Here is a 114517-nt window from a genome sequence, read left to right as displayed (position 1 = left end):
GTGTTTCGCCCCACTTGGGGTCGGGCTTGGCCACCACGGCGGCGGCCAGCACGTCGGGGTGGCGGTAGAGCACGTCTTCGACCTCGATGGACGAGATGTTCTCGCCGCCCGAGATGATGATGTCCTTGCTGCGGTCCTTGATTTTGATGTAGCCGTCGGGGTACTGCACGGCCAGGTCGCCGCTGTGGAACCAGCCGCCTGCAAACGCCTCTTCCGTCGCCTTGGGGTTCTTCAGGTAGCCCTTCATGGCGATGTTGCCCTTGAACATGATCTCGCCCATGGTCTCGCCATCCTGCGGCACGGGCAGCAGGGTTTCGGGGTTGAGAACGCGCACGTCGCGCTCCAGGTGGTAGCGCACGCCCTGGCGGGCGCTGAGGCGGGCTCGTTCACCGATGTCGAGCGCGTCCCAGGCTTCGTGTTTGGCGCACACGGTGGCGGGGCCGTACACCTCGGTCAGGCCGTACACGTGGGTCAGGTCAAAGCCCATCTTTTCCATGCCCTCGATCATCGACGCCGGGGGCGCTGCACCCGCCACCATGGCTTTGACCCCGGCAGGCACCCCCGCCTTCATCGCATCGGGTGCATTGACCAGCAGGCCGTGCACGATGGGCGCGCCGCAGTAGTGCGTCACGCCATGCTGGCGGATGGCGTCGAAGATGGCCTGGGCATCCACACGGCGCAGGCACACGTTGACGCCCGCGCGGGCCGCCACTGTCCACGGAAAGCACCAGCCGTTGCAGTGGAACATGGGCAAGGTCCACAGGTAGACGGCGTGCTTGGGCATGTCCCACTCCAGCACGTTGCTGATGGCGTTGGTGGCCGCGCCCCGGTGGTGGTAGACCACGCCCTTGGGGTTGCCGGTGGTGCCGGAGGTGTAGTTGAGCGCAATCGCGTCCCATTCGTCGGCGGGCAGGCTCCAGGCAAAGGCGGGGTTGCCCGTGGCCACGAAGGCTTCGTAGTCGGTGCCGCCCAGGTTGTGCGCGGCCGGGCCGTAGAGCGCGTCCTGCACTTCGATCACGCGCAGGGGCGTGGTGGCGGTGCGCAGGGCCAGCGCCTTGCCCAGGGTGCCGCTGAATTCCGGGTCCACGATCACGGCCCGGGCCTCGCCATGGTCGAGCATGAAGGCAATCGCCTCCGGGTCCAGCCGGGTGTTGAGCGTGTTGAGCACCGCACCCGCCATGGGCACGCCAAAGTGCGCCTCGACCATGGGCGGGGTGTTGGGCAGCATCACGGCCACGGTGTCGTTCTTGCCAATGCCGGCCTGCACCAGGGCGCTGGCGAGCTGGCGGCAGCGGGAGTAGGTCTGCGCCCAGGTCTGGCGCAGCGCGCCGTGCACGATGGCCAGGCGGTCGGGGTAGACCTCGGCCGTGCGTTCGATGAACGACAGCGGGGACAGGGCGGCGAAGTTGGCTTCGGTGCGGGGCAGGTGCTGGTCAAAGATGGAGGTCATGGGTGGGTGCGAGAAGGTGAACAAGACACAGCCTAGCCCCACAGGCTGACACGAAGGCAACACGGTGTTCGGAGCCAGCGCCAGGGCGCTGACTCAAACCCTGCGGCGATGGCTTTGCTTGACACGGTACATGGCCGCGTCGGCGCTGGCCAGCAGCGTGTGCGCATCCTGGGCATCGCGCGGGAACAGGCTCACGCCAATGCTGGCGCGCACCGGGAAGGGCTGGCCGTCGATGTCGAGCGGCGGCACAAAGGCCTGTTCCAGCTTGGCCGCGATCTGCAGCGCGGCCTCTTCGGAGTCCACGTTCTCGCACAGCACGGTGAACTCATCGCCCGCGAGCCGGGCCACGGTGTCCACCTGCCGCACGGCCCCGACCACGGTGCGGGCCACGGCCTGCAGCACCAGGTCGCCCACGGCATGGCCGCGCGTGTCGTTGATGGCCTTGAAATCGTCCAGGTCCACAAACAGCAGGGCGCAGTCGCGGCCGCTGCGGCGCGAGAGTTCGAGCCCCTGCGCCAGGCGCTGCTCGAACATGCGGCGGTTGGGCAGGCCGGTGAGCGCGTCATGGTGCGCCAGATGGGCCATGGCGTCGCGGCTGGTGTTCAGCTCGGTGATCTGACGGCCGATCTGCTGCTCCATATCGTGGAAGCTGCGGGCCAAGTCGCCCACCTCGTCCTTGCGCAGCACGGGCAGCTCGCCATGCGGGAGCCCCTGCGAAAACGCCTGCGAGGCGGCCGCCATGGCCTGCAGCGGCTGCGTGACCACGCGCGACACCCAGGCCGCCAGCGCCACCCCCACCAGGCTGAGCACCAGCAGGATCTTGAGGATGCTGCGCCCCAGGTCCACCACCTCGCCCTGCACGGCCGCCAGGGGCTGCGAGAGGCCCACCACCATGAAGCGCCCCTCGTCCTTGTTGCCAAAGGGCATGCGGACAAAGGAGAACACGCGCGCCTCCTCGTCGTCGGTGCCTGGCTGACTGAGCACGGCTTCTTCCGCGCGCCCTTCGACCAGCGCCGCCACGGGGGTGAACGCCTCCTGGATCAGGATGCGCTGCCCCCGGTCGAAACCAAAGGTCTGGGCCACGTCCGGGTGCACCAGAAAATCGCCCCACCGGTTGCTGAGGAAAAAGCCATAGGGCGCCGGCAGCGCGGCGTTGAAGTTCTGCAGAAACGGCTCGGCCGCCACGCGCACCACCACCACGCCCCGCACCTGCCCCCCCTGCACCACGGGCGAGGCCATGTTGAATACCGGCAGGGTGTCCTCCTCTGAGGTGCTTTCGTGGTTGATGCCGAATTCAGAGATATACACCTGGCCCGCAGCCAGCCCCAGGGCTTCAAAAACAAACGGGAAATGCGCCTTCTCCTGCAGCGCATCGTCGGCAATGCGCACGGGCACCCCGCCCTGGCGGTCGATGCGCACCAGCTCCAGCCCGTAGTCCCGGGCGCTGATGAAGCGGATCTGCAGGTAGCTGGGGTGGGCCGCCAGGCTGGCGCGGAACACCTCGGCCAGGCGGCCCCGGTCGGGCTCCTGTGCCGCCACGCTGGCCAGGAACAGGGTGTCGCGCGCCACCGTGCCAAAGCCGGCCTGCATGTGGCGCGCCAGCACCTGCGTGGTGGCCAGGAGGGCCCGCTCGGCCCGCCCCTGCAGGCGCGCCCGGCTCGAATCAAAGGTGTAGTAGCCCGCCAAAATGGCCGCAAAAACGCTGAACGAGGCCAGCAAGGCCCCCAGGCGAAGTGCGATGCCCCATTTCATGCGTGTGCGGGCCATGGGTCAGAACCTGGCAGGCCGGTCGCCCGACAGAATGCGCTGCCACAGCTGCGCGCGCAGGGCTTCGTCTTCCACCGGCTCCAGCCAGACGATGGGGCCCATGGGCACATCGCCGGACAGCGCGGGGGGCTCGTCCAGCGTGTTGGCCAGCCCCTGGCGCCGGGTGAACTCGCGGCTCACCACCGGGTCAAGCATGTAGTTGATCCACTCCGCGGCCAGGGCCACCTGGGTGGATCGGCGGGTGATGGCCCAGCAGTCGAGCCAAGCCAGCGCCCCCTCCTTGGGCACCACGTAGCCCACGTCCAGCCCCGCATCGCGCAGCTGCTTGAGCTGCTGCTGGCCATAGTTGGCATGCATCACGGCCACCTTGTGCTTGCGGAACAGCTCCACCGATTCTTCGGGCAGGCTGTAGAACGAGCGCACATTGCGGCGCAGGGCCACCAGGTCCTTGGCCAGCGGGCTGAAACGGGCCGGCTCGATGCGAAACGGCGCCAGCCCCCGGTACATGGCGGCCAGCGAGAACCCGTGGCTGCTGCCATCGAACGCCAGCACCTTGCCCTGCCAGCGCGGGTCCCACAGCACCGCGATCGACTGCGGCGGCGTGCTGAACTGATGGCGGTCGTAGACCAGCCCCATCTCGGAGTAGGTGAAGGGCATGGCATACACCTCGCCGCGCGCAGTGATGCCTGCAATGGCCTGCAGCTGGCGGAACCGGGGCAGCTGGCGTGCGGTGTTGCGAATGTTGCCCACAGGCAACGGCACCAGCATCTGCTGGACCACCAGGCGCGCGATTTCGGCGGTGTTGGCGGCCACCAGGTCGAAGCCGGGGCCGTCCGGGCTGGCCAGCTTGGCGCGCAGGATGTCGTCGGAGGCCACGGTGGTGATCTCGACCTTGACCCCATGGCGCTTCTCGAACACCGCCACGAAGTCAGGGTCCGCATAGCCGGGCCACGCCAGCACGCGCAGCACCGTGGCGGCTTGCGCGGGGCCGGCAAGCCCCCCCGCCAGCCCCAGGGCCAACAGCGCCGCCGCGACACTGCGGCGCCGCGTCTGCTGCGCCCCAATGCCTGCCGCCCGTTGCCACGCCATGCATGCCATGCCGAAAGCCCCACTTCGTAATATCTGGTAACAAACAGTTTACGCGGACAATACACCGCGTGACGATCCCACAGTCTTTCATTCAGGAACTGCTCGCCCGTGTTGACGTGGTCGACATCGTGGGCCGCTACGTTCAGCTGAAGAAGGGCGGGGCCAACTTCATGGGACTGTGCCCTTTCCATGGGGAAAAGTCGCCCTCCTTCAGTGTCAGCCCCGCCAAGCAGTTCTATCACTGCTTCGGCTGCGGCAAGAACGGCAACGCCATCAGCTTTCTCATGGAGCACGCGGGCATGGGTTTTGTCGAAGCCGTGCAGGACCTGGCGCAGGGCGTGGGCCTGCAAGTGCCCGACGACGACATCTCCCCCCAGGAAAAGGAGCGCGCCGCCGCCGCCCGCCAGAAGCAGGCCACGCTGAGCGATGTGCTTGAAAAAGCCGCCGACGCCTACCGCCGCCAGCTGCGCGAGTCGCAGCGCGCCATTGGCTATTTCAAGGGCCGGGGCGTTTCGGGTGCGGTGGCCAAGCGCTACGGCCTGGGCTACGCGCCCGAGGGCTGGCGCAGCCTGGCCAGCGTGTTCCCCCGCTACGACGACCCGCTGCTCGAAGAAAGCGGCCTGGTCATCGTGGGCGAAGAGGGCCAGGACAAGCGCTACGACCGCTTCCGCGACCGGGTGATGTTCCCCATCCGCAACGTCAAGGGCGAATGCATCGGCTTTGGCGGGCGCGTGCTGGGGGACGACAAGCCCAAGTACCTCAATTCGCCCGAAACCCCGGTGTTCCACAAGGGGCGCGAGCTGTACGGCCTGTTCGAGGCCCGCACCGCCATCCGCGAGCAGGGCTATGCCCTGGTCACCGAGGGCTACATGGACGTGGTGGCCCTGGCGCAGCTGGGGTTTCCGAACGCCGTGGCCACGCTGGGCACGGCCTGCACGCCCGAGCATGTGCACAAGCTGCTGCGCTTTACCGATGCGGTGGTGTTCAGCTTTGACGGCGACAACGCGGGCCGGCGCGCCGCGCGCAAGGCGCTCGATGGCGCCCTGCCCCATGCCACGGACACGCGCAGCATCAAGTTTCTCTTCCTGCCCGCTGAGCACGACCCGGACAGCTTCATCCGAGCCAACGGCACCGACGCCTTTGCCCAGCATGTGGGCAACGCCGTGCCGCTCAGCCGCTTCCTGGTCGAATCGGCCAGCGAGGGCTGCGACCTGGCCACGGCCGAGGGCCGCGCCCACATGGCCAGCAACGCCCGCCCGCTGTGGACGGCCCTGCCCGATGGCGTGCTCAAGCGCCAGTTGCTGGGCGAGCTGGCCGAACTCACCCAGCTCAATGCGCGCGACCTGTCGGAGCTGTGGAATTCTGGCGGCGGTGCCCGTGAACCGGCGCGCGCACCCGCCCCGGCACCGCGCCCCCAGGCCCCGGCCACCAATCCCTATGCCGATGAACCCCCATGGGGCGACATGCCGCCCCCCGACCTGGACGGCTGGCAACCCCACCACGAGCCCGAGTACGTGGGCGGCGGGGGATCGCCTGGCGGCCAGGGAGACCCGGGCGGTGGCGGCTACAGCGGCGGCGGTGGCGGCAAGCCCCCGTTCCGCAAGAACAGCGGCGGCGACTGGAAAAAGGGCAGCAACGGCAAATGGAGCAAGCAGGGCAAAGACGCGCCCTGGCCGCCCCAGCCGCGCCTGCCGCGCACGCCCGCCATGGGCCGGGCCGACCATGCCGCGCGGCTGCTGCTGTCGCACATGGCGTTTCTGGAAGAGCTGACCCACGACGACCACACGGCCCTGTGCGCCCAGCCCTCGCCCCACGGCCCGCTGTTCACCTGGCTGGAGGCGCAATTCCACGAACACGGCCCCCTGGCCTGGGCCGTGCTGCGCGAAAGCCTGCGCGAGCACGAATGCGAGGACCTGGCCGTGAAGGTGATGACCGGCGCGCATGCCCAGACCGAGGGCGAGCTGGCCGAACTTCGGCTGGAGCTGCGCGATTTGCTGAACCGGATGCTCATCGAAGACATTGCGGAACAGCAAAAGCTGCTGATGCTGCAGGCCGCGCAGGACCCCACAGCCCTGGAGCGCTACCGCGCCCTGGAGCAAAAACGCAAAATTTTGTTGGGCGTAAACACCACAACGGCTTGAAATCGCGTCAAATGGTATAATGTAGGGTTAGGCAAGAGCGACAGCAGCACCTCCGAGCCGGGCCACCGTGACAAACGCGCACCTATGCGCTGATGGGCCCACTTATCGCAAGGACTGCACACCAAATGATCGCCCAGACATCTTGCCGCTGAGGGCCTCCCCTCGAAGCGCGAAGACCGTTCAGCTTCGCGCTGCCACCCGCGCCGGGATCTGTGGCGCTTGCGATTTCTTTGTGTGTCCGTTTTTGATTCTGAGGTTGTTCCATGCCCGCTCAAAAGTCCGCGAAGCCGCCCAAGTCTGCTCCAGGCACTGCCGCAAAGGCTGTTCCCACCCCTGCTGCCAAAGCACCCGCAAAGGCGGCGGCCAAAAAGTCCGCCGCCGCGCCCGCTCCAGCAGCCAAGAAAGTCCAAACCGTGTCCGTGAAAAGTACCGCCGAGCTGATCAAAGCCGCCGATGAGCTGCTGAAGAAGAAACCTGCCCGCGCCAAGGCTGTCGCCGCTGCCGCCGACGACGAAGAAACCCCGAAGAAGCGCCCCGGCCGCCCTGCCAAGGCCGCAGGCACCGCAGAAGCCAAGGCCCCCGCCAAGCGCGGCCGTAAGCCCAAGGCGGCCGCCGCGGGCGACGAAGGCGGTGACGACACCGACCTGTCCGACATCGAATCGGACCTGGAAGGCGAAGTCGAGGAGACCCCTGAAGCGGCCGCCACGGTCGAAAAGGTCAAGCCGCTGCGCATGAAGATCAGCAAGGCGAAGGAACGCGCCTTGATGAAGGAATTCGGCCTGGACGAAACCGTCCTGTCCGAAGAAGACATGCAAAAGCGCCGCCAGCGCCTCAAAGCCCTGATCAAGCTGGGCAAGACGCGCGGCTACCTCACGCACGTCGAAATCAACGACCACCTGCCCGACAAGCTGGTCGATGCCGAAACTCTCGAAGCCGTCATCACCACCCTGAACGACCTGGGCGTGGCGGTGTACGAGCAGACGCCCGACGCCGAAGCGCTGATCATCACGGACAACGCTCCCGCAGGCGCCACCGAAGAAGAAGCCGAAGAAGCCGCCGAAGCCGCGCTGTCCACCGTGGACTCGGAATTCGGCCGCACCACCGACCCGGTGCGCATGTACATGCGCGAAATGGGCACGGTGGAGCTGCTGACCCGCGAAGGCGAAATCGAAATCGCCAAGCGCATCGAAGGCGGCCTGATGGCCATGATGGAGGCGATCAGCGCATCGCCCGCCACCATCGCCGAGATCCTCAACATGGGTGAGGAGATCCGCGAAGGCAAGGTCGTCATCTCCACCATCGTGGACGGTTTCTCCAACCCCAACGAGGCCGACGACTATGTGGCCGAAGAAGACTTCGACGAGTTCGACGAAGCCGACGACGACGACGGCAAGGGCGGCAGCAAGGCGCTGACCAAGAAGCTCGAAGAACTGAAGAAACAGGCGCTGGAGCGCTTTGACAAGCTGCGCGAGCTGTTTGAAAAAGTGCACAAGGTGTACGACAAGGAAGGCTACGGCACGCCCGCCTACACCAAGGCACAGCATGCCCTGTCGGCCGAGCTGATGACCATCCGCTTCACCGCCAAGACCATCGAGAAGCTGTGCGACATGGTGCGCGGCCAGGTGGACGACGTGCGCAAGAAGGAGCGCGAGCTGCGCCGCATCATCGTGGACAAGTGCGGCATGCCCCAGGAAACCTTCATCAAGGACTTCCCGCCCAACCTGCTGAACCTGCAGTGGGTCGAGAAGCAGGCTGCCGCCGGCAAGCCCTGGTCGGCCGTGATTGCGCGCAACATCCCGCCCATCCAGGACCTGCAGCAAAAGCTGATGGACCTGCAGTCGCGCGTGGTGGTGCCGCTGACCGAGCTCAAAGGCATCAACAAGCGCATGAACGAAGGTGAAGCCACCTCGCGCGATGCCAAGAAGGAAATGATCGAGGCCAACCTGCGCCTCGTGATCTCGATTGCCAAGAAGTACACGAACCGGGGCCTGCAGTTCCTCGATTTGATCCAGGAAGGCAACATCGGCCTGATGAAGGCGGTGGACAAGTTCGAATACCGCCGCGGCTACAAGTTCTCGACCTACGCCACCTGGTGGATCCGCCAGGCCATCACCCGCTCGATCGCCGACCAGGCGCGCACCATCCGCATCCCGGTGCACATGATCGAGACGATCAACAAGATGAACCGCATCAGCCGCCAGCACTTGCAAGAGTTCGGCTTTGAGCCCGATGCGTCCATCCTGGCGGCCAAGATGGAGATCCCGGAAGACAAGATCCGCAAGATCATGAAGATCGCCAAGGAGCCGATCTCCATGGAAACGCCGATCGGCGACGACGACGACAGCCACCTGGGTGACTTCATCGAAGACGGTGCCAACACCGCCCCCATCGAAGCCGCCATGCAGGCCGGCCTGCGCGACGTGGTCAAGGACATCCTGGATGGCCTCACCCCCCGCGAAGCCAAGGTGCTGCGCATGCGCTTCGGTATCGAAATGACCAGCGACCACACGCTGGAAGAAGTGGGCAAGCAGTTCGACGTGACCCGCGAGCGCATCCGCCAAATAGAAGCCAAGGCGCTGCGCAAGCTCAAGCACCCCTCGCGCTCCGACAAGCTGCGCAGCTTCATCGACTCGCTGTAAGCCAGCACCACGGCACCCGCCGACCGCACGGCGGTCGGCCCCGCCCTGACGCCCTGCCCCGCACCTGCGGCGCAGGGCGTTTTGTTTTTGAGGCAAACGCAGGCCCCATGCCTCCACGTTTACCCCGATGCCATTGACAGCAGACTGACAGCTTGGGTGGTGACCATTGCCGCACCAAGAACCTGCCATGCAGTTCGGCAATCTTCCTTGCAAGACCTGCCCCAGGCCCCGCCGGGGGAGAACCCCTCCCCTTTTCTGCCCCCACGCAGGCCGCCCCAACGATCTGCCCCTTCTTCCCCAAGACCGTATGACGACCTCTTTCAATCGCCGCCAGATCCTTGCCCGGGCCACCGCCACGGGCGCCATCGGTGCGCTCGGCGCCCCATGGGCCACCTCCGCCTGGGCCCAGGCCGCCGCGCGCAATGTGCCCGCCAAGGCCCCCAAGCTGGCCGCCACGCTGCGCATCGTGATCCCCGCCAACCCCGGGGGTGGCTGGGACCAGACCGGCCGGGCCCTGGGCGCGGCGCTGACCGCCGTGGGGGCCGCCGAGCAGGTGGAGTACGAAAACATCGGCGGCAAGGGCGGCACCATCGGGCTGGCCAAGTACGCTGAAAAATACGGCAACGATGCCAACACCCTGCTCATGGGCGGCATGGTGATGGTGGGCGCCGTGGCGCTGCAAAAACCTGCGGTGGACATGACGCAGATCCAGCCCATCGCCCGCCTCACCAGCGACTACCTGGTGGCGGCCGTGGCGGCCAAGTCGCCCATCAAGACCACCAAAGACCTGGCCGAGGCCCTGCGCGCAGACCTCAAGGCCGTGCCCGTGGCCGGCGGCTCGGCGGGTGGGGTGGACCACATCTTTGCGGGCGTGCTGGCACGTGCCGCCAAGGCCAACCCGGAAGGCCTGGTCTACAAGCCGTTCCCCGGCGGGGCCGATGTGGTCGAGGCCGTGATGTCCGGCAGCGCGGCCATGGGCCTGTCGGGCTACAGCGAGTTCAGCGATGCCATTGCGGCGGGCAAGCTGCGGGCCATCGGCGTCTCGTCCCGCCGCAGCGCCTTTGGCCTGCCGTCCTTCCGTGAACAGGGGCTGGATGCCGCCATGGCCAACTGGCGCGGCGTGTTCACGGGCAAGGGGGTGGCCCCGGCGCGCATGGCGGAAATGCTGGCCGCCATCGAGGCCGCCACCCAACACGAGTCCTGGTCGCGCACGCTCAAGCAGAACCGGTGGGAGCCCTCCTGGCTGACCGGCAAGGATTTGGCCGAATTCATGGAGCTGGACCTCACCACCGCCCGGGTGATGGTGTACCTGCTGAAACTGAAGGCCTGATCCCACCGCGAAGGCCCCGGGGGCCAGCTGCAGAACCTTTGGAGTCTCTGATGATGAAAATGTCCAACCACTCCATCGGCGCACGCATGGCCGCCGCGCTGGGCCTGGTGCTGGCGCTGCTGCTGGGGGCGGCCCTGTTTGGCATCGCGGCCCTGTACCGCACGCTGGACACCTACGACACCACGGTGCTCGGGCGGGTGGCCCAGGAGCGCGCTGTGAGCCGCATGGAAAGCGAGTTCAAGACCCAGGTGCTGGAGTGGAAGAACACCCTGCTGCGCGGCGAGGACTCGCGCAAGCGCGAACTGCACTGGGCCGCGTTCCAGGCCAGCGAAAAGCGCGTGGCCGAGGCCGCCAAGGCGCTGGAGCCCACCCTCGCGGACGCCCAGGAAAAGGCAGCCCTGCAGAAGTTCACCCAGGCGCACGCGCAGATGGCGCAGGGCTACCGCAAGGGCTTCGAGGTGTTCCAGTCGCTCGGGTTCGTGCCGTCGGCCGGCGATGCCGACGTGGCCGACATCGACCTGGGCCCCGCCAGGCTGCTCACCGAACTCAGCCAGCAGGTCGCCGCCAGCAGTGCCGCCATTGCCCAGCAGGCCGCGCAGGATGCGCACCGGGCGCTGGCCAGCAGCCTGGTGGCGCTGGCCCTGGTGACCGCCCTGGGGGCCTGCGCGGGCTGGCTGCTCACACGCTCGGTGGTGCGCCCGCTGGGCGTGGCGGTGTCGCTGGCCCACAAGGTGGCGGCGGGCGACCTCACCACCAGCATCCGTGTCGAGGGCCGCGATGAACCGGCCCGCCTGCTCGAAGCCCTGCGCGCCATGCAGGACAACCTGGAGACCGTGGTGGCGGGCGTGCGCAGCAACGCCGAGGGCGTGGCCAGCGCCAGCGCCGAAATTGCGCAGGGCAATGCCGACCTGAGCCTGCGCACCGAAGAGCAGGCCTCGTCGCTGGACGAAACCGCCTCGTCCATGCAGCAACTGCAGGCCACCGTGCAGCAGAACGCCTCGAACGCGCAGCGCGCTAACGAACTGGCCAAAAGCGGCGCCACCGTGGCGCAACGCGGCGGCGATGTGGTGACGCAGATGGTGGAGGTGGTGCAGGGCATCCAGGAGAGTTCGCGCCGCATCGCCGACATCATTGGCGTGATCGACGGCATTGCGTTCCAGACCAACATCCTCGCGCTCAACGCCGCCGTGGAAGCCGCGCGCGCGGGCGAACAGGGTCGGGGCTTTGCCGTGGTGGCCAGCGAGGTGCGCAATCTCGCCACGCGCAGCGCCGGGGCGGCCCGCGAGATCAAGGCACTGATCCAGACCAGCGTGGAGCGCGTGCAGGCGGGCTCGGACCTGGCGCGCGATGCCGGCACCACCATGGCCGAGGTCGTGGCGTCCATCCGCGGGGTGAGTGCCCTCATGGAAGACATCAGCCAGGCCAGCGCCGCGCAGACTTCGGACATGCAGCGCGTGACGCAGGCCATCGTGCGCATGGACGATGTGACGCAGCAAAACGCCGCGCTGGTCGAGGAGAGTGCCGCCGCCGCCGGCAGCCTGAGCAGCCAGGCCCGCCAGATGGTGGATGCCGTGGCGGTGTTCCGCCTGAGCCCCCCAGCGCACCACGCCCTGCCGGCGCCGCGCGCCTGAAGTGCGCACTACTAAAACAATAGCTGCTAGCGCTTATCCATCAAGCCCTAGCAGCCAATAAAACCCAGATACCCGCCCCCCTCGCCATAAGCCTCGCTGGCCGGTGGCGGAGCGCAGCAGACCAGCGGGCCGTCAGTCGATCTTCACGTTGGCGTTTTTCACCACCTGCGCCATGCGCGCGGCTTCGCTGCGGAAGAACGCGGCGGCGGGCTCGGGGGGCGTGAGCCGGATCTCGTAGCCCTGGGCAATCAGCGCATCGCGTGCTTCGGGCATGTCCATGGCGGCTTTGAAGCCGTTGTACAGGCGGGCCAGTTCGGCCTTGGGTACACCCGCAGGTGCCACGGGCGCAATCCAGCCATCCAGCTCGAAGCCCGGCAAACCCTGCTCGGCAATGGTGGGCACGCCGGGCAGCGCAGCCACACGGTTGGCCGAGGTCACGCCCAAAGCGCGCAGCGTGCCCGACTTGATATGCGCGGCAGCCGGAGCCACCGCCACCACACCCAGCTGCACCTGGCCGCCCAGAATGTCGTTCATGAGTGGGCCCATGCCCCGGTAGGGGATGTGCTTGATGTCGAGCTTGGCCTGGTCCACAAACATGGCCGCGCCCAGGTGCAGGATGGTGCCGTTGCCCGAGGAGCCGTAGTTGAGCACGCCCGGCTTGGCCTTGGCGAGCGCGATCAGCTCCTGCACCGTCTTGGCAGGCAACGCGGGGTGTGCCACCAGCACGAAGGGCGTGGCGCCCAGGATGGTGATGGGCGCAATGTCAGCGAGCGAGTCGAACGGGATGTTCTTGTACACGCTGGGGTTGACCACGTGGTTGTTGGACACCACGCCAATCACCGAGCCATCCTTGGGTGAGCGCACGATCTGCGTGGTGCCCGTGATGCCGCCCGCACCCGGCAGGTTCTCAATGAACACCGGCTGGCCCAGCGCCTTGGCCAGGCTGGTGCTGATGGCACGCATGGCGCCATCGGCTCCCGACCCTGCCGACAGCGGCAGGATCACGCGCAACGGTTTGCCATCCCCCTGGGCACGGGCCGCGCGCGGCAAGCCCCAGGCGGCAGCGCCCAATGCAGCGGCGCCGGTGGCGAGGGCCCGGCGGCGCGTGAAGAGGCCGCTGGCGGCGATCCCGGCAGGGGGCAAGGCAATGGCGGGGGCGGACTTGGGCATGGTTTGTCTCCGGTCGTTGGCAGGGATTCCAGGGGCCTGCGGTCTGCGCCGCGTGGTGTGCCCCCGGTCGTCAAATAGGAATCAGAAGGATCAGGCGATGGCCCCGGCAGCATGCAAGGCCGCCACCTCATCGGCCGTGTAGCCCAGGCCCTGCAGCAGCTCGGCCGTGTGCTGGCCCAGGCGGGGCGGGTCGCAGCGCACGTCCAGGCGCTGGCCCGCCATGCGCAGGGGCATGAGCGTGATCTGCGCCGCCTGGCCTGCACGCTCGCCGTCGGGCAGCGTGATGTCGGCCAGGCCACCGGTGGCTTGCAGGTGCGGGTCGTCAAACAGCTCTTCGGGCCGGCGGATGGGCGCAAACGGCAGGCCGTGGCGCTCGAAGATCGTGGCCAGGGCATCGGCCGAGTGCTGCGCCAGCCGCTCGCGCAGCACCGGCATCAGTGTGGGGCGGGCGCGCACGCGGTCGTTGTTGGTGGCCAGGCCGGTGTCGGCCTTCAGGTCGGCATAGCCCATGGCGTCGCAGAAGGTCTGCCACTGCGCATCGCTCACGGCGGCCAAAAAGATCTGCCCGCCGTCCTTCACGCTGAACACGTCGTACACGGCCCAGGACGAAATGCGGTCGGGCATGGGAGCGGCGGGTTGGCCGGTGACGGCGTACTGCATCATGTGCTGTCCGACCAGGAAGACGTTGTTCTCGAACAGGGCCGAGTCCACCTCCTGCCCGCGCCCGGTGATGCCGCGCTGCATCAGCGCCGCCATGGCACCAATCGCGCCGAACATGCCGCCCATGATGTCGTTCACGCTGCTGCCTGCGCGCAGCGGGTCGCCGGGGCGGCCGGTCATGTAGGCCAGGCCGCCCATCATCTGCACCACCTCGTCGAGCGCCGTGCGGTGCTCGTACGGGCCGGGCAGGAAGCCCGTGTGGTTCACGTAGATGAGGCGCGGGTTGAGCTGGCTCAGCGCCGCGTAGTCCAGGCCGTATTTGGTCATCACGCCGGGCTTGAAGTTCTGCGCCACCACATCGGCCGAGGCCGCGAGCTTGCGCGCCGCCGCCAGGCCCTCGGGGCTGCGCAGGTCGAGCGCAATGCTTTTTTTGTTGCGGTTGAACATGGGGAAGAAACCCGCGCCCGCGCCCAGCAGGTGGCGCGTGCGGTCGCCGTCCACCGGCTCGACCTTGATGACCTCGGCCCCCAGGTCGGCCAGCACCATGCCGCAGGTGGGGCCCATGACCATGTGGGTGAACTCCACCACGCGCAGGCCTTCGAGCGGCAGGCGGGGGGACGAGGGAGTGGCGGGTGTGTCGTGCATGTTCTAAGCGTTCAGAAAAGAGTTCAGGCCGTTGCGGCTTCGCGCAGCGCGGCGGGTGCGGCATTCTGCGGCAGCCCCGCCTGCCACAGCGTGCCGTGCAGGGTTTCACCCGCCAGCCAACCGGCCACGCGCTGGCGCAGCGCCAGCAGCGCGGTCACATCGATGCCGGTGGCAACGCCCATGCGCTCCAGCATGAACACCAGGTCTTCGGTGGTGACGTTGCCGCTGGCGCCCGGTGCATGCGGGCAGCCGCCGATGCCGGCCAGGCAGGCGTCAAAGCGGGTGATACCCGTTTGCCAGGCAGCATAGACATTGGCCAGGCCCATGCCACGCGTGTCGTGAAAGTGGGCGCAGCACAGGCGGTCCCCGACCAGGGCCCGCGCTTTTTCAAACAGGCGGGCCACGGCGGCCGGGTCGGCATAGCCCACGGTGTCGGCCAGGCTCACGCGGTCGGCCCCGGCATCCAACAGGGCCACCATCAGGCGCAGGACTTCACTTGCAGCGACCTCACCCTGCAGGGTGCAGCCAAAGGCCGTGCCCACACCGCCCTCGATCACGGTGGGGCTGCCGCTGGCGTCGCGCAGCGCACGGATGCGCGCCACCTCGGCCACCACCTCGTCGGGCGTCTTGCGCAGATTGGCCAGGCTGTGGGCGTGGCTGGCAGACAGGGGCACCACCATCAGGTCAGCGCCACACTCCAGCGCGCGCTCGGCCCCCTTGAAGTTGGGCACCAGCACCGAGGCCACCAGGCCCGGCAGGGTTTTGGCATGCGCCAGCACCTCGGCCGTGTCGGCCAGCTGGGGCAGCAGGCGGGCGGGCACAAAGGAGCCGACCTCAATCTCGCGCTGGCCAGCGGCGTAGGCGGCGTTGATCCAGTCGATCTTGTGCGCGGTGGACACCAGGGTGGCAATGCTTTGCAGGCCGTCGCGCAGGCCCACTTCGCGGACGGTGGCACGTGCCGGGGTGGTGGAAGCGGTAGAGGGGGTGCGCACTGTGTTGTCTCCGTCTGGTGGTGTTCTGCGGCCCATTCTAGAAATTCCCAACAGAATCAGAAAATCCATTTTGGAAGCCATATGATTCCAAACAGGAACACCAAACACCTGGAGGCAAGGCCATGCGCGACCTGGACCTGCAAACCCTGCGGCTGTTTGCCGCCGTGTGCGAGCAGCGCAGCATTGCGCGCGTGGCCGAGCAGGAGTCCATCGTCGGCTCGGCCATCAGCAAGCGGCTGGCACAGCTCGAAGACACGGTGGGCACACCGCTGCTGCTGCGCAAGCGCCGGGGCGTGGTGCCCACCCCGGCGGGCGAAACCCTGCTGGAACACGCGCGCACCATGCTGGCCAGCGTGGGCCAGATCGAGCGCGACATGGCGGCCTATGCCACCGGCACGCGCGGCCATGTGCGCATGCTGGTCACCGCGTCCGTCATGGCCGAGTCGCTGGCCGACGATGTGGCCGCCTTTCTGCAAGACCCGGCGCACCGCAACATCCAGATCAGCCTGGAAGAGCGTGTGAGCCCCGACGTGGTGCAGGGTGTGCGCGACGGCAGCGCCTCGATCGGCATCTGCTGGGACGCGGCCGACCTCTCCGGCCTGGAAACCAGCGCCTACCGCAGCGACCACCTGGCCGTGGTGGCCCACCAGTCCCACCCCGTGGCCCAACTGCAGAGCGTGCGGTTTGCCGATGTGCTGGAACATGAATTCGTCAGCATGCCCGCCCTGAGCGCGGTGCAGGTGCTGCTGGCACGCGCCGCCGCCGTGGAGGGGAAAATGCTGGCCCACCGGGTGCTGGTGTCCAACTTTGACGCGGCCCTGCGGGTGGTGCGTGCCAACCTCGCCATCAGCGTGGTGCCGCGCGAAGTGGCCCAGCCCTTTGCCCAGCTGGCGCCGGTGCGCATCGTCCCGCTGAGCGATACCTGGGCCCAGCGGCGCTTCGCCATCTGCTACCGAAGTGCCCAATGGCTCCCGCCCGCCGCCCAGTTGCTGGTGGGCCATCTGGCGGGCCTGGGGCGTGCCTGACGCAGCCCCCAAACCGTGGCCCTGTCGCAACAGTTTGATACGCAACATCGTATTTTTCGCCCTTAGCGCATGCGTGCTGTGCGTTCTGAGCTACTAAACTTGTAGCAAAATGGGTTCCGCGCTATAGTCTCAGCGCATCAGCGGGCCTGGCCAACGGCCACCCGCACCGAACCTGAATTCACACTTTGCGCGAGGAGAAGCGTCCATGAGCTCCAAAGAAAATGCTTCCATCAACCAGCTTTTCGAAAAACTCGAATGCCGTTATGCGCTGCGCGTGCTGTGGGCGCTGAAGGACGGCCACCCCCAGACCTTCCGCCTGCTGCAGGACAGCGTGGGCGGCATCACCCCCAACACGCTCAACACCCGCATCAAAGAGCTGCGTGAAGCCGGCTTTGTGGACCACGGCAGCGACGGCTACACCGTCACCCCCTCGGGCGCCGACCTGCTCAAGCGCCTGTCGGACGTGCAGGCCTTCGCCACCCGCTGGGTGGCAGGCCGCGCCAAGAAGGCCTGAGCCCCCAGCCCCAGCACCCTGGCCCCCGGCCACACCCGGGGCTTTCGCTAAAATAGGATTCCAGATAGCTTCTAGCGCGCGATGAGCAAGCGCTAGAAGCTATATTTTTAATAGTATTCAAGGAACCTCCACCATGGCACTGACCACCACCGCATCCGGCCTGCAGTACGAAGACACCACCGTGGGCGAAGGCGCCGAGGCCACCAAGGGCCAGAACGTGTCGGTGCACTACACCGGCTGGCTCTACAACAACGGCGAGCAAGGCGCCAAGTTCGACTCCAGCCGCGACCGCAACGACCCCTTCGAGTTCTCGCTGGGCGCCGGCATGGTCATCAAGGGCTGGGACGAAGGCGTGCAGGGCATGAAGATCGGCGGCCAGCGCACGCTGATCATCCCCGCCGCCCTGGGCTATGGCGCCCGCGGCGCCGGTGGCGTGATCCCCCCGAACGCCACGCTGAAGTTCGATGTGGAACTGCTGAAGGTCGGCCGCTGAGCAGCCCCCTGGGCCTGACGGCCTGAACCTCCCTCTCCAAACGGCCTTCGGGCCCGATGCCGGTCAGCCCCCACTGACCGGCATTTTTTTGCCCGGGCCTTGGCGCGCAGGGAGCCGAGGCGGGCCCCGCCCCCCGGCTATGCCGGTACCACCTCCACCCGGTTGCGTCCCTGGTTCTTGGCGTGATAGAGCGCGCGGTCGGCCCATTCGATCAGCGCCACCGGTTCTTGCGCCTCGCTGGGCACCAGCGAGGCGACCCCGATCGAGACGGTCACCACGGAGCCCTCGGCCAGCACGCCGTGCGGGATGGCCAGCGCCTCGATGGCCAGCCGCAATTTTTCAGCCAGCAGGCGTGCGCCGCTGAGCGCAGTCTCGGGCAGCACCATCGCAAACTCTTCGCCGCCGTAGCGGGCGGCCAGGTCCGTGGCACGCCGGCGCACACTGGCCAGTGCCTGGGCCACCGCACGCAGCGCGTCGTCGCCCATCACATGGCCATAGTGGTCGTTGTAGGCCTTGAAGTGGTCCACATCCAGCAGCAGCAGCGATAGCTCGCTGCGGTTGCGGCGGCCGCGCAGCCATTCGGTGAGCAGAAACTCATCGAAGTGGCGACGGTTGGACAGGCCGGTGAGGCCGTCCGACTTCATCAGCTGCTGCAGCGCCAGGTTGGTTTCCTGCAGCTGCTGCTGGCTCAGGCGCAGCGCGCGGTTGGCCTCGTCGCGCTGCTTCAGGGCCATGTAGGCACGCGCGTGGTAGCGGATGCGCGCCACCAGCTCAATGGCATCGGGCAGCTTGACGACGTAGTCGTTGGCCCCGGCCGCAAAGGCCTGGCTCTTCACGCGGGCGTCTTCTTTGGAGGACAGCACGATGATGGGCGTATCGCAGAGGGCCTCCACCGCGCGGTAGCCGCGCACCAGGTCCAGTCCGTCCACGCCCGGCATCACCAGGTCCTGCAGGATCACCGCAGGGCGGATGCGGTCGGCCACGCCCACCGCCTCCACCGGCGTGCTGCAATAGTGGAAGTCGATGCCCACCTCGTCGGCCAGCATGCGCCGCACCGCCTCGCCGATCAGGACCTGGTCATCGACCAGCAGGACCATCACATCGCCAACCTCGGCGCCCGCCGGGCGGTCGGGCTGCGGGTCGATACCTGTCGTCGTCATCACGTTCTCCTCATGTTTCTTTCAGGCGTTCAGGCATTCAGGCGCACAGCGCCACCAGGCGGGCGGCAATCTGCGACAGAGGCAACACCTGGGTCGCCGCGTTGATCTCTACCGCCGCCTTGGGCATGCCCCACACGGCGCTGCTGGCACGGTCCTGGGCAATGGTCGTGAAGCCGCGCTCGCGCATGGCCTTGAGCCCCTGGGCGCCGTCGCTGCCCATGCCGGTCAGCAGCACGCCCACGGCCACGCCCCGCCAATGCTGGGCCACGCTGTGCAGGAACACATCGACCGACGGCCGATACGGCAACCCCGCCGGCTCGTCGGCATAGGCCAGCGCCCCGCTGCGCTCCAGCCGCAAATGGCTGTTTCCGCCCGCCAGCAACACCGCCCCCGGCTGCGGCACATCGCCGGGGCGCGCCAGACGCACCGGCAGCGCGCATTCGCGCGCGAGCCAGTCGGCCATGCCGGCGGAAAACCGGTCGTCCAGGTGCTGCACCAGCACCACGCTCCCCCGGAAGCTGGCCGGCAGGCTGCCCAGCAGCGTGCTCAGCGTGGCCGGGCCGCCGGCCGATGCGCCCACCGCCACCAGCGCCGGCCAGGGGTCTGAGGGCGGGCGCGGCGCGGGGGCCGGCGCCGCACCGGCCTTGGCATGCTGCGCCGGCCCGCTGCTGAGCAACCCGATGTTGCGGATGCGCCGCAGCAACCGCTCTGCGTCGATATCAGGCCGCACGCCCAGGCCCGGAAGATCGACCACATCGCGCGCACCCAGTCCCAGCGCAGCAAACACCAGGTCTGCGCGGGGCTCGGCGAGCGTGGTGAACAGCAGCACGGGACAGGGCAGAACCGCCTGCAGCTGGCGCGCGCGCTCGACATCCGTCTCGCTGTCGAGCTGCTGCAGCAACAGGTCGGGGGGCTCGGCGCTCAGCTGCCGGCGGGCCTCCTCCAGGCCGAGCGCCTGCCAGGCCTGCTGGTGCAGCGGCTCGAACAGCCGGCGCAAGGCCAGGGCCCGCCCGGCGGTATCGGCCACGATGGCAAGTTTCATGCGTGCGCATCCCCCAAGAGCATGTGGACGGCCTCCAGCAGGCTTTCGTCGTGAAAGCTCGATTTCGTCAGGTAATGGTCGGCGCCGGCCTCCAGGCCCCGGCGGCGGTCTTCCTCGCGGTCTTTGTACGACACCACGATCACCGGCAGCGACTGCAGGCGCGGATCGCGGCGCAGCTGCGTGACGAGTTCGATGCCGTCCATGCGCGGCATGTCGATGTCGGTGACCAGCAGGTCGAAATGGCCGCCGCGCAGCACATTCCAGCCATCCATGCCATCCACCGCCACGCTCACCTCATAGCCGCGGCTGCTCAGCAGCTTGCGCTCCAGCTCGCGCACGGTCAGCGAATCGTCCACCACCAGCACGCGCTTGCGCGCCTGCGGCGCCAGGCCTTCGGGCCGCGCCACGCGCTCCACCTGCCCGCCGCCCAGCAACTTGCCCGCCGAGTGCAACAGTTCATCGGCATCCAGGATCAGCACCGGCGAACCGTCGTCGAGCAAGGCCCCCGCAGACACCCCCCTCACCGCACCCAGCCGGGGGTCCAGCGGCATCACCGCCAGGCTGCTCTCGCCCAGCACCTGCTCGACCGCCACGGCGTGGCATGCCTCGGGGCCGGACAGCAGCACCACCGGCAGCCCCGGCGACCCCGGCAGGTCGCGCTGCACGCCCGGCACCTGCAGCAGCTGGCTCGCCGCCAGCAGGCCGATGTGACGCCCGTCGTGCCAGAGGTGCTGCTGGCCTTCGATCCCTGCGATGGCCTCGGGCGCCACCCGCAGCACGCGCTCCACCTTGGCCAGCGGCAGGGCATAGGGCTCGCCGCCGATCTCGACAATCAGGCTGCGCAGCACCGACAGCGTCAGCGGCAACTCGATCTGGAACTGGCAGCCCAGGCCCTCGCGCTGGCGCAGGCGCACACTGCCACGCAGGCTGCGCAGCTCATGCTGGACCACGTCCAGGCCAACGCCACGGCCCGATACGTCGCTGAGCACCGGGCTCATGCTGAAACCGGGCAGGAAGAGGAAGGCCAGCAGCTCGTCCTCGCCCAGCTGCTGCGCCATGTCGGCCGGGACCAGGCGGCGCTCACGCACGGCGGCGCGCACGCGCTCCAGGTCCACGCCGCGCCCGTCGTCTTCCACATCCAGCAGCAGGCGCCCCGCAAAATGCCGGGCACGCAGGCGCACCACCCCTTCGGCAGGCTTGCCCAGCCGGGCCCGCTCGGCCGGTGGCTCGATGCCGTGGTCCACGGCGTTGCGCAGCAGGTGGATCAGTGGCGCCTCCAGCCGCTCCAGCACGTCCCGATCGGCCTGGGTGCCCTCCCCCTCCAGTTCGAGCCGCACCTGCCTGCCCAGCTGGCGGCCCAGGTCGCGCACCATGCGCACCTTGCTGGCCATCAGGTCGGCGCAGGGGCGCATGCGCGACGCCAGGGCAGCGTCGTAGAGCCGGTGGCTGCGCTGGCCAAAGTCCCAGGCAAAGCTGTCGAACTCTGCGCTGTGGTTCTGCAACTGCGCCTGGGCTTCCTGCAGCCGGTCGCTGGCGCTGGCCAGCAGGGCCTGCGCAGCGGGCGGCAACGCGTGGCCCAGCAGGGCCTCGCGCAGCCCGTCCAGCGACTGGCCCATCTGTTGCTGCAGCCGGCGCAGCCGCGCCAGCCCCTCCCCCAGCGGCTGCGCGCGCTGCGCGGCCACCAGCGAGCGGCCGGCCAGATCGAGCAGCAGGTCCAGCCGCTCGGCCGACACCCGCAGCACGCGCTCCCGCTGCTCCGGCACGGTGTCAGCGGGCTCTGCGGCCCCACCGACCAGGGCCGGCAGCAAGGCCCCGGCCCGTTGCACAGGCCCGCCGGCCGGCATGGCCGCACTGCCGCCGCTCCCTGCACCGCCGCCGCCGTCCAGTTGCGCCAGCAGGTCCGGCAGGCCGTCCGCCACCCCACCGCCCCCCAGGCGCAGCAGCATGTCAGAGCCCCGCAGCAGGGCATCGATGTGCTCGGACCGCAGCGGCAACCGCCCCTCCTGCGCCGCCACCAGCAGGTCTTCCATGCGGTGGGCCAGTTGCACTGCGGCATCCAGCCCGACGATGCGCGCAGCCCCCTTGAGCGAATGTGCGGCCCGCATGCAGGCATCGAGCGCGGCCGGGTCCGAGGGCTCGCGCTCCAGCGCCAGCAGGCCCGCAGTGAGCACCTCGGTCTGCGCCTGCGCCTCCATGTGGAACAGCTCCTGCATCGAGCGGTCCTTGTACGCGTCCAGGCTGCTCATCGCAGGCTCTCCTGCAAGGCCTGCGCGAGATGCTGTGCGTCCAGCCAGGTGACACTGCGCTGCTGCCACTGGAAGGCATGCTGCGCCAGCCGGCTCGCTGGCAGGCTGCTGCCCTGGTGGGCGGGCACCAGGGCGGCCTGGGGCACGGCCTGCACGCCATCTACCTCGTCCACCGGCAGCACGAGCGCACCGCCAGGGGCATCCAGGATCAGGTGGCGCGGGCGCCCTCCCGGCACGCCCCCCACCCCGGCCGCCTCCAGCCCCAGCAGCGGGCCCAAGGCCAGCGCCGGCACGAGCACGCCACGCACATTGCACACCCCCAGCAGCACCCGGCCATGGCGATAGGGCAGGCCATGGATGGTGCTGACCGGTGCCACTTCGAGCAGTTGCCCCGGGTCCAGCGCCAGCCAGTCCTGGCCGACACGGAAAAGCAGCGCCGGGCGGGTCTTTGCCGCCGGCGCCTCGGGGGGCGGCGGCGCGTCGGCATCCCCCAGCTGCAGCGCATGGCGGTCGAGCAGCCACATCGCCGCTTCGGCATGGCGCTCGCAGTTGCGGCAATGCACATGGGCCGCCAGCCTCTCGCAGGAGCGGTCACCCTGCACGCCAATGTGCTGCCAGCAGGCGTACAGCTCGGTGCCTTCAAGGCCCTGCATGGCGGCCTCCTTCCGGTTTCAGCCGCTGCTGCAGCCGGCGTGCGCCGCTCTGGTCGCCACGCGCTGCCAGCAGCGCCGCCAGATGGGCCAGCGCCTCGGGGTGGCGCGGCTCCAGGTAGAGGGCCTTGCGGTAGTAGCCCTCGGCATCAGCAACACGCCGCTCCCCATCGCACAGCAAGCCCCACCAGTAGAACAGTGCCGCCGAAGGGCCAAACGACTGCAGGTGCCGGGCACAGGCCGCCAGGGCCTCGGCGGTGCGCCCGCTGTCGGCCAGGCGCTCGATCTGCGCCAAACCGGTTTGCGCTGCGGGATCTGCGGCCGGCACAGAAGGCGTGGCCATGGCCGGGGCGAATGCGCGGCGCGGCGGGGCCACCGCACGCGGTGTCGGCCCTGCCGCAACCGCTGGGCGGGCGACCGGCCACGCCGGCACGGGGGCAGAAGCAGGGGCCATGGCCGCCGCACGCCGCGCAAACGCAAAACTCTGCGCGCGCTCCAGCGCGGGCAGGCCCTGCTGCCGGATCATGCCCGCCTCGGCCGGGCCGACAAAGAGCAGCCCCTCGGGGGCCAGCCAGCGCTCCAGCCGCGCCAGGGCCTGCATCTGGGTTGCGCGGTCGAAGTAGATCAGCAGATTGCGGCAAAACACAAAGTCGTAGCCCGCCGCGCCCAGCGCAAAGCTGGCGTCGAGCAGGTTGCCAGGCCGGAAATTCACCACGCCGCGCACGGCATCGCACAGCACATGGCTGCTGCCATCGGCCCGAAAGTACCGCTCGCGAAAGCCCAGGTCCGCACTGCGAAAGGCGTTGGCGCCATAGCGCGCCGTGGCGGCGGCGTCGAGCGCACGCAGGCTCACATCGACAGCATCGACGCGCAGTTCGACCGCCGAGAAACCAGCATCGAGCAGGCACATCGCGATGGAGTACGGCTCCTCGCCCGTCGAGCAAGGCAGGCTCAGAATGCGCACGGGCTGCAGAGCCCCCCGCTGCGCGCGCAATGCCCGTGCGCGTTCGGCCAGGAGCGCGAAGGCCTCCGGGTAGCGAAAGAACCAGGTCTCGGGCACGACGATGGCTTCGACCAGCGCCTGCTGTTCGGCGGCAGAGCCTTCCAGCAGCGCCCCATAGGCCGCCTGGCCCAATTGAAGCGCTTCCAGGCGCTCACGCAGCGCGCGCTCCAGCGCACTGCGCCCAATCGCCTCGATGTCGAGCCCGATCAGCGTTTTCAGCAGCTGTTCGCAGTGCTCAAGCATCGGCAGCATTCACCAGGAGTTCGGCCACATCGGGGGGCAGCAGCCCGGCCACACGGATGCGCTGCACCAGGCCATGCGGCGCGGTTTCCTGCACGGCCCCCAGGTAGCCGGGCTGGCGCGCAAGCCCCACCGGCTGTGCATCTTCCATCGGCAGCCGGTCCACCCGGCTCGCCTGTTCGAGCACCAGGCCGAGCAGGCGCCCGCCAAAGACCTCAGGGTGCCGCACCAGCACCAGGCGGGTGCTGGTGCGCACGTTGGCAGGCCGGCCCAGCACGCGCTGGCACAGGTCCAGCACCGGAACCATCCCGCCCCGGTACGCCAACAACCCCGCCACCCAGGCGGGCGCTTCGGGCAGTTGCTTGAGCCGCTGCAGCGGCAGCACCTCGCTCACCTCGGACGCTGGCAGCGCATAGCGGTCAGCCCCGAGGCTGAACAGCAGGTGCAACTCGCCCGCACGTTCGCTCATGGCTCATACCTTGAAACGGCTGACACCTAGGCGCAGGCCATGCGCGACCTCGTTCATGCCGTCGATCGCCAGGCCCGCCTGGCGCAGCGAGTCCACGGTCTGGCCGCTGGCCTCGCTGAGCTGCCCCAGCGCCTGCTCGATCTGCTCGGCGCCGCCGGACTGCGTCTGCATCCCCTCGCTGACCAGTTGCACGCGCGGCGCCAGTGCCTGGATCTGCTGGATGATCTGCGAGAGCTGCTCGCCCACCTGGCCCATCTCGGCGTTGCCCCGGCGCACCTCCTCGGAAAACTTGTCCATGCCCATCACCCCCGCCGACACGGCGGACTGGATCTCCCGCACCATCTGCTCGATGTCGTAGGTGGCCACCGCAGTCTGGTCGGCCAGGCGGCGCACCTCGGTGGCCACCACGGCAAAGCCACGGCCGTATTCACCGGCCTTTTCGGCCTCGATCGCCGCGTTCAGCGAGAGCAGGTTGGTCTGGTCCGCCACCTTGACGATGGTGGTGACCACCTGGTTGATGCCACCGGCCTTTTCGTTGAGCAAGGCCAGCTTGGCGCTGACCAGCTCGGCCGCGCTGGTCAGCTGGTGCATGACCTCGCCCATGCGCGCAACCCCCATCTGGCCCGAGCCCGCTGCGACCGCCGTCTGCTCGGTCGCCGCCGACACCTCGCGCATCGTGCGCCCCAGTTCGCGCGACGTGGCGGAGATCTCGCGCGATGTGGCGCCGATCTCGCTGGTTGTGGCGGCTGTCTCGGTGACGGTGGCCTGCTGCTGCTTGGACGTGGCGGCGATCTCCGTGATCGAGGTGGTCAGCTGCACCGCCGAGCGCTGTGTCTGCGAGACCAGCTCGCGCAGCGAATCGGCCATGGCGTTGAAGCCCTCCTCGATGCGTGCGAACTCATCACGGCTGCCCAGGCTCAGTCGGCCGGAGAGGTCGCCCGTGCCCAAGAGCTTCATGCCGGCCAGGATGCCCTGGATGGGGCGCTGGATGGAACGGCTCAGCAACACACCGCAGGCCGTGGCGACCAGCACCGCCAGCAGCAGCGCCCACAGCGTCAGCCGCTGGTTTTCAATGGCGATCCGCTCCACATCGTCCATTGCCCCGACGATTTCGCGCTGGTTCAGGTCGATCATGGTCATCAGGTGCCCGTGCAGCCGGTGCCAGACGGGCACGACCTCCTGCCTGGAGAATTGCAGCGCCTGGGCCTGCCGGCCGTCTTCCAGCAGCGCCACCAGCTGCTGGTGCAGGCCGAGGTAAATCTTCCAGTCCGCCTGCAGCGCGCGAAAAGCCTCCCGGTCTTCGCTGAGGGTGATGGTGGGCGGGTACGCATCGGCCCCTTTCCGCACCTCCTCGGCCACGGCCGCCAGCCTCTCATAGGCCGCCTTCATGCCGTTGTTTTGACGCTGGTCACGGCCCACGCTGCTGAGCAGCAGGTCCTGGGTGAGCAGGTGGTGGTCGGTGATGGCAGAGCGCAGGCGCGCGGCAACGACCACCCCCTCCAGATCGGATTGCTTGACCCGCTGCGCCCGGGCCTGATTCGACTCGGCCCGGGTATAGAAGGTGGCTGCCATGCCCAGCATCACGGCAATGATCAACGCGAAACTGGCGGTCATGCGTTGACTGACATTCATCCCTCTCATCCTTTTACCTCCTGGCCCGGCAAGGCCTTGGTCTCTGGAGCCCGGGCACCATGCAGTCCCGCCCCTGCAACGGCGCAGCCGTCATCGTCCACCGAGCGATTGCGATCAGTCGAACAGTGCCTGGTCCAGCCGCTCGAACCGGGCATCGCCCACGGCCTCGCGGATCTTGGGCGCCAGGGCGGCCAGATCATCGAAATTGCCCGCCCCCTCCACCGCCAGATTCAAGCGGAAGCCGCGCAGCCCCAGCCCTGCGGTCAGCTCCGTGGCAATCGGATAGGCGGCCTGGTAGCGCTCCTTGGGCGAGCGCCCGGAGCCTTCCACGGGCGAGGCGATGGTCCCGAGGTCGGTGCCCGGCGCCTCCACAGCACCGGGCGTCGGCGCCATGCTGGTTGCTGCTGCTACTGCGGCGACGGCGGCGGCCGCCGGAAGATGCTGCCCGGACAGGGGCGCCAACAGCCCCTGGGCAATCATGGTCTGAACATCGTCCTGCGTAATGCCCATGGCCGCCGTGGCCGCCAGAATTTCCCCCGTGGTGCGTTTGCCATCAAACAGGATGAAGGCCGAACGCTGGCGTGAACTCAAACTGCCCCGTCGATCCTTGAGTGCCTCCTGCCCCGCCTGGGTTTTGACAAGAACCATGCGTCTCCTAGTTGTATTGCAACGATTGCGATGTGCGATGTAGCGATGCAAAGCCAGCCGGCTGCCCATCGCCAATGACCCAGAATCCCATGTTTTGGCACCCATGGAAATCGGGGTTTACACATAAACACCGCCAGGCCCGCCCGGCCGCCGTGCCTACATTTCGGAGCGGATGCGCGGCAAGGCTGGGGCGGGGCGCGTGATCCAGCTCACGACCAGCGTGAGCAGCAACCCGCAGGGCACGCCAAACACCCCGGCCGAGATGGGCTGGATGCCGAACCACAGCCCGTCGGCCAGCAGCCAGCGGGGCAGCACCTGCACGGCGGGCACATGGGACAGCAGGTAGTACACCGTGACGGCCAGCCCGCCCAGCATGCCCGCCACTGCCCCCTGCCGCGTGGTGCCGCGCCAGAAGATGCCCAGCACCATGGCGGGCACAAAGGCCGATGCGGCCAGCGAGAACGAGGCCGACACCATGGGCAGGATCTCGGAGGGCTTGAGCGCGGCCACGAAGGCCGCCGACAGGGCCACGGCCAGCAGCGTGAACTTGGTCAATATCACCCTCTGCTCGGGCGATGCCTGGCGCCGCGACCCCTGGAAGTACAGGTCGCGCACCAACGCATTGCTGATGGTGAGCAGCAGGCCATCGGCCGTCGAGAGCGCCGCCGCCAGCCCGCCGGCCGCCACCAGGCCCGACACCACATAGGGCAACCCCCCCAGCTCGGGGGTGGCCAGCATGATGAGATCGGCCCCCAGCCGGATCTCGCCAAACTGGATCAGGCCGTCGCCATTCACGTCTTCCACCGACAGCAGCGAGCTGTCCACCCGCGCCCACTGCGCCATCCAGGTGGGCAGTGCCTCGAAACTGCTGCCCACCAGGTTCTGCATGACCTCGAACTTCACCAGCACGGCCAGCGCCGGCGCACTGAGGTACAGCAGCGCGATGAAGAACAGCGACCAGCCCACCGACGCGCGCGCCGCCGACACCGAGGGCGAGGTGTAGTAGCGGGTCAGCAGGTGCGGCAGCCCCGCCGTGCCCACCATCAGGCAGAACATGAGCGCGAGAAAGTTGCGGCGCGCGAGTTCGTAGTCGCGCTGCTCGTCGGGCGTGCCGTCGGGGTCGCCTGCATAGGCCTGGCTGTGCGCGGGCAATCCGCCCAGGGGGCGCGCACGCTCGTAGTTCTCGCGCATTTCGCGGGTCCAGCGTTCTCGGGCCGACGCCGCGTCGCGCGGCAGTGCCGCCAGCTCGCGGCTGGCCGAGACGATCAAACCCACATCGGCGTTCTGGGCCCGCAGGGCCCGGATGCGTTCGCGCCCCTTCTCACGCTCGCGCTCCAGCGATACCTCCACATTCTGCAGGCGCGCCTCGAAGTCCTTGGCGCGCTGCAGGTAGGCCTGCACCACCTGGTGCTCGGCCGGCGAATCCAAGAGCTGCGCCTCCAGGTCGGCAATCTTGCTGATCTGCTCGCCATACACCAGCGGCGCCAGCGGGTTGCCCAGCTGCTTGTAGGCCAGCCACGACACCGGGATCATGAACGCCAGCAGCAGCACCACGTACTGCGCCACCTGCGTCCAGGTGATGGCACGCATGCCCCCCAGGAACGAGCACAGCAGCACGCCGCCCAGGCCCAGCATGATGCCGATCTCGAACTGCACGCCCGTGAGGCGCGAGGCGATCAGCCCCACACCGTAGATCTGCGCCACCACGTAGGTGAAGGAGCACAGCACGGCCGCCAGTGCGGCAATCACGCGCGGCCAGCGGCCGCCAAAGCGCACATGGAAGAAGTCGGGCACGGTGTAGAGCTTCATGGCCCGCAGATGCGGCGCAATCAGCATCGCCACCAGGCAGAACCCGCCCGTCCACCCCAGCAGGTAGGCCAGGCCACCGGCCTGGCCCGGCGTGCCCGAAAAGCCCTGCAGGTACAGCGCCCCCGACAGGCTGATGAACGACGCGGCGCTCATCCAGTCGGCCGCCGTGGCCATGCCGTTGTACATGGGCGGAATGCGCCGCCCCGCCACGTAGTAGTCCTCGGGGTCCGTGGTGCGGCCATACACGCCAATGCCGGCATAGACCATCACGGTGAGGAAGAGAAAGATCGGGCCGATCCAGTGGCGCGAAAGGCCCTGGCGCTCGGCCCAGGTCATCAGGGCCAGAAAGCCCAGCACCCCTGCCACATACAGCGCCAGGATGCGGTGCAACCGCCACAGGTAGGCGCGGTCGCCATCCACGCTGCCCGGCTTGCGCTCAGCCATGGGGGCGGTCTGCGGCGTGGGCCGAGGGCAACGGCTCCTGCGCCTCGCGGCGCGCCAGGTCCTGCCGCTCGAAGTGGTTCATGGCCCAGCCATAGGCCACCACGATGCCGATGAACACCAGCACGGCCCCCTGGGCCGCGATCCAGTACCCCAGGGGCCAGCCACCGACCACCAGCACCTGCAGGTCGCGAGCGAAGTAGGTGGCGCCAAACGACACCACCGCCCACAGCAGCAGCAAGCCCGCCTTGAGCCACAGGTGGCGCACGTCGTGCAGGTCGGGCGGAAACGGCCCGGCCATCTCGGCATCGGCGGGGCGCGGGGCTTGCGGGGACAAGGGCTGCATCACACGCACGGCATCACGGGCGCAGTGGCAAATGGTGCAGATGGAACATGCGGCCCTCGGTCCTGCGGGGGATCAGCCGGCCAATTGCTGCCAGGTGGCGATCACGCTGTCGGGGTTGAGCGAGATCGACGAGATGCCTTCCTTGGCCAGCCACTGCGCAAAGTCAGGGTGGTCGCTGGGGCCCTGGCCGCAGATGCCGACGTACTTGCCCTGCGCCAGGCAGGCCTTGATGGCCTGGTGGATCAGTGCTTCCACAGCCGGGTCGCGCTCATCGAAGTCCTGCGCCAGCAGCTCCAGGCCCGAGTCACGGTCCAGACCCAGGGTGAGCTGGGTCAGGTCGTTGGAGCCGATCGAGAAACCGTCGAAGAACTCGAGGAAGCGATCGGCCAGGATGGCGTTGCTCGGCACCTCGCACATCATGATGACCTTGAGGTCGTCCTTGCCACGCGAGAGGCCGTGGGTGGCCAGCAGCCGGGTCACGCGCTCGGCCTGGCCCAGCGTGCGCACAAACGGCACCATCACCTGCACGTTGGTCAGGCCCATGTCGTTGCGCACGCGCTTGAGCGCCTCGCACTCCATCGCAAAGGCCTCGCCGAAGTCTTCGCTGATGTAGCGCGCCGCGCCCCGGAAGCCCAGCATCGGGTTTTCTTCCTCGGGCTCGTAGCGGCTGCCGCCGATGAGCTTGCGGTATTCGTTGGACTTGAAGTCCGACAGGCGCACGATAACGGGCTTGGGCCAGAAGGCGGCGGCGATGGTGGCCACGCCTTCAGCGACCTTGTCCACGTAGAAGGCGCGGGGCGATGCATGGCCCCGGGCCACGGACTCCACCGCCTTCTTCAGATCAGCGTCGATCTGGGGGTAGTCCAGGATGGCCTTGGGGTGCACACCAATGTTGTTGTTGATGATGAACTCCAGGCGCGCCAGACCCACCCCTTCATTCGGCAACTGGGCAAAGTCAAACGCCAGCTGGGGGTTGCCCACGTTCATCATGATCTTGGTCTTGATGGGGGGCATGGCACCGCGCTGCACTTCGGTCACTTCGGTTTCGAGCAGGCCGTCGTAGATGCGGCCGGTGTCGCCCTCGGAGCAGCTCACCGTGACCAGCGTGCCGTCTTTCAGCAGCTCGGTCGCGTCGCCACAACCCACCACGGCGGGGATGCCCAGCTCGCGCGCAATGATGGCGGCATGGCAGGTGCGGCCGCCCCGGTTGGTGACGATGGCGCTGGCGCGCTTCATCACCGGTTCCCAGTTGGGGTCGGTCATGTCGGTCACGAGCACATCGCCGGGCTGAACCTTGTCCATCTCGGCAATGTTGTGCACCAGGCGCACGGGGCCGGTGCCGATCTTCTGGCCAATCGCGCGGCCTTCGGCCAGCACGGTGCCCTGGCCCTTGAGCTTGTAGCGCAGCTCGGCCTGGCCCTTGGACTGGCTCTTCACCGTCTCAGGGCGGGCCTGCAGGATGTAGAGCTGGCCGTCGGTGCCGTCCTTGCCCCACTCGATGTCCATGGGGCGGCCATAGTGCTGCTCGATCACCAGCGCGTAGCGCGCCAGCTGCTCCACATCGGCATCGGTCAGCGAGTAGCGGTTGCGCTGCTCGGTGGGCACGTCCACGGTTTTGACGAGCTTGCCGCTGGCGGCCTTCTCGTCGGGCGTGGAAAACACCATCTGGATCAGCTTGCTGCCCAGGTTGCGGCGGATCAGCGCCTTCTTGCCCGCCTGGAGCATGGGCTTGTGCACGTAGAACTCGTCGGGGTTCACGGCGCCCTGCACCACGGTCTCGCCCAGGCCGTAGCTGCTGGTGATGAAGACGACTTCTTCAAAGCCGGACTCGGTGTCGATGGTGAACATCACGCCGGCCGCGCCCAGGTCAGAGCGCACCATGCGCTGCACACCGGCCGACAGGGCCACCACGTCGTGCTCGAAACCCTTGTGCACGCGGTAGGAGATGGCGCGGTCGTTGTACAGCGACGCGAACACTTCCTTCATCTTGTGCAGCACGTCGTCAATGCCCACCACGTTCAGGAAGGTTTCCTGCTGGCCGGCGAACGATGCGTCGGGCAAATCCTCGGCCGTGGCGGACGAGCGCACGGCAAACGAGGCAGCAGGGTTGCCCGCGCTCAGCTGGGCGAACTCGTCGGCAATGGCTTTTTGCAGGTCGGCCGGAAAGGGCTGGGCCTCGACCATGGCACGGATTTCAGCGCCCACGGCAGCGAGCGCGCGCACGTCTTCCGTGTCCAGGGTCTTGAGCTTGGCGCTGATCTTGTCGGCCAGGCCGTCATGGGCCAGGAATTGGCGGAACGCATGGGCCGTGGTGGCAAAGCCCGTGGGCACGCGCACGCCCTGCGGCAGTTGGGAGATCATCTCGCCGAGGGAGGCGTTTTTACCGCCTACGGCCTCGACATCGGTCATTCTCAGGTTTTCAAACGGTACGACCAGGGCGGTCGGGCTGAAAAGTGCAGACATGGGAAAGCTCCAGAAGTTGAAACCGGGTCTGCGCGCCTGCCCCCAAGGAGCCATGGGCGAGCGGCCATGCACGGGCTGCGGCTTTGTCGTTGTGGTTGTAGGCCGACGAAATGCATGGTGAGAATTGGATAATTGTGACAATTGTAGGCCCGCGCTTCTGGCAACGGGCTGACGCTTTCACGCGACTGACGCAAAACGGGACATCACCACCTCCTTGCGGTGGCTACCTTGTTTGCGCAAGTTCTATTAAAAAAAGGGGCCCCATGCACTCGCGCACCGTATTTTTTGTCTCTGACGGCACCGGCATTACCGCCGAGACCTTTGGCAACGCCATCCTGGCCCAGTTCGAGATGAAGCCGCGCCATGTGCGCCTGCCCTTCATCGACACCGTGGACAAGGCCCACCAGGCCGTGCGGCAAATCAACCACACCGGCGAGGTGGAAGGCAAAAAGCCCGTGGTCTTCACCACCCTGGTCAACATGGAGGTGCTCAAGGTCATTCAGGAAGGCTGCAAGGGCATGCTGCTCGATATGTTCGGCACCTTCGTGCACCCGCTCGAAGAGGAGCTGGGCATCAAGTCCAACCACCGCATCGGGCGCTTCAGCGATGTGAGCCGCAGCAAGGAATACAACGACCGCATCGAAGCCATCAACTTCAGCCTGGCCCATGACGACGGCCAGAGCAACCGCGACCTGGCCGGCGCTGACGTGATCCTGGTGGGCGTGAGCCGCAGTGGCAAGACCCCCACCAGCCTGTACCTGGCCATGCAGTGCGGTCTGAAAGCCGCCAACTACCCGTTGATCCCCGAGGATTTCGAGCGCCGCCAGCTGCCCCCGGCGCTGGTGCCGTTTCGCAGCAAGATCTTTGGCCTGACCATCAGCCCCGACCGCCTGGCCGAGATCCGCGCTGAGCGCCGCCCCAACTCGAAATACGCCAGCCTCGAAAACTGCCGCGCCGAAGTGGCCGAGGCCGAGGCCATGATGCGCCGCGCCGGCATCCGGTGGCTGTCCACCACCACCAAGTCCATCGAAGAGATTGCCACCACCATCCTGCAGGAAGTGCGGCCCGAGCGGCTGGTGTACTGACGAAAAAAGAAGGGCAAGAAGGCCGGGCGCCCTCCCCACTCGCCCTTCACGCTCCTCTTTTTATAGCTTCTCGCGCTTAGGCATCAAGCGGCAGCGGCCTGTTTCATTCAAATTTCGATGGCAGGCCGGGCGCAGCAGCCCCTGCCACCAGAAATTGCGGCACCCCGTCGCTCGCCCGCACCTCGGTGCAGGCCACGCCCCACACGCGGGCAATGGCCGCTGGGGTGAGTGTCTGGGCCGTGGGGCCCGCCTCGCAGCGCCCCTGCCCCAATAGCACCACGCCGTGCGCATAGCGCAGTGCCAGGTTCAGGTCGTGCAGCACGGCCACCACACCCACGCCCTGCTCCACCGCCCAGCGGCGCACCAGGGCCATGGTCTGGTGCTGGTGCGCCAGATCGAGCGCGGCCGTGGGCTCGTCCAGCAGCAGCCAGCGTGCAGCACCACCGGGCAAAGGCTCCCAGATCTGCGCCAGCGCCCGGGCCAGGTGGGCGCGCGCCCGTTCACCGCCCGACAAGGTGTTGACGCTGCGCCCCGCAAGGTGCGCCACGCCCGTGGACGCCAGGGCCTCGCGCACGATGCGCGCCTCGTGGCGGCTGGGGTGCTGGCGGTGGGGAAAGCGCCCCATTTCCACCACCTCCTGCACCGTGAAATCAAACGCCACCGCCGTCTCTTGCGGCAGCACGGCACGCTGGCGCGCCAAGGCCAGCGCGCTCCAACCGGGCAACGGCTTGCCCGCCAGCCGCACCCTGCCCGAGCGCGGCGTGCGCTGGCCTGACAACATGGACAGCAGTGTGGACTTGCCCGCCCCGTTGGGGCCCAGGATGGCCGTGACACGCCCGGGCACAAACTGCGTGTGCACGGTGGCCAACAAGGGCCTGCCGGGCACGCCCACACCCAATTGGTCGCACACCAGCAGATCGGCGGTGGTGGAGAGCGGGGAAGCAGCGGCGCTCACACCTTGCTCCTGAACTGGCGCAGCATGGCCAAAAACAACGGCACGCCGATGAAGGCCGTGAGCACGCCCAGCGGCAGCTCGGCCGGCTGGACAATGGTGCGCGCCACCCCATCGGCCGCCAACACCAGCGCCGCACCCAGCAGGGCCGAGCCCGGCAGCACCACGCGGTGGTCGGGCCCGGCCACCAGGCGCACCCAGTGCGGCGCCACCAGGCCGATGAAACCGATGATGCCCGTGGCCGCCGTCACGGCGCCCACGGCCAGCGCGGTCACCAGCACCGCCAGGCGCTTGGTGCGCTCCACCGGCACGCCCAAGAGCGCGGCCTGCGCCTCGCCCAGCGCGATCGCGTTGAGCGGGCGCGCCAGCGCCAGACCCAGGCCGCAGGCCACGGCCACGATGGAGCCCACCAGGGCCACGGCGCTCCAGCGCGCGCCGCCCAGGCTGCCCAGCAGCCACATCTGGAGGTTGCGCAGCTGCTCGTCGGTGGAGATGAAATTGAGGTAGCCCAGCCCTGCCAGCGCCAGCGCATTGACCGCTACGCCCGCCAGCAGCATCAGCCCCATGCGCGTGCCACCGTCGGCCTGCGCCAGCGCATAGATCAGCGCCGTGACCAGCAGGCCGCCGCCAAAGGCCATGCCCACCAGCGCCCAACTGCCCAGCGTGCGCGGCAGGTCCGGCAACCAGTACATGCCCAGCACGATGGTGAGCGCGGCGGCCAGCGCGGCCCCGCTGCTCACACCGATCAGGCCCGGGTCGGCCAGCGGATTGCGGAACAGCCCCTGCATGAGCGCACCGGCCAGCCCCAGGCCCGCCCCAGCGGCCACGCCCATCAGCAATCGGGGCAACCGGATGTTGATGAACACCAGATATTCGGGCGCCTGCTCGGCCGACGGCGCTGCGCCCACAGCCTGCAGCAGCACCTGCCACAGCTGGGCGGGTGCAATGGCGTAGGCGCCCCGCGTGCTGGCCCAGACAAAAGCCAGCAGGACCAGCATGGCGCCCATGGTGAGCGCGGCGCGGGGCGACAGGCGCCCCACGGTCCAGCGCGCACCCGGCGGTGCCACGGCCACGCCGCTCACGCCGTGATCGCCTGCGTGCGGGTGTGCAGTTCGCGCACGGCAGCGGGCAGTCGCGGGCCGAAGCCCAGCAGGTGGCTGGCCTCCATGGCCACCAGCGCCTTGCGGCGGAAGGCGGGCGCGAGCGCCAGCTCCGGCCGCTGCCAGAACGCGGCCTCGCCGCCCAGCGCTTCGATGCCCTGCGTGCTGTTGAGCAGCATGTCTGGCGCGGCGCTGGCCATGGCCTCGGCCGTGAGGGGCCGGTAGCCTGCAAACTGGGTGATGGCATTGGTCGCGCCCGCAAAGCGGATCAGCGCATCGGCCGCCGTGCCGGTGCCGGCCACCATGGGGCTGCCGCTGTGCGACAGGATGAAGAGGGCGCGCGGGCGCCGCGTGGTGGCTGCCACCACTTTCTGCACCGCCACCCACTGCGCATCCAGGCTGGCCTGCAGCGCCCGGGCCTCGCGCTCGCGGCCGGCCACGCGGCCCACGGTGGCCACCTTGCGCTGCACCTCGTCCCAGGTGTGGTCGGCCTGGACCAGCTCCACACGCACCCCGGCGCTGCGCACCTGGTCCAGCACCACGGGCGGGCCCGCCTCGGTGGTGCCCACCACGGCGTCGGGCTTGAGGGACAGCAGCCCCTCGGCCGAGAGCTGGCGCATGTAGCCGACCTTGGCGGTCCTCTGCGCGGCCTCAGGGAACAGGCTGGTGGTGTCGGTGCCCACCAGCTGGCCCTGGGCGCCCAGCAGGTAGACCACCTCGGTCAGCGCGCCGCCCAGCGAGACGATGCGCGCCGGGCCGGCCGCGGCCGCGCGCCTTGCGCCCGCCGCGGACAGCAGCTGCAGCGCCGCCATGCCGCGCAGCAACTGCCTGCGCACCGCGTCGTTCAGGCCGTCATGCTGCATGGGCCACCTCATCTTGCTGCGCCTGCGGCAACCGCGCCACCAGGTCGCGCCAGCCCTGCAGCTCCGGCTTGCCGGGCTTGCGCGCACCGAAGAACATGGCCATCAGCTCGCCCGCGTGGTCGAACGCCTCGACGGAGGTGACGACGCCATCGGCCGTGGGTTTTTCGACCACCCAGACGCTCGCGATCATGTCGGTGCGCAGATGCAGGTTGAAGCCCGCGTCCAGCACGTTGATCCATTGCGCATGCGGTGTCGCAAGCGGCTGGATGTTGCGCACCGGCCCGGTGTGGATCTGGATGCAGCCGCCGCTGCCCACAAACACCATGATGGGCAGGCCGTCCACTGCGGCCTCGTTCAGCAGGCACGCCACGGCCTCACGCGTGGCACGCCAGGCGAACAGGCCCTCGACCATGCGAAAGCTCTGCTGGCGCTCCACGCCGAATTTTTTGGTGAGACCGAAGAACTCGTGCGTGTCCTTCATCGCGGCCCAGGCGTCCCGCAGGCCATCGGCATCCACGTCTGCGTCAGGCAGTACTGCCACTGGCGAAGGTGCGGAGCCAAACACATAGCCGGCACTGGGCTGCGCAAAGCGGCTCACCACCGCGTCGAACGCGGCCTGGTCGGTGGCCTCGCGCGTGAAAATCTTGTGCACCGCGCGGCCCTGGGCGTTGTAGAACTGCAGGCTGCGCGATGGCGGCTTGGCGGGGTCGTTGGCCAGCTCGGTCACCGCAAAACCGGCATGCCACTGCGCAAAGAACAGGCGCAGGTCGATGTCTTCGCCCAGCGCGATGCCCACCGGCCCGGTGGCCGACACATGCGTGTACACACCGGTCTTCTCGTGCACCGTGCCTTCGTTGCGCGTGAGCGCCATCAGCGGGCCGCAGGCCTCCAGCGATTGCAGCAGCTCCAGCCATGATCCCTGCAGCGGCACGACCTTGAGCGAGTGACCATGCTCGCCCGCGTGCGCGGCCACGGCGGCACCTTCGGACAACCCGATGCTCTCGGCCGCTTCCTTGGCGCGCTTGCCCGCAGCACGCGCGGCGGCGAATTGCGCGCGGATGTCCGGTGCAGCCACGGGCGCAGCGGCGGACGCAGGCAAGGGGGTACCCAGGGCGTTGGTCACGGCGGCGCTCATTGCATGGCCTCCGGCGCGGTGTGCCACAGCACACGGCGCTGCTCGGCGGCCACCAGCGCGGCGCTGGCGGCGGTGTCCTGGCGCGCCTTGCACTGCTGCTCCCAACGGCCTTGCAGGCTCCAGGCCACGGTGCGGAAATGCGGCGTGAAGCCTTCGGCGTCGGCCAGCATCTGCAGGTTGGCCGCGATCTTGCGGCCCATGGCGTCGCGGTGGCTGTCGCAGCAGGCCTGCACGTAGCCCGTCATCAGGGCGAGCGTACCGGCCAGCAGCGCCTCGGCGCAGGGCAGGCTGTATTCCTCGTCGCAATGGGCGCCGGACGTGGGCGTATCGGGCGTGTCAGGTGCATGGCTCATGAACTGTCTCCTTGATGAAGTGCCTGAAAAGGTGCCTAGGGAGGTGACTTAGAAATCCGCCACCAGGGAGACGCGCACCGCGCGGCCCGGCTGGCTGTAGGCGTCGATGAAGCTGGCATTGGCGGCCAGGCCACGCACGTCGGCCCAGCGCCAGTGTTTTTTGTCGGTGAGGTTGTAGATGCCGGCGTTCAGGCGCAGGTCCTTGCGGATGCGCCACTGGGCCGACAGGTCCAGCACCGTGTACGACGGCGTGAGGTACTGCGTGCTGCCCGTGGCCACGCTCACGTCGCTGGCCTTCTTGGCAGCGGCGTGGGTCATGTCCAGCCGCGCCATCCAGCCACCGGTGTCGTAGCGCAGGCCCGCCGTCAGACGCGATGGGTCCACAGTGTTCACCGGCTTGCCGGTGGCAGTGTCACGGCCGCGTGTCTGGCCATAGGCAAACGGAGAACTCCACTGCCCACCCGCCCACTGGCCCCAGCGCATGTCGCCCTTGACCTCAAAGCCATTGAGCTTGACGCGGCCGATGTTGACCGACTGGAACACCAGCGGGTTGCCCGGTGCGCCCGTGCCCCCCACCTGGCGCAGATCCTCGATGAAGTCCTTGTAGCGGCCGGTGAACGCGGCGGCCTCGATGGACAGGCGCTCCATGCGCCCGCGCACGCCCAGCTCGACGTTCTGGCTCTTCTCGGGCTTGAGGTTGGCATTGGGCACCGTCTTGTAGTTGCCCACCGGGTTCTCGAAGAAGGCGTTGACCTGCCCTGCGTTGGGCGCCCGAAAGCCCGCCGCGTAGTTGCCGAACACGCTCCACTGCTCGCTGGCGCGGTACAGCACGCCGAACTTGGGCGAGGTGGCGTTGCCCGACAGCGACACCGCCTGCGCGCCGAAGCCCGCCGGGTCGGCCTTGATGCGGAAGGTGTCGAAGCGCACGCCGGGCGTGATGCTCCAGGGGCCGGTCACAAACTCGTCCTGCACATACAGCGCGGCGCTGGTCTCGGTGGTGTCCGGAAAGCGCTTGAGCGGGAAGGTCTCACCCACGGGCGGGGTCACGCCGGTCTGCAGGTTCTCGACCTTCGCGGACATGTAGTCGAAGCCGTAAGTGATCTTCTGCACCAGGCCGCCGGGGCCCGCGCGCAGCACCTTGCTGCCCTGCAGGTTGGCCTGCCAGGTGCGCTCGTCGTAGGTCACGTCGCGCACGCGGTCTGCGGCGGTGTTGCGGTCTTCGGTGATGTACTCGCGCGAATGGGCGTCCTGGAAACTCAGCGTCGCCTTCAACTCGTCGGCGAAGGCCGTGTTCACGCGCCACGCGCCTTCCCACGTCGCGCGGCTGCGCTGCATGTCGGTGAACGAGGTGGAGCCCAGCACCGAGGTGGCCGCCAGCGGCGGCTTGGAGCGCGCGGTGAGCAGCTCGTAGTCGGAGCTCTTGTCCACATGCTCCAGCGTGAACACATGGCGCTGGCCGCCGCCCGGCGTGAGGATGACCTTGCCCAGCAGCGCACCGCTTTTATCCTTTTGCGGATTGGGGCGGGTGCGGTCGGCGTTGGCCGCGCTGTTGGTGCCCATGTTGTCCAGCTCGCTGGCGCGCGTGACGTTGCCGCCCAGCAGCCACTGCACCGTGTCGCCCGCCTTGCCCGCCACCGTGGCGCCCACGCGCTTGCCGTGGTCGTCGCCGTCGTAACCCAGGCTGACCCGGCCACCGATGCGCTTGTCACCTTCCAGGAAGGCCGAGGGGTCTGCGGTGATGAAGTTGACCAGGCCTGCCATGCCGTCGGAGCCATACAGGGCCGACGTGGCGCCGCGCACAACCTCGATGCGCTGCAGCAGGCCGATGTCCAGGTAGTCTCGCCCGAAGGCATTGGCGCTGAAGACGTAGCTGCGCGGCAGGCGGATGCCGTCCACCATCATCAGCACGCGGTTGCCGTCCAGGCCACGGATGTTGAAGCCCGCGTTCTGCTCGCGGCCCGTGGAGCCGCTGGCCAGCGAAAAACGCGCGGGCGAACGCGTGACCGACACATTGGGCAACTCGCGCGCCACGTCGCGGATATCGCGCACCTGGCCCTCTTCGATGGCCTGCGCGTTGATCACGTCGATGCCCATGGGCAGCTCGCCCGGGTCCTGCTCGCTGCGCGAGCCGCTGATAACCACTTCTTTGAGCTGCGGCGCTGCAGCCACCAACTGGGCCGCATCTTGCGCATGCGCGCTGCCAATGGCCATACATGCACAGGCCACAAGCCATGCAAGCGGCCGCAGACGGCCTTGCAGCCATTGATCGGAGGGGTGCGCCTGTGCGCGCCGGGAAGAAAACGGAGGGGAACGGAATGCCTGCGCCACGGAGGGGAGTCCTTCTCTGAAACGACAACGAATACAGAGCTGGCTCCATGCAGACGGCCCTGGCTTCTGCGCGCAGAAGATCGGGCGGTTGTGGCTGGCTGATGGGGTGGATTATATGAGAATAATTCTCAATAACAAATGAACAGAACGACCTCCAAAACAAAGCGGCTGACCACTCCACGCAGCCAGCCGCTCATTTTTTAATAGCTATCAGCGCACTACCATTGCGCGCAAGCAGCGATTTTTATTGCGAAATCACACCGCCCCAGCCACCACGGGCATGCGGATCAGGTGGTCAAACGCGCTCAGTGCCGCCTTCGACCCCTCCCCCGCCGCGATCACGATCTGCTTGAACGGCACCGTGGTGCAATCGCCCGCTGCAAACACGCCGGGCAGGTTGGTACGGCCGTGCGAGTCCACGATGATCTCGCCGAAGCGGGACAGCTCCACCGTGCCCTTGAGCCATTCGGTGTTGGGCACCAAGCCGATCTGCACGAACACGCCTTCGAGCTGCACCAGGTGCTCCACGTTGGTGGCGCGGTCCTTGTACTTGAGGCCGTTGACCTTGCCGTCGGCGCCGGTGATCTCGGTGGTCTGCGCGTTGGTGTGGATCACCACGTTGGGCAGACTCTTGAGCTTGTTGACCAGCACGGCGTCGGCCTTGAGCTGGTCGGCAAACTCGATCAGCGTGACATGCTGCACGATGCCGGCCAAGTCAATCGCGGCCTCGACACCCGAGTTGCCGCCGCCGATCACCGACACGCGCTTACCCTTGAACAGCGGGCCGTCGCAGTGCGGGCAGTAGGCCACGCCCTTGTTCTTGTACTCGGCCTCGCCGGGCACGTTCACGTTGCGCCAGCGCGCGCCGGTGGACAGGATCACCGTCTTGGATTGGAGCGTGCCACCGTTGGCAAGCTGCACCTCGATCAGACCACCGGGCTCAGTCGCAGGGATCAGCTTGTCGGCACGCTGCAGGTTCATGATGTCCACGTCGTAGGCGCGGGTGTGGGCTTCGAGCGCGGCGGCGAACTTGGGGCCGTCGGTTTCGAGCACCGAGATGTAGTTCTCGATGGCCAGCGTGTCATTGACCTGGCCGCCGAAGCGCTCGGCAGCCACGCCAGTGCGGATGCCCTTGCGGGCGGCGTACACGGCGGCGGCGGCGCCGGCGGGGCCACCGCCGACGATGAGCACGTCGTACGGTGCCTTGGCGCTGAGCTTGGCGGCGTCACGCGCGGCGGCGCCGGTGTCGAGCTTGGCCACGATTTCTTCGACCGACATGCGGCCTGAGCCAAAGACCTTGCCGTTGAGGAACACCATGGGCACGGCCATGATCTCGCGCTCGGTCACTTCCTGCTGGAAAGCGCCGCCTTCGATCACGGTGGTCTTGATCTTCGGGTTGACGATGGCCATGAGCGACAGCGCCTGCACCACGTCCGGGCAGTTGTGGCAGCTCAGGCTCATGTAGACCTCGAAGTTGAAGTCGCCGTCGAGCGCAGCGATCTGCTCGATCACCTCGGGCTCGACCTTGGGCGGGTGGCCGCCGGTCCACAACAGGGCCAGCACCAGCGAGGTGAATTCATGGCCCAGGGGCAGGCCGGCAAAACGCAGGCTATTGGTGGCGCCCGTGCGCTGCAGGCTGAACGAGGGCTTGCGCGCATCGTTGCCGTCGGTGCGCAGCGTGATCTTGTCGCTGCGCAGGGACTGGATGGTCGTCAGCAGCTCGCGCATCTCGCGGGCGGTGTCGCTGTCGTCCAGGGATGCCACCAGCTCAAACGGCTGCTGCACGCGCTCCAGGTAGGCGGAAAGCTGGGTCTTGAGTTGTTCGTCGAGCATGGTGGTGTCCTTTGAATTTCGATTTATAGGTTGGGGGCTGGGATCACTTTTGGCAACCCTGAAGCCGCAACATTGCCCAGAAAACGGGCGTGAAAAAGCCGGACGGCATGGCACATGCGCGCCATGACGCTGTCCGGCTGGGGGCGCCCCATTTCTGGAGCGCTGCGCCGAATGAGCCGGGGCTTAGATCTTGCCGACCAGGTCCAGCGAAGGGGCCAGGGTCTTGGCGCCTTCGTTCCACTTGGCGGGGCACACCTGGCCGGGGTGGGCGGCGGTGTACTGGGCAGCCTTGAGCTTGCGCACGGTTTCCTTCACGTCGCGGGCGATTTCGTTGGAGTGCACTTCGGCGGTCTTGATGATGCCGTCGGGGTTGATCACGAAGGTGCCGCGCAGTGCCAGGCCTTCTTCAGGGATGTGCACGCCGAAAGCGTTGGTCAGCTGGTGCGTGGGGTCGCCCACCAGAGGGAACTTGGCCTTGCCCACGGCGGGGCTGGTTTCGTGCCACACCTTGTGCGAGAAGTGCGTGTCGGTGGTGACGATGTAGACCTCGGTACCAGCCTTCTGGAACTCTGCGTAGTGCTCAGCAGCGTCTTCGATTTCGGTGGGGCAGTTGAAGGTGAAGGCGGCAGGCATGAAGATCAGCACGGACCACTTGCCCTTCAGGTCGGCTTCGGTCAGGTCGATGAACTCGCCCTTGCCATTGCGGTTGACGAAAGCGGTGGTCTTGAAGGGCTGAACTTGCGTGTTGATCAGGGACATTGCTGTTTCCTTTAGGGGTTGATTGACTGAACTGAACAGGACTGAAGTCTAGGCCCTTTGTAGCCATCAATCCAATTAATTGATTTGATTAAACCAATTGTCAATGACTATATAGAAACCCCCATCCATGGGGATGCAAGCGTGCCATGGCCCCTGCCGCCCGCTATGAACGCGAACACAACTCAACATCAAACGCAGCCATTGCGCGCGAACAGGGGATTGCCTTGCGCCGGTTGATTCAGGTCACGACAATCGGTGCCGAATCAACGCACACAACAACACAAGGAGTCCCCCATGAAAGGCGACGCACAGGTCATCGGCCATCTGCAGGCCCAGCTCAAGAACGAGCTCACGGCCATCAACCAGTACTTCCTGCACTACCGCATGCTCAAGCACTGGGGCTTCGACAAGCTGGCCAAGAAGGAATACTCCGAATCCATCGGCGAGATGAAGCATGCCGACTGGCTCATGGACCGCATCTTCATGCTCGACGGCCTGCCCAACCTGCAGGACCTGGCCAAGCTGCAAGTGGGTGAGGATGTGCCCGAGATCCTGGCCTGCGACCTGCGCTCCGAACAAGGCGCCCAGGCCACCATCAAGGAAGGCATCGCCCACTGCGAAACGGTGCGCGACTATGTCTCGCGCGACCTGCTGCAAAAGATCCTGGACGATACCGAAGAGCACATCGACTTCATCGAGACCCAGATCGAGCTGATCGACAAGGTCGGCCTGCAGAACTACCTGCAGTCGCAGATGGGTGACGCGGACTGATCCACAGAGTTCTCCAGAGCGCTCCACGAAAAAAGCAAAGAAGAAATCAAAAAAACGGGCCTCGGCCCGTTTTTTTGTGCCCGCGCGCAACCCCCTCCGGCACGCCCCCCTGCCCCGGCCCGTCACGGTTTGTTGCAAGTGCACATCAAAGTCGCAAAATTCTTTTCATTTAAATGCGAATGCTTCTCAACAAAAGTAGAATGCACGCCTGCGACCCGCTCCCACCTCTTTTTGCAGCCCCTCCCTGATACAGGCCTTGGGCATGCACTGCGTGCTGCGTCCGGGTCCTGCGATTCCCTGAATCCCTCAGCCAGCCAGTCAGCCGGGCCTTGATGCCTGCTGCAGCCAGCCAGTGTTCGTACGGTCTTGTACCCAACCTGCCTGGAGCCTCTGTTGATGCTGCGCCGCACCGCCAGCCCCTGCCTTGCGGGGTTTCTGTTCCCCTCGTTTTCTGGCCACCGCGCTGCCCTTGGCGCTGCGGCCGCCCGGCCATGAAGGCGGCCCGCGTCGACTGGCGCTACCGCCTGGCCATCGCCTCCCGCGCGGTGGCCGCCGTGGGCGGCGGCTATGCCCTGGCCGCCGGCTTTGCGGCCGCGCTGTCGCTCTTGCTTGCGCAGTGCATGCCGCGCGTCGAAGCCGTGCTCACGGCCACCATGCTCGCCTGGGTGGTGTATGCCATCGCCGCCGGCTGGGCGTTTTATGCACGCACCGCCTGGGGTGCCTGGGGCGGCACGCTGTTGCCGGCACTGGCGCTGGGGGCCTGCGCCATGGCGCCGCAATGGATGGGGGCCACGGCATGAGCACGGAGACCGCCCTGCGCCAGGCCAAAGCGCCCAAGGCCCCCAATGACCGCGAGGGTTTGCGCCAGGCCATGGCGTGGCTGCACACCTGGGCCGGGCTGATCCTGGGATGGCTGCTGTTTGCGATCTTCCTCACCGGCACGCTGTCGTTCTTCCGAAGCGAATTCAACCTGTGGATGCGCCCCGAGATGCACGGCCTGCCCAGCGCCGATATGGCCGATGCGGCCCATGCGGACGCGCAGGTGGCGCAGAAGTCGCTGGACGCGCTGGCCCGCAAGGTGCCCGGCGTCACGCAGTGGATCATGAACCTGCCCGACGACCGCGACCCCGCCGTCAGCATCCTGTGGCGCGACACGGGCAATGGCCGCTTCGAGACCCTGCGCATGAACCCGCAGACCGGCGAGGCCATCAACACCCGCCAGACCATGGGCGGCGACTTCTTCTACCGCTTCCACTTCGAGCTGCGCACCGCGCAAAAGGGCCGCTGGACCCAGGAGGGCCGCTGGGTGGTGGGCGTGGCCACGATGCTGATGTTCGTCGCGCTCATCTCCGGCGTGATCACGCACCGCCGCATCTTCAAGGACTTCTTCACCTTCCGCCCCGCCAAGGGCGGGCAGCGCGCCTGGCTGGATGCGCACAACGTCACGGGCGTGCTGGTGCTGCCGTTCTACCTGATGATCACCTTCAGCGGGCTGATGCTCTTCCACACGCTGTACATGCCCGCAGGCATTGCCACGGCCTACAAGAACGAGAAGGGCGTCGATTCCAACGCCTACTTTGCCGACCTGCAGGGCGAGAAGGCCGAAAGCCGCGCCCGCCGGGGCGCCGGCGACAAGGTGGAGCCCCTGCCCGCCATCGCGCTGCAACCCATCCTGGAGGCCGCCCGCAGCCGCTGGGACGGCGGGCACATCGGCCGCGTGCAGGCGCGCCGCGACGCCAAGGGCCGGGCCGTGGTCGAGGTCACGCGCCATGAAGGCGACCGCCTGCAGCACCGCCCGCCGCGCCTGCTGTTCGATGCCAACACCGGCCAGTGGCTGGACCAGGCCGACGCCACCGGCCCCGCCACCAGGACCTATGGCGTGCTGGTGGGCCTGCACATGGCGCACTTTGCCGGCACCGGCCTGCGCTGGGCGCTGTTCGGCTTTGGCCTGCTGGGCAGCCTGATGATCGCCACCGGCATGGTGCTGTGGTCGGTCAAGCGCAGCGCCAAATCCCAAGCTTCGCAAGCCCAGGCCAGCCGCAAAGGTGCGGCCGCTGCTGCCGCCAGCACGGCGCCCGCCAAGCCCCCCTTTGGCGAGCGCCTGGTGGCCGGCATCAACATCGCCACGCTGGCCGGGCTGCCGCTGGCCTGCGGGGTCTACCTGGCCTCCAACCGCCTGGTCCCGCTGGACACCGAGGGCCGCGCCGACACCGAGCTGGCCTGGTTCTTCAGCGCCTGGGGCCTGGCCCTGCTGTGGGCGCTGGCCTGCACCGTGGTGCGGCCTGGCCGCATGGGCTGGTCGGTGCCGCTGGGCGCAGCGGGCCTGGTGTGGGCCCTGCTCCCGGTGATCAACGCGCTGACCACCCACGCCCACCTGGGCATCACGCTGCCTGCGGGCGAATGGGTGTGGGCCAGCATGGACCTGGCCTTCCTGGCCACCGGCCTGCTGCTGGGTTGGCTGTCGTGGCGGCTGCGCCCGGGCCGCACGCCCCACGGCAAGGCGCCACGCGCAGCTGCTCCGGCCCCGGCCGTGGCCGCAGCACTGCCCGCCGCGCCCGATGTGTCGACTTCGGGGGCCTGATCCATGTCCGACTTTCTTCTGTGCTTTGCCGCCTGGTCGGCCATTGCGCTCAGCATGGACCGCCACCACGAAGACGCCCTGGGGGATGCCTGGGCGCGCACGCTGGGCCACGACGGCGCAGCGCGCCGCCTGCAGCACCTGCGCCGCGCTGGATGGCTGCTGCTGGGCCTGTCGCTGTGGCAGGCGGCCCACCCGGCGGGCAGTGCTCCGGCCTCGCTCTCCGTGACCACCTGGGCGGTGGCGCTGTCCGTGGCGGCCGTGGCCGCCACGGCCGCCGTGACCTGGCAGCCCCGGCGCACGCCTGCGCTCGCGGGCTGCGCCCTGGCGGCCGGCCTCGTGGCCTGGCTCGGGGGCTGGTAACGGTCCGCAGTGCCCGCGCGCCACAGCTTTTTTCAAGCCATTTCGGCATCCAGCGCCCTACAGACAAGCGCTGAAAGCTACCAATTCAATAGCAAACATTCATAACCGAGGAGAAGCAAAACCATGCGTATGCACCCCCTGGCCCTGGCGGCCTCTTTGATGATGGCCAGTCTGGCCACCGCACAAACCCAGACACTGGGTGAAGTCACCGTGCAATCGTCCGGCGCGGACGACGGCTACTCGCCCGCCGCCACCAGCACGGCCACCAAGGGCAGCGCGCCGCTGCGCGACGTGCCGCAATCCGTGAACGTGGTGCCCGGCCAGCTGCTGCGCGACCAGGGCGCCCGTTCGATGCAAGACGCGCTGCGCAACGTGCCCGGCGTGGCCATGAGCCATGGCGACGGCCAGCGCGACCAGGTGGTGATCCGGGGCTTCACGGCCATCGCCGACCAGTTCGTGGATGGCGTGCGCGACGATGCGCTCTACTTCCGCGACCTGGCCGACATCGAGCGCATCGAAGTGCTCAAGGGCCCGGCGGCCGTGCTGTACGGGCGTGGCTCGTCGGGCGGGCTGATCAACCGTGTGACCAAGAAGCCGAAGTTCGGTGAGACCTCGGGCGAAGCCAGCCTGGGCCTGGGCAGCTACGATTACCGCCGCGCCACGGCCGATGTGAACGTGGGCATCAGCGACACCGCCGCCTTCCGCGTCAATGCGGCCGTGGAGGACTCGGGCAGCTACCGCGACCAGCAATTCGTCAAGCGCTACAACTTCGCGCCGTCCCTGGCGCTCAAGCTCGCGGCGCAGACCGACCTGCTGCTGCAGTACACCAACGCGCGCGACAAGCGCCTGACCGACTTCGGCATCCCGGCCCTGAACGGCCGCCCGGTCAACGTGGCCGCCAGCACCTACTACGGCTCCCGCAACGCGGCGCAGGACGACACCACCACCAGCACCATGCAGTCGCTGACCGCCGCGCTCAACCACCGCTTCAACGATGAGTGGTCGGTGCGCAACGTGACGCGCGCCTACGACTATTCGCTCGACCGCTACAACACCCTGCCCGGCGGCACCACCAACCCCGTGGACATGACCGTGGGCCGCACGCGCGCCTTCATCCTGCGCGACGAAACCGGCCTCTTCAACCAGACCGACGTGACCTGGCGCAACCAGCTCGGCGGCCTCAAGCAGGAATGGCTGATGGGCATGGAGCTGGGCCAGCAAAAGAAACGCGCCGAATCGGTGTCGGGCGGCGCCGACCGCGTCTCCATCCTCAACCCCGCCGGCGTGGCCGCGCCGGTGATCCCGGCCGCCAGCTACACCGCCGACAGCGCCATCCCCAGCCACACCACGCAAGACACGGCCGCGCTGTACTGGCAAAACCAGATCACGCTGGCCCCACAGTGGAAGGCGCTGGTGGGCGCACGCTACGACGTGTACAAGCAGCAGACCGAGTTCGACCGCAAACTGTCTTCGCTGTCGCGCACCGACAAGAAGTTCAGCCCCCGCGCCGGCCTGGTCTGGCAGCCCAGCGACGCGGTGTCGTACTACGTGTCGTACAGCAAATCGTTCCAACCCTCGGCAGAAGCGTTTGCACTGGCTGCCAACAACACGGCCGCCGAGCCCGAGATCACGCAAAACAAGGAAATCGGCGTCAAGCTCGACCTGCTCGATGGCCGCATGAACGTGACGGGTGCGCTGTTCAACCTGGAACGCACCAACATCAAGAACACCGACCCGGCCAACCCTTCGCGCCAGATCAACGTGGGCACGCAGCGCACCAACGGCCTGGAGCTGACCACCAGCGGCCGCCTGCCCGGCCGCTGGGATGTGAGCGCGGGCTACGCCTGGCTGGACGGCCGCATGACCAAGTCGCTGGCCACCACCACGTCCACGCAGTTGCCCACCGCCGCCATCGCGGCACAGGGCAAGGTGCCCGCGCTCACGCCACGCAACTCCGCCTTCCTGTGGGCCATGAAGGACCTGGGCCACGGCCTGCGCATGGGCGGTGGGCTGAACCATGTGGGCGAGCGCTTCACTTCGCTGACCAACCTGGTCACCCTGCCCGCCTACACCACGGTGGACGCAGCCCTGCAGTACACGCTGGGCCAGTGGGACCTGGACGTGAATGTGAAGAACCTCACCAACCGCAAGTACTACGTGGCAGCCCACGGCAGCAACGACAACCTGATCCTGCCCGGCTCGCCGCGTTCGGTGCAGGTGACGCTGCGCACGCGGTTCTAAGGGGAGTGAGTGGCGGAAGGGGCCAAAGGACCAAAACATTCAAGGGATTTTGGCCTCTTCCGCTTGATGAAAATGGCTTTATAGCTACAAATTTAATAGCACAAAGTATCCCATCGGCATGCCTTTTTTTGCCTGAGCGCCAGACGCCCAATGCCTCACATGGGCCGTGAACAGGCCGCACCAGCACTCTCTAACGGGGAGATGGCGGCCATGCTGACCGCGCTGCGGACCCTTCCAACGGACCCGCTCCGCATCATGGCGGCGTCCCGCCTTTCTTGTGCACCTTGAAACTTTCATCCAGGTAGACCGAAGAGCCCGTCATCCCATAGCCTTCGCAGACAAACCCGTTCAAAGGCAGCACGCCCGGCGCATCGGTGATCCGGCCTCTCACCTCCTGGTACTTCTTTCCAGCACGCCGCGAATGAATGGCGGCGTTGGTCAGGTAGTTGAGGCTCACCCGGTAAGAGGAGTTGCTGGAGTAGTCTTCGTCGTCCTGCTGCTCGCCGATGTGTTCCAGGTCTTTCGTCTTGGCGTTGTAGCGGAACTGCAGCGTGAAGCCCGAGAACCGGGCGGCGTCTGCGTAGTAGACCGCCTGAACGAACAACGAATTGTTCTTGATGTCCAGGTTGTAGAACTTGCTGGGGTGGCAGAACTCGCCGGACACCGAGAGCACCTGATAGCGGCCATCGGCCCTTCCGGTCAGGACGAACAGCCTCTCCTCTTTCGGACCTTCTCCTTTGCGCCCCATCAGCAGCAGGGCCAGGTCGGGAACGCCGTCGCCGTTCAAGTCGCCTTCTGCTGCGGCCAAGACAAAGTCGAGGTGCCGAAACTCGGGGGCTATTGCGAGCCGGGCCCTTTGCTCTGCGGGTGTGTTTCCGTCTGCGGCATGTGCATTGCCCACACACAGCATGGCCAGAACAGGGGGCCCGAGCAAGGCAGCCATGCATGCTGCAGATGCTTTCGCGACAGACTGAACGGCGCGGGATATCGTGGACACGGAGTTCTCCTGAAAGCGGCTCGCAGCCTGGGTTTGAAGCCGATGCACTGGTTTCAAACGCAGGTGTGAATCTCTGCAAAACCAGCACGTTGGACCGATGGGACTATAGCCTGCAGGCTCCAGGCCCAGCCTGCAGCCGCAGCCCCAGTGCGCAAAGCCATCCCCCCCCAAAAGCGCCTGCCGAAGAGCAGGCTGCACCGTTTTCCCAACACCCCTACCCCGCACGCAGTCACGAATAAAAACAATTCCCATTTACAATGTAAAATTAGGCTTCCGCAAGCCACAGCCCTCCCCCGGAGCCCTTTTGAACAGGCCTCCCGGCTGCAGCCAGCACCCACCGTCTTTCGATGTTTCCGGGTTGTCTGGCTTGATGAACCACTTTTTCGCCTTCTCAGTTGCGACAACGTGCCCCGTGCCGTGGGCGGCGCTGGTGGTGGTGCGACTGCCCGACGGCCCTTGCCACCCCGCCCCCATGCCATGCTGAGCCCCACCGCCCTGCGCCGCTGGAGCTGGACCCACAAGTGGTCGAGCCTGGTCTGCACCGCCTTCATGCTGCTGCTGTGCATCACCGGCCTGCCGCTGATCTTTCACCACGAAATCGGGCACCTGCTGGGCACCGAGGTCGAGGCGCCCGCCATGCCCGCCAGCACGCCGCGCGCCAGCCTCGACAAGGTGCTGGCCGCCGCGCAGGCGCTGCACCCGGATCGCGTGGTGCAGTTCGCATCGCACCCGGAGGACGACTCCAACGTCTGGTTCGTCACGCTCACGCCCACTCCGGCGCCCACGGAGGATTTCAAGTCCGTCGCCGTGGATGCACGCACGGCGAAGGTGCTGGCCCAGCCACGTTTTGACGAAGGCTTCATGCATGTGATGTTCAAGCTGCATGTGGACCTGTTCGCGGGCCTGCCGGGCAAGCTGTTCCTGGGCTTCATGGGCTTGCTGCTGCTGGTAGCCATCGTCACGGGGGTGGTGCTGTATGTACCCTTCATGCGCAAGCTGGCATTTGGCGAGGTGCGGCGTGACCGCTCCACGCGCGTGAAGTGGCTCGATCTGCACAACCTGCTGGGCATCGTTACGCTGGTGTGGGCCTTTGTGGTGGGCGGCACAGGCATGATCAACACGTGGGCCGATCTGCTCATCAAATACTGGCAGTACGACCAGCTCTCGGTGCTGCTCAAGCCCTATGAAGGCCAGCCCACCGTGCCCGCCGCCGAGCGCGGCCCGCTGCAGCAGGCGCTGGAGGTGGCGCAGGCCCAGGCGCCGGGCACCCAGCTGTCGTTCATTGCATTCCCGGGCACGGCGTTCTCCAGCCCGCACCACAACACCTTCTTCCTGCGCGGCAACGAGCCGCTCACCTCGCGCCTGCTCAAGCCGGTGCTGGTGGACGCGCGCACGGCACAGGTCACAGCCACCCCGCAGCTGCCGTGGTACCTGACGGCGCTGCTGGTGTCGCAGCCGCTGCACTTTGGCGACTACGGCGGCATGCCGATGAAGATCCTCTGGGCGCTCCTGGACCTCGCCACCATCGTGGTGCTGGGCAGCGGGCTGTACCTGTGGCTGCGCAAGGGCGTGCAGGCGGCCCAGCCTGCCGCCCATGCCACCACCGGCCCCACCGCCGGGTACGCAGGCGCAGCGCGCACCACGGAGGGCGCGGCATGAAGAAGCCCAACCCCTTCCTCGCCCTGTGGGGCTGGCCCATCGCGATGGGCGTGCTCTGCGCCACCGGGCTGGTCACGGCCCTGGTGTCCGACACCTGGGGCGACTGGTGGTCGTGGGTGGCGCTGGGCGTGCCGGTGGCGGTGATGGGCTGGTTCTCCTGGCCGCGCAGTTCGTCACGCAGCACCGGCGTCGACTCCTGACGCCACCCAGGCGGCGTGGGGCCGCCTGAACACCCAGCCACCCAACGCCTGACCACCGGGCGCAGGCAGCCACCCCTCTTTCGCACAGCGATTTCGCGCCCCGCACTGCCTGGGGAGCGGAGCCCTGCGCGTTCGCCATTTTTGTTGAAACCACTGAAAGGAAATTGCCATGCCATCGTCCCTGCGCCTCAAGGCCTCAATGCTCGCCTGCGCCGCCATCGCCGCCGCCACCACCACCCACGCCCACCAGGTCTGGCTCGAAAACGCCGCAGGCCAGGCCCGCCTGCACTTTGGCGAGTTCAACGAGAACCTGCGCGAAACCTCGCCCGGCCGCCTGGACCAGTTCAAGGGCGTGCCCGCGCTGGAGCAGCGCGCCGGCGCCACGGCCCAGCGCGTGGCAGGCCAGTTGGCCAAGGACGGCTTTCACTACACCGTGACCGGCACACCCGACACGTTGTTCGCCGCCGCCACCTACCCGCTCATCGACCGCAGCAAGCGCAACCTGCCCACGATGCACTGGCAGCCTGCGGCCCGCTGGGTGGCGGGCCTGACGCAGGCCGTGGCGCCCACCGCGCCGCTGGACCTGGTGCCCACCGGCAAGCCCGGCGAATTCAAGGTGGTCTACAAGGGCGCGCCGCTGCCCAAGGCCAAGGTGCAGCTGGCCGCCCCTTCGGGCTGGACGCGCGAAGCCGAGGCGGGTGAAGACGGCACCGTGAGCTTCGTTACCCCCTGGAAGGGCCAGTACGTGGCCGAGGTGAAGCACAGCGACAAGACGCCGGGGGAAGTCCAGGGCGAGAAGTACGGCGAAGCCAGCTACGTGACCACGCTGACCTTTGTGCTGGCCGAGGGCATGGCATCGCCCGCGCTGCCCGCGCCCCCCAAGGCGCACTGAGCCACAGCGACCGCCGCCACGTCGCACGCCCGCTGCGCCGGGCGGCGGCGCAGCAAGCAGCCCGGCGCACAACGGCGCTGCAGCGCGCACGGCGCCACCGCACCTGAGCCCGCGCCACGCGCAGTTCCCTCCCGTGCGAGCCGACGGACCACCCTGCAACAGCCAGTCGATCACGCCAGCCATTCACGCCAGCGGTTTCGTGCGGGCCGCTGCAAGGGCGCTGCTTCAGCATCCAACGGCCTGGAGGGGTCCTTGCCTCAGATCAACCGTTCGCCCTGAGCCTGTCGAAGGGCTCTTCGCAGAAAGCGCCTTGGCTTCGACAGGCTCAGCCCGAACAGACAAGAGCATGGATGAGGCCTGCAGCCAAGCAATTCAAATTGCCGCTTACCGCTTGATAGACAAGCGCTAGCAGCTATCAAAAATATAGCATCATGATCCAACCGAATTTTTTGCGCACCGCCGTGGCCCACGCCGCCCTGCTGGCCCTGTGCGGAACGGCCCTGGCACAAACCGGCGCTGCACCGGCACCCGCCGACCCGCCAGCCCCCGCCCCCTCCTTGCGCCAGGTGGATGTCATCGACTCCACCGCAGGCGCCGCCGCCACGCCCGCACGCCGCACGCAAGCCAGTTCACGCCTGGGCCTGTCGGTGCTGGAGACGCCGCGCGCCGTGAGCGTGATCGACGGCGCGCTGCTGGAACAGCAGATGGCCACCACCGAACGCGACGTGCTGCGCAACGCCTCGGGCGTCTCGTCGCGCAGCGAGTACTACGGCTCGTATTCGCAGTTCGCCATCCGGGGGCTGTGGGCCAACAACACCTACAACTACCTGCGCGACGGCGCCAAGTTCGTCCACCTGCTGGACCCGCCGCTGTTCAACATCGAGCGCGTGGAAGTCATCAAGGGCCCGGCCGCGCTGGAGTTCGGCCAGGTGGCCCCCGGCGGCCTGGTCAACTATGTGAGCAAGCGGCCCCAGGCCGAAGCGTTGCGCACCGTGAAGATCGGCGCAGGCAGCGATGGCTGGCGCAGCGCCGAGTTCGACCTGACCGGCCCGCTCAACACCGACGGCACGCTGCGCTACCGCCTGGACGGCGGCGCGAGCCGGGGCGGCAGTTTTGTGGATGGCAACACGCCGCGCAAGCAAGGGTTTGCGGGCAGCCTGGAGTGGCAGATCACGCCCGACACGCTGTGGCGCGCGCAGGCCGAAACCCAGAGCAGCGACGGCGTCTCCACCGTGGGCCTGGCCGTGCCCGACCCCAAGAACCCGCGCAGTGCCGACCGGCTGCCCGTGGGCGCGTTCTACGGCGAGCCGTGGCTGAACACCGATGGCCGCCTGCGCTTTTACTCCACCGAGCTGCAGCACCGGTTTGCCAACGGGCTGGAGGGCCGCGTGCACCTGTCGCGCAACGAGACCGACCGCAACGTGAACCTGCCCACGCCCATCGGCCCGGTCACCAACGGCAAGGTGGCACGCGGCTACTGGCTCGCGCCGGGGCAGGAGTACCGGTCCGACACCGCGCTGGCCGAGCTGCGCGCCAAGGTACAGACCGGCGCGGTGCAGCACACCCTGCTGGGGGGGCTGGACTGGCGCAGCATCCAGGGCATCTACGGCGCGCGCACCACCGGCAACCTGGGCGCCATCGACCTCTACAACCCCATCGCCGGGCGGGTGCCGCCCGTAGCCTCCACCGGCGTGACGAAGCTGTCCTCGGATGCCCGCAACACCGGCGTGTTCGTGCAGGACCGCCTGACGCTGGGCGACTTCGGCCTGCTGCTGGGCCTGCGCCACGACCGCTTCAAGGACGCCTACACCACCCCCGTCACCGACCTGAGCAAAACCCAGCCCAGCGCCGCGCTGAGCTGGGAGCCGCGCCCGGGCAGCATGCTGTATGCCAGCCACGCGCGCTCGTTCCAGGCCAACTCGGGCACGCTGGTGTGGGGCGACCAGGCCGCCGCACCGTCCGAGGGCAAACAGTTCGAAGTGGGCTGGAAGCAGGAATGGGCCGACAAGCGCCTGATGACCACGGTGTCGGCCTTTGACCTCACGCTGACCAACGCCCCGGCCAACGACCCCGCACACCCCGGCTACTCCGTGCTCACCGCGCGCCAGCGCATCAAGGGCGTGGAGCTGGAGCTGCAGGGCCGCATCACCCCCGGCTGGACGGTGACCGCCCAGGCCAGCTTCCACGACCCCAAGGTGCTGGCCGACACCACGGCGGGCAGCAACGTGGGCAACCGCGTGGCGCTGGCCACACGCCGCACCGCGTCGCTGTGGACGCAGTACCGCCTGCCGCAACTGCCCGGCCTGTGGGTGGGCGGCGGCCTGGTGCACCAGGGCGACAAGTTCATCGCCAACGACAACAAGTGGCGCCTGCCCGGCTACACCGTGGTGGACCTGGCCGTGGGCTACCAGTTTGCGGGCGGCGTGCGCCTGCAGGCCAACCTGAAGAACGCGGGCAACCGCCGCTACTACCTGGACGGCACCACCACTGCCGCTGGTTTTGGTGCGGTGACGCCAGGCCAGCCACGCAGCCTGCAGGTGGCGCTGGACTACACGTTCTGAGGGCCCCGCGCCCCCCTGCGGCCCGGAGCCAGGCGCTGGCCGTCACCGCCTGGCGTCTTCGGGCCGCCACTTTTTTCAACCATCGGAGAACAGCACCATGCAACCTGGCATCACCGCCTGCCGCAGCGCCATCGCGCACGCGGCATTGCTCGCCCTGTGCGGCGCCGCGCAGGCACAGCAGGCCGCGCCTGCGGCCACCGCCGCCACACCCATCGCCGAAAAGGCCCTTGCCCCCGTCACCGTGAGCGCGGGCAGCGAGCAGGAGAGCCCCACCGCCCCGGTCAGCGGCTTCGTGGCCAAACGCGCCCTGTCGGCCACCAAGACCGACACGCCCCTCATCGAAACCCCGCAGGCCATCAGCGTGATCACGCGCGACCAGATCGAAGCCCAGGGCGTGCAGACCCTGCGCCAGGTCACGGCCTACACGGCCGGCGCCGTGTCCAACTACTTCGACAGCCGCGTGGACAGCTTTGCCGCGCGCGGCGGCAGCGTCTCGCAGTACCAGGACGGCCTGCTGCGCACCTACGGCACCTACAACACCAGCCGCCCCGACCCCTACACGCTGGAGCGCGTGGAGTTCCTGCGCGGGCCGACCTCGGTGCTGTACGGCCAGGGCAGCGTGGGCGGCGTGCTCCACCTCACCAGCAAGCGCCCGCAGGCCGAAACGCAGCGCGAGGTGCAGGTGCAACTGGGCAACAACGCCCGCAAGCAGATCGCGGCGGACCTGACCGGCGCGCTCGACCAGGACGGCCAGTGGCTCTACCGCCTGGTGGCCGTGGGCCGCGACAGCGGCACGCAGGTGGACCATGTGGACGACAACCGCCTGGTGTTCGCGCCCTCGCTCACCTGGAAGCCCAACGCCGACACCTCGCTCACGCTGCAGGCGCTGCACCAGAAGGACCAAAGCGGATCGCTGATCGGCTTCTTCCCCTGGCAGGGCACGCAGCTGCCCAGCCGCTACGGCCAGATCCCGCGCAACACCTTCATCAGCGAGCCGGGCTGGGACGCATACGACACCACCAACAACTCCTGGGGCTACCTGTTCAGCCACCGCCTGAATGCGGACTGGACCGTGCGCCAAAACCTGCGCCGCACCGTGAGCGAAGTGGACTACCGCACCATCTACTCCAGCTTCACCGCCAACACCGCCACCGGCCGCCCGGCCCGCCCCGTGTTCAACAGCGACAGCCGCACCCTGGTGCGCGACGCGGTGTGGAACCTCAACACCGGCCGCATGCTGCTGATCGACACGCAACTCGAAGGCAAGCTCAAGGCCGGCAGCACCGAGCACACCGTGCTGGCCGGCCTGGACGTGCAGCGCAACCACACCGGCCAGCAGGCCTGGCGCGCGGTGGCCCCGGCCATCGACGTCTACAACCCCGTGTACGGCAACTTCACGCCGCCCACGGCCGCGCAACTGGTGCGCCAGCCGAACGTGGTGCAAAAACAGCTCGGCTTCTACGCCCAGGACCAGATCAAGTGGGGCCGATGGACCGCCACCCTGGGCCTGCGCCACGACAGCGTGCAGACCGACACCGAAGGCCGCCCCGCCGCCGCCGTGAACGACAAGGCCTGGACCAAGCGCGCAGGCGTCACGTACCAGATGGACGGCGGCTGGGCTCCGTACGCGGGGTATTCGGAGTCGTTTCAGCCCCTGGGCGGCGTAGATGCCTACGGCACGGCCTTCAAGCCCCAGCGCGGCGAGCAGTGGGAGGCCGGTGTGAAATGGCAGCCGCCTGGCCAGGGCATCAGCGCGTTCGCGGCGGTCTACCAGCTGCGCGAGAAGAACCGCAAGACCACCGACCCCGGCAACCCGCTCAACAGCCTGCAGATCGGCGAAGTCAAGGTCCGTGGGTTCGAGGCCGAGGTGCAGGCCAGCCTGGCGCGCCAGTGGGATGTCACCCTGGGCTACGCCTTCACCGATGCCCAAATCAGCCGCAGCAACGCGGGCGACCAGGGCCTGCCCGTGGCCAGCGTGCCCAAACACACTGCATCGGCCTGGCTGAGCCACCGCTTTGCCAGCACGGGCCGCGGCGGCTGGACGGTGGGCGCCGGCGTGCGCTACACCGGCTCGCAATGGAGCGGCACCAGCGCCATCAGCACCCCGGCCGCCACCCTGGCCGACGCCATGGTGGCCTACGACGCAGGCGACTGGCGCGTGGCCTTCAACGTCGTCAACCTGGCGGACAAGGTGCACATCACCCAGTGCCTGGCGCGGGGGGATTGCTTCTATGGGCAGGCGCGGACCTATACGTTGACTTCGACATACCGGTTCTGAAGGCGATGGGCAGATGGGGTTTGAAAAATCCACGCCAAGATGCGCTGTAGCGCTCTACGGACCATCTCTTTTCGCTACCTAAAGAGGAGTCTTCAAGAAACCCCGGCCCGGTCGCGAGCCGGGGTTTCTTGATGGGGCCGCATTGGCAAACAAGCGCGGTTGGCCCCCCTGGTTGTGAAACGGCCCCTGACGCCCGTGACCCATTGCTTGTGGGCAGAAAAGCGCGCCCATGCAGTCTGCAGAAGCGGGCGCCAGCCCCAAACAAGCTCTCCGACAACGGGCAGCGCGTGACCAGGGCGGCGCAGGCCTCCCCCACAGGACCCGAGGCAAAAGCTACCCCATCACCGCCCCAGCACCACCACATGCACCCCGGTGCGGATGCGAAACCCCAGGCTCTCATACAGCGCAATCGCCGCTGCGTTCGTTGTCCACGCATGCAGAAACGCCTGGTCGCCCCGCTGCTGAATGGCATGCGCCACCACCGACGAAAGCCGGCGCGCGAAACCATGGCCGCGAAAGTCCGGGTGCGTGCAGACGCCGCTCACCTCGGTGCCGCCCGAAAAACGCATGCGCTCGCCCGCCATGGCCGCGAGCCGGCCGCCCACGCGGATGCCGATGAAGCGGCCCATGGTGTGGGTGCGCGGCAGGAACGGGCCGGGTTCGGTCAGCTGCGCCAGGGCCAGCATCTCGGCAGCATCGGCGTCGCCCAGCTCCACGATTGCCTCTTTGCCGGGCTCTGGCGCAATCGCCTGCGTGGCCAGCATCTGCACACCCTCGGCGCGGCGCAGGGCCTGCAGGCCGGGGGGCACGGGGGCGGGCTGGGCTTGCAGCACGAACACGGTCTCGCCTTCGGCCACCAGGGGGGCGAGGGCCGCCACGCTGGCGCCGTCGCTGTCGTCCCGGGCGGATGCAAACAGGTGGATGTCGCGCCGGTAGCGTTTGGCCTGATCGCCGCCTTCCGCAAGGGCGGGCGCGCAGGCCAGCGAGGCCCAGACGGGCCGGTCGAAGGGGTTGGTGGGGGTGTTCATCGTGGGGTCTCCTGGGTCTTTTTTGCGGGCTGGCCGGGGGCGGGAGTTTTGCGCTTGCGTGTGGGCGGCTCACTCGCGATGGCGGCTGCCGAGCGCTGCAGCAGCGAGGTGCGCTGCAGGCCCACCTCCAGCGCCGCGAGTTGCTGCAGCAAGGGGCCTTCGAGCGATGCACACACCTGGGCCACCGAGGCTTCGATCACGGGCCAAACCTCGCGCTGGGCGCGCTGCACCAGCGCCTGCCCCTCTGGGCTCAGCGCCACGCGGCGCACGCGCCGGTCGCCCTCCACCGCTTCGGACAACACCAGGCCGCTGTCCTCCAGGCCTTTGAGCGAGCGCGTGACCACGGGCTGGCTCACGCCCACGGCCTGGCTCAGCTCGCCCACCCCCAAGGGCCCATGCCAGTCCAGCGCCGCGAGCAAGGGGAAATGCGCTGCAGGCATGCCAATGCCGTGTTCGGTCAGCAGCGCCTGGGTTTGCGCCTGCAGCGCCTCGCCAATGCGCTTGAAGCGTGTGCCGAGGGTGAGAAAGCCGAGTTCCTTAACGATGTCTTCGATCATGTTGAATCACCTAGATATATATCATGATATTCTTTTAACGGACACCGTCAATCTGTTTTTCACGCAAGCCAGGCCACTGCCTGTGATTCCAGAGCCGTACATGCCTGCCGTCGCAAAACACCAAGGGCCTGCGCGCGGTCTCGCGGAAAACTCCCGGGAGACCGCCCGCAGGCCCTTGTGGTGCGCACCCCTCGCATGCAGGCAGCACGCACCAAAGCGCACTGCCCGGCGGGGGCGTCCGTTTACACGTTCATGATCGACACCAGGCGCGTGTTCATGTGCGCCTCGATGGCTTCGGGGCCGCCTTCGGAGCCGTAGCCCGAATCCTTCAGGCCGCCAAATGGCAGCTCGGCCGCAGGGGCGGCGGCCTGGTTGATCCAGAGCATGCCCACTTCCAGGCGCTGGGCCAGCAGGTGCGCGTTTTTCAGCGAGGTGGTGAAGGCATAACCGGCCAGACCGAACGGCAAGCGGTTGGCTTCGGCAATGGCGTCCTCGATCTTGGTGAACCCACGCACGGCAGCCACGGGGCCGAAGGGCTCTTCGTTGACGATGCGGGCCGACAGGGGCACGTCATTGAGCACCGTGGGCGCAAAGAAGTTGCCTTCGCTGCCGATGCGCTCACCACCGGCCAGCACCTTGGCGCCCTGCTGCACCGCATCGGCCAGCAGGTCGGCCATGGCGGTGATGCGGCGGGGGTTGGCCAGCGGGCCCATCTGCGTGCCAGCCGTGAGGCCGTCGCCCACCTTCAGGCCCTGCGCGTACTTGGCGAACCCGGCCACGAAGTCGGCACGGATGCTTTCATGCACCAGGTAGCGCGTGGGGGAGATACAGACCTGGCCGGCGTTGCGGAACTTGGCGCCGCTGCCGATCTTGATGGCCAGCTCCAGATCGGCGTCTTCGGCAATGATGACCGGGGCGTGGCCGCCCAGCTCCATGGTCACGCGCTTCATGTGCTTGCCGGCCAGTGCAGCCAGCTGCTTGCCCACCGGTGTGGAGCCGGTGAACGTGACCTTGCGGATGATGGGGTGCGGGATCAGGTAGCTGGAGATTTCAGCCGGGTCGCCATACACCAGGCCCACGGTGCCTGCGGGCACACCCGCGTCGGCAAACGCGCGGATCAGCTCGGCCGGGCTGGCGGGGGTTTCCTCGGGCGCCTTCACCAGAATCGAGCAGCCCGCAGCCAGCGCAGCGGCCAGCTTGCGCACCACCTGGTTGATGGGGAAGTTCCAGGGCGTGAAGGCCGCCACGGGGCCCACCGGGTCCTTCAGCACCATCTGCGTGGCCTTGAGGTTGCGCGAGGGCACGATGCGGCCATACACGCGCAGCGACTCGTCGGCAAACCATTCGATGATGTCGGCCGATGCCATGGTCTCGACCTTGGCCTCGGCCAGGGGCTTGCCCTGCTCTTGCACCATGATGGCGGCGATGGCTTCGGCACGCTCGCGCATCAGCGCAGCGGCGCGGCGCATGGTCTTGGCGCGCTCGGCCGCCGGGATGTCGCGCCAGGCTTCAAAGCCCTTCTGGGCTGCATCCAGCGCACGGTCCAGGTCCACCTTGCTGGCATGGGCCACGCGGCCGATTTCCTTGCCGGTGGCCGGGTTGAACACGGCGATGGATTTGCCATCGGCGGCGTCCTGCCATTGACCGGCGATGAAGAGTTGGGTGCTGGGATAGCTCATGCAAAGGCTCCTGATGACAAAACGATGAGACGGAAAACGCCTGGCCGGCCCCCGCCAAGCCAAGCGCAAAACCAAACACTATAGGCGCCAGCGCGCAGCCCCGCAGGCGCAGTCTTGCAACTCCGCGCTGCGGGGCTGGCTATTTGGGGGCGGCGCAACCAGCGGCCCCCTCAACGGGCAGAGGCCTAAAGAGACGCGGCAGCCACCGTGGCAGGCACGCCGTCACCCCAGCCGCCCCCCAGCGCCCGGATCAGTCCCACCGTGGCCACGTACTGCGCGGTGCGCACCTGCAGCGCCTGGCGGCGGTTGCGCAGCTCGCTGCGGCGCGCGTCCAGCAGCTCCAGCTGGCTCACCAGGCCGTTGCGGTAGCGCGCATCCGACAACTGCGTGGCACGGCGAGCGGCCGTCACCGCGCGGGCCTGGGCCTCGGCCTGGCCGGACAGCAGACGCAGCGAGGTCAACTGGTCCTCCACGTCACGAAACGCATTGAGCACCTGGCCCCGGTGGTCGGCCAGCGCCGCCTCCAGCCGGGCCTTGGCCCCCTGCACCTGCGCGTCGCGCTGGCCGCCGTCGAAGATCGGCAGCGACAGCAGCGCACCCACGCCCCAGGCGCGGGCCGACCACTTGAACAAGTCGCCCAGCTCCGGCGATGCATGCCCCGCATTGCCGGTGAGCGTGACGGCCGGGAACCACGCTTTCTGCGCCACACCCACACGGGCCTGCGCGGCCAGCACGGCAGCCTGCGCGGCCGACACGTCGGGGCGGCGTGCCAGCACCGTGCCGGGCACGCCGGGCGGGATGACGGGCAGGGCCGCATCGGTCGCAGCAGCTGGCAGCGTGAAGCCGCTCGCCACTTCGCCCACCAGCACGGCCAGCGCATTGGACAGCAGGGCCTGCTGGCGCTGCAGCGCCAAGGCCTCGGACTCGGTGGAGGCCACTTCGGTCTGCACGCGGGCCACGTCCAGCTCGGCCACGTCGCCGGCCTGCAGGCGGCGCTGCGTGAGGCGCAGCGTGTCTTGGTAGGCGGCCAGGCTCTCGTTCACCAGCACCTGCTCGGCCTGCACCGAGCGCAGCTGCAGATAGGTCTGCGCCACATCGGCCTGCGCCATGAGGCGCGTGCTTTGCAGCAGGGCATCACGGGCGTCGGCATCCAGTCGCGCGGCGTCGCTGGTCTGCGACAGGCGGCCAAACAGGTCCAGCTCGTACGAGGCATTGAGCCCCACCGTGCCCAGCGTGGCCGGGGTGGCACTGCCCGTGGTGGCCGCCCCTGCCTGGCGCGTGGCTCCGGCCGATGCCCCCACCTGCACGGAGCGTGCGGCGTCCGCCGAGCGCAGCAGCGACCGCGCTTCCGCCAGCCGCGCCGCCGCCTGCTGGATGCTGGTGTTGGCCTGGCCCGCGCGCTGCACCAGATCGGCCAGCACCGGGTCCTGGAAGCCCAGCCACCACTCGCCGCGCGGCTGCGCTTCGGCCGGCGCGACCACGGTCCAGGGCGCGGCGGGCAGGCCGGCACCGCCAGCGGTGAAGGTGTCCGGCACGGCCACACCCGCATGGGGGGCCGGGGCCACGGGCTGCGTCATGCAGCCGGCCAGCACCAGGGCTGCGGCCAACGGGGCCAGCAGGCTGCGCCTGCGCGCGCTCTCAAAAACAAAGTTTGTCGTCAACATCATTCATGCTCCTTGCGGGGTGCTGCCAGCACCGGCTGGCCCATGCCACCACCATGTGGCGCGTGCGAGATCGGCGCCACGTGTGCACCGTGCTCCACCAGCGGGCGGTTGCCGGCCAGCTTGCGCAGCAGCACGTAGAACACGGGCGTGAGGAACAGGCCGAAGGCCGTCACCCCGATCATCCCGGCGAACACCGCCACGCCCATGGCACTGCGCATTTCGGCGCCCGCGCCGGTGGACAGCACCAGGGGCAGCACACCCATCACGAAGGCCAGCGAGGTCATCAGGATGGGGCGCAGCCGCAGGCGGCTGGCTTCGATGGCGGCCTGCACGGGCGTACGCCCGGCAAATTCCAGCTCGCGGGCGAACTCCACGATCAGGATCGCGTTCTTGGCCGACAGCCCCACCAGCACGATGAGCCCGATCTGCGTGAACACGTTGTTGTCGCCCTTGCTCAGCCACACCCCTGTCATGGCCGCCAGGATGCCCATGGGCACGATCAGGATGATGGCGATCGGCAGGGTCAGGCTTTCGTACTGCGCGGCCAGCACCAGGAACACCAGCAGGATGGCGATGAGGAACACCAGCACGGCGGAGTTGCCGGCCAGGATTTCCTGGTAGGTCAGCTCGGTCCACTCGAAGCTGATGCCCTTGGGCAGCGTTTCGGCCGCGATGCGCTCGATGGCTGCCTGCGCCTGGCCCGACGAGTAGCCGGGCGCGGGGCCGCCATTGATGTCGGCGGCCAGGTAGCCGTTGTAGCGCATGGCACGCTCGGGGCCGAAGCTCGGCTCCAGCTTCATCAGCGCCGACAGCGGCACCATCTCGCCCGAGGTGGAGCGCACCTTGAGCAGGCCCACGTCATCGCTGCGGGCGCGGAAGGCCGCGTCCGCTTGCACCCGCACGCTGTAGGTGCGGCCGAACTGGTTGAAGTCGTTGGCGTACAGGCTGCCCAGGTAGATCTGCAGGGTCTCGAAGATGTCCGTCACTGGCACGCCGAGCTGGCGTGCCTTGGTGCGGTCGATGTTCGCGTACAGCTGCGGCACGTTGACCTGCCAGCTCGTGAACAGGCCGGCCAGCTCGGGCGTCTGGTAGGCCTTGGCCATGAAGGCCTTCACGGCGCCGTCCATGGCCTCGTAGCCCAGCGATGCGCGGTCCTCGATCTGCAGCTTGAAGCCGCCCGTGGTGCCCAGGCCCGCCACCGGTGGCGGCGGGAACATGGCGATGAAGGCTTCCTGGATCTCGCCGAAGGACTGGTTCAGCTGGCCCGCCACGGCGCCGCCGCTCTGGTCGGCCCGCGTGCGCTCGGCAAAGGGCTTGAGCGTGGCGAACACGATGCCCGAGTTGGAGCTGTTGGTGAAGCCGTTGATCGACAGGCCGGGGAAGGCGATGGCGTCCTCCACGTTCGGGTTCTTCTTCATGATGTCGCCCATGCGGCGGATCACGTCCTCGGTGCGGTCCAGCGTGGCGCCGTCGGGCAGTTGGGCGAAGCCGATCAGGTACTGCTTGTCCTGCGCCGGCACGAAGCCGCTGGGCACGGCCTTGAACAGGCCGAAGGTCACGCCCACCAGGGCCAGGTAGATCACCAGCATCAGCGCCTTGCGGCCGATGACGCGCTTGACGCCGCCGCTGTAGGCCTCGGAGCCGCGGTGGAACACGCGGTTGAAGCCGCGGAAGACACCGCCCAGCACCTTGTCCATGCCACGCGTGAGCGCGTCCTTGGGCTCGTGGTGGCCCTTGAGCAGCAGCGCGCTGAGCGCGGGCGACAGGGTCAGCGAGTTGATGGCCGAGATCACCGTGGAAATGGCGATGGTGACCGCGAACTGGCGGTAGAACTGGCCCGTGAGCCCGCTGATGAAGGCCAGCGGCACGAACACCGCCACCAGCACCAGCGCAATGGCGATGATGGGGCCGGACACTTCACGCATGGCGCGGTAGGTGGCCTCGCGCGGGGTGAGGCCGGCCTCGATGTTGCGCTCCACGTTCTCCACCACCACGATGGCGTCGTCCACCACGATGCCGATGGCCAGCACCAGGCCGAACAGGCTCAGGGCGTTGATCGAGAAGCCCAGCAGGTGCAGCACGGCGAACGTGCCCACCACCGACACCGGCACGGCCAGCAGCGGGATGATGGAGGCGCGCCAGGTCTGCAGGAACAGGATCACCACGATCACCACAAGGGCGATGGCTTCGAGCAGGGTCTGGATCACCGACTTGATGGAGGCGCGCACGAACTGCGTGGGGTCGTAGGCGATGCGGAATTCCACGCCCTCGGGCATGTTCTTCTGCAGCTCGTCCATGGTCTTGCGCACGTTGGCCGAGATATCGAGCGCGTTGGAGCCCGGCGCCTGGAACACGCCCATGCCCACGGCCGGGTCGTTGTTGAGCAGCGAACGCAGCGAGTAGTCGGCCGCGCCCAGCTCCAGGCGGGCGATGTCGCGCAGGCGCGTCACCGCACCGTCGGCACCGGTTTTGACGATGATGTCGCCGAACTCTTCTTCGGTCTGCAGGCGGCCCTGCGCGTTGATGGACAGCTGCAGGTCCACGCCGGGCAGGCCGGGCGATGCACCCACCACGCCGGCGGCGGCCTGCACGTTCTGGCCGCGGATGGCGGTCACCACGTCGCTGGCCGAAAGGCCGCGCTGCGCGACCTTCTGCGGGTCGAGCCAGACACGCATGGAGTAGTCGCCGCCGCCGAAGATCTGCACCTGGCCCACGCCGCCGATGCGGGCGAGGCGGTCCTTCACATTGAGCACCGCGTAGTTGCGCAGGTAGTCGATGTCATAGCGGTTGTTGGGCGAGACCAGGTGCACCACCATGGTCAGGTCCGGCGCGCTCTTGACGGTCGTCACGCCCAGGCGGCGCACTTCCTCGGGCAGGCGCGGCTCGGCCTGCGAGACGCGGTTTTGCACCAGCTGCTGGGCCTTGTCGGGGTCGGTGCCCAGCGCAAAGGTCACGGTCAGCGTCATCACGCCGTCGGTGGTGGCCTGGCTGCCCATGTAGAGCATGCCTTCCACGCCGTTGATCGATTCCTCCAGCGGCGTGGCCACGGTCTCGGCGATCACCTTGGGGTTGGCGCCTGGGTACTGTGCGCGCACCACCACGGAGGGCGGCGCGACTTCAGGGTATTCGGAGATGGGCAGACCGCGCAATGCGATGAGCCCCCCGAGGAAGATGAGCACCGACAGCACCCCGGCAAAGATGGGGCGGTCGATGAAGAAGCGGGATAGGTTCATGGATGCAAATTCCTGGTGTCGCTCTGGCCCGTGCTCACGCGGCAGGCGACTTGGTGTTGTTCTTGGCTTCCTTGCGATCGCCCGCCACCTCGGCCTTGGCGGTCATGGGGACCGACTGGGGCGCCACCACGGCACCGGGGCGCACGCGCTGCAGGCCGTTGACGACGATGTTCTCGCCCGCCTTCAGGCCCGACGTGACCACGCGCAGGCCGTCGATCGGCGCGCCCAGCGTGACTTCGCGGTATTCGGCCTTGTTGCCCTCGCCCACCACCATCACGAACTTCTTGTTCTGGTCGGTGCCCACGGCACGCTCGTTGATCAGCAGCGCTTGCGTGTTGCGGGCCTGGCCCATGCGAATGCGCGCGAACTGGCCGGGCATCAAGGCGCCGTCTTCGTTGTCGAACACGGCGCGCACGCGCACCGTGCCGCTCTTGGCATCGACCTGGTTGTCGATGAGCTGCAAGCGACCGGCGTGCGGCGTGCCGCCCGTGGTGCCGGTGCCCATCTGCACGGGGATGCGCTCGATGAGCTGGCGCGCGCTGTGGCCGCGCTGGCCGTTTTGCAGGTCGACCAGGGCTTTCACCACGATCTGCTCATCGGTGTCGAAGCTCGCGTAGATCGGGCTCACGGACACCAGCGTGGTCAGCACGGGGGCGCCCGCACCGGCCGCCACCAGGTTGCCCACGGTGACTTCGATGCGGCCCACGCGGCCCGCCACCGGGGCGCGCACCTGGGTGTAGCCCAGGTTGAGCTTGGCGGTCTGCAGCGCGGCCTGGGCGGCGCGCAGGTTGGCATCGGCCTCGCGCTGGGCGTTCAGGCGCTCGTCGTGCTCGCGCTGGGCAATGGCTTTTTCTTCGAGCAGGCGCGTGGCGCGCTCCAGTTCGCTGCGCGTGTATGACACGCGGGCCTGGGCGGCCACCACCTGGGCCTCGGCGCGGTCGACCTCGGCGGCGTAGGGTGCCGGGTCCACCGTGACCAGCAGGTCGCCCTGCTTGACCAGCGAGCCTTCGCGGAAGTGCACGGCCTGCACGGCGCCCGAGACGCGCGGGCGCACGTCCACGCGCTGCACGGCTTCGAGCCGGCCGGAGAACTCGTCCCACAGCGAGATGTCCTTTTGCACCACGGCAGCGACCGACACCGGCATGGCGGGCGGCATGGCGCCTTCGCCGTTGGCCTGCGCCGTGGGCGCCTGGAAGACGAGGATCAGGGCCGCGACAGCAGCCGTGACAGCGGTGGCGATGGTGGCCAGGCCCAGGGGGCGGTTCTTGGAGAGCGGGTTGGAGTTCATGGTCATTTCAATATTCAATCGTTGGGGCCGCCTGGCGGGGCGGGCAGGGGAATGGGCTCTGCGGCCCGTCGGTGCTCGTTGAACGGAAGTGGCAGGGCCCAAGGCCGTGGGCCAAGGGGCAGTCTCGGCATTGACACGGTGAAAGAGTCAAGGCCTCGGCCGCATGCCTGTGGCTAGCGCGCCGGGAAGGCGCGGCCGTGCAGTGCGCCGTGACAGCCGTGGCTGCGAGCCGCCGAGAAACGCGATGTGTTGTTCATGCTGTTATTTCCTCCGTATCGTTGACATCAATGGCCCTGCCAGCCGTCCTGCCCTGGACGGGCACGGCTTGCAGAAATGCGCGGGCAAAGCCTCTCCCTCCGGCACGGCGTGCCGGAAAAATCAGCGTTGGAAAGCGGGTGGCGGGTGGGGAGACCGCAGCCTCAAACCCCAACCCACCTTGAGGTCAATGGCTTGCTGCGGCCCGGGCTTTTCTCAGGAAGGCACCGGACATCGGGTGGCTTCGAAGAACTGGCGGAACTGCTCTTGCGCACCCGCAGCGCAAGGGCATTCGTGCTCGCCGGTCTGCAGCAGCGCATCGGGCCACTGCGCCGTCTTCGAGAAGACACGGCGCGTGACCTGCAGGCCCGCAGACTCCAGGCGGGCTGCGTAGGCCAGGGCCTCGTCGTGCATGGGGTCGGTGTCGCCCACCAGCACCAGCGTGGGCGGCAAGCCCGCCAAACGGTGCGCGCCGGCGGGCACGGCATACGGGTGCTCGGCATCGCGCGGGCAGCGCAGAAAATTGCGCCAGCCTTCGGTCCATTTGCAGCCGGTGGCATCGCCCGTGGCCTCGCGCAGCGAGGCCGTGCCCACGCACGGGTCCAGCATGGGCGACAGCAGGATCTGCCCGGCCAAAGGGGGGTGTGACTGGTCGCGTGCCATCAGCGCCACGGCAGCGGCCAGGTTGCCACCGGCCTCTTCCCCGGCCAGGTAGACCTGGGAGCCCTGCCCGCCCAGCTTGGTGCGATTGCGGTGCACCCACTTGAGCACGTCGTAGCCGGTGTCCACGGGCTGCGGAAACGGTGTGAGCGGATACGCCACCGAGACCACCACCGCGCCCGCGCCTTCGAGCAGCGAGGCCACGGTGCAGCCGTTGTCCAGGTTGCCCGACATGAACGCGCCGCCATGGAAGTGCACGACCACGGGGGACGCCTGCCCCGCCTTCTTGCGGCCATACATGCGCACGGCCACATCCTGCCCTTTGGCCACCTCAATGGTGGAATCAGCGCACACGGACCTGCCCGCCCCGGACGCCTTTGCGGGCGCCGCAGCAGACTGCGATGGCGGGGATGACGAAGACGGGCGGTCGGGCTGCATGGCAGGTACCCAGTAAGTAGGTGGACAGGTGGAGGCTCGGTTGACGATGGATGAAATGTAGTGGCTTGGGCCTTTCCGATAAACAGGCCAAACACCACCGCACTGTTTCCAAAAGCTCAACAATCGGAACCTGGGGCGCGTGTGAGAATTCCCCGGAGCGTGTTGGCACCCACTGGTGGGTGCTGACGTTCCAGATTCAAGGAGAAGCCATGGACCAGATACAGGCCATGCGCATATTCGTGCGGGTGGTGGAGGCCGGCACGTTCACCCGGGCGGCGGATTCGCTTTCGCTGCCCAAGGCCACAGTCACCAAACATGTCCAGGCACTGGAGGAGCGCCTGCGCGTGAAGCTGCTCAACCGCACCACGCGCCGCGTGACGGTGACCCCCGACGGCGCGGCCTACTACGACCGCACGGTGCGCCTGCTGACCGACCTGGACGACATCGAGGCCAGCATGACCAACGCGCGCGCCAACCCGCGCGGGCGGCTGCGCATCGACGTGGGCACCTCGGTGGCGCAGCTGCTGCTGATTCCCCACCTGGCCGATTTCCATGCGCGCTACCCCGACATCCAGCTGGACCTGGGGGTGAGCGACCGCATCGTCGACCTGATCGGCGACAACGTGGACTGCGTGATACGCGGCGGAGAACTCAGCGACCAGTCGCTGGTGGCGCGCCGCATCGGCAACCTGGAGTTCATCACCGTGGCCTCGCCCGACTACCTGGCGCGCAAAGGCACGCCGGCGCACCCGCTGGAGATCGAGGAAAAACACACCAGCCTGATCTATTTCTCCCCGCACTCGGGCCGGCACTACCCGCTGGAGTTCCGCCAGGGCCCCGAATCCATCGACATTGCGGGGCCCTACCAGCTGAGCGTGAACGAGGCCAACGCCTATGTGACCTCCCTGACCGCAGGGCTGGGCATCGGCCAGATCACAAGCTTCCAGGCCGAGCGCCACCTGCAAAGCGGCGCGCTGGTGCAGATCCTGCCCGGATGGACCCAGCCCCTGCTGCCCGTGTACGTGGTCTACCCCCCCAACCGCCACCTGAGCGCCAAGGTGCGTGCTTTTGTGGATTGGACAGCCGAGCTGTTCCAGCGCGAGGCCCACATGCAGCGCAAGGCCTGAGCGGCGCACGCGCCGAGCGCTGCCTGCAGCCGGTATGCTTGGGGCATGAGCACCCCTGAGACCCCGCCACCCGCACCGCCTGCCGCGCCCTCCGACAGCACGCCGGCACAACCCGCCCAGCCACGCAACCCGCTGCATGGCGTGACGCTGGAGGCCATGGTGGTGGCCCTGGCGGACTATTTTGGCTGGCACGAACTGGGCCAGCGCATCCCGATCCGCTGCTTCCAGAGCGAGCCCAGCGTGGGTTCCAGCCTCAAGTTCCTGCGCAAGACGCCCTGGGCCCGCGAGAAGGTGGAGGGCCTGTACCTCTTCATGCTGCGCGAGCAGAAGCGGCAAGGTCTGGGCTGATCCCCCCAATATTCCGCACGAATGGCAGGCCTGCACAGGCTGCCCTAACTGGTATGCGTTCAAAAATATCAGTCCGTTTACGCTGAGCCTGCCGTAGCGCCGAGCGAGGCTTCGACAGGCTCAGCCCGAACGGTTCTTGCTGATTGAACGCAAACTGGTATCAGTTATCCATGGCGCCGCACGCCACCCGCAACTGATGCAACCGGCTCGGCCCACGCCAGCGCCCCCGCGCAAGGGCCGCCCCGCCGCGCTGGGGGCGTCCCCCTCCCGCGAAGCGAGAGAGGGGGAAGGCGCGAAGCGACTCAGGGGGGGGTTTCCCTTCAGTCCCGGAACACCACCGCCTGCTTCGCCTGCCGGTCCACCTGCAGGCTGAACACATCGGGCCGCGCGTAGTGGCCCACCACGTCGAAGTCGTAGCGCGCGCGCACCAGCTCGTCCACGTCAATCTGCGCCGTCAACAGGCCCGCCTTGCCCTGCAGCGGGCCGGCCAGCACGTCGCCGAGCGGGCCCACGATCACGCTGTTGCCACGGATCAGCGGCCGGTCGGCATCCCAGCCGGGGGCTTCCACGCCCAGCTCGCGCGGCGAAGGCTGCACCTGGCAGGCGCTGATCACGAAACACCGCCCCTCGTGCGCGATGTGGCGCATGGAGCATTGCCAGATGTCGCGCTCGTCCACCGTGGGCGCACACCAGACCTGCACCCCCTGGGCATACATGGCCGTGCGCAGCAGCGGCATGTGGTTTTCCCAGCAGATGACGGCCCCGACCCGGCCCACGGCGGAGTCGACCACCGGCAGGGTGGAGCCGTCGCCCATGCCCCAGATCAGGCGCTCCGTGCCCGTGGGCATGAGCTTGCGGTGTTTGGCCACCAGGCCCTCGTCCGGGTCGAAGTACAGCGCCGTGCAGTACAGCGTGCTGCCGGAGCGCTCGATCACGCCCAGCACCAGCGTGGCGCCGGTGCGCGCCGACAGCTCGGCCAGGGCCTGCGTTTCAGGCCCCGGCACGTCGATGGCGCCCGCGTGGTAGCGCGCATACGACTCGCGCCCTTCGGGCAGGCGGTAGCCCAGGCGCGCGCCGAAGATCTCGCCCTTGGGGTAGCCGCCCAGCAGGGCCTCGGGCAACACCACCAGGCGCGCGCCTGCGGCCTTGATCTCGGATTCATAGGCCAGGATGTCGGCCAGTGTCTGCTGCGTGCCGTGCGGCGATGCGCCCATCTGCAGGGCGGCGACGGTGATCAGGGTCATGTCCAGGGCTCCGGAAGGTCGTTGAAGAACAAGGAAGACCGCAGTGTTCCCAAGGCCCTAAGATGAATCAATACCAGATCATTGCTGATTGATATGAACGATGTTGATATCGGGTTCGACCTGAACGTGCTGCGCGTGTTCGAGGCGCTGCACGAAGAAGGCGGCGCCACACGCGCGGCGCTGCGCCTGGGCGTGACGCAATCGGCCGTGAGCGCCGCGCTGGCACGCCTGCGCCATGTCTATGGCGACCCGCTGTTCACCCGCACGGGGCGGGGCCTGGCGCCGACCCTGCGGGCGCAGGAGCTCAAGCCCGTGATCAGCGAGGCGCTGAACAAATGCCGCGAGAGCCTGGCCCTGGGCACGGCGCCGCAGGCGCGCTACCAGGGCCGCTCCGTGGTGATCGGCATGTCCGATGATTTCGAGATCGCGCTGGGGCCGGCGCTGATCCAGGCCGTGGCCCGGCACGCGCCCGGCCTGCGCCTGGCCTTCCGCCAGACACACAGCCAGATCGTGGCCGAGATGTTGATGGGCCGAGAGATCGACCTGGCCATCACCGCCAGCGGGCTGGCCACACGCTGGCTCAGCCACGAAGCGCTGGGCGAAGGCGGCTACGCCTGCCTGGTCGACCCGCAGGTGCCGCCACCCCCCGGCCCGGGCAACCGCCGATCCCGCCCGCGCAAGGCCATCGCGCCCAGCCTGACCCTGTCCGACTATGTGGGCCGCGACCATGTGCTGATTTCGTCGGGCGGCTTTATCGGCGTGGTGGACGAGGTGCTGGCCGCCGCCGGGCACAAGCGCCGCGTGATCGCATCGACCACCCACTTCGCAGCCCTGCCCTACCTGCTCAAGGGCACCGCCGCCGTGGCCACGCTGCCCGCGCATGCGGCGCACGCCATCGCGCCCATGAGCGGGCTGCAGGTGCTCCCCTGCCCCGTGGAGATGCCACGCTTTGCAATCGAGCTGGGTTGGCGCACCGACGCGCTGCGCGACTCCGCCGTCGCCCATGTGCGCGCCGTGGTGGCCGGCCTGCGGCCTGCGCCCGGCCGCACCACGGGGCGCTGACGCCCCGCCCGAAGCCGGTGCCGGGCAGGCGTCCCGCGCTGCCGCGTCAGTCGCCGCTCAGGACCAGGAAGTCGCGGCTGATGCCGCCGCCCAGGTCGTTCACGCGGTCCAGGAACTGCGTGAGGAAGGCGTGCAGGCCCGTGGACAGGATCTCGTCGATCCGCCCGTACTGCAGGTCGGCCAGCAGGCGACCCGCGCGGCGCTGGGTTTCGGCCGACTGCTGGTTGGCCACCACCACGAGGTTGTCCACCACTTCGCGCATGCAGGCATGCAGGGACCGGGGCATGTCGCGGCGCAGGATCAGCAGGTCGGCCACGCGGCCCGGCGTGATCACGTCGCGGTAAACCTTGCGGTACACCTCGAAGGCCGACACGCTGCGCAAGATGGCGCTCCAGTGGTAGAAGTCCTTCTCCTGGTTGCGCTCGCTGGCGCGGCCGAAGAAGTCGTTCTCAACCGCGTGGAACTTCACGTCCAGCAGGCGCGCCGTGTTGTCGGCCCGCTCCAGGAAGGTGCCCAGGCGCAGGAAGTGGAAGGCCTCGTCCTGCAGCATGGTGCCGAGCGTCACCCCGCGCGAGAGGTGCGAGCGGTACTTCACCCATTCGAAGAACTGGCCCGGGTCACGCTCGAAGGCGCCGCCCTCCAGTTGGCGGTGCAGCTCCAGCCAGGTCTGGTTCTGCGTCTCCCACACCTCGGTGGTCAGCGCGCCCCGCACGGCCCGGGCGTTCTCGCGCGCTGCGCGCAGGCACGACAGGATGGACGAGGGGTTGTTGCCATCGTGCACCATGAACTCCAGCACGCGCTGGGGCACGACCTTGCCGTGCCGTGCGGTGTAGGACGGGATCAGCTCGCTGATGGACAGCAACCCTTCCCAGCCTTTCTGCGCCACGTCGGCGGCCTGTGGCAGCAGCGAGGTTTCGTAGCTCACATTGAGCATGCGGGCGGTGTTTTCTGCCCGCTCGGTGTAGCGGGACATCCAGAACAAGTGGTCGGCAGTGCGGCTCAGCATGCGGCCTCCTTGATCGAACAGGGCAGAAAACCCCGTGCGTGCTGCGCACACCCGCGGTGTTGTATCGAAAGTCCCATGGCATGGACCTTTTCTGCCCGCTCGGTGTAGCGGGACATCCAGAACAGATGGTCGGCAGTGCGGCTCAGCATATTCAGAGGCTCCCTTGCGATTGGCTTTGCGACTGGGATGGCACGGCCTGGGGATGGGCGGGAGACGCGCCCTCGCCCAGCACCCAGGTGTCCTTGGTGCCGCCGCCCTGAGAAGAATTGACCACCAGCGAGCCCTCCTGCAGCGCCACGCGCGTGAGGCCGCCAGCGGCCATCTGCACCTCGCGCCCGCTGAGCACGAAGGGGCGCAGGTCGATGTGGCGCGGCGCAATGCCGCTCTCCACATAGGTGGGGCAGCTCGACAGGCTGAGCGTGGGCTGTGCGATATAGCCCGCCGGGTTGGCGATCAGCGCACGGCGGAAGTCCTCGATCTCGGCCTGCGTGGCCGCCGGGCCGATGAGCATGCCGTAGCCGCCCGCGCCATGCACCTCCTTGACCACCAGGTCCTTCAGGTGGGCCAGCACATGCTGCAGGTCGTCGGGCTTGCGGCACATCCAGGTGGGCACGTTCTTGAGGATGGGCTCCTCGCCCAGGTAAAAGCGGATCATCTCGGGCACATAGGGATAGACCGATTTGTCGTCGGCCACGCCCGTGCCCACGGCGTTGCAGATGCCCACGTTGCCGGCCCGGTAGGCTTCCATGAGGCCGTAGCAGCCCAGCGTGGAATTGCGGCGGAAGACCTGCGGGTCGAGGAAGTCGTCGTCCACGCGGCGGTAGATCACGTCCACGCGCTGCAGGCCGCGCGTGGTGCGCATGTAGACGAACTTGTCCTTGACGACCAGGTCCTGCCCCTCGACCAGCTCCACGCCCATCTGCTGGGCCAGGAAGGCATGTTCGAAGTACGCGCTGTTGTGCATGCCGGGCGTGAGCACCACCACGGTGGGCTCGTCGGCTGCGGCCGGGGCGCTGGCGCGCAGGGTTTCGAGCAGCATGTCGGGGTAATGCGCCACGGGCGCCACCTTGTGCAGGCTGAACAGCTCGGGGAAGAGCCGCATCATCATCTTGCGGTTTTCCAGCATGTAGCTCACGCCGCTGGGCACGCGCAGGTTGTCCTCCAGCACGTAGTACTCGCCGTTGCCCTGGGCATCGGGGGCGCGCACGATGTCGATGCCGGCGATGTGCGCATAGATGTTCTGCGGCACATGCAGCCCGGCCATTTCGGGCCGGTACTGGGCGTTGCCCACGATGAGGTCGGCGGGCACAATGCCGGCGCGGATGATGTCCTGGCCGTGGTACACATCGTGGATGAAGCGGTTGAGCGCCGTGACCCGCTGCACCAGCCCCTGCTGCATGCTGGCCCATTCGTGGGCCGGGATGATGCGGGGGATCAGGTCGAACGGGATCAGCCGCTCGTTGCCCGCGCCGCCCTCGTCCTTGGCGCCATAGACCGCAAAGGTGATGCCCACGCGCCGGAAGATCATCTCGGCTTCGGCCCGGCGGGCCTGCATCACGTCAGGGGGCTGTTTGCTCAACCACTGCGCATAGCGCTTGTAGTGTTCCCGCACATCGCTGCCATCGAAAGGCAGCATGGCGTACATCTCGTCAAATTTCTGCATGAACGGGCCTCCTGGAAACAGGATAGCAAGTTGTGCGCCCGCCCCTGTGGCAACAGCCCCTGGGCACGCTGCGCCATGCTTTCGGAATCAATCGCTCCGTGGCACCATGCTGTGCTGCCAATACCGGCGGCCGGTGTCGCGTTCGCACGCCACTGCGTCGGGGGCGGTGGACGCCCAGGTGGCCGCACCGCAGCGCGCCGACTCCACCACCCGGATGTTGCGCTCGCGGTAGCGCTGCAGGATGTCGGGCGCCGGATGCCCGAAGCGGTTGCGATACCCGGCCTGCACCAAAGCGGTGCGGGGCTGGACCGCCTCCAGCAAGGCGGGCGATGAAGAGGTCTTGCTGCCGTGGTGGGGCACCAGCAGCAGGTCGGCCTGCAGCGCCGCGCCCCGCGCCACCAGGGCCTGTTCCTGAGGCGCCTCAATGTCCCCCACCAGCAAGGCCGACGGCGCCTGGGGCCCGGCCGCCACCACGCGCAGCACGCAGCTCAGCGCGTTGGGGCGCGGCGGGCGGGGCGCCGGGGCATCGTCCCCCGCCAGCGGGTGCAGCACCTCGAAAGCGACGCCGTCCCATTCCCAGCGCTGGCCCGCAAGACAGGGCCTGGCGGGGCGCAGAGCCTGCAGCACGTGCTCGGCCTCGATGGACCCGGTGAGTTCGGCCTGGGGTTGCTGTGCCAGCACCGCCGCCGCGCCGCCCGTGTGGTCGGCATCGCGGTGGCTGAGCATCAGCACATCCACCCGCTCGCCCAATGCGCGCAGCAGCGGCACCAGCACGCGGTGGCCCGCGTCGCTCTCGCGGCTGAAGCGGGGCCCCGCGTCGTACAGCAGGGTGTGGGTGGCCGTGCGCACCAGCACCGCGTTGCCCTGGCCGATGTCGGCCGCCAGCAGTTCGAACTGCCCCGCCGCCGGCCGCGCGGGCTGCCACCAAAACACCGGCACCAGCAGGGGCAGTGCCAGCAGCCGCAAGCGCCACGGCCACCGCATGGCCAGCAACGCACCACCCGCCACGGCCGCCACGCCGGCCCACAGGGGGGCGGCCGGCAGGAACAACACCGCCCCAGGCCACTGCGCCAGCCACTGCAGCCACACCGTGAGGGGCTGCAGGCTCCAGGCCGCCAGGCTCCAAAGCGGCCCCCACAGCACGCCGCCCAGCGCCAGCGGCGTGACCACCAGCGTGACCCATGGAATCGCCACCAGATTGGCCACAAAGCCCACCACCGAGATCTGCCCGAACAGCAGCAGGCTCAGGGGCGTAAGCGCCAGCGTGACCACCCACTGCTCCTGCAGCAGGGCATAAAATCGGCCGCTAGCGCCCTTCCCACGGGCGCTACCAGCTATCGGATTGGTAGCAAACAGCACCCCCACAGCCACAAAGCTCAGCCAGAAGCCCGCCTGCGCCAGCGCCCAGGGGTCGGCCAGCACCACGGCCGCGCAGGCCAGCAGCCACACCTGGGGCCAGGGCCAGCGCCGCCCGCGCCACTGCAGCAGGGCCACGATGGCCAGCATGATGACGGTGCGCTGCGCAGGCACGCCCCAGCCGCTGAAGAGCGCGTAGGCGCTGGCCAGCGCGACCCCGGCCAGCAACGCTGCCGACGGTGCGGGCACCCGCAGGCACAGGCGCGTGGAACGCCGCCACAGGGCGCGCACCACGGCAGCCGCAACCCAAGCAAACAGCGTGATGTGCAGCCCCGAAATGCTCATGAGGTGCGCCACGCCCGTGGCGCGGAAGATGTCCCAGTCCGCACGGTCGATGGCGCGCTGGTCGCCCGTGACCAGGGCCGCCACCACGCCTGCGATGCGTGCACGGCCCGGGTCGCTGGCCTCGTCTGCACCGCGGCCCAAGCGGTCCAGGATGGCATCGCGCACAGCCTGGCGCGCCTGCTCCACCGGGTGCTGCCAGGTGGCGGCCTGGCGCCGTGGCGGCTCGTCCTTGGGGCCGGCGCGCACATAGCCCGTGGCCTGCACGCCTTGCTCCCAGGTCCACAGCTCAAAATCGAACCCGTGGGGGTTGCGCAGGCCATGGGGCGCCTTCAGCCGCACCGTCATCTCCCAGCGCTCGCCCGCGCGCACCGGGGCGGGCTGGCGTTGCAGGTCCACGGGCTCGCCCGCGTCCCGGAAGGCACCGCCATACCAGGCGACCTCGATCTGGGGCGGCAGTTGCACAGGTGCACCTTTGAGAAGCGCGGACTGCACCTCCAGGCGCAACCGGGTGCCCGCCTCGTTGGCCTGCGGCATGGCCGCCACCACCCCGGTCACGCGGATGTCCTGCCCCTCCAGCGCCGGGGCCAGGCCCTGCTGCAGGTAGGCCGAGGCCCGCAAGCCGCTGACTGCAGCCATGGCCAGCGCCCCCGCGCCCAACACCAGCGCCACAGACGCCGCAGCCCGCCACCGGGCGCCGCGCGCCACCCCGGACCGGCGTGCGCTGCCAACCGCGAGCCCGCCCCAGCCCACCCCCAGCGCAGCGCAGAGCAGCGCGGCATAGGCGGCTTCGCTCCACAGGCTGGGCTGCTGCAGCTGCAGCGCCGCCCCCGCCACCACCCCCAGCAGCAGGGCTGGCAGCCGCCAGGGCGCAGCGGGCTGCGGCAGATCACCCGCCCCGAGCGGGCCTTCGGGGCCGGGCGACGTGGGGGCATTAGGGGCGCTTATGGCGGACATGGGCTGATGCTAATGCCGCGTCGGCACCGGGCCGGCTGGATTCGGTGCACACGGCTGTGTAACACTCGTCCCCACCCGGCGCCAGGGCCCTCCCCGCCCTCTTCGCCGTCCCTCCACCCCGCCCTTCAATCCGAGGAAGACCATGAGCGTTTACGACAAGCTGAAAGAACTCAACATCACCCTGCCCCCCGTGTCGGTGCCTGCTGCGGCCTACGTGCCCTATGTGCAGACCGGCAACCTGGTGTTCCTCTCCGGCCACATCGCCCGCAAGGACGGCAAGCCCTGGGCTGCACAGTTCGGCCGCGACATCGGCACCGAAGAAGGCAAGGCCGCCGCGCGCGCCGTGGCCATCGACCTCATGGGCACGCTGCATGCTGCCACCGGCGGCGACCTCAACCGCGTGCAGCGCATCGTGAAGGTGATGAGCCTCGTCAACTCGACCGGCGACTTCACCGAGCAGCACCTGGTGACCAACGGCGCCAGCGAGCTGCTGGGCCAGGTGTTTGGCGACAAGGGCGTGCATGCGCGCAGTGCCTTTGGCGTGGCGCAGGTGCCCATGGGCGCCTGCGTGGAAATCGAACTGATCGCGGAACTGGCCTGACGCCGTAGGGGCGGAGAGAGCCCCAAGCGCTGCAGGGATCACGCAACACAGCCCTGCAGCGCTCCAGGCGTTTGGGCTTGTGCTGCGCAGGCAGAAAAATTTCTGCCAAAGAGGGCTCTGCATGCCGGGTTTTCCCGTATTGCTGCAGCACTCACGGTTACAATAAATGAGAATCATTTTCATTTATTGACCGCACAATGAGAAGAGCACCCAACCGCCGAACCGTACTGACACAGCTCGCTGCAGCAAGCGCGGCCCTGCATGCCCCCTGGGTGCATGCCCAGGGCGAAGAAATCAAGCTCGGCCTGTCTGCCGCCCTGTCCGGCCCCTCGACAGACATGAGCCACCGCTTCATTTCCGGGGCCACGCTGTGCTTTGACAAGGCCAATGCCCAGGGCGGCATCCAGGGCAGAAAAGTGAAGCTCATCAGCCTGGACGACGGCTACCAGCCCGAACGCTGCGCCGACAACGCGCAGCGCCTGATACAGACCGAGGGCGTGCACGCATTGTTCGGTTTTTTCGGCACCGCCACCACCCAGGCCGCCCTGCCCATCATCAACAAATCGGGTATCCCACTGTTCTCTCCCGTGACCGGTGCGGAATCCCTGCGCAACCCCTTCAGCCCCAACGTCTGGCACACCCGGGCCAGCTACTACGAGGAAACCGAGGCGCTGGTCACACAACTCACCCAGGTGGGCATCGACCGCATCGCCGCCGTGTACCAGAACGACGCCTTTGGCACCGAGGGCCTGGAAGGCGTGCGCAGGGCCCTGTCGCGCCGTGGCCTGGCGTTGGCGGGCACGGCGGATATCGCCCGCAACAGTGCGGGGGTGGCGGCAGCCGTCGAGTCCCTCAAGGGCATCCAGCCATCCGGAATCATCCTGGTGCTGACCCAGACCTCGGCGGCGGCCTTCGTGCGCGCCTGGCGCCAGCAATCCCAGGCGCACAGAACCACCGCGCTCCGAACCCTGTCGGTGGTGGATGCCAACGCACTGCGCGACGCGCTGGGCGAAGCCGGTGCCGGGATCGGCATCTCCCAGGTCGTGCCGTTTCCCTACGACGCCCGCAAGGCCCCCGTGGCCAGCGAGTATGTGGACACGGCCCTGGACAAGAAATCGGATGTTTCCTTCCTCGGCCTGGAAGGCTTCATCGCAGCCAAGGCCCTGGTGGCCACGCTGCGCAAGGTGCCCGGCAAGTCCGAGCGCGACAAGCTGATCGAGGCCATAAAAAACATGGGCACCCTGGATCTGGGCGGCTTCCCTCTCCAGTTTGGGCAGCGGCAAAACAGCGGGAGCAATTTCGTCGAACTGGTCGCCCTCGGAGGCAAGCAGGGCTTCATCCGCTGACCGCCCTCAGGCCAGGCCTGTACCGCCGCAGAGTCAGAACGACTCCCAGTCCTCCTCCGCCCCCTGGGCCAAGGCCGGCGCAGGGGCTTTGGCCTTGGCGGACTTGCTGCTCCCCTGGGCAATGCGCGGGGTACGCGGGGTGCCCGGCTTGCCCGCGCCGTCAGGCTTGGCTGAGGCAGAAGGCGCCCTCTGGGCCGGGGGCGCAGGCGTGTGCGCCGCACGCACCGGCGGCTCCATGCTGCCATAGGCCGTGCCATTGACCTTGAACACCGACACCACCTGCGCCAGGTGTTCGGCCTGCTCGCGCAGGCTTTGCGCGGCGGCGGCGCTTTCCTCCACCAGCGCGGCATTCTGCTGGGTCATCTGGTCCAAGTTGCCCACGGCCTGGTTGACCTGCGAGATGCCCGCGCTCTGCTCGGACGAGGCCGCCGTGATCTCACCGATCATGTCCGTCACGCTCTGCACCGAGCGCACGATGTCGGCCATGGTCGTTCCGGCATCGGCCACCAGGCGGGTGCCGGTTTCCACCTTCTCGACCGAGGCTCCGATCAGCGCCTTGATCTCCTTGGCCGCCTCGGCACTGCGCTGCGCAAGGTTGCGCACCTCGCTGGCCACCACGGCAAAGCCCCGGCCCTGCTCGCCCGCACGGGCGGCCTCCACGGCGGCGTTGAGTGCGAGGATGTTGGTCTGGAACGCAATGGAGTCGATCACGCCGATGATGTCGTTGATCTTCTTGCTGCTGTGGTTGATGTCCTCCATGGTCGTGACCACCTGCGTCACCACCGTGCCGCCCCGCTCGGCCACGCCCGTGGCGCTGGCCGCCAGGGTGCTGGCCTGGCGCGCGCTGCTGGCGCTTTGCGCAATGGTGCTGGTGAACTCCTCCATGGCCGCTGCCGTTTCCTGCAGGTTGCTGGACGTTTGCTCGGTGCGTGCCGACAGGTCATGGTTGCCGGTGGCGATCTCGGCGCTGGCGATGGCGATGCTGTCGGTGCTCTGGCGCACCTGGTGCACCATGCGCCCGAGCGAATCGCTCATCGCGTACTGCGAGCGCAGCAGGTCGCCAAACTCATCGCCGCGCGTGACCGCGCCCTGCGCACTCAGGTCGCCCGCCGCGATCTTGGCGGCCAGGTCATTGGCCTGCGCCAGCGGGCGCTGGATGCTGCCGATGAGGTAGTAGGCGCCCGCAATGATGGCGGCAAGCAGCGCCGCCACGGCCACGGCCGCGATCTTCACCGTGAGCATGCGCGACGCCGCCATCTCGGCCAGGCGGGTTTGCGCGGTGCTCTGCTGCAGCTCCACAAAGCTGCGCAGGGACTGGAGGTAGGTGGCCACAGCGGGGTTGTAGGTCTGCTTGACCAGGGTGACGGCCTCGTCGGCCTTGCCATCGGCCTTGAGCTGGCGGGCCTTGCCCCGCAGGTCGATCATGGTCTTGCGGGCCTCGGCGATCTTGGCCATCTGCGCCTTGTCGGCATCGGACAGGGCCATGCCCTCCAGCGATTTCTGCACCTCGGTGATCTGCGCCGAGGTGGCCGCGATCACGTCCTTGAACTCGGCCTCGACCGCTGGATCACTGCTCACGATCAGCGCCTGGGTGCGGGCGGCGTTGGTCTCGGTCAGCCCCGCCCAGCGGATGGCCGCCCCGACACGGTTCTGCATCTCGCGGGAGACCACGTCGGCCTCGGCCTGCACCTGGGCCGAGCGGTAGGCCGAGAACCCCACCACGCTGGCCAGCATGACCACGATGAAGATCACGGCGAGCCACAGTTTCTGGGCAATGCGGATGCGTTGGAACATCATGGTCTCCTGGCGTTGTCCGGGAAAGCCAGCGCCTGAGCGCCGGCCGGCTTGCGTGCCTGTCTGCCTGACCTGCGGCGGGCTGCAGCGGGCTGCAACCCACTGCCGCTGGGCGCAGCACCTTGCCAACGGCATGCCCCCCCACACATGGCCCCCTGCGGCCACACAGACAATTTCTTACATATGGTGCGCCCGTTCCGGTATTTCGTCCAATCCGTGGCAACCCGTGGAATGCGACGGCAATAAAAAAACCACCCGGACGGGTGGTTTCTTGGCCAAATTCCGTGGACGGCTCACTCCACCCGTGTCACCGCGTGGGGCTTGAAGCCCAGGTCGGCCGCCTTGCCCTTACGACCGCGCGCGGCGCGGGCGTTGTTCAGGCTGCGGATCTCCAGCGTCTCGTCGCGCACCTTGCCGCCCCGGCCGATGCCGTCGAGGCGAATGCTGCGCGTGTAGGCCGCAGCGCCTGCGAGTTGGTCCTTGTCTTCCAGGTCGATCAGCATCAGCCCCCGACCGCCGTTGGCCATGGTCTTGAGCTCGGTGATTTCGAACGTGAGAATGCGCCCGCCCGTGGAGGCGCAGGCCACATGCGTGGCAGGCAGCACCGGCTTGCTGCCCGTGGTGCCCGTGGTGCCCGCAGCGTGCGAGGGCACGCACACGGTCTCGCCTTCGCCCAGCGTGAGGAAGGCCTTGCCGCCCTTCTGGCGCGACACCATGTTCTCGACCGCCGCCAGAAAGCCGTAGCCGCCCGAGTTGGACAGCAGCAGCGTGGCGTTGGCGGGCCCTGCAAAGTAGTGCAGCACCTGCGTGCCGGCTTCCAGCTCGATGAGCGTGGTCACGGGCTGGCCGTCGCCGCGCGCGCCGGGCAGCAGCGACACGGCCACCGAATACACGCGGCCGTTGCTGCCAAAGGCCAGCAGGGTGTCGACCGTGCGGCACTCGAACGTGCCATACAGCCCGTCGCCCGCCTTGAAGGCAAAGCTGGCGGCCTCGTGGCCGTGGCCGGTGCGCGCGCGCACCCAGCCTTTTTCCGAGACGACCACGGTGACGGGCTCGTCCACCACCTTCACTTCGGCCACGGCCTTTTTCTCGGCCTGGATCAACGTACGGCGCGCGTCGGCAAAGGTCTTGGCGTCCGCCTCGATCTCCTTGACCATGGTGCGGCGCAGCGAGCCGGGGTTGCTCAGGATGTCTTCGAGCTTGCCCTGGCTCTCGCGCAGTTCTTTCAGCTCTTGCTCGATCTTGATGGCTTCGAGCCGCGCGAGCTGGCGCAGGCGGATTTCAAGGATGTCCTCGGCCTGGCGGTCGCTCAGGTTGAAGCGTGCGATCAGTGCGGCCTTGGGCTCCTCGGCCGCGCGGATGATGGCGATCACCTCGTCGATGTTGAGCAGCACCAGCTGCCGCCCTTCGAGGATGTGGATGCGGTCCAGCACCTTGGCCAGGCGGTGCTGGGTGCGGCGGGTGATCGTGGTCTGGCGGAAGGCGATCCACTCTTCCAACATCAACCGCAGCGACTTTTGCACGGGCTTGCCATCGAGCCCCACCATGGTGAGGTTGATGGGCGCCGAGGTCTCCAGGCTGGTGTGGGCCAGCAGCGCGGTGATCAACTCCTGCTGCGGGGTCTTGCCCGTCTTGGGCTCGAACACCAGGCGCACGGGCGCGTCCTTGCTCGATTCATCGCGGACCACGTCCAGCACGGCCAGCATGCTGGCCTTCAATTGCGTCTGGTCTTGCGAGAGCGCCTTCTTGCCGGTCTTGACCTTGGGGTTGGTGATCTCTTCGATCTCTTCGAGCACCTTTTGCGTGCTCACGCCCGGCGGCAGCTCGTTCACCACCAACTGCCATTGGCCACGCGCCATTTCTTCGATCTTCCAGCGCGCGCGCACCTTCAGGCTGCCGCGGCCGGTGCGGTAGGCATCCGCAATATCGGACGCAGCGCTGATGATCTGGCCGCCACCGGGGTAGTCCGGGCCGGGCACGATGGCCAGCAGCTCGTCTTGCGGCAGCGACGGCGTCTTGATGAGCGCGATGCAGGCATCGGCGATCTCGCGCAGGTTGTGGCTCGGGATCTCGGTGGCCAGGCCCACGGCGATGCCGCTGGCGCCGTTGAGCAGCGCGAAGGGCAGGCGCGCGGGCAGCTGGCGCGGCTCCTCCGTACTGCCGTCGTAGTTGGGCATGAAATCGACCGTGCCTTCGTCGATCTCGTCGAGCAGCAGGCTGGTGATGCGCGACAGGCGCGCCTCGGTGTAGCGCATGGCAGCAGCGCCGTCGCCGTCGCGGCTGCCGAAGTTGCCCTGGCCGTCGATCAGCGGGTAGCGCTGGGCAAAGTCCTGCGCCATGCGCACCAGCGCGTCGTAGGCCGACTGGTCGCCGTGCGGGTGGAAGCGGCCCAGCACGTCGCCCACCACGCGGGCGCTCTTGACCGGCTTGGCCGCTGCGCTGCGCGTGGGGCCGCTGTAGCCCAGGCCCATGCGGTCCATCGAATACAGAATGCGCCGCTGCACGGGCTTGAGGCCATCGCACACATCGGGCAGCGCGCGGCCCTTGACGACCGACAGCGCGTATTCGAGGTAGGCGCGCTGGGCGTAGCCCGCCAGGCCCAGGGAGTCGCCCCCGTCGTCGCCTGCGGTGGTGAAATCTAAAGTGGGTTGGTCGCTCATTCGTTCGGAATCGTCGGTATCGGTAGGGTTTCAAGCGCCCCCGGGGGCGCGCCATGGGGTGGGGCCACACGCGCGGGCGGCAGGTTGCCCCGGTGCTGTGCGCCCCCCGCCAGTTCCATGCGCACCCGGCCCGGCATGGCGCGCTGGGCCAGCACGGGGGCCGGCGGTTTGAGCTGGGCATACAGGCCCAGCACGGTGCGCACGTAGTTCTGGGTTTCCTTGAAGGCCGGAATCTGGTTGCCCGCCTTTTGCACCGCGCCTTCGCCCGCGTTGTAGGCGGCCACGGCCAGGTCCATGCGGCCCGGGAACAGGTCAAGCAGGTGGCGCAGGTAGCGGGTGCCCGTGGGCACATTCACGGCGGGGTCGGCCAGCTTTTGTTCCACCGTGCGCCGGGCGTCACTGCTCACGCCAAAGCGGTTGGCCGTGGCGGGCATCACCTGCATCAGGCCCACGGCGCCCTTGGGAGACACGGCCGTGGCGTCAAAGCCGGATTCGGTGGCGATCACGGCCTGCAGCAGCTCGTAGTCCACGCCATGCCGGGCAGAGGCGGCACGCAGGTGGTGCTTGACCCGCTTGTAGTCGGGTGCAATGTCAAAAAAAGCCAGCAGGCGCGCGCCCGCGGCCGGCAAGGCGTAGGGCATGGCCTGCCCGGAGGCCGGCATGTCACGGGTGGAGTCGAAATCGTTGCCACGGAAAAACAGCTGGTAGCGCGCATCGACCTGCTCGGCGGCGAAATGCGTCACCCCGCGCTCGTCCACATGCGCCCACAGGTCGGCCCGGGCCGGTTGCTGCACGAAACATAGCAGCAACCCTATAGCCAACAAGCGCAAGAGGCCGATTTCCCTAAGTCGCTTCATGGCGGGCAGAGGGCGCAGTACCCGTCAGATGTCGATCTCGACCGCATCGCCATGCAGCTCCATCAGCTCGCGGCGCGCGGCGGCTTCGCCCTTGCCCATGAGCTTGGTGATGAGGCCTTCGGTGGCGGCAAAGTCCACGTCACCCAGCTGCACGGGCAGCAGGCGGCGGGTGTCGGGGTTGAGCGTGGTTTCCCACAGCTGCTCGGCGTTCATCTCGCCCAGGCCCTTGAAGCGGCTGATCTGGCACTTCTCTTTGGGCACGCCGTCCTTGGCGCACTTGTCGAGGATGGCCGTGAGCTCGCCATCGTCCAGCGCATACATCTTGGCGGCAGGCTTCTTGCCGCGCGCAGGCACGTCCACGCGAAACAGCGGCGGGCGCGCCACGTAGATGTGGCCGGTTTCGATGAGCTTGGGAAAGTGGCGGAAGAACAGCGTGAGCAGCAGCACCTGGATGTGCGAGCCGTCCACGTCGGCATCTGACAGGATGCAGACCTTGCCGTAGCGCAGGCCGCTCAGGTCCGGCGTGTCGTTGGGGCCATGCGGATCGACGCCGATGGCCACCGAGATGTCGTGGATTTCGTTGTTGGCAAACAGGCGGTCGCGCTCCACCTCCCAGGTGTTGAGCACCTTGCCGCGCAGCGGCAGGATGGCCTGGCTTTCCTTGTCGCGGCCCATCTTGGCACTGCCGCCGGCGGAGTCCCCTTCGACCAGGAAGACTTCGTTGTGGGCAATGTCCTTGCTTTCGCAATCGGTGAGCTTGCCGGGCAGCACGGCCACGCCCGAGCCCTTGCGCTTTTCGACCTTCTGGCCCGCCTTCTGGCGCGTCTGCGCGGCCTTGATGGCCAGTTCGGCCAGCTTCTTGCCATATTCGACATGCTGGTTCAGCCACAGCTCCAGCGTGGGGCGCACAAAGCCGCTGACCAGGCGCACCGCGTCGCGCGAGTTCAGGCGCTCCTTGATCTGGCCCTGGAACTGCGGGTCGAGCACCTTGGCGGAGAGGACGTAGCTGGCGCGCGCAAACACGTCCTCGGGCAGCAGCTTCACGCCCTTGGGCAGCAGGCTGTGCAGCTCGATGAAGCTCTTGACCGCGTTGAACAGTCCGTCGCGCAGGCCGCTTTCGTGCGTGCCGCCCGCACTGGTGGGGATCAGGTTGACGTAGCTCTCGCGCATGGGCTGGCCGTCTTCGGTAAAGGCCACGCACCAGGAGGCACCCTCGCCCTCGGCAAAACTCTCGTTGTGGCGGTCGGCAAAGCCTTCGCCTTCAAACAGCGGGATCACCGGGTCGCCATTGAGCGTCTGCATGAGGTAGTCGCGCAGGCCGCCCTTGTATTGCCAGGTTTGCGTGTCGCGGGTTTTCTCGTTGACGAGCTGCACCGTCACGCCGGGCATGAGCACCGCCTTGCTGCGCAGCAGGTGGGTGAGCTCGCCCATGGGCAGCACGCTCGACTCGAAATACTTGGCATCGGGCCACACACGCACCGAGGTGCCCTGCTTGCGCTCGCCCGCCTCCAGCGCACGCGCCACCAGGGGTTCGACCACGTCACCGGCCGCAAACACCAGGCGCGCCGCCTTGCCTTCGCGGTAGCTGGTGGCCTCCAGCCGCGTGGCCAGAGCGTTGGTCACACTCACGCCCACGCCGTGCAGGCCGCCCGAGAAGCTGTAGGCGCCGCCCTTGCCCTTGTCGAACTTGCCGCCCGCATGCAGGCGGGTGAACACCAGTTCGATCACGGGCGCGTTCTCTTCGGGGTGCATGCCAAACGGAATGCCGCGGCCGTCGTCCTCCACACTCACCGAGCCATCGGCATGCAGCGTGACGCGGATCTTCTTGCCATGGCCGGCCAGCGCCTCGTCGGCGGCGTTGTCCAGCACCTCCTGGATGATGTGCAGGGGGTTGTCGGTGCGGGTGTACATGCCCGGGCGCTGCTTGACGGGCTCCAGGCCCTTGAGCACGCGGATCGAGCCCTCGGAATATTCACTACTGGTGGACACGGAAGACGGTTTGGCAGACATAGCGGCGAATTGTAGTGCGGCAAGCGGGCCGCAGCTGGATGGAAAAACAGTCATCTCCAACCCTGCTGGCAACTGTATTGGTCACGGGTGTATCAGCGCGTTTTGCCCAATCTGGCTACATTGCTGCGCATGCATATGAATACTCCCAAACTGTCCATGTTCCAGGTGCTGGCCTGCGGCGCGGCCATCGTGACCCTGTCCATGGGCATTCGCCACGGGTTCGGGCTGTGGCTGCTGCCCATCACGCAAGAGATGGGCTGGACGCGCCAGTCGTTCGCGCTGGCCATCGCCCTCCAGAACCTCTCGTGGGGGATCATCGGCATCTTTGCAGGCATGGCGGCCGACCGGTTTGGCGCTTTTCGCGTGCTCATGGGTGGCGCCGTGCTTTACGGCCTGGGCCTGGCGGGCATGGCGCTGTCACCCACGCCCACACTGTTTGCCTTGACGGCCGGTGTGCTGATCGGCGCCGCGCAGGCGGGCACCACCTATGCCGTGATCTACGGCGTGCTGGGGCGGCAGATTGCGCCCGAGCGCCGCTCCTGGGCCATGGGCGTGGCCGCTGCCGCAGGCTCGTTCGGCCAATTCCTGATGGTGCCTGTGGAAGGCTGGCTCATCGCAGGCCTGGGCTGGCAGCAGGCGCTGCTGGCGCTGTCGATGGCGGTGCTGCTCATCGTGCCCCTGGCCTTTGGCCTGCGCGAGCCGGGCTTCAAGGGCGCAGCGCCTGTGAAGCGCGAGCAGACCATCGCTCAGGCGCTGGGCGAAGCGTTCCGCTACCCCAGCTTCAACCTGCTGATGGCCGGCTACTTCGTCTGCGGCTTCCAGGTGGTGTTCATCGGCGTGCACATGCCCAGCTATCTCAAGGACCATGGCCTGTCGCCCCAGGTGGCCAGCTATGCGCTGGCGCTGATCGGCCTGTTCAACGTGCTGGGCACCTACGTGGCAGGCACGCTGGGCCAGCGCATGCCCAAGCGGTACATCCTGGCGTTCATCTACTTTGCCCGCGCGGCCGCGATCACCGTGTTCCTGCTCGTGCCGCTGTCACCGCTGTCGGTGTATGTGTTCTCGGCCGTGATGGGCACGCTGTGGCTGTCCACCATCCCGCCCACCAATGCCACCATCGCGGGCATCTTCGGCGTACAGCATCTGTCGATGCTGGGCGGCTTCGTGTTCTTCAGCCACCAGATCGGCAGCTTCATGGGCGTGTGGCTGGGCGGCTATCTGTATGACGCCACGGGCAACTACGATATCGTCTGGTACCTCGCCATCGGCCTGGGCGTGTTTGCCGGGCTGGTGAACCTGCCCGTCAAAGAGAACCCCATCCAGCGCACCGCGCCCCAACCCGCCTGACCCGCTCGACATGCACCCCAGCCCCCAACCCGCCAAACCCTGGCCGCGCGCCCTGCGCTGGCTGGGTGGGGCCGCTGCGGTGCTGCTGTGCCTGGTGGTGTTCGGCCTGTACACCATGCCCGAATTCATGGTGATGCTGGCCGACCAGATGTGGGCGTGTTTCTGACCGCCATCGCCGGGGCATTCAGCCATTTTGGCCTGCAGCGCCTTCTGGACAAGCGCTACCAGCTATACATTCAATAGCATCACCATGCACGGTACTGAAGCTCCCTCCGAATGGGTCCGCCGCTGGGCCCCCTTGATCCCTGCGGGCAGCACGGCCCTGGACGTGGCCTGTGGCGCGGGGCGCCATCTGCGCTGGCTGCACGGCCTGGGCCACCGCGTGGTGGGGGTGGACCGGTCCGCCGAAGCCCTGGCCGCTTGCACGGGGCTGGGCGAGATGATCCTGGCAGACATCGAAAATGGGCCCTGGCCCTTGGCCGGGCACCAGTTCGGCGCCGTGGTGGTCACCAACTACCTGTGGCGGCCGCTGCTGCCCACCCTCGTGGCCTGCGTGGCGCCTGGCGGGGTGCTGATCTATGAAACCTTTGCCCAGGGCAATGAAACCGTGGGCCGCCCCGCGCGGCCGGAATTCCTGCTCGCGCCCGGTGAACTGATCGCCGCCTGCAGCGGGCTGCGCGTGGTGGCCTACGAGGACGGATTCGAGCAAAACCCCGACCGTTTCGTGCAACGCATCACGGCCGTGCGGGAACTCCCGCAGCCGGCCAACCCGGCCCGCCATCTTTTGGCCATGCCGCCTAGTTAGAATGCTCTTTTACCGTTTTTCATTGCGGACATGACCTCTTCTTCCGTGCCCCTTACCGGCAGCATCGTCGCCCTCGTCACCCCCATGCACGCGGACGGCAGCGTGGACTACCCCGCCCTGCGCAAACTGATCGACTGGCATATTGCCGAAGGCACCGACTGCATCGGCGTGGTGGGCACCACGGGCGAATCGCCCACGGTCAATGTCGAAGAGCACTGCGAGATCATCCGCGTCGCCGTCGAGCAATCCGCCAAGCGCGTGCCCATCATGGCCGGCTGCGGTGCCAACTCCACCGCCGAAGCCATCGAACTGGCGCGCTTTGCCAAGAAGGTCGGCGCCGACACGCAACTGCAGGTCGTGCCCTACTACAACAAGCCCACGCAAGAGGGCCAGTACCAGCACTTCAAGGCGATTGCCGAAGCCACGGGCGACCTGCCCATCGTGCTCTACAACGTGCCCGGCCGCTCGGTGGCCGATATGCAGCACGACACCGTGCTGCGCCTGGCCCAGGTGCCCGGCATCATCGGCATCAAGGAAGCCACGGGCAACATCGAGCGCGCGCAATGGCTCATCCGCGACCTGCCCCAGGGCTTTGGCGTGTATTCGGGCGATGACCCGACCGCCGTGGCCCTGATGCTGTGCGGCGGCCATGGCAACATCAGCGTGACGGCCAACGTGGCCCCGCGCCTGATGCACGAGCTGTGCGTGGCAGCCCTGGCGGGCGACGCGCGCCGCGCCATGGACATCCAGTTCAAGCTGATGCCCGTGCACAAGAACCTGTTCGTCGAAGCCAACCCCATCCCGGTCAAGTGGGCCATGGCCCGCATGGGCCTGTGCGGCGGCACCATGCGCCTGCCCATGACGCCGCTGTCCAGCGGCAACGAAGCCGTCGTCGAGGCCGCGCTGCGCAACAGCGGCCTGCTGGCCTGATCCAACCCGGGCCGCGCCCGGCTCCCTGAGACACTTTGTACTTCCCAAGGATTTCCGCGTGAAAGCTGCTACCACCCGCCTGAGCCTGCTGGCCCTCGCCATGGCCCTGTCTGCCTGCGCCGCCCTGGAAGGCGACAAGATCGACTACAAAAGCGCCACCAAGGGCTCGACCCTGGAAGTCCCGCCGGACCTGACCCAGCTGTCGCGCGACTCCCGCTACGCCGTGCCCGGCAGCGCCGTATCGGCCGCCGCCCTGCAGGCCGGCCAGGCCGCGCAGCCCTCCGGCACCGCCAATGCGGCCGCCCTGCAGTTGGGGGATGTGCGCATCGAACGCGATGGCAACCAGCGCTGGCTGGTGGTCAACCGCCCGGCCGACAAGCTCTGGGAGCCTGTGCGCGACTTCTGGCAGGAAAACGGCTTCAACCTGGCCCAGGCCGAGTCCAACGTGGGCATCATGGAAACCGACTGGGCCGAAAACCGCGCCAAGCTGCCGCAGGACTTCATCCGCTCCACGCTGGGCAAGATGCTTGACTCGCTGTACTCCACCGGCGAACGCGACAAGTTCCGCACCCGGCTGGAACGCAATGCCAATGGCGGCACCGAGATCTACATCACCCACCGCGGCATGATCGAGGTCTACGGCACCACCACCAAGGACAACACGGTGTGGCAGCCCCGCGCCTCCGACCCCGAGCTCGAAACCGAATTCCTGCGCCGCCTGATGGTCAAGCTGGGCGTGAGCCAGGAGCAATCCAAGGCCGTTGCCGCCGCCCCTGCGCCACGCGCACAGACAGCGCGCATGGCCACCGTCAACAACCTGCCCGTGGTGCAGCTGGACGAAGGCTTTGACCGCTCGTGGCGCCGTGTCGGCCTGGCCCTGGACCGTACGGGGTTCACGGTGGAAGACCGCAACCGCAACGAAGGCACCTACTTCGTGCGCTACGTCGCCCCCAACGCCGACAAGAAGGAGCCCGGCTTCTTCGGCAAGCTGTTCAGCGGCTCCGGCGCAGCCACGCCACCGCTGAAGTACCGCATCGTTGTGCGCAGCCAGGGCGAATCGACCACCGTGTCGGTGCAGAGCGAGGCCGGCGCCCCCGACACCTCGGCCAACGCCGAACGCATCGTGCGCGTGATTACCGACGACCTGAAGTAATCGAGAAGGCACACCGCCCTATCCCACCAGCACCCTGCCCCGGGCTCCGAGCCCTCGGCAGGGTGTGGTCTTTTTGAGCGTCCCACCTCCACCATGCTGCGCTTCAAGAATCTGGGCAGCGGCAGCACGGGCAATGCCACCGTGGTCGAAGGCAGCAGCGGCACGCAGGTACGCCGCCTGCTGATCGACTGCGGGTTCGGCATCCGCCAGTTGCAAGCCCGGTTGGCCCAGGCCCAATTGCAACCTGAGGACCTCGACGCCGTCTTCATCACCCACGAGCATTCCGACCACATTGGCTGCGCCCAGGCGCTGGCCGTGCGCTACCGCATTCCTGTGTGGATGAGTGAAGGCACCCACGCCGCCCTGGGCTTTCCCGACCTGGACGGGCTGCTGCAGGTGGCGCACGACCTGGAAGCCATTGACCTGGGCGAATTCCAGGCCCGCCCCTTCACGGTGCCGCACGACGCCCGGGAACCCCTGCAGCTGCGCTGCTCCGATGGCGCCGCCCACCTTGGCGTGCTGACCGACCTGGGGCATGCCAGCCCCCATGTGCTGGAGCAGCTGCAAGGCTGCCATGCCCTGATGATCGAAGCCAACCACGACCCCGGCATGCTGCAGGCCTCGCGCTACCCGCCGTTCTTGAAACGCCGGGTGGGCGGCCCCTACGGCCACCTGGCCAATGCCGCAACGGCCGACATTCTGCGCACCGTGCAGCATGCAGGCCTGCTGCAGGTGGTGGCCGCACACCTGAGTGCGCAGAACAATACCCCCGCCCTCGCGCAAGAGGCCCTGGCCGCCGCACTGGACTGGACGGCAGAAGAGATCACCGTGGCCAGCCCCACCCAGGGCACCGATTGGCTGCGCGTGGGCGAGCGCCAATGGGGCGGCTGACCCAGCCAGGCCATCCGCACGGGGCCGCCGCCAAGAGAAAATCCCCCCAAAGCCCTGCCCCAGCACCCGCCCCTTGCGGCACTTGCAGGGCAGGACGGGCAGGACGGGCAGGCCACAGACATAAAAAAAGCCCCGACCTTGCGGTGCGGGGCCTGGGCACGGGCCGGTGGAAACCGGCCCATCGCCTGCAGCAAATTACTTGGCTGCGGAAGCGCCGGTAGCGGCGGTGGCAGCAGCGTCGGCAGCGGCCTTGGCAGCGTCGGCAGCAGGAGCGGCTTCAGCAGCAGGAGCGGCGGCGGGAGCAGCTGCGTCGGAAGCGGCAGGAGCAGGTTCGGCGGCAGCAGGAGCAGCGGCAGGGGCTTCCACGGGTGCGGGAGCAGGTGCTGGAGCGGGTTCTTCCTTCTTGCCACAAGCGGCGAGTGCAGCAGCAGCGATCAGGGCGGCCAGAACGAGGGAGTTCTTCATTTCGATTTTCCTATTGGGTCAGACAGAATCTTGAAAAGCCACGGCGTCAGGCTCACTGAAGCCCTGGTACGCATTGGCACAATGCACTTGGCTTGCACCTTTTTGGCGCAACCGCTGATTATATTGGTATTTAGTCAATACTGACTAACACTGACGAAAGCTTTACACCGGCTTGACTTTGCGCATAGCGCCAACCACCGTGGGGACTTTGCCACATGCAGCGCGGGGCACTTTCTTGGGCCCGTCGCCCAACCCCGGAACCGGCGTTTACAAACCCAGCGTGGTCGAGGGGAAGCCGGGGGCACTCTTGCTGCGCACCCATTCATTGAGCGACTCCCGCAGCAGCACCCTGCGATCGGGCTCGCTGCCCGTCACCCCCACGCAGCGCTCCGGGTCCAGGCGGTGCAGGACCCACTGTGGCGACCACAGGGCGCTGGGCAGGTCCAGGGGGTCAGCCGCCGGGCTGCGGCGGCAGGTGATGATGTGGTCCCAGGTGCCGCGCCAGCGCACGAACCGGGCGTGGCGACGAATCACGTCATCATAGCTGCAGGCCAGCATCGTGAAACGCCGGCCACTGTGGGCCCAGGCCTGCAGGGATTCGACCACGCTGCGCTCGCCCAGCGGCCAATCGTGAAAATGGGCGTCGCTGATGACGATCTCCTGCCATCCGTCCCGGGCTGCCGTGGCGAAGGCGTCACGCACCAGCTGCTGGAACGCCTCCCGGCCACTGAACCGCCCGGCGGGCAGGTCACGCAGGGGTTCGGGCGGGGGGGCGGCTACATCGGTCATCACGGTCTCCTGGTCAGTGGCTGCCCGTCCAGACATGGGCCCAGCCCGCATCGCACCACGACGAGAGCAGTGCCAGCGCATCGTCGCTGGCACGGGCCAGCTCGCGCGCCGTCAGCCGGCGCTCGTCGGCCAGGCGCCGCATCAAGGTGGCGTCGCGCCCGGCGGCGCGGTAGCTCTCGCCATTGATGAAGATGTGCTGCGCGTCGTACATCATGCGGCTCTTGCGGTCCAGGCACACGCCCTCCAGCATCACGCCCACATCCCCGGGCTCGAACCACACGCTGGGCTTGGGCTCGGTCAGGTATTCGCCCAGCGCACGCTCCAGCACCAGGGGCTGCGCCAGCGCACGGGCGAGCGCTTCGCGGGCAAAGTCATGCAACCCGGCGGGAATATGGGCAGGCTGCGCGACCGCCTCCTGGCCCGCGTCGCGGTACAGCAGGGGCTTGTCTTCATCGGCATCCCCGGCATCTTCTGCCAGTCGCACCAGCAGCTCCTGGGCCAGCTCGGCACGCGCCGGGGCGCGAAAACCGATGGAGTAGGTCATGCACTCGCCCTCGGCGATCCCGTCGTGAGCGTAGCGCGGCGGCAGGTACAGCATGTCGCCCGGCTCCAGCACAAACTCTTCTTCCGGTTCGAACTGCGCCAGCACCTTCAGAGGAATGTCATCGCGCAGGGTCAGATCCTTCTGGCGACCAATGCGCCAGCGCCGCTTGCCATGGGCCTGCAGCAAGAAAACGTCGTAGCTGTCGAAGTGCGGCCCCACGCCGCCGCCGTTGCTGGCGTAGCTGATCATGAGATCGTCCAGCCGCGCCTCGGGCACGAAGCGGAACTGCTGCATCAGCGCATGGACCGCATCGTTGTGCAGGTCCACCCCTTGCACCAGCAAAGTCCAGTCGGGTTGCTGCAACGCAGGCAGCGCACGGCGGTTGAAGGGGCCGTGGCGCAGCTTCCAGGCGCCCTTGACCAATTGCACCAGGCGCGACTCCACGCCCTCCTGGGCGGCCAGCGCAAACAGCTCGGACCGCAGCACAGGCGGCGCAAACTGGGGAATGGCCTGGCGCACCAGCAGGGGCTTCTTCTGCCAGTGGCGGCGCATGAATTGCGCGGGGGTGAGGCCGCCGAGCAGGGAAAGGGGTTGCTGGGTATCCATGGGAAAAGCTCTGCCCGTTTGCGGGGCTGTTGGTGGCTGTTGGTCGAACTGCGACAATTCTCCTATGGAAATTACCCAACAATGTGTGGTCGCACTGACCTGGACGCTCAAGGACACGCTGGGCGAAGAACTGGACGTGCTCGATGAACCCGTGGAGTTCTTGGTCGGCGGCGACGATCTCCTGCCCCGCATCGAGGAGGCCCTGCAAGGCCACGGCCCCGGCGCCACCCTGGCGCTGCACCTCGAACCCGAGGATGCCTTTGGCGACTTCAACGACCAGCTGCTGTTCCTGGAGCCCCGTGCGCTGTTCCCCGCTGAAATCGAAGAAGGCATGACCTTTGACGGCATGGCCCTGCCGGAAGGCTGCAACCCGGATGCCCCCCGCACCGCGCTCTATACCGTGGCCGAGATCTACCCCGAGCATGTGGTGCTGGACGGCAACCACCCGCTGGCGGGCATTGCACTGCGCCTCACGCTCACCGTGCAGGCCGTGCGCGAAGCCACCGAGGAAGAAATCGGCCGCGGCACGGCCGGAACAGGCTTCTTTCGCGTACAGCCCCAGGCCCCTGGCAACTCACTGCTGCACTGACCCTCTCGCGGCAAGACTCCAACAAGGAGACGGGCGCTCTGAATGCATTCAGAGCGCCCGTTTTCCTTCCGCCCTTCAGAAGGTGTGAATGAATCCGGTGTGCCCGAGCAGGCCGCGAAAACGCACACAATCTAGGCGCAAAGCACAGCTATAGCGCGGGCTATGGCGAGCATTTGCAACGACGAGTGGGCGTGTTTTGGCGGGATGAACGGGCGTGGCGGATTTGTTCACACCTTCTCAGATCAAAGGCGCGAAATCTGGCCGTTATACAGGCGCACGCGGTCACCAATGCGCAAATCGCCCGGGCTGCTTACGTCGTACACGCGGTAGCCGCCCTGGTCCAGGTGGACGGACAGGCGGTAACCCTGCACGTACTCCTGGTTGTTGCGCCCTTCAATGGCATTGCCTGCCACCGCGCCCCCGAGCACCCCCACCGCCGTGGCCGCCGCGCGGCCCGAGCCCTTGCCCACCTGGTTGCCCAGGACGCCACCGACCACGGCACCCAGCACAGCCCCTGCCCCGGAGGTCTGGCCTTGGGAACGCCCCTGCAGTACCTCGATGTTGGACACGCGGCCGTACTCGGTGCCCACCGGGTTGTTGGGGTAGGCTGGTGCGGTCTGGTAGCCGCTGGAATACCCCCCGGAATACTGGGGCGCTGGCGCCGGGCGGTTGTGGCCACAGGCGGCCAAAGAGCCCGCCAGGACCACCACGCCGGCAAGGGCGAAAGAACGGGTGAATTGCAGCATTTCAATCTCCTGAAGTCATAGGGGCCGGCAACAGGCCCGGCCAAGGGCTCAACAAGGGAAGCGCAGGAATGCGCCTTGGACGCCAAGTTTGATTGGAACAACGCGGCAGGGTTCGGCGGCGTGGACACATCGCCCCACGCCCTGTCGGTAACAGTCGCGCAAAAGAGTAAGCGTCGCCTTACAAATGCAGCACCCCCACCCAGCGGCCGACGCCACAGGCGTCAGGCCTTGCCGGTCGAGCCGTAGCCGCCTTCGCCCCGTTCGGTGGCCTCAAATTCGGTGACCACATTGAACTGCGCCTGCACCACCGGCACGATGACCAGCTGGGCCAGGCGCTCCATGGACTCCAGCGTGAAGGCCACAGGGCTGCGGTTCCAGGCACTCACCATGAGCTGGCCCTGGTAGTCGCTGTCGATCAAGCCCACAAGGTTGCCCAGCACGATGCCGTGCTTGTGGCCCAGGCCCGAGCGCGGAAGGATCAGGGCGGCGTACCCCGGGTCCCGGATGTAGACGGAAATGCCGGTGGGCACCAGTTGCCATGCGTTGGGCTGCAGGGTCAGGGGCGCATCGAGGCAGGCCCGCAGGTCCAGGCCCGCGCTGCCGGGCGTGGCATAGGCAGGCAATTGGTCCGCCATGCGCGGATCCAGAATCTTCACGTCAATCTTCACTTGGTTTTCTTTCTTCCTGTACTGCGCGGCAGCCCTGCGGGCCGCGGTCGTTCTTGCTGTGCGTCCATGCCACCAGGGACCATCGTTCCCGGCACGCGGAGGATCCTGGGGGCCGCATCGAGCAGCCACCCCATCACCCACCAAAGTACCCCCATGAATACCACGGTGGCCCAAGAGCCCCACCCCCAGAAAATCAGGGTCGCGCCGTGCAAGCCGGCCAGAATCAAGAGCACAGCGCGCACCACACGCAACCCTCCCAGCCATGGCGCAAGCCATTGCGCCAGGTCGGGCGGCCGCACTTGGCCGGGAGCCGGCGGGGCCTGTGGCGCCGGAATGGAAGCCGCCCCCCGCACAGGAGAGGCAGGCCTCACGGGCCGGGGCGCCGTCAGGCGCTCCACATAGCTTGCAAAATCGCCATGGGGTGGCGTGTCCCATTCGGGCTTGGTGGAACCAGGACTCATGGCATCTCCCCCGACAGTGGGCCAGTGCGCTTCAGGCCGCGCGCAGCGGCAAACGCGTGGCGATTTCCACCACGAGCTGCTGGGCCAGCACCCGTTTGGAAGCGCGGGGCAGCTCGCGGTGCCCCTGGGCATCCACCAGCAGCAGGGCATTGTCGTCCTGCCCAAAGGTGGCCGGGCCGATATTGCCCACCAGCAGCGGCACTCCCTTGCGCGCACGCTTGGCCGTGGCGTGGGCCAGCAGGTCATGGCTTTCGGCCGCAAAGCCCACACAGAACAGGTCGCCCTGCAGGGCATGCGATGACTTGGCCACCGTGGCCAGAATGTCCGGGTTCTCGACAAACCCCAGGCTCGGCGCCTGGCCCGAACCATCCTTCTTGATCTTCTGCGAAGACTGGCTGGCAGGCCGCCAGTCCGCCACGGCAGCCGTGGCGATGAACACCGACGCCGCCTGCACATGCCGCTCGACCGCTGCCAGCATCTCCTGGGCGGACTGCACATTCACCCGCTGCACCCCACGCGGCGTAGGCACATGCACAGGCCCCGCCACCAACGTGACCTCGGCACCGGCTTCGCGGACGGCCCGCGCAATCGCAAAGCCCATTTTTCCGCTCGACAGGTTGGTGATGCCGCGCACGGGGTCGATGGCTTCAAACGTGGGGCCCGCCGTCACCAGCACCCGGCGCCCGGCCAGGGCCTTGGGGGTGAAGAAGGCGATCAGCTCCTCCAGCAGCTCTTCGGGCTCCAGCATGCGGCCGTCGCCCGTCTCGCCGCAGGCCTGGTCGCCGTTTCCCACCCCCAACACCACCGCGCCATCCTGCGCCACCTGGGCCAGGTTGCGCTGGGTGGCGGGGTGCGCCCACATTTCGCGGTTCATCGCCGGGGCCAGCAGCAGAGGCACCTGCTGCGCAGGGCGGGCCAGGCACAGCAGGCTGAGCAACTCGTCCGCCCGCCCCTGCACCAGGCGCGCGATGAAATCGGCACTGCACGGCGCAATCAGGACCGCATCGGCCTCGCGGCTGAGGTTGATGTGGGGCATGTTGTTGGGCTCGCGCGCATCCCACTGCGAGCCATACACCGGTCGGCCGGACAGGGCCTGCATGGTCACCGGCGTGATGAATTGCCCGGCCGCCTCGGTCATCACCACCTGCACGGTGGCGCCCTCCTTGATGAGCTGGCGGCACAGATCGGCCGCCTTGTAGCAAGCCACGCCCCCACTCAGACCCAGAACAATGTGTTTGCCAGCAAGCTCATTCATGGGGCGAATTTAGCAGACGGGGGTGACCCCGCCGGCAGGGGTGTCTCCGGGGCGCCATCTATAATCCCAATTTCCCACCACCAGGGGGCCTCTCGAAACCTGTAGCGCCAGCAAGCGCTGCGGATCGGGATGGGCTGCTAGGCGCAAACCACAGCAATGGCCCAGCCATTGCGAGGATTTGCAACGCCGCAGACCGCACGAATCCGTAGATGCTTGCGTCGCTACAGGTTCCGAGAGGCTCCCTTCAGACATGACCAAATTTGTCTTCGTCACCGGCGGTGTGGTGTCTTCCCTCGGTAAGGGAATCGCCTCAGCCTCCCTTGCCGCGATCCTCGAATCGCGGGGACTCAAAGTCACCCTCATCAAGCTTGACCCCTACATCAACGTAGATCCGGGCACCATGTCGCCGTTCCAGCACGGCGAGGTTTTCGTGACCGACGACGGCGCAGAAACCGACCTGGATCTGGGCCACTATGAGCGTTTCATCGAAACGCGCATGAAGAAAACCAACAACTTCACCACGGGCAAAATTTACCAGTCCGTGCTGGAGAAGGAACGCCGCGGCGACTACCTGGGCAAGACCGTGCAGGTCATTCCCCATGTCACCAACGAGATCCAGGAATTCATCAAACGCGGCGCCGGCATCGGCACGCCCGATGCCGTGGATGTGGCCATCGTCGAGATCGGCGGCACGGTGGGCGACATCGAATCGCTGCCCTTCCTCGAAGCCGTGCGCCAGATGAGCCTGCGCATGGGGCCGAACAACGCGGCCTTCGTGCACCTGACCTACCTGCCCTGGATCGCGGCAGCGGGCGAGCTCAAGACCAAGCCCACCCAGCACACCGTGCAAAAGCTGCGCGAAATCGGCATCCAGGCCGACGCCCTGCTGTGCCGCGCAGACCGCCGCATTCCCGAAGAAGAACGCGCCAAGATCTCGCTGTTCACCAACGTGCCCGAATGGGGCGTGATCAGCATGTGGGATGTGGACACCATCTACAAGGTGCCCCGCATGCTGCACGAACAGGGCCTCGACGGCCTGATCTGCGACAAGCTGCGCCTGAACACGCCGCCCACCAGCCTCAAGCGCTGGGACGACCTGGTTCATGAGACCGAGCACCCCCAAGGTGAAGTCACCATCGCCATGGTGGGCAAGTACGTGGACCTGTCGGACAGCTACAAGTCGGTCAACGAAGCCCTGCGCCACGCCGGCATGCGCAACCATGTGCGCGTGAAGATCGACCATGTCGATTCCGAAACCATCGACAGCGCGGACGCCGTGGCCAAACTGGCGAAGTACGACGCCATCCTGGTGCCCGGCGGCTTTGGTCAGCGCGGCGTGGAAGGCAAGATCGCCACAGCCCAATTCGCCCGCGAGCGCAAGGTGCCCTACCTGGGCATCTGCCTGGGCATGCAGGTCGCCACCATCGAATACGCCCGCCATGTGGCAGGCTTGGCCCACGCCAACAGCACCGAGTTCGATGCCACCACGCCCCACCCCGTGATCGCCCTGATCACCGAGTGGAAGGACGCCGACGGCACCATCAAAAAGCGCGACGAGAACTCCGACCTGGGCGGCACCATGCGCCTGGGCGCCCAAAGTTCCGATGTGTCGGCCGGCACGCTGGCGCACACCATCTATGGCGACGTGGTGACCGAGCGCCACCGCCACCGCTACGAAGCCAACGTGAACTACCTGGACCAGTTGCGCAAGGCAGGCCTCGTGATCTCGGCCCTGACGCAACGCGAGCAGCTCACCGAGATCGTGGAGCTGCCCCAAGCCGTGCACCCCTGGTTCATCGGAGTGCAGTTCCACCCCGAGTTCAAGTCCACGCCCTGGGACGGCCACCCGCTGTTCAATGCCTTCATCAAGGCGGCCGTGGAGCACCAGAAGCAGGCGAAAGCCTGAAGGAACCCACCATGCAGCTGTGCGGATTCAACGTCGGCCTGGACCAGCGCTTCTTCCTGATCGCAGGCACCTGCTCCATCGAAGGCCTGCAGATGTCGCTGGACGTGGCAGGCCAGCTCAAGGAGGCCTGTGCACCGCTGGGCATTCCGCTGATCTACAAGGGCTCGTTCGACAAGGCCAACCGCTCCTCCGGCACCAGCCAGCGTGGCGTGGGGCTGGAGGCGGGCCTGAAGATCCTCGATGAAGTGCGCCGCCAGCTGCAGCTGCCCATCCTGACCGACGTGCACGACACCTCGCACGTGGCCGAGGTGGCCAGCGTGGTCGATGTGCTGCAAACGCCGGCCTTCCTGTGCCGCCAAACGGATTTCATCCGCGCGGTGGCGCAAAGCGGCAAGCCGGTGAACATCAAAAAGGGCCAGTTCCTTGCGCCCTGGGACATGAAGAACGTGATCGACAAGGCCCGCGCTGCCGCGCAGGAGGTGGGCCTGCCCCCAGACCGCTTCCTGGCCTGCGAACGTGGCGTGAGCTTTGGCTACAACAACCTCGTGGCCGACATGACCAGCCTGGCCGAGATGCGCAACTCGGGCGCCCCCGTGGTGTTCGATGTGACCCACTCGGTGCAAAAGCCCGGCGGCCTGGGCGCCGTGAGCGGCGGCGCGCGCGAGATGGTGCCGGTGCTGGCCCGTGCGGGCGTGGCCGTGGGCGTGGCGGGCCTGTTCATGGAAACCCACCCCAAGCCCGCCGAAGCCTGGTCGGACGGCCCCAACGCCGTGCCGCTCAAGCACATGAAGGCGCTGCTGGAGACCTTGGTGGCGCTGGACGATGTCACCAAGAAAAACGGATTCCTCGAAAACAACTTTGGAGCCTGAAGACATGAGCAGTGGTTACGTCATCGCATCCGTCACCGTCACCAACCCCACGCAGTACGAGGAGTACCGCAAGTGGAGCACGCTGGCCATGCAGGCCCACGGCGCCGAGGTGTGCGTGCGCGGCGGCAAGGTCGAAGTGCTGGAGGGCGACTGGAACCCCGGCCGCACAGTGATCCTCAAGTTCGCCAGCTTTGATGCGGCGCGCGCCTTCTACGACACCCCCGAATACCAGAAAGCCAAGGCGGCCCGCGAAGGGGCAGCCATCATGCGCATGGTGTGCGTCGAAGGCGTCTGAGAAACTTTTAACGACCTCACGCTGGTCGGGTTGTACCCGGTTCGTACCTGCCCGCTGATTTACTATCAAATCAGTAGCAGAAATGACCACAGGCGTGCCCAAGCGGCCATCCGGTTTCTAGAGACAAAGCCCGCCCCGCCCGTCTGAATGAATTTCAAAAACCTCAAGGAAAATCATGAGTGCCATTGTTGACATCGTAGGCCGCGAAGTGCTGGACAGCCGCGGCAACCCCACCGTCGAATGCGACGTGCTGCTGGAATCGGGCGTGATGGGCCGCGCCGCCGTGCCTTCGGGCGCCTCCACCGGCAGCCGCGAAGCCATTGAAATGCGCGACGGCGACAAGAGCCGCTACCTGGGCAAGGGCGTGCTCAAGGCCGTGGAGCACATCAACACCGAGATCAGCGAAGCCGTGCTGGGCCTGGATGCCTCCGAGCAGGCCTTCCTGGACAAGACCCTGATCGACCTCGATGGCACCGAAAACAAGAGCCGCCTGGGCGCCAACGCCATGCTCGCCGTCTCCATGGCCGTGGCCCGCGCCGCCGCCGAAGAATCCGGCCTGCCGCTGTACCGCTACCTGGGCGGCATGGGCAGCGTGCAGTTGCCCGTGCCCATGATGAACGTGATCAACGGCGGCGCACACGCCAACAACAGCCTCGATCTGCAGGAGTTCATGATCATCCCCGTGGGCGCACCCACCTTCCGCGAAGCCGTGCGCTGGGGTGCCGAGGTGTTCCACGCGCTCAAGAAGATCATCCACGACAAGGGCATGAGCACCGCCGTGGGCGACGAAGGCGGCTTTGCCCCCAGCGTCGAGAACCACGAAGCCGCGATCCGCCTGATCCTGCAGGCCATCGAAGCCGCAGGCTACACGGCCGGCGAGCAAATCGCCCTGGGCCTCGATTGCGCGGCCAGCGAGTTCTACAAGGACGGCATGTACGTGCTGGAAGGCGAAGGCGGCCTCAAGCTCACCGCCCAGCAATGGACCGACATGCTGGCGGCCTGGGTGGACAAGTACCCCATCATCAGCATCGAAGACGGCATGCACGAAGGCGACTGGGACGGCTGGAAGCACCTGACCGAGCGCCTGGGCGACAAGGTCCAGCTGGTGGGTGACGACCTGTTCGTGACCAACACCAAGATCCTGAAGGAAGGCATTGACAAGCGCATCGCCAACTCGATCCTCATCAAGATCAACCAGATCGGCACGCTGACCGAAACCTTCGCCGCCATCGAGATGGCCAAGCGCGCGGGCTACACCGCCGTGATCTCGCACCGCTCGGGCGAGACCGAAGACAGCACCATCGCCGACATCTCGGTGGGCACCAACGCCGGCCAGATCAAGACCGGCTCGCTGTCGCGCTCGGACCGCATCGCCAAGTACAACCAGCTCCTGCGCATCGAGGAAGACCTGGGCGAGATCGCCGAGTACCCCGGCCGCGCTGCGTTCTACAACTTGCGCTAAGCCCCGGCCTCCTCGCTTGAGCGAGCCCCGCCATGGTCTCCCGCATCGTCCCCGTCATCCTGCTGGCCTTGCTGGGGGCGCTGCACGCCCAGCTCTGGCTGGGCCGGGGCAGCGTGCCGCGCGTCAACGAGATGCAGCGGCAGATCGATGTGCAGAAGGCGGCCAATGACCGGGCCCGCCAGAGCAATGCCCGCCTGACCTCCGAGGTGCACGACCTCAAGGAAGGGCTGGACATGGTGGAAGAAAAGGCACGCAGCGAGTTGGGCATGGTCAGGCCCAACGAGGTCTACGTGCAGTTCACGCCCCGCTGAGCGGCTGCGCCACGGTGGCGGCCTGGGCCACTACGCGACACCGCGCGCCTTCATCTTCTGTGCCCCCGCTCTCCACCTCCTTGCCCCTGATCGCCCTCATGGGCGCCCCGCACACGGGTGCCGAGGCGCTGGCCCTGGCGCTGCGGCAGCGCATCCCCGCCAGCGCAGCGCGGATCGTGGAAGTCGCCACGCCGCTGCCCACCCTCCCCCCCACGCACCCTTCCGCCGCACTGACGCTGCTGATGGGCCTGGACCTCCCCTGCCCGGCCGAAGACCGCGCCGCGCAGGAAGCCATCGACGCGCAGCTGCGCGCAGCACTGCAGCACGGCGGTGTTGCGTACCGGGTGGTGTATGGCCAAGGGGAACAGCGCATTGCACATGCGCTCAATGCTATTAAAAAAATAGCACATCAGGCAGAACCTGCGGGCGCCAGCATGGAATTGGATACAGAGAAAAGCCCTCGCACCCCGCGGCTGCGCGCCTGGGACTGCGAAAAATGCAGCGACCCTGTCTGCGAGCACCGCCTCTTCACCTCGCTGGTGGGCAGCCGGCCCACTGCGCGCCCGGGCTGACCCTTCACGACGCGGCCCCCACGGGGCCGTTCAGCGCTTCACTCTGCGAGCGAACGCACCAGCCCGCGCTGCAGCTCCCTGAGCAGCAGCACCACCTGGCTGGAGCCATAGCGGTACCCGCCATTGAGCACCTGCACCGCCCGGTCCCATTCGCCCTGCTGGGCCAGCTCGACCAGGGTGGCGGCCTGCTCATGGAAATACTGGTAGCGCGCCACCAGCAACGGAAAGGCTGGCTGGTCGCCCAGCACCTCGCCCCCTACGCCGTGCAGCCAGCGGCCCAGCACGCTGTGGTCCACCCGGCGCACCAGGGCCGGGTCCAGGCCCACGGCCGTGCGGCCCTCCAGGTAGTCCATCAGGCGGGCCTTCCAGCGTTCGTGGGCATTGATGGCCGCGTCGATGTCCAGGGTGGCCAGCAGGCTGTCGCCACGGCGCGAGTCCGGCACTGCAGCGCTGTCGAACAGCACTTGGGCGGGCGCAGCGGCAGCAACCGCCGGGCCGGCACGGCGAACACCCAGAACGCGACGTAGTAACTCCATGGCACCCTCGAAACAGGTTCTCTCAGATTCATCAGCGGCCGGGGGCCGCTGCCTCGGCGCAGCACGCGGCGCCCCGGCCCTGCGCTGCGGCCGGAACGGACACCGCGCGATGGCCCATGAATCTTAGGCGGGGATGGAGACGTCGAATGTCAACGATGGTCAGCCGTGCAATCCCGGCTGGCGGCGCGCTGCGCCCATGCAGAGGGCTGCTGCGGGCCTGCGGCCCCTGGGCTTACTGGATGCCCGTGGGCCCGGGCGGCTGGCTGGCGGCGGGCGAGACAAAAATCTGCGCGGCATCCACCGCGTCAAACCGGTACTGCTGACCGCAGAACTCGCAACCCACCTCAATGTCCTCGCGCTCGGCCAGGATGCTCTCGATCTCTTGCGCCCCCAGGTTGCGCAGCATGTTGCTCACGCGCTCACGGCTGCAGGTGCAGGCAAAACGCGGGCCGCTGGCGCCCTGCTGCGGTTCGAAGCGCAGCAGCTTTTCCTCCCAGAACAGGCGGCGCAGGATGGTGTCCACGTCCAGCGTCAGCAGCTCTTCGCGCGTCAGGCTGGATGCCAGGTGGGCAATGCGGTTGTAGTCCTCGTTGTGGCCGATCTGGTCTTCGTTCTCGCGGTGCGTGAGGCCTGCAGCCAGGTTGCCCTCGCCCTTGATGGGCATGCGCTGGATCAAGAGGCCCGCAGCCACCTGGTCGTTCGCACCCAGCACCAGGATGGTATCGAGCTGCTCGGACTGCAGCATGTAGTGCTGCAGCACGTCCGACAGGCGCTCCAGCTTTTCATGGTGGTCGCCATGCAGCGGCACCACGCCCTGGTAGGGCTGCTGGCCGGGGTGGCGGTCCTTGGGGTCCAGGGTGATGGCGCAGCGGCCACCGCCGCCCACATTGACCATCTGGCTCAGCTTCGCGTCCGATGGCACCTCGCCATTCACGGTGGCCGTGGCGCGCAGGCTCAGGTCGGACTGCACTTCGGTCACGGCCAGCTTGACCGGGCCGTCGCCAAACACCTGCAGCACCAGCGCACCATTGAACTTGATGTTGGACTGCATCAGCACGCCGGCCGCCGCCATCTCGCCCAGCAGCTCGCTCACGGGCGCGGGATAGGCGCCGGTGGCGGTGTTGCCCGCGCGGCGGCGCAGGATTTCGGTCCAGGCATCGGTCAGGCGCACGATCATGCCGCGCACGGGCAGGCCATCAAAAAGAAACTTGTGGAGTTCAGACACGCAGGGGTTCCAGGAGAAAAAAAGCAGCAGCGGCGTTCAGCCGATTTTGTGCAGGCCGTTTTGAAAACGGCGCGCGTTGTCAATGTAGTGTTGGGCGCTCTGGCGCAGGCCCTCGATCTGCTCGGGGGTCAGCTCGCGCACGGCCTTGGCGGGGCTGCCGATGATCATGGAGCCATCGGGAAACTCTTTGCCCTCGGTGACCAGCGCGCCCGCGCCCACCAGGCAGTGCTTGCCAATCTTCGCGCCGTTGAGCACCACGGCACCGATGCCGATCAGCGATTCGTCGCCGATGGTGCAGCCGTGCAGCATGACCTGGTGGCCCACCGTCACGCGCTCGCCCACCACCAGGGGCTTGCCGATGTCGGCGTGCAGCACGCTCGCGTCCTGGATGTTGGAGCCCGCGCCGATGGTGATGCTCTCGGTGTCGCCCCGGATCACCGTGCCAAACCACACGCTGGCGTCTTCGCCCAGCACCACGTTGCCCATCACCTGCGCGCTGTCGGCCACCCAGGCCGTTGCCGGCACCTGGGGCGCCACGCCATCGAGTTCGTAAATCGCCATGCAAAAGTCTCCGTGGGGGGCAGGCATCGGGGCCTGCGTTTTGGAATGGGGGAAGCGCCAACCGGCGGCGCCCCGCAGCTGCGGGCACCGTTGGCAACGGCCTAGAATTGTAAGGATGGAGCTTCGCCAACGTGCATTGCAGGTCTTGTGCCTTGCAGACCCTGAACAAAAAGCGGCTGCAGCGCTCGACCTGCATGCCCAAGCAGCTACGCTTTCAATAGCAGACACCCCACCCACCCTGCCCGGCAGCGCGCACGACCTGCCCGGCCGCCCTGCGCGGCCGGAGCTGCGGCGCCACACGGACGTGGCCCGGCGCTCGCCCGCCACGCCCGAGGGCCGCGCGGTGCTGATCCACGCCATTGCGCACATCGAGTTCAATGCCATCAACCTGGCGCTGGATGCCGTCTGGCGCTTTGGCGGCATGCCGCAGGCCTATTACCTGGACTGGCTGCTGGTGGCGGCCGAGGAGGCCCGGCATTTCAGGCTGCTGCGCGACCACCTGCGCAGCCAGGGGCATGACTACGGCGACTTCCCGGCGCACCAGGGCCTGTGGACCATGTGCGAGAAGACCGGCCACGACATCCTGGCCCGCATGGCCCTGGTGCCGCGCACGCTGGAGGCCCGGGGGCTTGATGCCACGCCCCAGATCCAGGCCAAGCTGCGCCAGGTGGGCACGCCGGACGCGCTGGCCGCCGTGGCCATCCTGGACACCATCCTGCGCGACGAGGTCGGCCATGTGGCCATCGGCAACCACTGGTACCGCTGGCTGTGCGAGCGCGCGGGGCACGACCCCGAGACCCACTACGGCACCCTGGTCGCACAATACGAGGCCCCGCGCCTGAAACCGCCGTTCAACGAGGCCGCCCGCCGCAAGGCCGGCTTCACCGACAACGAACTGCGCTGGCTGCAGCAGCTCTGATCCCACTCTGATCTTCTGGTTACAAGCAGCCCGGCAGCGGCTCCTACAATCCGCCGCGCTGGCCACAAAAGCCCTTTGCCGCCCCATGCAGACCACCGCTGACACGGGGCCTTCTTTCTTCCATACTCTCGCCATGACCTCACCCACCACTCCCGGGGCTTCCCTCACGCCCCCGCCCCCCGGCAACCAGTCCTCGGTCGCCATGATTGCGCGGCAGGCCATCGTGAACGCGCAGCAGGTCGTGGTGGGCTACGAGCTGTTCAACCGCTCGCGCAGCGGCGCGGCGCACACGGCGGCCACCGACGTGATCCTGGTCTTCACGGCGCTGTCGCATGCAGGCACCGAAGAGCTGGTGGGCAAGAAGCTCATCTTCGTGAACTGCACGCACGAAAGCCTCTCGGGCGGCCACCTGGAGCTGGTGGACCCCGACAAGGTGGTGCTGGAGATCCCGCCCCTGGGCCACGCCGCCGCCGAAGAAGTCGCCACGCGCATGCCCATCCTGGCCGAACTGCGCGACCGGGGCTTTCACCTGGCGTTCAACCACACCGTGCTGCAGTCGGCCTATGCGCCCTGGCTGCCGCTGGCCGACTACATCAAGCTCGACCTGTCCGTGCTGGCGCCTGACCAGCTGGCCGTGCTCATCAGCTACGCGGGGCGCAACTCCAAGGCCGAGCTGATCGCCGAGAAGGTCGAGACCGCCCAGCAATACGACATGGTGTCCAGCCAGGGCGTGCAGATGTTCCAGGGCTACTGGTTTGCGCGCCCCTCGCTGGTCGAGGCCAAGCTGCTCGCCCCTTCGCAGGCCAGCATCATCGAACTCATCAACCAGGTGCGCAAACAGGCGAGCACGGACGACATCGAGGAGACCCTCAAGAAGGATGCTGGCCTGGCCTTCAACCTCATGCGCCTGATCAACTCGGCAGGCTTTGGCCTGTCGCGCGAGGTCACCACCTTCCGCCAGGCCGTGATGCTCATGGGCCTGAAAAAGCTGTTCCGCTGGGCGGCGCTGCTGCTCACGGCCTCACGCGCCGGGGGCACGCCCTCGTCCGTGGGGCAGACCGCCGTGGTGCGGGGGCGGCTGATGGAGCTGCTGGCGCTGGAAACCCTGCCCCCCGAAGAGGCCGACCAGGCCTTCGTGGTGGGCATCTTCTCGCTGCTCGACGTGATGCTGTCCATGCCCATGGAATCCGCGCTGGGCCTGCTCAACGTGCCCGAGCCCGTGGCCGCAGCCCTGCTGCGCCGCGAGGGCTTCCTGGGCGACCTGCTCACCCTGGCCGAGGCCTGCGAATCCAGTGACGATGTGGTGTTTGACCGCACGGCGGGCCTGCTGCACCTGTCCAGCCAGCAGATCAACTTTGCGCACCTGCAGGCGCTGGCCTGGGCGGACCACCTGGGCGACTGACCCGCTGGCAGTGGCGGCAGCGCAGGCCTGCGCTGCCAGACATTGGTTCGCAGCGGGGCCATCGGGGTCTAGAATCCATACAGCCTTTCTTTACAGCGGACCCCATGTCGAGCACACCTGAACAAGACACCCCGCAAGCGGCCTCCCCTGCGGTGGAGCCGGTTGACGAAAACCTCGCCATCATCGCCCGCCAGGCCATCGTGGACGAGCACCGCGCGGTCTATGGCTACGAGCTGTTCGACCGGTCCACCGCCTCCGACTCGCACACCGCCGCCAGCGACGCCGCCCTGCTGTTCAACGCCCTGTCCTATGCGGGCACCGAAGCCCTGGTGGGCAAGAAAACCGTCTTCATCAACTGCACGCACGACAGCCTCTCGGGCGGCCACCTGGAGCTGATCCACCCCGAAAAGGTGGTGCTCGAAGTCCCGCCCCTGCCCGATGGCGCCACGCAGGAAGAGATCGAAGGGCGCCTGCCCACGCTGGAGGCCCTGCGCACGCGCGGCTTCCGCCTGGCGTTCGACCAGCAGGCGCTCAAGCGCGCCTACACCAGCTGGCTGCCCCTGGCGGCCTTCATCAAGCTGGACATGCAGGCCTTCAAACCCGAGCTGGCCGCACCGCTCGTCAAGTTTGCAACCGCCCATGGCAAGGCCACGCTGGTGGCCGAAAAGGTGGAAACCGCCGAGCAGTACGAACTCATGCGCGACCTGGGCGTGAAGCTGTTCCAGGGCTACTGGTTTGCCCTGCCCTCGCTGGTCAAGGCCACCACCATCCGCCCCTCGCAGGCCACCATCATCCAGCTCATCAACCTGGTGCGCAAACAGGCCAGCACGGCCGAGATCGAGGACCTGCTCAAGAAAGACCCCACGCTGTCTTTCAACCTGCTGCGCTTCATTAACTCGTCGGGGTTTGGCCTGTCGTGCGAGATCACGTCGTTCCGCCACGCGGTCATGATCCTGGGCCTGAAAAAGCTGTTCCGCTGGGCGGCGCTTTTGATGACCACCTCGCGCGCGGGCGGCGCGCCACCGGCCGTGGGCCAGACCGCCGTGGTGCGCGGCCGCCTCATGGAGCTGCTGGCCGCCGAGCTGCTGCCGCCCGAAGAATGCGACAACGCCTTCGTGGTGGGCGTGTTCTCGCTGCTCGACACCATGCTGGGCGTGCCGCTGGAAAAGGCCCTCGAATCCGTGGCCCTGCCCGAGCCCGTGATGGACGCCCTGCTGCGCGGCACCGGTGTGTTCGCGCCCTTCCTGGAACTGACCAAGGCCTGCGAAAGCGGCGACGAAGTGGCCTTTGCCAAGAACGCCGATGCGCTGCACCTGTCCAACCGCCAGGTCAACTGGGCCCACCTGCAGGCCCTGACCTGGGCCGAGAGCCTGGGTGAAGATTAATTAAGCGCCACCTCGACGCCGCACTCCACCCCCTCCCACCTGCACAGGCCCTGGCATTCCCAGGGCCTGTGTCGTTTTCAGCCCGGCATGGCCCGGCTCAGGTGCGCGGTGGCCGTGCCCAGTTCAGTTCGCATCCCGTCCACGCTCAGTTGCCCTGGATGCCGGCGGCGCGGATGATGCGCGCATTGCTCTCCGACTCCTGCGCGATCTGGCGCGCGAACTCCGCCGTGGTGCCGCCCGTGGGCACGTTGTCAGTGGCATCGAGCTTGGCCCGGATGTCGGGCAGGGCCAGGGCCTTGTTCACCTCGGTGTTGATGCGCGTGATGACCGCCTTGGGCGTCTGCGCCGGGGCATAGATGCCGAACAGCGACGACAGGTTGGCCGCCGGCTGTTTCAGCTCGGCCAGGGTGGGCACATCGGGCAATGAATCCAGCCGCGCAGGCGCGCCCACGGCCAACGGCTTGAGCTTGCCCGCCTGGATATGCTGCAGCACGGCCGCCCCGGCGTTGGTGGACAGCACCTCGAACTGCCCGCCCAGCGCATCGTTCATCTGCTGGCCGCCGCCCTTGTAGGGGATGTGCGTGATCTGCACCTGCGCCACCGCCTGGATCTGCTCCAGCATGATGTGCCCCAGCGATGCCTGGCCCGACGTGGCCCAGCGCACCGCCCCGGGCCTGGCCCGCGCCGCGGCGATCAGGTCCTTGAAGTCCACCGCACGGCTGGCCGATGTGCCCAGCAGCAGCACGGGCGAATACATCACACTCACCACCGGGGCGATGTCCTTTTGCGGGTCGAACGGCGACTTGCCCAGGTGCGGATTGAGCGCCAGCGGGCTCACGGCGGCAAAGCCGAGCGTGTAGCCGTCCGGCGCGGCCTTGGCCACGGCATCCACACCCAGGCTGCCACTGGCGCCGGCCCGGTTCTCGATGACGACGGGTGTGCCCAGCTGCACCGCCAGCTTGTCGGCCAGCGCACGGGCCACGTTGTCGCTCACTCCACCGGCCGGGTAGGCCACGACGATGCGGATGGGCTTGGCTGTGGGCCAGGCCTGGGCCATGGCCAGCGCCGTGGCGCCCAGCAGGCAGGCGCCAACAATCAATTGTTTCATGCAGGACTTCTTTCTTATCAACGGAAACGAGGACAGGGATCTCACCCGCACTGGGGCGTGTGACCCGAGGGCGTGTCACCCTAGCCCCTGGGATGGTGCTGGGCATGCAAGGACTTGAGCCGCTCGCGCGCCACATGGGTGTAGATGGTGGTGGTGGATATGTCGGCATGGCCCAGCAGCAGCTGCACCACGCGCAGGTCGGCACCATGGTTGAGCAGGTGCGTGGCAAAGGCGTGGCGCAGGGTGTGCGGCGACAGCGGCACCGTGATGCCCGCCACGGCCGCCCATTTCTTGACGATGACCCAGAACATCACCCGCGTCATGCCGCTGCCGCGCTGGGTCACGAACAGGTCGTCCGTCTGCTGCCCGCCCAGGATGGCCCCCCGTGCCTCGTGCAGGTAGCGCTCCAGCCAGGCGCGGGCCTCATCGCCAAACGGCACCAGGCGCTCCTTGCTGCCCTTGCCCACCACGCGCAGCACGCCTTCGTTCAGCCCGAGCTGAAAGGTCTTGAGCGTGACCAGCTCGGTCACGCGCAGGCCGCTGGCATACATCAGCTCCAGCATGGTGCGGTCGCGCAGGCCCAGGGGGTTGCCCAGGTCGGGGGCATTCAGCAGCGCCTCTACCTGCGCCTGCGACAAGGTCTTGGGCACACGCAGGGGTTGGCGCGCGGCCTGCAGCCGCAGCGTGGGGTCGGCCGTGATGCGCCGCTCGCGCAGCGCCCAATGGAAGTAGCGGCGCAGCACCGTGAGGCGCCGGTTGGCCGAGGTGGCACGGGTTTGCGCGTGGCGGGCGGCAAAGTAGGCGTTGAGGTTCAGCTCGACCGTGTCGTCCAGCGCCAGCGCAGGCTCCTGGACCGCCAGCCACTGCGCATACAGCGTCAGGTCGCGCCGGTAGGCCGCTAGCGTGTTGCGCGCCAGGCCGTCCTCCAGCCACAGGGCATCCACAAAGGCATCGATCGCGTTCAGGCTGGGGGCAAGCATACAAAAACGATAGCACGTAAAAAAGCCGCCCGGACCATGGGGCGGCTTTTCAGGGGTGCGCGTACCGCGCTTATTCGAGCGTCAGCTTCTGCTTGACGACCACGTCCTTGTAGACGGCAAACTCGGCCTTGATCTGGTCGGCAAACTGCTCGGGCGTGTTGCCGACCACGAGCGAACCGGTGTCCTCGATGCGCTTTTTCACGGCCGGGTCTTCCAGCGCCTTGCGCACGCCGGCGTTGATCTTGTCCACGATGTCCTTGGGCAGACCCTTGGGGCCCACGATGCCGTAGTAGGCCATGCGGTTCACCGGCTCCAGGCCCAGTTCCTTGAACGTGGGCGTGTTGGGCAGGGCCGCCACGCGCTGGGGCGCCGCCACCACGATGGGCACCAGGCGGTTTTCCTTGATGAAGGGCAGGGCCGAGGGCAGGTTGTCAAAAATCATGGGCACCTGGCCGGCCACCGTGTCGTTCAGCGCGGGGCCCGCGCCACGGTAGGGGATGTGCGTCACAAACGTGCCCGAGAGGTTCTTGTACAGCTCCATCTGCAGGTGGCCGATGCCGCCCGTGCCGGACGAGGAGTAAGAGTACTTGCCGGGCGACTTCTTGAGTTCGGCCACAAAGGCCTTGTAGTCCTTGGCCGGGAAGCTGGGGTTCACCGCAATGATGTTGGGCGTGGCCGCAATGTTGATGATGGGCGCGAAGTCCGTCAGCGGGTTGTAGGGCGTCTTGGGGTTGATGGCCGGATTAGCAGCCGTGGTGGACACAGTAGCCACGCCCAGCGTGTAGCCATCGGGGGTGGCGCGGGCCAGTTCGGCGGCACCCACAATGCCGCCGCCACCGGCCTTGTTGTCCACGATCACGCTCTGGCCTAGCACACGGCCCAGCGGCTCGGCGATCACGCGCGCAATGATGTCCGTGGTGCCGCCGGGGGCAAAAGGCACCACCAGGCGGATCACTTTGTTGGGGTAGCCCTGGGCCGCAGCCGATCCTGCCGCGGCAGCCAGTACGGTCAGCGCGAGCCATTGACGACGATGCATTGAGTTCTCCTTCGTGCGGGTAACAAACAGCGCCGATGGTATGCGCAACCGCCACTTTGGCGCCCTGCGGATTCCACATAAGGGCTAACCCCAGGGCCTTGCCGCGCATCAAGTATTCTCGGCAGCGTGAACTACGCCCAGCTTCTGCTCCCTGACTTTTCCCTCATCCTGTGCGGCTACCTGATCTGCCGCTACACCGCCCTCAACCGCTCGGTCTGGCAACCGGTCGAAAGCCTGGTGTACTACCTGCTCTTTCCGGTGCTGCTGTTCCAGTCCATCGTCAAAAGCCCGGTGGACATCAGCGCCGCATCGGGGCTGATTGGCGCGGGCATGCTCTCGGGCGTGATCGGCATCGCGCTGGCCTACAGCCTGCCGCACTGGCCCTGGCTCGGCAAGCACATTGATGCGCGCGACCACGCCGCGAGCGCGCAGGTGGCGTTCCGCTTCAACTCCTTCATTGGCCTGGCGATTGCCGAACGGCTGGCAGGCACGCAGGGCCTGCTCATGATTGCCGTGCTGATCGGCGTGTGCGTGCCCTTGTTCAACGTGGCGGCCGTGTGGCCCATGGCGCGGCAGGGCCAGCACAGCTTTGCGCGCGAGCTGGTGCGCAACCCGCTGATCATTGCCACGGCATCGGGCCTGGCGGCCAACCTGCTGGGCTTTCAGATCCCCGAGTGGGCCGTGCCCACGGTCAGCCGCATCAGCGCGGCCTCGCTGGCCCTCGGGCTGATGGCCGCCGGCGCCGGCCTGCAGTTTGGCCTGCTCACACGGGGCAAGGCGCTGAGCGTGTCGGTGCTGGCCATCCGCCACCTGGTGCAGCCCCTGCTGGCGTTCGCGCTGGCGCGGCTGTTTGGGCTGGACCCGGTGCAGACCACGGTGCTGCTGGCCTTCTCGGCCCTGCCCACGGCGTCGACCTGCTACGTGCTCGCGGCCCGCATGGGCTACAACGGGCCGTATGTGGCGGGGCTGGTGACGCTGTCCACGTTGCTGGGCGTGCTGAGCCTGCCGTTTGCGCTGGGGGTGTTGCGGTGATGCGCCCCCCGAGCCCCCTCAGCCGCCGATGGCTGCTGCTCGCGGCAGGGGCTGCGGCCCTGGCCGCCTGCGGGCGCAAAGCGCCGCGCGCGCAGTTGGTGCCGGCCGATGCCACGGTGCTGGCGCTGGGCGACTCGCTGACCTCGGGCGTGGGCGCCTCGGCCGACACGGCCTACCCCGCCGTGCTGCAGCGCCTGACGGGCTGGAAGGTGGTCAATGGCGGCATCTCGGGCGACACCTCGGCCCAGGCGCTCGATCGCCTGCCGGGCCTGCTGCACAGGCACCAGCCCGCGCTGGTGATCGTGAGCATTGGCGGCAACGACTTTCTGCGCCGCCAGAATGCCGCCGCCACGCGCGCCAACGTCCTGCGCATCTGCTCGGAAGCCCGGTCCGGCGGCGCCCAGGTGCTGCTGGTGGCCGTGCCCGAGCTGTCGCTGATGGCCGCCGCCGGCCGGCTGAGCGACCACGCGCTGTACGAAGAGATTGCCAGCGAGCTCAAGATTCCGCTGCATGCCAAGGGCTGGGCCGGCGTGCTGGCCGACGCACGCCTGCGGTCCGACCAGATCCATGCGAACGCTGCAGGCTACGAGCAGTTCACGCGCGGCCTGGTGGACACGCTCAAGGACAGCGGGCTGCTGGCGCGGTAGCCAGGGCACGCCACGCCCCAAAAACTCCTTTTTTGATAGCTGACAGCGCCTGCCCATCAGGCGCTAGAAGCCGATTTCACTCAAATACCTCGCCCAGCGCCCAGGCCACATGCTCGCGCACCAGCGCGCTCCCGTCCTGCGCGCGCGATTGCAGCGCCGTGCGCAGCGTGGCATCCCCCGTGGCCGCGAGCGCATTGCCCAATGCCACGGCCACGTTGCGCAGCCAGCGCTCGTGCCCGATGCGGCGGATGGGGCCGCCCTCGGTCATGCGCAGGAAGGTGGCCTCGTCCCACGCGAACAGGTGCACCAGCTGTTGGCCCGACAGGCCCTTGCGCTCGTCAAAATCCGGCAGGCGGCTGACCTGGGCAAACTTGTTCCAGGGGCAAATGAGCTGGCAGTCGTCGCAGCCATAGATGCGGTTGCCCAGCAGGGGGCGCAACTCCAGCGGAATCGGCCCCGCATGCTCGATGGTGAGGTACGAGATGCAGCGCCGCGCGTCGATGCGGTGCGGCGCAATGATGGCCTGTGTGGGGCAAATGTCGATGCAGGCGCTGCAGCTGCCGCAGTGCGCGGTGACGGGCGCGCTCGCAGGCAGCGCCATGTCCACATAGATCTCGCCCAGAAAGAACATGGACCCCGCCTCGCGGTTGAGCACCAGCGTGTGCTTGCCGCGCCAGCCCTGGCCGCTGCGCGCGGCCAGCTCGGCCTCCAGCACCGGGGCCGAATCGGTGAACACGCGGTGGCCGAAGGGGCCAATCGCCTCGGCGATGCGGTCGCTCAACTTTTGCAGTCGCGCGCGCAGCACCTTGTGATAATCCCGGCCCCGGGCATAGACCGAGACGATGCCTTCGTGCGGACGCGCCAGCCGGCCCAGCTCCATGGCCTGCCAGCCTTGCTCTGCGCCTTTTTCCGTGTCCCGGGGCAAATAATCCATGCGCGCCGTGACCACGCTCACGGTGCCGGGCACCAGCTCGGCCGGGCGCGCGCGCTTCATGCCATGCGATGCCATGTAATGCATCTCGCCATGGAATCCCTGGGCCAGCCAGGCCGCAAGGCCGGGCTCGGCGGCGGACAGGTCTACCCCCGCCACGCCGATTTGGGAAAATCCCAGTTCGCGGGCCCACTCCTGCATTTGAGGAACGAGTTGACTGTTGCACCACATACCGGCCAGATTGTAGAAAGCGCCGCCCCGGCCGCCGCCGAA

General features: G+C 67.7%; 96 protein-coding genes (1 of these 96 running past the window's edge). 41 read left to right on the top strand and 55 right to left on the bottom strand.

All coding sequences use genetic code 11. The annotated features are described in order from the left end of the window. The 3 genes from DBV10_RS07155 to DBV10_RS07145 form a co-directional block, all read right to left on the bottom strand. Nucleotides 1-1450, bottom strand: partial view of an acyl-CoA synthetase gene (locus DBV10_RS07155; RefSeq protein WP_124512016.1) — the 5' portion only. The gene continues 197 nt to the left of window position 1, outside the view; the window shows 1450 of its 1647 coding nt (coding positions 1-1450); it begins with the start codon at nucleotides 1448-1450; its stop codon lies beyond the left edge, outside the window. A gap of 93 nt (nucleotides 1451-1543) precedes the next feature. Continuing rightward, nucleotides 1544-3217 carry a diguanylate cyclase domain-containing protein gene (locus tag DBV10_RS07150; RefSeq protein WP_233589834.1) on the bottom strand — a complete coding sequence of 558 codons (1674 nt, stop codon included), beginning with the start codon at nucleotides 3215-3217 and terminating at the stop codon, nucleotides 1544-1546. A 3-nt stretch (nucleotides 3218-3220) separates the two neighbouring features. Further along, entirely contained in the window at nucleotides 3221-4306 is a 1086-nt protein-coding gene (locus tag DBV10_RS07145; RefSeq protein WP_233589833.1) for a PotD/PotF family extracellular solute-binding protein, read from the bottom strand. A 68-nt stretch (nucleotides 4307-4374) separates the two neighbouring features. Here DBV10_RS07145 and dnaG point away from each other — a divergent pair, with 68 nt between their 5' ends. The 4 genes from dnaG (at nucleotide 4375) to DBV10_RS07125 (ending at nucleotide 12047) form a co-directional block, all read left to right on the top strand. Beyond that, entirely contained in the window at nucleotides 4375-6447 is a 2073-nt protein-coding gene (gene dnaG / locus DBV10_RS07140; protein WP_124512012.1) for a DNA primase, read from the top strand. Nucleotides 6448-6710: 263 nt separating this feature from the next. Continuing rightward, nucleotides 6711-9086 (top strand): RNA polymerase sigma factor RpoD, encoded by a 2376-nt coding sequence (rpoD, locus tag DBV10_RS07135; RefSeq protein WP_124512010.1) that lies wholly within the window; start codon nucleotides 6711-6713, stop codon nucleotides 9084-9086. A gap of 307 nt (nucleotides 9087-9393) precedes the next feature. After that, nucleotides 9394-10416, top strand: coding sequence for a tripartite tricarboxylate transporter substrate binding protein (locus DBV10_RS07130; protein WP_124512008.1), 1023 nt, complete (start codon nucleotides 9394-9396; stop codon nucleotides 10414-10416). Between the two features lie 53 nt (nucleotides 10417-10469). Next, the gene (locus DBV10_RS07125) at nucleotides 10470-12047 is read left to right on the top strand and encodes a methyl-accepting chemotaxis protein (protein ID WP_124512006.1); all 1578 of its coding nucleotides are present in this window, start codon (nucleotides 10470-10472) and stop codon (nucleotides 12045-12047) included. A 132-nt stretch (nucleotides 12048-12179) separates the two neighbouring features. Here DBV10_RS07125 and DBV10_RS07120 read toward each other — a convergent pair whose 3' ends face one another. From DBV10_RS07120 to DBV10_RS07110, 3 genes are all read right to left on the bottom strand, one after another. Further along, nucleotides 12180-13217 carry a tripartite tricarboxylate transporter substrate binding protein gene (locus tag DBV10_RS07120; RefSeq protein WP_124512004.1) on the bottom strand — a complete coding sequence of 346 codons (1038 nt, stop codon included), beginning with the start codon at nucleotides 13215-13217 and terminating at the stop codon, nucleotides 12180-12182. 90 nt (nucleotides 13218-13307) lie between these two features. Then, nucleotides 13308-14522, bottom strand: coding sequence for a CaiB/BaiF CoA-transferase family protein (locus DBV10_RS07115; RefSeq protein ID WP_124512002.1), 1215 nt, complete (start codon nucleotides 14520-14522; stop codon nucleotides 13308-13310). Nucleotides 14523-14545: 23 nt separating this feature from the next. Then, a complete protein-coding gene (locus DBV10_RS07110; protein ID WP_124512000.1) occupies nucleotides 14546-15514 on the bottom strand; it encodes a hydroxymethylglutaryl-CoA lyase in 969 nt (322 codons plus the stop codon). A gap of 122 nt (nucleotides 15515-15636) precedes the next feature. Between DBV10_RS07110 and DBV10_RS07105 the strand changes: the two genes are divergently transcribed. From DBV10_RS07105 to DBV10_RS07095, 3 genes are all read left to right on the top strand, one after another. Next, the gene (locus DBV10_RS07105) at nucleotides 15637-16539 is read left to right on the top strand and encodes a LysR family transcriptional regulator (protein ID WP_124511998.1); all 903 of its coding nucleotides are present in this window, start codon (nucleotides 15637-15639) and stop codon (nucleotides 16537-16539) included. 205 nt (nucleotides 16540-16744) lie between these two features. Next, complete coding sequence (locus DBV10_RS07100) at nucleotides 16745-17053, top strand: helix-turn-helix domain-containing protein (protein ID WP_015013381.1); 309 nt, start codon at nucleotides 16745-16747, stop codon at nucleotides 17051-17053. 133 nt (nucleotides 17054-17186) lie between these two features. Then, nucleotides 17187-17546, top strand: a complete 360-nt coding sequence (locus tag DBV10_RS07095; RefSeq protein WP_055398683.1) for an FKBP-type peptidyl-prolyl cis-trans isomerase — start codon at nucleotides 17187-17189, stop codon at nucleotides 17544-17546. A gap of 137 nt (nucleotides 17547-17683) precedes the next feature. Here DBV10_RS07095 and DBV10_RS07090 read toward each other — a convergent pair whose 3' ends face one another. The 11 genes from DBV10_RS07090 to ppsA form a co-directional block, all read right to left on the bottom strand. Further along, nucleotides 17684-18706 carry a diguanylate cyclase gene (locus DBV10_RS07090; protein WP_370451115.1) on the bottom strand — a complete coding sequence of 341 codons (1023 nt, stop codon included), beginning with the start codon at nucleotides 18704-18706 and terminating at the stop codon, nucleotides 17684-17686. Nucleotides 18707-18743: 37 nt separating this feature from the next. Continuing rightward, nucleotides 18744-19748, bottom strand: coding sequence for a chemotaxis-specific protein-glutamate methyltransferase CheB (gene cheB, locus DBV10_RS07085; RefSeq protein ID WP_124511996.1), 1005 nt, complete (start codon nucleotides 19746-19748; stop codon nucleotides 18744-18746). After that, complete coding sequence (locus DBV10_RS07080) at nucleotides 19745-21994, bottom strand: hybrid sensor histidine kinase/response regulator (RefSeq protein ID WP_124511994.1); 2250 nt, start codon at nucleotides 21992-21994, stop codon at nucleotides 19745-19747. The genes cheB and DBV10_RS07080 overlap by 4 nt, the downstream gene beginning before the upstream one ends. Next, nucleotides 21991-22647, bottom strand: coding sequence for a chemotaxis protein CheW (locus DBV10_RS07075; protein WP_124511992.1), 657 nt, complete (start codon nucleotides 22645-22647; stop codon nucleotides 21991-21993). The genes DBV10_RS07080 and DBV10_RS07075 overlap by 4 nt, the downstream gene beginning before the upstream one ends. Next, nucleotides 22634-23899, bottom strand: coding sequence for a protein-glutamate O-methyltransferase CheR (locus DBV10_RS07070; protein WP_233589830.1), 1266 nt, complete (start codon nucleotides 23897-23899; stop codon nucleotides 22634-22636). The genes DBV10_RS07075 and DBV10_RS07070 overlap by 14 nt, the downstream gene beginning before the upstream one ends. Next, a complete protein-coding gene (locus DBV10_RS07065) occupies nucleotides 23883-24356 on the bottom strand; it encodes a chemotaxis protein CheW (protein WP_124511990.1) in 474 nt (157 codons plus the stop codon). Before DBV10_RS07065 ends, DBV10_RS07070 begins: the two co-directional genes overlap by 17 nt. 3 nt (nucleotides 24357-24359) lie before the next feature. Then, nucleotides 24360-25997: a methyl-accepting chemotaxis protein gene (locus tag DBV10_RS07060; RefSeq protein ID WP_124511988.1), complete on the bottom strand. Its 1638-nt coding sequence runs from the start codon at nucleotides 25995-25997 to the stop codon at nucleotides 24360-24362. Between the two features lie 105 nt (nucleotides 25998-26102). Further along, nucleotides 26103-26636: a hypothetical protein gene (locus tag DBV10_RS07055; RefSeq protein ID WP_124511986.1), complete on the bottom strand. Its 534-nt coding sequence runs from the start codon at nucleotides 26634-26636 to the stop codon at nucleotides 26103-26105. A gap of 156 nt (nucleotides 26637-26792) precedes the next feature. Next, entirely contained in the window at nucleotides 26793-28889 is a 2097-nt protein-coding gene (locus tag DBV10_RS07050) for a VC_2705 family sodium/solute symporter (protein ID WP_124511984.1), read from the bottom strand. Beyond that, nucleotides 28882-29232: a DUF4212 domain-containing protein gene (locus DBV10_RS07045; protein WP_124511982.1), complete on the bottom strand. Its 351-nt coding sequence runs from the start codon at nucleotides 29230-29232 to the stop codon at nucleotides 28882-28884. Before DBV10_RS07045 ends, DBV10_RS07050 begins: the two co-directional genes overlap by 8 nt. Before the next feature lie 72 nt (nucleotides 29233-29304). Next, the gene (gene ppsA / locus DBV10_RS07040) at nucleotides 29305-31695 is read right to left on the bottom strand and encodes a phosphoenolpyruvate synthase (RefSeq protein WP_124511980.1); all 2391 of its coding nucleotides are present in this window, start codon (nucleotides 31693-31695) and stop codon (nucleotides 29305-29307) included. Between the two features lie 263 nt (nucleotides 31696-31958). Between ppsA and DBV10_RS07035 the strand changes: the two genes are divergently transcribed. Then, nucleotides 31959-32780: a pyruvate, water dikinase regulatory protein gene (locus DBV10_RS07035; RefSeq protein WP_124511978.1), complete on the top strand. Its 822-nt coding sequence runs from the start codon at nucleotides 31959-31961 to the stop codon at nucleotides 32778-32780. A gap of 103 nt (nucleotides 32781-32883) precedes the next feature. On the opposite strand, the gene DBV10_RS07030 is transcribed toward DBV10_RS07035, so the two are convergent. The 8 genes from DBV10_RS07030 to ahpC all read right to left on the bottom strand — a co-directional run bounded on the left by DBV10_RS07030 (nucleotide 32884) and on the right by ahpC (nucleotide 42103). Continuing rightward, nucleotides 32884-33735: a heme ABC transporter ATP-binding protein gene (locus DBV10_RS07030; protein WP_233589829.1), complete on the bottom strand. Its 852-nt coding sequence runs from the start codon at nucleotides 33733-33735 to the stop codon at nucleotides 32884-32886. Then, nucleotides 33732-34814 carry an iron ABC transporter permease gene (locus DBV10_RS07025; RefSeq protein WP_124511976.1) on the bottom strand — a complete coding sequence of 361 codons (1083 nt, stop codon included), beginning with the start codon at nucleotides 34812-34814 and terminating at the stop codon, nucleotides 33732-33734. The genes DBV10_RS07030 and DBV10_RS07025 overlap by 4 nt, the downstream gene beginning before the upstream one ends. After that, a complete protein-coding gene (locus DBV10_RS07020) occupies nucleotides 34811-35695 on the bottom strand; it encodes a hemin ABC transporter substrate-binding protein (RefSeq protein ID WP_124511974.1) in 885 nt (294 codons plus the stop codon). The genes DBV10_RS07025 and DBV10_RS07020 overlap by 4 nt, the downstream gene beginning before the upstream one ends. Then, complete coding sequence (locus tag DBV10_RS07015) at nucleotides 35685-36830, bottom strand: hemin-degrading factor (RefSeq protein ID WP_124511972.1); 1146 nt, start codon at nucleotides 36828-36830, stop codon at nucleotides 35685-35687. The genes DBV10_RS07020 and DBV10_RS07015 overlap by 11 nt, the downstream gene beginning before the upstream one ends. Further along, nucleotides 36827-37183, bottom strand: a complete 357-nt coding sequence (locus DBV10_RS07010) for a hypothetical protein (RefSeq protein WP_124511970.1) — start codon at nucleotides 37181-37183, stop codon at nucleotides 36827-36829. Before DBV10_RS07010 ends, DBV10_RS07015 begins: the two co-directional genes overlap by 4 nt. A gap of 48 nt (nucleotides 37184-37231) precedes the next feature. Continuing rightward, entirely contained in the window at nucleotides 37232-39394 is a 2163-nt protein-coding gene (locus DBV10_RS07005) for a TonB-dependent hemoglobin/transferrin/lactoferrin family receptor (protein ID WP_233589828.1), read from the bottom strand. 372 nt (nucleotides 39395-39766) lie between these two features. Continuing rightward, a complete protein-coding gene (gene ahpF / locus DBV10_RS07000) occupies nucleotides 39767-41344 on the bottom strand; it encodes an alkyl hydroperoxide reductase subunit F (protein WP_124511968.1) in 1578 nt (525 codons plus the stop codon). A gap of 183 nt (nucleotides 41345-41527) precedes the next feature. Continuing rightward, nucleotides 41528-42103 carry an alkyl hydroperoxide reductase subunit C gene (ahpC, locus tag DBV10_RS06995; protein ID WP_124511966.1) on the bottom strand — a complete coding sequence of 192 codons (576 nt, stop codon included), beginning with the start codon at nucleotides 42101-42103 and terminating at the stop codon, nucleotides 41528-41530. 294 nt (nucleotides 42104-42397) lie between these two features. Between ahpC and bfr the strand changes: the two genes are divergently transcribed. The 5 genes from bfr (at nucleotide 42398) to DBV10_RS06970 (ending at nucleotide 48056) form a co-directional block, all read left to right on the top strand. Further along, the gene (bfr, locus tag DBV10_RS06990) at nucleotides 42398-42874 is read left to right on the top strand and encodes a bacterioferritin (RefSeq protein ID WP_124511964.1); all 477 of its coding nucleotides are present in this window, start codon (nucleotides 42398-42400) and stop codon (nucleotides 42872-42874) included. Between the two features lie 491 nt (nucleotides 42875-43365). Further along, the gene (locus DBV10_RS06985) at nucleotides 43366-43674 is read left to right on the top strand and encodes a DUF3649 domain-containing protein (RefSeq protein ID WP_124511962.1); all 309 of its coding nucleotides are present in this window, start codon (nucleotides 43366-43368) and stop codon (nucleotides 43672-43674) included. Next, nucleotides 43671-45455, top strand: coding sequence for a PepSY domain-containing protein (locus tag DBV10_RS06980; protein ID WP_124511960.1), 1785 nt, complete (start codon nucleotides 43671-43673; stop codon nucleotides 45453-45455). Before DBV10_RS06985 ends, DBV10_RS06980 begins: the two co-directional genes overlap by 4 nt. Before the next feature lie 3 nt (nucleotides 45456-45458). Beyond that, nucleotides 45459-45815, top strand: a complete 357-nt coding sequence (locus DBV10_RS06975; protein WP_124511958.1) for a DUF3325 family protein — start codon at nucleotides 45459-45461, stop codon at nucleotides 45813-45815. Nucleotides 45816-45938: 123 nt separating this feature from the next. Further along, the gene (locus DBV10_RS06970) at nucleotides 45939-48056 is read left to right on the top strand and encodes a TonB-dependent siderophore receptor (protein WP_124511956.1); all 2118 of its coding nucleotides are present in this window, start codon (nucleotides 45939-45941) and stop codon (nucleotides 48054-48056) included. Nucleotides 48057-48309: 253 nt separating this feature from the next. Here the strand turns inward: DBV10_RS06970 and DBV10_RS06965 are convergent, their stop codons facing one another. Further along, nucleotides 48310-49053 (bottom strand): hypothetical protein, encoded by a 744-nt coding sequence (locus DBV10_RS06965; protein WP_124511954.1) that lies wholly within the window; start codon nucleotides 49051-49053, stop codon nucleotides 48310-48312. 477 nt (nucleotides 49054-49530) lie between these two features. Here DBV10_RS06965 and DBV10_RS06960 point away from each other — a divergent pair, with 477 nt between their 5' ends. The 5 genes from DBV10_RS06960 to DBV10_RS06940 all read left to right on the top strand — a co-directional run bounded on the left by DBV10_RS06960 (nucleotide 49531) and on the right by DBV10_RS06940 (nucleotide 56643). Then, nucleotides 49531-50712 carry a PepSY domain-containing protein gene (locus tag DBV10_RS06960; protein ID WP_124511952.1) on the top strand — a complete coding sequence of 394 codons (1182 nt, stop codon included), beginning with the start codon at nucleotides 49531-49533 and terminating at the stop codon, nucleotides 50710-50712. After that, the gene (locus DBV10_RS06955; RefSeq protein WP_124511950.1) at nucleotides 50709-50912 is read left to right on the top strand and encodes a hypothetical protein; all 204 of its coding nucleotides are present in this window, start codon (nucleotides 50709-50711) and stop codon (nucleotides 50910-50912) included. Before DBV10_RS06960 ends, DBV10_RS06955 begins: the two co-directional genes overlap by 4 nt. Nucleotides 50913-51081: 169 nt before the next feature. Then, on the top strand, nucleotides 51082-51804 hold the full coding sequence (locus DBV10_RS06950) for a TonB-dependent receptor (RefSeq protein ID WP_124511948.1): 723 nt from the start codon (nucleotides 51082-51084) through the stop codon (nucleotides 51802-51804). A gap of 431 nt (nucleotides 51805-52235) precedes the next feature. Continuing rightward, nucleotides 52236-54365 (top strand): TonB-dependent siderophore receptor, encoded by a 2130-nt coding sequence (locus DBV10_RS06945; RefSeq protein WP_124511946.1) that lies wholly within the window; start codon nucleotides 52236-52238, stop codon nucleotides 54363-54365. Between the two features lie 97 nt (nucleotides 54366-54462). Then, complete coding sequence (locus DBV10_RS06940) at nucleotides 54463-56643, top strand: TonB-dependent siderophore receptor (RefSeq protein WP_124511944.1); 2181 nt, start codon at nucleotides 54463-54465, stop codon at nucleotides 56641-56643. A gap of 341 nt (nucleotides 56644-56984) precedes the next feature. On the opposite strand, the gene DBV10_RS06935 is transcribed toward DBV10_RS06940, so the two are convergent. The 7 genes from DBV10_RS06935 to DBV10_RS06905 form a co-directional block, all read right to left on the bottom strand. Beyond that, on the bottom strand, nucleotides 56985-57671 hold the full coding sequence (locus DBV10_RS06935) for a GNAT family N-acetyltransferase (RefSeq protein ID WP_124511942.1): 687 nt from the start codon (nucleotides 57669-57671) through the stop codon (nucleotides 56985-56987). Beyond that, complete coding sequence (locus DBV10_RS06930; protein ID WP_124511940.1) at nucleotides 57668-58228, bottom strand: MarR family winged helix-turn-helix transcriptional regulator; 561 nt, start codon at nucleotides 58226-58228, stop codon at nucleotides 57668-57670. The genes DBV10_RS06935 and DBV10_RS06930 overlap by 4 nt, the downstream gene beginning before the upstream one ends. A gap of 242 nt (nucleotides 58229-58470) precedes the next feature. Beyond that, nucleotides 58471-59907 (bottom strand): NAD-dependent succinate-semialdehyde dehydrogenase, encoded by a 1437-nt coding sequence (locus DBV10_RS06925; protein ID WP_124511938.1) that lies wholly within the window; start codon nucleotides 59905-59907, stop codon nucleotides 58471-58473. 185 nt (nucleotides 59908-60092) lie between these two features. Continuing rightward, on the bottom strand, nucleotides 60093-61571 hold the full coding sequence (locus tag DBV10_RS06920; RefSeq protein WP_124511936.1) for an efflux transporter outer membrane subunit: 1479 nt from the start codon (nucleotides 61569-61571) through the stop codon (nucleotides 60093-60095). Then, a complete protein-coding gene (locus DBV10_RS06915) occupies nucleotides 61571-64804 on the bottom strand; it encodes an efflux RND transporter permease subunit (protein ID WP_124511934.1) in 3234 nt (1077 codons plus the stop codon). Before DBV10_RS06915 ends, DBV10_RS06920 begins: the two co-directional genes overlap by 1 nt. A gap of 34 nt (nucleotides 64805-64838) precedes the next feature. Next, the gene (locus tag DBV10_RS06910) at nucleotides 64839-66092 is read right to left on the bottom strand and encodes an efflux RND transporter periplasmic adaptor subunit (protein WP_124511932.1); all 1254 of its coding nucleotides are present in this window, start codon (nucleotides 66090-66092) and stop codon (nucleotides 64839-64841) included. 471 nt (nucleotides 66093-66563) lie between these two features. Then, a complete protein-coding gene (locus DBV10_RS06905; RefSeq protein WP_124511930.1) occupies nucleotides 66564-67445 on the bottom strand; it encodes an alpha/beta hydrolase in 882 nt (293 codons plus the stop codon). Nucleotides 67446-67654: 209 nt separating this feature from the next. On the opposite strand from DBV10_RS06905, the gene DBV10_RS06900 reads away from it, so the two are divergent. Together DBV10_RS06900 and DBV10_RS06895 are read left to right on the top strand one after the other, a co-directional pair. Next, entirely contained in the window at nucleotides 67655-68572 is a 918-nt protein-coding gene (locus DBV10_RS06900; RefSeq protein WP_124511928.1) for a LysR family transcriptional regulator, read from the top strand. A 45-nt stretch (nucleotides 68573-68617) separates the two neighbouring features. After that, on the top strand, nucleotides 68618-68920 hold the full coding sequence (locus tag DBV10_RS06895; RefSeq protein WP_124511926.1) for a VF530 family DNA-binding protein: 303 nt from the start codon (nucleotides 68618-68620) through the stop codon (nucleotides 68918-68920). A gap of 320 nt (nucleotides 68921-69240) precedes the next feature. On the opposite strand, the gene DBV10_RS06890 is transcribed toward DBV10_RS06895, so the two are convergent. Further along, nucleotides 69241-70164 (bottom strand): carbon-nitrogen hydrolase family protein, encoded by a 924-nt coding sequence (locus DBV10_RS06890; protein WP_124511924.1) that lies wholly within the window; start codon nucleotides 70162-70164, stop codon nucleotides 69241-69243. 93 nt (nucleotides 70165-70257) lie between these two features. Here DBV10_RS06890 and DBV10_RS06885 point away from each other — a divergent pair, with 93 nt between their 5' ends. Next, nucleotides 70258-71226, top strand: coding sequence for a LysR family transcriptional regulator (locus DBV10_RS06885; protein ID WP_124511922.1), 969 nt, complete (start codon nucleotides 70258-70260; stop codon nucleotides 71224-71226). Nucleotides 71227-71272: 46 nt separating this feature from the next. Here the strand turns inward: DBV10_RS06885 and DBV10_RS06880 are convergent, their stop codons facing one another. The 4 genes from DBV10_RS06880 to DBV10_RS06865 form a co-directional block, all read right to left on the bottom strand. Continuing rightward, nucleotides 71273-72232 (bottom strand): alpha-E domain-containing protein, encoded by a 960-nt coding sequence (locus DBV10_RS06880; protein ID WP_124511920.1) that lies wholly within the window; start codon nucleotides 72230-72232, stop codon nucleotides 71273-71275. After that, nucleotides 72226-72381 (bottom strand): alpha-E domain-containing protein, encoded by a 156-nt coding sequence (locus DBV10_RS06875; protein ID WP_124511918.1) that lies wholly within the window; start codon nucleotides 72379-72381, stop codon nucleotides 72226-72228. Before DBV10_RS06875 ends, DBV10_RS06880 begins: the two co-directional genes overlap by 7 nt. A gap of 2 nt (nucleotides 72382-72383) precedes the next feature. Continuing rightward, entirely contained in the window at nucleotides 72384-73895 is a 1512-nt protein-coding gene (locus tag DBV10_RS06870) for a circularly permuted type 2 ATP-grasp protein (protein WP_124511916.1), read from the bottom strand. A gap of 87 nt (nucleotides 73896-73982) precedes the next feature. After that, nucleotides 73983-76550, bottom strand: a complete 2568-nt coding sequence (locus DBV10_RS06865) for a DNA internalization-related competence protein ComEC/Rec2 (protein ID WP_124511914.1) — start codon at nucleotides 76548-76550, stop codon at nucleotides 73983-73985. 142 nt (nucleotides 76551-76692) lie between these two features. Here DBV10_RS06865 and DBV10_RS06860 point away from each other — a divergent pair, with 142 nt between their 5' ends. Both DBV10_RS06860 and DBV10_RS06855 read left to right on the top strand, forming a co-directional pair. Beyond that, entirely contained in the window at nucleotides 76693-77151 is a 459-nt protein-coding gene (locus DBV10_RS06860; protein WP_124511912.1) for a RidA family protein, read from the top strand. Nucleotides 77152-77348: 197 nt separating this feature from the next. Next, on the top strand, nucleotides 77349-78497 hold the full coding sequence (locus DBV10_RS06855) for an ABC transporter substrate-binding protein (protein WP_124511910.1): 1149 nt from the start codon (nucleotides 77349-77351) through the stop codon (nucleotides 78495-78497). Between the two features lie 33 nt (nucleotides 78498-78530). On the opposite strand, the gene DBV10_RS06850 is transcribed toward DBV10_RS06855, so the two are convergent. The 4 genes from DBV10_RS06850 to DBV10_RS06835 form a co-directional block, all read right to left on the bottom strand. Continuing rightward, entirely contained in the window at nucleotides 78531-80291 is a 1761-nt protein-coding gene (locus tag DBV10_RS06850; protein WP_124511908.1) for a methyl-accepting chemotaxis protein, read from the bottom strand. Between the two features lie 293 nt (nucleotides 80292-80584). Beyond that, on the bottom strand, nucleotides 80585-82951 hold the full coding sequence (gene parC, locus DBV10_RS06845; protein WP_124511906.1) for a DNA topoisomerase IV subunit A: 2367 nt from the start codon (nucleotides 82949-82951) through the stop codon (nucleotides 80585-80587). After that, complete coding sequence (locus tag DBV10_RS06840; protein WP_124511904.1) at nucleotides 82948-83808, bottom strand: lytic transglycosylase domain-containing protein; 861 nt, start codon at nucleotides 83806-83808, stop codon at nucleotides 82948-82950. The genes parC and DBV10_RS06840 overlap by 4 nt, the downstream gene beginning before the upstream one ends. Nucleotides 83809-83832: 24 nt before the next feature. Beyond that, the gene (locus DBV10_RS06835) at nucleotides 83833-85818 is read right to left on the bottom strand and encodes a DNA topoisomerase IV subunit B (protein ID WP_124511902.1); all 1986 of its coding nucleotides are present in this window, start codon (nucleotides 85816-85818) and stop codon (nucleotides 83833-83835) included. A gap of 129 nt (nucleotides 85819-85947) precedes the next feature. On the opposite strand from DBV10_RS06835, the gene DBV10_RS06830 reads away from it, so the two are divergent. The 6 genes from DBV10_RS06830 (at nucleotide 85948) to DBV10_RS06810 (ending at nucleotide 90944) form a co-directional block, all read left to right on the top strand. After that, nucleotides 85948-87165 carry an MFS transporter gene (locus tag DBV10_RS06830; protein WP_124511900.1) on the top strand — a complete coding sequence of 406 codons (1218 nt, stop codon included), beginning with the start codon at nucleotides 85948-85950 and terminating at the stop codon, nucleotides 87163-87165. 10 nt (nucleotides 87166-87175) lie between these two features. Continuing rightward, nucleotides 87176-87331, top strand: coding sequence for a hypothetical protein (locus tag DBV10_RS22865; RefSeq protein ID WP_199740057.1), 156 nt, complete (start codon nucleotides 87176-87178; stop codon nucleotides 87329-87331). An 84-nt stretch (nucleotides 87332-87415) separates the two neighbouring features. Beyond that, nucleotides 87416-87970: a bifunctional 2-polyprenyl-6-hydroxyphenol methylase/3-demethylubiquinol 3-O-methyltransferase UbiG gene (locus tag DBV10_RS06825; protein WP_124511898.1), complete on the top strand. Its 555-nt coding sequence runs from the start codon at nucleotides 87416-87418 to the stop codon at nucleotides 87968-87970. Nucleotides 87971-88000: 30 nt separating this feature from the next. Next, nucleotides 88001-88900: a 4-hydroxy-tetrahydrodipicolinate synthase gene (gene dapA, locus DBV10_RS06820; protein ID WP_124511896.1), complete on the top strand. Its 900-nt coding sequence runs from the start codon at nucleotides 88001-88003 to the stop codon at nucleotides 88898-88900. Between the two features lie 58 nt (nucleotides 88901-88958). Next, nucleotides 88959-90053: an outer membrane protein assembly factor BamC gene (gene bamC / locus DBV10_RS06815; protein WP_124511894.1), complete on the top strand. Its 1095-nt coding sequence runs from the start codon at nucleotides 88959-88961 to the stop codon at nucleotides 90051-90053. A gap of 93 nt (nucleotides 90054-90146) precedes the next feature. Next, the gene (locus tag DBV10_RS06810) at nucleotides 90147-90944 is read left to right on the top strand and encodes an MBL fold metallo-hydrolase (RefSeq protein WP_124511892.1); all 798 of its coding nucleotides are present in this window, start codon (nucleotides 90147-90149) and stop codon (nucleotides 90942-90944) included. A gap of 195 nt (nucleotides 90945-91139) precedes the next feature. On the opposite strand, the gene DBV10_RS06805 is transcribed toward DBV10_RS06810, so the two are convergent. The 3 genes from DBV10_RS06805 to DBV10_RS06795 all read right to left on the bottom strand — a co-directional run bounded on the left by DBV10_RS06805 (nucleotide 91140) and on the right by DBV10_RS06795 (nucleotide 93348). After that, nucleotides 91140-91409 carry a hypothetical protein gene (locus DBV10_RS06805; RefSeq protein ID WP_124511890.1) on the bottom strand — a complete coding sequence of 90 codons (270 nt, stop codon included), beginning with the start codon at nucleotides 91407-91409 and terminating at the stop codon, nucleotides 91140-91142. Nucleotides 91410-91676: 267 nt separating this feature from the next. Beyond that, complete coding sequence (locus DBV10_RS06800; RefSeq protein ID WP_124511888.1) at nucleotides 91677-92198, bottom strand: hypothetical protein; 522 nt, start codon at nucleotides 92196-92198, stop codon at nucleotides 91677-91679. A 13-nt stretch (nucleotides 92199-92211) separates the two neighbouring features. Continuing rightward, entirely contained in the window at nucleotides 92212-93348 is a 1137-nt protein-coding gene (locus tag DBV10_RS06795) for a cupin domain-containing protein (protein WP_124511886.1), read from the bottom strand. Nucleotides 93349-93412: 64 nt separating this feature from the next. Here DBV10_RS06795 and DBV10_RS06790 point away from each other — a divergent pair, with 64 nt between their 5' ends. After that, nucleotides 93413-93937 (top strand): peptidylprolyl isomerase, encoded by a 525-nt coding sequence (locus DBV10_RS06790; protein WP_124511884.1) that lies wholly within the window; start codon nucleotides 93413-93415, stop codon nucleotides 93935-93937. Between the two features lie 242 nt (nucleotides 93938-94179). Here DBV10_RS06790 and DBV10_RS06785 read toward each other — a convergent pair whose 3' ends face one another. From DBV10_RS06785 to coaBC, 3 genes are all read right to left on the bottom strand, one after another. Then, entirely contained in the window at nucleotides 94180-94683 is a 504-nt protein-coding gene (locus DBV10_RS06785) for a glycine zipper 2TM domain-containing protein (RefSeq protein ID WP_124511881.1), read from the bottom strand. Between the two features lie 221 nt (nucleotides 94684-94904). Beyond that, nucleotides 94905-95351, bottom strand: coding sequence for a dUTP diphosphatase (dut, locus tag DBV10_RS06780; RefSeq protein ID WP_124511879.1), 447 nt, complete (start codon nucleotides 95349-95351; stop codon nucleotides 94905-94907). A gap of 492 nt (nucleotides 95352-95843) precedes the next feature. Beyond that, nucleotides 95844-97067 (bottom strand): bifunctional phosphopantothenoylcysteine decarboxylase/phosphopantothenate--cysteine ligase CoaBC, encoded by a 1224-nt coding sequence (gene coaBC, locus DBV10_RS06775; RefSeq protein WP_124511877.1) that lies wholly within the window; start codon nucleotides 97065-97067, stop codon nucleotides 95844-95846. Nucleotides 97068-97317: 250 nt separating this feature from the next. Here coaBC and DBV10_RS06770 point away from each other — a divergent pair, with 250 nt between their 5' ends. The 6 genes from DBV10_RS06770 to DBV10_RS06745 all read left to right on the top strand — a co-directional run bounded on the left by DBV10_RS06770 (nucleotide 97318) and on the right by DBV10_RS06745 (nucleotide 102482). Next, nucleotides 97318-98973, top strand: coding sequence for a CTP synthase (locus DBV10_RS06770; RefSeq protein ID WP_124511875.1), 1656 nt, complete (start codon nucleotides 97318-97320; stop codon nucleotides 98971-98973). 11 nt (nucleotides 98974-98984) lie between these two features. After that, a complete protein-coding gene (kdsA, locus tag DBV10_RS06765; RefSeq protein WP_124511873.1) occupies nucleotides 98985-99842 on the top strand; it encodes a 3-deoxy-8-phosphooctulonate synthase in 858 nt (285 codons plus the stop codon). A gap of 4 nt (nucleotides 99843-99846) precedes the next feature. Continuing rightward, on the top strand, nucleotides 99847-100137 hold the full coding sequence (locus DBV10_RS06760; RefSeq protein WP_056173684.1) for a DUF1330 domain-containing protein: 291 nt from the start codon (nucleotides 99847-99849) through the stop codon (nucleotides 100135-100137). Between the two features lie 175 nt (nucleotides 100138-100312). After that, entirely contained in the window at nucleotides 100313-101599 is a 1287-nt protein-coding gene (gene eno / locus DBV10_RS06755) for a phosphopyruvate hydratase (RefSeq protein WP_124511871.1), read from the top strand. Between the two features lie 32 nt (nucleotides 101600-101631). Next, a complete protein-coding gene (locus tag DBV10_RS06750) occupies nucleotides 101632-101910 on the top strand; it encodes a septum formation initiator family protein (protein WP_124511869.1) in 279 nt (92 codons plus the stop codon). Between the two features lie 80 nt (nucleotides 101911-101990). After that, a complete protein-coding gene (locus tag DBV10_RS06745; RefSeq protein WP_124511867.1) occupies nucleotides 101991-102482 on the top strand; it encodes a hypothetical protein in 492 nt (163 codons plus the stop codon). A gap of 38 nt (nucleotides 102483-102520) precedes the next feature. Here DBV10_RS06745 and DBV10_RS06740 read toward each other — a convergent pair whose 3' ends face one another. The 3 genes from DBV10_RS06740 to DBV10_RS06730 form a co-directional block, all read right to left on the bottom strand. Beyond that, a complete protein-coding gene (locus tag DBV10_RS06740; protein WP_124511865.1) occupies nucleotides 102521-103018 on the bottom strand; it encodes a CZB domain-containing protein in 498 nt (165 codons plus the stop codon). Between the two features lie 232 nt (nucleotides 103019-103250). Then, nucleotides 103251-104243: an Hsp33 family molecular chaperone HslO gene (locus DBV10_RS06735; RefSeq protein ID WP_124511863.1), complete on the bottom strand. Its 993-nt coding sequence runs from the start codon at nucleotides 104241-104243 to the stop codon at nucleotides 103251-103253. Nucleotides 104244-104279: 36 nt separating this feature from the next. After that, nucleotides 104280-104804, bottom strand: a complete 525-nt coding sequence (locus DBV10_RS06730; RefSeq protein ID WP_124511861.1) for a gamma carbonic anhydrase family protein — start codon at nucleotides 104802-104804, stop codon at nucleotides 104280-104282. 115 nt (nucleotides 104805-104919) lie between these two features. Between DBV10_RS06730 and DBV10_RS06725 the strand changes: the two genes are divergently transcribed. The 3 genes from DBV10_RS06725 (at nucleotide 104920) to DBV10_RS06715 (ending at nucleotide 108510) form a co-directional block, all read left to right on the top strand. Next, a complete protein-coding gene (locus DBV10_RS06725) occupies nucleotides 104920-105723 on the top strand; it encodes a ferritin-like domain-containing protein (RefSeq protein ID WP_124511859.1) in 804 nt (267 codons plus the stop codon). A gap of 133 nt (nucleotides 105724-105856) precedes the next feature. Continuing rightward, complete coding sequence (locus DBV10_RS06720) at nucleotides 105857-107125, top strand: EAL and HDOD domain-containing protein (protein ID WP_124511857.1); 1269 nt, start codon at nucleotides 105857-105859, stop codon at nucleotides 107123-107125. A 104-nt stretch (nucleotides 107126-107229) separates the two neighbouring features. Next, nucleotides 107230-108510 carry an EAL and HDOD domain-containing protein gene (locus DBV10_RS06715; RefSeq protein ID WP_124511855.1) on the top strand — a complete coding sequence of 427 codons (1281 nt, stop codon included), beginning with the start codon at nucleotides 107230-107232 and terminating at the stop codon, nucleotides 108508-108510. Between the two features lie 145 nt (nucleotides 108511-108655). Here DBV10_RS06715 and DBV10_RS06710 read toward each other — a convergent pair whose 3' ends face one another. The 3 genes from DBV10_RS06710 to DBV10_RS06700 form a co-directional block, all read right to left on the bottom strand. Then, a complete protein-coding gene (locus DBV10_RS06710) occupies nucleotides 108656-109618 on the bottom strand; it encodes a tripartite tricarboxylate transporter substrate binding protein (RefSeq protein ID WP_124511853.1) in 963 nt (320 codons plus the stop codon). Between the two features lie 80 nt (nucleotides 109619-109698). Beyond that, nucleotides 109699-110598, bottom strand: coding sequence for a site-specific tyrosine recombinase XerD (gene xerD, locus DBV10_RS06705; RefSeq protein ID WP_124511851.1), 900 nt, complete (start codon nucleotides 110596-110598; stop codon nucleotides 109699-109701). 70 nt (nucleotides 110599-110668) lie between these two features. Beyond that, nucleotides 110669-111634, bottom strand: coding sequence for a tripartite tricarboxylate transporter substrate binding protein BugE (locus DBV10_RS06700; RefSeq protein WP_124511849.1), 966 nt, complete (start codon nucleotides 111632-111634; stop codon nucleotides 110669-110671). Between the two features lie 126 nt (nucleotides 111635-111760). On the opposite strand from DBV10_RS06700, the gene DBV10_RS06695 reads away from it, so the two are divergent. Then, nucleotides 111761-112666, top strand: a complete 906-nt coding sequence (locus tag DBV10_RS06695) for an AEC family transporter (RefSeq protein WP_124511847.1) — start codon at nucleotides 111761-111763, stop codon at nucleotides 112664-112666. Continuing rightward, nucleotides 112666-113313, top strand: a complete 648-nt coding sequence (locus DBV10_RS06690) for a GDSL-type esterase/lipase family protein (protein WP_124511845.1) — start codon at nucleotides 112666-112668, stop codon at nucleotides 113311-113313. Before DBV10_RS06695 ends, DBV10_RS06690 begins: the two co-directional genes overlap by 1 nt. Nucleotides 113314-113389: 76 nt before the next feature. Here the strand turns inward: DBV10_RS06690 and queG are convergent, their stop codons facing one another. After that, nucleotides 113390-114445, bottom strand: a complete 1056-nt coding sequence (queG, locus tag DBV10_RS06685; protein WP_124511843.1) for a tRNA epoxyqueuosine(34) reductase QueG — start codon at nucleotides 114443-114445, stop codon at nucleotides 113390-113392. Nucleotides 114446-114517: the final 72 nt, after the last annotated feature.

The sequence above is a fragment of the Acidovorax sp. FJL06 genome (assembly GCF_003852545.1).
Taxonomy (GTDB): Bacteria; Pseudomonadota; Gammaproteobacteria; order Burkholderiales; family Burkholderiaceae_C; genus Acidovorax.
Note: the sequence above shows the minus strand (reverse complement) of the source record. Positions and strands in the feature narration are given on the sequence as shown.

Excerpts from the sequence above, each read along its gene's own strand:
- DBV10_RS06865 (WP_124511914.1), bottom strand. The coding sequence starts at position 76,550 with ATGTCCGCCATAAGCGCCCCTAATGCCCCCACGTCGCCCGGCCCCGAA.
- DBV10_RS07075 (WP_124511992.1), bottom strand. The coding sequence starts at position 22,647 with ATGCAGGGCCTTGAAGGCACCGAGCTGTACGCCTGCTGGCAGCACATT.
- kdsA (WP_124511873.1), top strand. The coding sequence starts at position 98,985 with ATGCAGCTGTGCGGATTCAACGTCGGCCTGGACCAGCGCTTCTTCCTG.
- DBV10_RS07015 (WP_124511972.1), bottom strand. The coding sequence starts at position 36,830 with ATGAGCGCCGCCGTGACCAACGCCCTGGGTACCCCCTTGCCTGCGTCC.
- DBV10_RS06785 (WP_124511881.1), bottom strand. The coding sequence starts at position 94,683 with ATGCTGCAATTCACCCGTTCTTTCGCCCTTGCCGGCGTGGTGGTCCTG.
- DBV10_RS06885 (WP_124511922.1), top strand. The coding sequence starts at position 70,258 with ATGAACGATGTTGATATCGGGTTCGACCTGAACGTGCTGCGCGTGTTC.
- cheB (WP_124511996.1), bottom strand. The coding sequence starts at position 19,748 with ATGAAACTTGCCATCGTGGCCGATACCGCCGGGCGGGCCCTGGCCTTG.
- dapA (WP_124511896.1), top strand. The coding sequence starts at position 88,001 with ATGACCTCTTCTTCCGTGCCCCTTACCGGCAGCATCGTCGCCCTCGTC.
- ahpC (WP_124511966.1), bottom strand. The coding sequence starts at position 42,103 with ATGTCCCTGATCAACACGCAAGTTCAGCCCTTCAAGACCACCGCTTTC.
- DBV10_RS22865 (WP_199740057.1), top strand. The coding sequence starts at position 87,176 with ATGCACCCCAGCCCCCAACCCGCCAAACCCTGGCCGCGCGCCCTGCGC.
- DBV10_RS07050 (WP_124511984.1), bottom strand. The coding sequence starts at position 28,889 with ATGGCTGAGCGCAAGCCGGGCAGCGTGGATGGCGACCGCGCCTACCTG.
- DBV10_RS06915 (WP_124511934.1), bottom strand. The coding sequence starts at position 64,804 with ATGAACCTATCCCGCTTCTTCATCGACCGCCCCATCTTTGCCGGGGTG.
- coaBC (WP_124511877.1), bottom strand. The coding sequence starts at position 97,067 with ATGAATGAGCTTGCTGGCAAACACATTGTTCTGGGTCTGAGTGGGGGC.
- DBV10_RS06720 (WP_124511857.1), top strand. The coding sequence starts at position 105,857 with ATGACCTCACCCACCACTCCCGGGGCTTCCCTCACGCCCCCGCCCCCC.
- DBV10_RS06795 (WP_124511886.1), bottom strand. The coding sequence starts at position 93,348 with ATGGATACCCAGCAACCCCTTTCCCTGCTCGGCGGCCTCACCCCCGCG.
- DBV10_RS07005 (WP_233589828.1), bottom strand. The coding sequence starts at position 39,394 with ATGGCCATTGGCAGCGCGCATGCGCAAGATGCGGCCCAGTTGGTGGCT.
- DBV10_RS06825 (WP_124511898.1), top strand. The coding sequence starts at position 87,416 with ATGCACGGTACTGAAGCTCCCTCCGAATGGGTCCGCCGCTGGGCCCCC.
- DBV10_RS06835 (WP_124511902.1), bottom strand. The coding sequence starts at position 85,818 with ATGTCTGCCAAACCGTCTTCCGTGTCCACCAGTAGTGAATATTCCGAG.
- DBV10_RS07150 (WP_233589834.1), bottom strand. The coding sequence starts at position 3,217 with ATGGCCCGCACACGCATGAAATGGGGCATCGCACTTCGCCTGGGGGCC.
- ahpF (WP_124511968.1), bottom strand. The coding sequence starts at position 41,344 with ATGCTCGACGAACAACTCAAGACCCAGCTTTCCGCCTACCTGGAGCGC.
- DBV10_RS06950 (WP_124511948.1), top strand. The coding sequence starts at position 51,082 with ATGCCATCGTCCCTGCGCCTCAAGGCCTCAATGCTCGCCTGCGCCGCC.
- DBV10_RS06810 (WP_124511892.1), top strand. The coding sequence starts at position 90,147 with ATGCTGCGCTTCAAGAATCTGGGCAGCGGCAGCACGGGCAATGCCACC.
- DBV10_RS06725 (WP_124511859.1), top strand. The coding sequence starts at position 104,920 with ATGGAGCTTCGCCAACGTGCATTGCAGGTCTTGTGCCTTGCAGACCCT.
- DBV10_RS07090 (WP_370451115.1), bottom strand. The coding sequence starts at position 18,706 with ATGACGACGACAGGTATCGACCCGCAGCCCGACCGCCCGGCGGGCGCC.
- DBV10_RS06715 (WP_124511855.1), top strand. The coding sequence starts at position 107,230 with ATGTCGAGCACACCTGAACAAGACACCCCGCAAGCGGCCTCCCCTGCG.
- DBV10_RS06740 (WP_124511865.1), bottom strand. The coding sequence starts at position 103,018 with ATGGAGTTACTACGTCGCGTTCTGGGTGTTCGCCGTGCCGGCCCGGCG.
- DBV10_RS06945 (WP_124511946.1), top strand. The coding sequence starts at position 52,236 with ATGATCCAACCGAATTTTTTGCGCACCGCCGTGGCCCACGCCGCCCTG.
- DBV10_RS06920 (WP_124511936.1), bottom strand. The coding sequence starts at position 61,571 with ATGTTGACGACAAACTTTGTTTTTGAGAGCGCGCGCAGGCGCAGCCTG.
- DBV10_RS06860 (WP_124511912.1), top strand. The coding sequence starts at position 76,693 with ATGAGCGTTTACGACAAGCTGAAAGAACTCAACATCACCCTGCCCCCC.
- DBV10_RS07020 (WP_124511974.1), bottom strand. The coding sequence starts at position 35,695 with ATGCAGCATGACGGCCTGAACGACGCGGTGCGCAGGCAGTTGCTGCGC.
- DBV10_RS07055 (WP_124511986.1), bottom strand. The coding sequence starts at position 26,636 with ATGGTTCTTGTCAAAACCCAGGCGGGGCAGGAGGCACTCAAGGATCGA.
- DBV10_RS06960 (WP_124511952.1), top strand. The coding sequence starts at position 49,531 with ATGCTGAGCCCCACCGCCCTGCGCCGCTGGAGCTGGACCCACAAGTGG.
- DBV10_RS06925 (WP_124511938.1), bottom strand. The coding sequence starts at position 59,907 with ATGAGCTATCCCAGCACCCAACTCTTCATCGCCGGTCAATGGCAGGAC.
- DBV10_RS06975 (WP_124511958.1), top strand. The coding sequence starts at position 45,459 with ATGTCCGACTTTCTTCTGTGCTTTGCCGCCTGGTCGGCCATTGCGCTC.
- DBV10_RS06700 (WP_124511849.1), bottom strand. The coding sequence starts at position 111,634 with ATGCATCGTCGTCAATGGCTCGCGCTGACCGTACTGGCTGCCGCGGCA.
- DBV10_RS07105 (WP_124511998.1), top strand. The coding sequence starts at position 15,637 with ATGCGCGACCTGGACCTGCAAACCCTGCGGCTGTTTGCCGCCGTGTGC.
- DBV10_RS06770 (WP_124511875.1), top strand. The coding sequence starts at position 97,318 with ATGACCAAATTTGTCTTCGTCACCGGCGGTGTGGTGTCTTCCCTCGGT.
- DBV10_RS06890 (WP_124511924.1), bottom strand. The coding sequence starts at position 70,164 with ATGACCCTGATCACCGTCGCCGCCCTGCAGATGGGCGCATCGCCGCAC.
- ppsA (WP_124511980.1), bottom strand. The coding sequence starts at position 31,695 with ATGTCTGCACTTTTCAGCCCGACCGCCCTGGTCGTACCGTTTGAAAAC.
- DBV10_RS06800 (WP_124511888.1), bottom strand. The coding sequence starts at position 92,198 with ATGACCGATGTAGCCGCCCCCCCGCCCGAACCCCTGCGTGACCTGCCC.
- DBV10_RS07115 (WP_124512002.1), bottom strand. The coding sequence starts at position 14,522 with ATGCACGACACACCCGCCACTCCCTCGTCCCCCCGCCTGCCGCTCGAA.
- DBV10_RS06760 (WP_056173684.1), top strand. The coding sequence starts at position 99,847 with ATGAGCAGTGGTTACGTCATCGCATCCGTCACCGTCACCAACCCCACG.
- DBV10_RS07100 (WP_015013381.1), top strand. The coding sequence starts at position 16,745 with ATGAGCTCCAAAGAAAATGCTTCCATCAACCAGCTTTTCGAAAAACTC.
- DBV10_RS06900 (WP_124511928.1), top strand. The coding sequence starts at position 67,655 with ATGGACCAGATACAGGCCATGCGCATATTCGTGCGGGTGGTGGAGGCC.
- DBV10_RS06935 (WP_124511942.1), bottom strand. The coding sequence starts at position 57,671 with ATGAACACCCCCACCAACCCCTTCGACCGGCCCGTCTGGGCCTCGCTG.
- DBV10_RS06895 (WP_124511926.1), top strand. The coding sequence starts at position 68,618 with ATGAGCACCCCTGAGACCCCGCCACCCGCACCGCCTGCCGCGCCCTCC.
- DBV10_RS07130 (WP_124512008.1), top strand. The coding sequence starts at position 9,394 with ATGACGACCTCTTTCAATCGCCGCCAGATCCTTGCCCGGGCCACCGCC.
- DBV10_RS07095 (WP_055398683.1), top strand. The coding sequence starts at position 17,187 with ATGGCACTGACCACCACCGCATCCGGCCTGCAGTACGAAGACACCACC.
- DBV10_RS06730 (WP_124511861.1), bottom strand. The coding sequence starts at position 104,804 with ATGGCGATTTACGAACTCGATGGCGTGGCGCCCCAGGTGCCGGCAACG.
- DBV10_RS06750 (WP_124511869.1), top strand. The coding sequence starts at position 101,632 with ATGGTCTCCCGCATCGTCCCCGTCATCCTGCTGGCCTTGCTGGGGGCG.
- DBV10_RS06905 (WP_124511930.1), bottom strand. The coding sequence starts at position 67,445 with ATGCAGCCCGACCGCCCGTCTTCGTCATCCCCGCCATCGCAGTCTGCT.
- DBV10_RS06805 (WP_124511890.1), bottom strand. The coding sequence starts at position 91,409 with ATGAAGAACTCCCTCGTTCTGGCCGCCCTGATCGCTGCTGCTGCACTC.
- DBV10_RS07060 (WP_124511988.1), bottom strand. The coding sequence starts at position 25,997 with ATGAGAGGGATGAATGTCAGTCAACGCATGACCGCCAGTTTCGCGTTG.
- DBV10_RS06875 (WP_124511918.1), bottom strand. The coding sequence starts at position 72,381 with ATGCTGAGCCGCACTGCCGACCATCTGTTCTGGATGTCCCGCTACACC.
- DBV10_RS06790 (WP_124511884.1), top strand. The coding sequence starts at position 93,413 with ATGGAAATTACCCAACAATGTGTGGTCGCACTGACCTGGACGCTCAAG.
- DBV10_RS07065 (WP_124511990.1), bottom strand. The coding sequence starts at position 24,356 with ATGAGCGAACGTGCGGGCGAGTTGCACCTGCTGTTCAGCCTCGGGGCT.
- DBV10_RS07035 (WP_124511978.1), top strand. The coding sequence starts at position 31,959 with ATGCACTCGCGCACCGTATTTTTTGTCTCTGACGGCACCGGCATTACC.
- DBV10_RS06850 (WP_124511908.1), bottom strand. The coding sequence starts at position 80,291 with ATGTTCCAACGCATCCGCATTGCCCAGAAACTGTGGCTCGCCGTGATC.
- DBV10_RS06855 (WP_124511910.1), top strand. The coding sequence starts at position 77,349 with ATGAGAAGAGCACCCAACCGCCGAACCGTACTGACACAGCTCGCTGCA.
- DBV10_RS06910 (WP_124511932.1), bottom strand. The coding sequence starts at position 66,092 with ATGAACTCCAACCCGCTCTCCAAGAACCGCCCCCTGGGCCTGGCCACC.
- DBV10_RS06830 (WP_124511900.1), top strand. The coding sequence starts at position 85,948 with ATGCATATGAATACTCCCAAACTGTCCATGTTCCAGGTGCTGGCCTGC.
- DBV10_RS06880 (WP_124511920.1), bottom strand. The coding sequence starts at position 72,232 with ATGCTGAGCCGCACTGCCGACCACTTGTTCTGGATGTCCCGCTACACC.
- DBV10_RS07080 (WP_124511994.1), bottom strand. The coding sequence starts at position 21,994 with ATGAGCAGCCTGGACGCGTACAAGGACCGCTCGATGCAGGAGCTGTTC.
- rpoD (WP_124512010.1), top strand. The coding sequence starts at position 6,711 with ATGCCCGCTCAAAAGTCCGCGAAGCCGCCCAAGTCTGCTCCAGGCACT.
- DBV10_RS07070 (WP_233589830.1), bottom strand. The coding sequence starts at position 23,899 with ATGCTGCCGATGCTTGAGCACTGCGAACAGCTGCTGAAAACGCTGATC.
- DBV10_RS06690 (WP_124511845.1), top strand. The coding sequence starts at position 112,666 with ATGCGCCCCCCGAGCCCCCTCAGCCGCCGATGGCTGCTGCTCGCGGCA.
- DBV10_RS06870 (WP_124511916.1), bottom strand. The coding sequence starts at position 73,895 with ATGCAGAAATTTGACGAGATGTACGCCATGCTGCCTTTCGATGGCAGC.
- DBV10_RS06955 (WP_124511950.1), top strand. The coding sequence starts at position 50,709 with ATGAAGAAGCCCAACCCCTTCCTCGCCCTGTGGGGCTGGCCCATCGCG.
- DBV10_RS07125 (WP_124512006.1), top strand. The coding sequence starts at position 10,470 with ATGAAAATGTCCAACCACTCCATCGGCGCACGCATGGCCGCCGCGCTG.
- parC (WP_124511906.1), bottom strand. The coding sequence starts at position 82,951 with ATGAGCGACCAACCCACTTTAGATTTCACCACCGCAGGCGACGACGGG.
- DBV10_RS06970 (WP_124511956.1), top strand. The coding sequence starts at position 45,939 with ATGCGTATGCACCCCCTGGCCCTGGCGGCCTCTTTGATGATGGCCAGT.
- DBV10_RS06710 (WP_124511853.1), bottom strand. The coding sequence starts at position 109,618 with ATGAAACAATTGATTGTTGGCGCCTGCCTGCTGGGCGCCACGGCGCTG.
- DBV10_RS06940 (WP_124511944.1), top strand. The coding sequence starts at position 54,463 with ATGCAACCTGGCATCACCGCCTGCCGCAGCGCCATCGCGCACGCGGCA.
- DBV10_RS06980 (WP_124511960.1), top strand. The coding sequence starts at position 43,671 with ATGAGCACGGAGACCGCCCTGCGCCAGGCCAAAGCGCCCAAGGCCCCC.
- bfr (WP_124511964.1), top strand. The coding sequence starts at position 42,398 with ATGAAAGGCGACGCACAGGTCATCGGCCATCTGCAGGCCCAGCTCAAG.
- DBV10_RS06840 (WP_124511904.1), bottom strand. The coding sequence starts at position 83,808 with ATGAAGCGACTTAGGGAAATCGGCCTCTTGCGCTTGTTGGCTATAGGG.
- DBV10_RS07010 (WP_124511970.1), bottom strand. The coding sequence starts at position 37,183 with ATGAGCCATGCACCTGACACGCCCGATACGCCCACGTCCGGCGCCCAT.
- DBV10_RS07145 (WP_233589833.1), bottom strand. The coding sequence starts at position 4,306 with ATGGCGTGGCAACGGGCGGCAGGCATTGGGGCGCAGCAGACGCGGCGC.
- DBV10_RS06985 (WP_124511962.1), top strand. The coding sequence starts at position 43,366 with ATGAAGGCGGCCCGCGTCGACTGGCGCTACCGCCTGGCCATCGCCTCC.
- DBV10_RS07045 (WP_124511982.1), bottom strand. The coding sequence starts at position 29,232 with ATGCAGCCCTTGTCCCCGCAAGCCCCGCGCCCCGCCGATGCCGAGATG.
- xerD (WP_124511851.1), bottom strand. The coding sequence starts at position 110,598 with ATGCTTGCCCCCAGCCTGAACGCGATCGATGCCTTTGTGGATGCCCTG.
- DBV10_RS06930 (WP_124511940.1), bottom strand. The coding sequence starts at position 58,228 with ATGATCGAAGACATCGTTAAGGAACTCGGCTTTCTCACCCTCGGCACA.
- eno (WP_124511871.1), top strand. The coding sequence starts at position 100,313 with ATGAGTGCCATTGTTGACATCGTAGGCCGCGAAGTGCTGGACAGCCGC.
- queG (WP_124511843.1), bottom strand. The coding sequence starts at position 114,445 with ATGCAGGAGTGGGCCCGCGAACTGGGATTTTCCCAAATCGGCGTGGCG.
- DBV10_RS07120 (WP_124512004.1), bottom strand. The coding sequence starts at position 13,217 with ATGCCCAAGTCCGCCCCCGCCATTGCCTTGCCCCCTGCCGGGATCGCC.